Origin of the sequence: Modestobacter sp. VKM Ac-2979 (assembly GCF_026967995.1) — a bacterium.
GTDB lineage: Bacteria > Actinomycetota > Actinomycetes > Mycobacteriales > Geodermatophilaceae > Modestobacter.
The window spans coordinates 786,573-872,426 of the sequence record NZ_JAPVBO010000002.1; the positions used below are offsets into that span (position 1 = coordinate 786,573).

The 85,854-nt window shown below is 74.0% G+C and carries 83 protein-coding genes and 4 tRNA genes; 67 read left to right on the forward strand and 20 right to left on the reverse strand.

Going from position 1 to position 85,854, the window contains the following annotated elements:
* Nucleotides 1-70 precede the first annotated feature (70 nt).
* Complete coding sequence (locus O2W15_RS08415) at nucleotides 71-1,375, forward strand: sensor histidine kinase (RefSeq protein ID WP_269179078.1); 1,305 nt, start codon at nucleotides 71-73, stop codon at nucleotides 1,373-1,375.
* Nucleotides 1,372-2,052, forward strand: coding sequence for a response regulator transcription factor (locus O2W15_RS08420; RefSeq protein ID WP_036333121.1), 681 nt, complete (start codon nucleotides 1,372-1,374; stop codon nucleotides 2,050-2,052). Before O2W15_RS08415 ends, O2W15_RS08420 begins: the two co-directional genes overlap by 4 nt.
* Before the next feature lie 261 nt (nucleotides 2,053-2,313).
* On the opposite strand, the gene O2W15_RS08425 is transcribed toward O2W15_RS08420, so the two are convergent.
* A complete protein-coding gene (locus tag O2W15_RS08425; protein ID WP_269179079.1) occupies nucleotides 2,314-2,532 on the reverse strand; it encodes a DUF3072 domain-containing protein in 219 nt (72 codons plus the stop codon).
* Between the two features lie 10 nt (nucleotides 2,533-2,542).
* On the reverse strand, nucleotides 2,543-2,800 hold the full coding sequence (locus O2W15_RS08430) for a hypothetical protein (RefSeq protein ID WP_269179080.1): 258 nt from the start codon (nucleotides 2,798-2,800) through the stop codon (nucleotides 2,543-2,545).
* 81 nt (nucleotides 2,801-2,881) lie between these two features.
* On the opposite strand from O2W15_RS08430, the gene O2W15_RS08435 reads away from it, so the two are divergent.
* Entirely contained in the window at nucleotides 2,882-3,967 is a 1,086-nt protein-coding gene (locus O2W15_RS08435) for a helix-turn-helix domain-containing protein (protein WP_269179081.1), read from the forward strand.
* Here the strand turns inward: O2W15_RS08435 and O2W15_RS08440 are convergent.
* Nucleotides 3,863-4,702 carry a hypothetical protein gene (locus tag O2W15_RS08440; RefSeq protein ID WP_036333128.1) on the reverse strand — a complete coding sequence of 280 codons (840 nt, stop codon included), beginning with the start codon at nucleotides 4,700-4,702 and terminating at the stop codon, nucleotides 3,863-3,865. The two genes, O2W15_RS08435 and O2W15_RS08440, sit on opposite strands and share 105 nt — an antisense overlap.
* An 88-nt stretch (nucleotides 4,703-4,790) precedes the next feature.
* On the opposite strand from O2W15_RS08440, the gene O2W15_RS08445 reads away from it, so the two are divergent.
* Both O2W15_RS08445 and O2W15_RS08450 read left to right on the forward strand, forming a co-directional pair.
* Nucleotides 4,791-5,735 carry a Ppx/GppA phosphatase family protein gene (locus tag O2W15_RS08445; RefSeq protein ID WP_269162863.1) on the forward strand — a complete coding sequence of 315 codons (945 nt, stop codon included), beginning with the start codon at nucleotides 4,791-4,793 and terminating at the stop codon, nucleotides 5,733-5,735.
* Nucleotides 5,735-6,715, forward strand: a complete 981-nt coding sequence (locus tag O2W15_RS08450) for a hypothetical protein (protein ID WP_269179082.1) — start codon at nucleotides 5,735-5,737, stop codon at nucleotides 6,713-6,715. The genes O2W15_RS08445 and O2W15_RS08450 overlap by 1 nt, the downstream gene beginning before the upstream one ends.
* A 9-nt stretch (nucleotides 6,716-6,724) precedes the next feature.
* On the opposite strand, the gene O2W15_RS08455 is transcribed toward O2W15_RS08450, so the two are convergent.
* Complete coding sequence (locus tag O2W15_RS08455) at nucleotides 6,725-7,270, reverse strand: type 1 glutamine amidotransferase domain-containing protein (RefSeq protein ID WP_269179083.1); 546 nt, start codon at nucleotides 7,268-7,270, stop codon at nucleotides 6,725-6,727.
* Between the two features lie 58 nt (nucleotides 7,271-7,328).
* On the opposite strand from O2W15_RS08455, the gene proC reads away from it, so the two are divergent.
* The 5 genes from proC (at nucleotide 7,329) to O2W15_RS08480 (ending at nucleotide 11,281) form a co-directional block, all read left to right on the forward strand.
* Complete coding sequence (gene proC / locus O2W15_RS08460) at nucleotides 7,329-8,159, forward strand: pyrroline-5-carboxylate reductase (protein ID WP_269179084.1); 831 nt, start codon at nucleotides 7,329-7,331, stop codon at nucleotides 8,157-8,159.
* A gap of 288 nt (nucleotides 8,160-8,447) precedes the next feature.
* Nucleotides 8,448-8,786 carry a helix-turn-helix domain-containing protein gene (locus O2W15_RS08465; RefSeq protein ID WP_269163062.1) on the forward strand — a complete coding sequence of 113 codons (339 nt, stop codon included), beginning with the start codon at nucleotides 8,448-8,450 and terminating at the stop codon, nucleotides 8,784-8,786.
* 354 nt (nucleotides 8,787-9,140) lie between these two features.
* A complete protein-coding gene (locus O2W15_RS08470; protein ID WP_012854759.1) occupies nucleotides 9,141-9,239 on the forward strand; it encodes a 30S ribosomal protein bS22 in 99 nt (32 codons plus the stop codon).
* 10 nt (nucleotides 9,240-9,249) lie between these two features.
* A complete protein-coding gene (locus O2W15_RS08475) occupies nucleotides 9,250-10,380 on the forward strand; it encodes an NAD-dependent epimerase/dehydratase family protein (protein WP_269179085.1) in 1,131 nt (376 codons plus the stop codon).
* On the forward strand, nucleotides 10,373-11,281 hold the full coding sequence (locus O2W15_RS08480) for a lysophospholipid acyltransferase family protein (protein ID WP_269179086.1): 909 nt from the start codon (nucleotides 10,373-10,375) through the stop codon (nucleotides 11,279-11,281). Before O2W15_RS08475 ends, O2W15_RS08480 begins: the two co-directional genes overlap by 8 nt.
* A 270-nt stretch (nucleotides 11,282-11,551) precedes the next feature.
* On the opposite strand, the gene O2W15_RS08485 is transcribed toward O2W15_RS08480, so the two are convergent.
* Nucleotides 11,552-12,463 (reverse strand): HAD family hydrolase, encoded by a 912-nt coding sequence (locus O2W15_RS08485; RefSeq protein WP_269179087.1) that lies wholly within the window; start codon nucleotides 12,461-12,463, stop codon nucleotides 11,552-11,554.
* 78 nt (nucleotides 12,464-12,541) lie between these two features.
* A complete protein-coding gene (locus tag O2W15_RS08490; RefSeq protein WP_269179088.1) occupies nucleotides 12,542-13,210 on the reverse strand; it encodes a sigma-70 family RNA polymerase sigma factor in 669 nt (222 codons plus the stop codon).
* A gap of 156 nt (nucleotides 13,211-13,366) precedes the next feature.
* Between O2W15_RS08490 and O2W15_RS08495 the strand changes: the two genes are divergently transcribed.
* The 15 genes from O2W15_RS08495 to O2W15_RS08565 all read left to right on the forward strand — a co-directional run bounded on the left by O2W15_RS08495 (nucleotide 13,367) and on the right by O2W15_RS08565 (nucleotide 28,318).
* Nucleotides 13,367-15,022 carry a class I adenylate-forming enzyme family protein gene (locus tag O2W15_RS08495; protein WP_269179089.1) on the forward strand — a complete coding sequence of 552 codons (1,656 nt, stop codon included), beginning with the start codon at nucleotides 13,367-13,369 and terminating at the stop codon, nucleotides 15,020-15,022.
* Nucleotides 15,015-15,275 (forward strand): glutaredoxin family protein, encoded by a 261-nt coding sequence (locus O2W15_RS08500; RefSeq protein WP_269179090.1) that lies wholly within the window; start codon nucleotides 15,015-15,017, stop codon nucleotides 15,273-15,275. Before O2W15_RS08495 ends, O2W15_RS08500 begins: the two co-directional genes overlap by 8 nt.
* A 256-nt stretch (nucleotides 15,276-15,531) precedes the next feature.
* Nucleotides 15,532-16,221: a redox-sensing transcriptional repressor Rex gene (locus O2W15_RS08505; RefSeq protein WP_269162873.1), complete on the forward strand. Its 690-nt coding sequence runs from the start codon at nucleotides 15,532-15,534 to the stop codon at nucleotides 16,219-16,221.
* Complete coding sequence (locus tag O2W15_RS08510; protein ID WP_269179091.1) at nucleotides 16,218-17,636, forward strand: glutamyl-tRNA reductase; 1,419 nt, start codon at nucleotides 16,218-16,220, stop codon at nucleotides 17,634-17,636. Before O2W15_RS08505 ends, O2W15_RS08510 begins: the two co-directional genes overlap by 4 nt.
* Entirely contained in the window at nucleotides 17,633-18,571 is a 939-nt protein-coding gene (gene hemC, locus O2W15_RS08515; protein WP_269179092.1) for a hydroxymethylbilane synthase, read from the forward strand. The genes O2W15_RS08510 and hemC overlap by 4 nt, the downstream gene beginning before the upstream one ends.
* A gap of 88 nt (nucleotides 18,572-18,659) precedes the next feature.
* Nucleotides 18,660-20,219, forward strand: coding sequence for a uroporphyrinogen-III synthase (locus tag O2W15_RS08520; protein ID WP_269162876.1), 1,560 nt, complete (start codon nucleotides 18,660-18,662; stop codon nucleotides 20,217-20,219).
* Entirely contained in the window at nucleotides 20,216-21,214 is a 999-nt protein-coding gene (hemB, locus tag O2W15_RS08525) for a porphobilinogen synthase (RefSeq protein ID WP_269179093.1), read from the forward strand. Before O2W15_RS08520 ends, hemB begins: the two co-directional genes overlap by 4 nt.
* Nucleotides 21,215-21,221: 7 nt before the next feature.
* Complete coding sequence (locus O2W15_RS08530) at nucleotides 21,222-21,737, forward strand: hypothetical protein (RefSeq protein WP_269179094.1); 516 nt, start codon at nucleotides 21,222-21,224, stop codon at nucleotides 21,735-21,737.
* Nucleotides 21,734-23,098, forward strand: coding sequence for a glutamate-1-semialdehyde 2,1-aminomutase (gene hemL, locus O2W15_RS08535; RefSeq protein ID WP_269179095.1), 1,365 nt, complete (start codon nucleotides 21,734-21,736; stop codon nucleotides 23,096-23,098). Before O2W15_RS08530 ends, hemL begins: the two co-directional genes overlap by 4 nt.
* Nucleotides 23,095-23,730 (forward strand): histidine phosphatase family protein, encoded by a 636-nt coding sequence (locus O2W15_RS08540; protein WP_036333148.1) that lies wholly within the window; start codon nucleotides 23,095-23,097, stop codon nucleotides 23,728-23,730. Before hemL ends, O2W15_RS08540 begins: the two co-directional genes overlap by 4 nt.
* A complete protein-coding gene (locus tag O2W15_RS08545; protein ID WP_269162879.1) occupies nucleotides 23,723-24,298 on the forward strand; it encodes a TlpA family protein disulfide reductase in 576 nt (191 codons plus the stop codon). Before O2W15_RS08540 ends, O2W15_RS08545 begins: the two co-directional genes overlap by 8 nt.
* A gap of 6 nt (nucleotides 24,299-24,304) precedes the next feature.
* Nucleotides 24,305-25,171, forward strand: a complete 867-nt coding sequence (locus O2W15_RS08550) for a cytochrome c biogenesis protein CcdA (protein ID WP_269179096.1) — start codon at nucleotides 24,305-24,307, stop codon at nucleotides 25,169-25,171.
* Complete coding sequence (gene resB / locus O2W15_RS08555; protein WP_269179097.1) at nucleotides 25,168-26,820, forward strand: cytochrome c biogenesis protein ResB; 1,653 nt, start codon at nucleotides 25,168-25,170, stop codon at nucleotides 26,818-26,820. Before O2W15_RS08550 ends, resB begins: the two co-directional genes overlap by 4 nt.
* Nucleotides 26,817-27,800, forward strand: coding sequence for a c-type cytochrome biogenesis protein CcsB (gene ccsB / locus O2W15_RS08560; RefSeq protein ID WP_269179098.1), 984 nt, complete (start codon nucleotides 26,817-26,819; stop codon nucleotides 27,798-27,800). The genes resB and ccsB overlap by 4 nt, the downstream gene beginning before the upstream one ends.
* A 134-nt stretch (nucleotides 27,801-27,934) precedes the next feature.
* Nucleotides 27,935-28,318 carry a hypothetical protein gene (locus O2W15_RS08565; protein WP_269179099.1) on the forward strand — a complete coding sequence of 128 codons (384 nt, stop codon included), beginning with the start codon at nucleotides 27,935-27,937 and terminating at the stop codon, nucleotides 28,316-28,318.
* A gap of 88 nt (nucleotides 28,319-28,406) precedes the next feature.
* On the opposite strand, the gene O2W15_RS08570 is transcribed toward O2W15_RS08565, so the two are convergent.
* Entirely contained in the window at nucleotides 28,407-28,649 is a 243-nt protein-coding gene (locus O2W15_RS08570; RefSeq protein ID WP_036333158.1) for a hypothetical protein, read from the reverse strand.
* 130 nt (nucleotides 28,650-28,779) lie between these two features.
* Here O2W15_RS08570 and O2W15_RS08575 point away from each other — a divergent pair, with 130 nt between their 5' ends.
* Nucleotides 28,780-29,217, forward strand: a complete 438-nt coding sequence (locus O2W15_RS08575; protein WP_269179138.1) for an Lrp/AsnC family transcriptional regulator — start codon at nucleotides 28,780-28,782, stop codon at nucleotides 29,215-29,217.
* Nucleotides 29,210-29,533, forward strand: a complete 324-nt coding sequence (locus O2W15_RS08580; RefSeq protein ID WP_269179100.1) for a DUF4229 domain-containing protein — start codon at nucleotides 29,210-29,212, stop codon at nucleotides 29,531-29,533. Before O2W15_RS08575 ends, O2W15_RS08580 begins: the two co-directional genes overlap by 8 nt.
* A gap of 52 nt (nucleotides 29,534-29,585) precedes the next feature.
* On the opposite strand, the gene O2W15_RS08585 is transcribed toward O2W15_RS08580, so the two are convergent.
* Genes O2W15_RS08585 through O2W15_RS08600 form a run of 4 tightly spaced genes read right to left on the reverse strand, consistent with a single transcriptional unit; the run spans nucleotide 29,586 to nucleotide 32,894 of the window.
* A complete protein-coding gene (locus O2W15_RS08585; protein ID WP_269179101.1) occupies nucleotides 29,586-30,455 on the reverse strand; it encodes a 1,4-dihydroxy-2-naphthoate polyprenyltransferase in 870 nt (289 codons plus the stop codon).
* Nucleotides 30,455-31,615 carry an o-succinylbenzoate--CoA ligase gene (gene menE, locus O2W15_RS08590; protein ID WP_269179102.1) on the reverse strand — a complete coding sequence of 387 codons (1,161 nt, stop codon included), beginning with the start codon at nucleotides 31,613-31,615 and terminating at the stop codon, nucleotides 30,455-30,457. Before menE ends, O2W15_RS08585 begins: the two co-directional genes overlap by 1 nt.
* A 27-nt stretch (nucleotides 31,616-31,642) precedes the next feature.
* Nucleotides 31,643-32,200 (reverse strand): hypothetical protein, encoded by a 558-nt coding sequence (locus O2W15_RS08595; RefSeq protein WP_269179103.1) that lies wholly within the window; start codon nucleotides 32,198-32,200, stop codon nucleotides 31,643-31,645.
* Nucleotides 32,193-32,894, reverse strand: a complete 702-nt coding sequence (locus tag O2W15_RS08600) for a CDP-alcohol phosphatidyltransferase family protein (RefSeq protein ID WP_269179104.1) — start codon at nucleotides 32,892-32,894, stop codon at nucleotides 32,193-32,195. Before O2W15_RS08600 ends, O2W15_RS08595 begins: the two co-directional genes overlap by 8 nt.
* 126 nt (nucleotides 32,895-33,020) lie before the next feature.
* On the opposite strand from O2W15_RS08600, the gene O2W15_RS08605 reads away from it, so the two are divergent.
* The gene (locus tag O2W15_RS08605) at nucleotides 33,021-33,983 is read left to right on the forward strand and encodes an o-succinylbenzoate synthase (protein ID WP_269179105.1); all 963 of its coding nucleotides are present in this window, start codon (nucleotides 33,021-33,023) and stop codon (nucleotides 33,981-33,983) included.
* Entirely contained in the window at nucleotides 33,980-35,725 is a 1,746-nt protein-coding gene (gene menD / locus O2W15_RS08610) for a 2-succinyl-5-enolpyruvyl-6-hydroxy-3-cyclohexene-1-carboxylic-acid synthase (protein ID WP_269179106.1), read from the forward strand. The genes O2W15_RS08605 and menD overlap by 4 nt, the downstream gene beginning before the upstream one ends.
* A gap of 12 nt (nucleotides 35,726-35,737) precedes the next feature.
* Here menD and O2W15_RS08615 read toward each other — a convergent pair whose 3' ends face one another.
* Together O2W15_RS08615 and O2W15_RS08620 are read right to left on the reverse strand one after the other, a co-directional pair.
* Nucleotides 35,738-38,452: a putative bifunctional diguanylate cyclase/phosphodiesterase gene (locus tag O2W15_RS08615; RefSeq protein ID WP_269179107.1), complete on the reverse strand. Its 2,715-nt coding sequence runs from the start codon at nucleotides 38,450-38,452 to the stop codon at nucleotides 35,738-35,740.
* A gap of 114 nt (nucleotides 38,453-38,566) precedes the next feature.
* Entirely contained in the window at nucleotides 38,567-39,841 is a 1,275-nt protein-coding gene (locus O2W15_RS08620; RefSeq protein WP_269179108.1) for an isochorismate synthase, read from the reverse strand.
* 38 nt (nucleotides 39,842-39,879) lie between these two features.
* On the opposite strand from O2W15_RS08620, the gene O2W15_RS08625 reads away from it, so the two are divergent.
* Nucleotides 39,880-40,596: a demethylmenaquinone methyltransferase gene (locus tag O2W15_RS08625; protein ID WP_269162894.1), complete on the forward strand. Its 717-nt coding sequence runs from the start codon at nucleotides 39,880-39,882 to the stop codon at nucleotides 40,594-40,596.
* Here O2W15_RS08625 and O2W15_RS08630 read toward each other — a convergent pair.
* Nucleotides 40,593-41,471: an aminoglycoside phosphotransferase family protein gene (locus O2W15_RS08630; RefSeq protein ID WP_269179109.1), complete on the reverse strand. Its 879-nt coding sequence runs from the start codon at nucleotides 41,469-41,471 to the stop codon at nucleotides 40,593-40,595. The genes O2W15_RS08625 and O2W15_RS08630 overlap by 4 nt on opposite strands.
* 139 nt (nucleotides 41,472-41,610) lie before the next feature.
* On the opposite strand from O2W15_RS08630, the gene O2W15_RS08635 reads away from it, so the two are divergent.
* The 18 genes from O2W15_RS08635 to O2W15_RS08720 all read left to right on the forward strand — a co-directional run bounded on the left by O2W15_RS08635 (nucleotide 41,611) and on the right by O2W15_RS08720 (nucleotide 61,456).
* Entirely contained in the window at nucleotides 41,611-41,976 is a 366-nt protein-coding gene (locus tag O2W15_RS08635; RefSeq protein WP_269179110.1) for a hypothetical protein, read from the forward strand.
* Between the two features lie 168 nt (nucleotides 41,977-42,144).
* Nucleotides 42,145-42,357, forward strand: a complete 213-nt coding sequence (locus O2W15_RS08640) for a hypothetical protein (RefSeq protein ID WP_269179111.1) — start codon at nucleotides 42,145-42,147, stop codon at nucleotides 42,355-42,357.
* A 232-nt stretch (nucleotides 42,358-42,589) separates the two neighbouring features.
* The gene (locus tag O2W15_RS08645) at nucleotides 42,590-42,952 is read left to right on the forward strand and encodes an NADH-quinone oxidoreductase subunit A (protein WP_081975124.1); all 363 of its coding nucleotides are present in this window, start codon (nucleotides 42,590-42,592) and stop codon (nucleotides 42,950-42,952) included.
* Between the two features lie 36 nt (nucleotides 42,953-42,988).
* Nucleotides 42,989-43,657 carry a NuoB/complex I 20 kDa subunit family protein gene (locus O2W15_RS08650; RefSeq protein WP_036333175.1) on the forward strand — a complete coding sequence of 223 codons (669 nt, stop codon included), beginning with the start codon at nucleotides 42,989-42,991 and terminating at the stop codon, nucleotides 43,655-43,657.
* Nucleotides 43,654-44,373 carry an NADH-quinone oxidoreductase subunit C gene (locus O2W15_RS08655; protein WP_269179112.1) on the forward strand — a complete coding sequence of 240 codons (720 nt, stop codon included), beginning with the start codon at nucleotides 43,654-43,656 and terminating at the stop codon, nucleotides 44,371-44,373. The genes O2W15_RS08650 and O2W15_RS08655 overlap by 4 nt, the downstream gene beginning before the upstream one ends.
* Nucleotides 44,370-45,692 (forward strand): NADH-quinone oxidoreductase subunit D, encoded by a 1,323-nt coding sequence (locus tag O2W15_RS08660; protein ID WP_269162899.1) that lies wholly within the window; start codon nucleotides 44,370-44,372, stop codon nucleotides 45,690-45,692. Before O2W15_RS08655 ends, O2W15_RS08660 begins: the two co-directional genes overlap by 4 nt.
* Complete coding sequence (gene nuoE, locus O2W15_RS08665) at nucleotides 45,689-46,693, forward strand: NADH-quinone oxidoreductase subunit NuoE (protein WP_269179113.1); 1,005 nt, start codon at nucleotides 45,689-45,691, stop codon at nucleotides 46,691-46,693. Before O2W15_RS08660 ends, nuoE begins: the two co-directional genes overlap by 4 nt.
* A 1-nt stretch (nucleotide 46,694) precedes the next feature.
* Nucleotides 46,695-48,020: an NADH-quinone oxidoreductase subunit NuoF gene (gene nuoF / locus O2W15_RS08670; RefSeq protein WP_269179114.1), complete on the forward strand. Its 1,326-nt coding sequence runs from the start codon at nucleotides 46,695-46,697 to the stop codon at nucleotides 48,018-48,020.
* Complete coding sequence (locus O2W15_RS08675; protein WP_269179115.1) at nucleotides 48,020-50,539, forward strand: NADH-quinone oxidoreductase subunit G; 2,520 nt, start codon at nucleotides 48,020-48,022, stop codon at nucleotides 50,537-50,539. Before nuoF ends, O2W15_RS08675 begins: the two co-directional genes overlap by 1 nt.
* Nucleotides 50,536-51,975: an NADH-quinone oxidoreductase subunit NuoH gene (gene nuoH, locus O2W15_RS08680; RefSeq protein WP_269162903.1), complete on the forward strand. Its 1,440-nt coding sequence runs from the start codon at nucleotides 50,536-50,538 to the stop codon at nucleotides 51,973-51,975. The genes O2W15_RS08675 and nuoH overlap by 4 nt, the downstream gene beginning before the upstream one ends.
* Nucleotides 51,968-52,636: an NADH-quinone oxidoreductase subunit NuoI gene (nuoI, locus tag O2W15_RS08685; RefSeq protein WP_269179116.1), complete on the forward strand. Its 669-nt coding sequence runs from the start codon at nucleotides 51,968-51,970 to the stop codon at nucleotides 52,634-52,636. Before nuoH ends, nuoI begins: the two co-directional genes overlap by 8 nt.
* Nucleotides 52,633-53,523, forward strand: coding sequence for an NADH-quinone oxidoreductase subunit J (locus tag O2W15_RS08690; protein WP_269179117.1), 891 nt, complete (start codon nucleotides 52,633-52,635; stop codon nucleotides 53,521-53,523). The genes nuoI and O2W15_RS08690 overlap by 4 nt, the downstream gene beginning before the upstream one ends.
* Nucleotides 53,520-53,819: an NADH-quinone oxidoreductase subunit NuoK gene (gene nuoK, locus O2W15_RS08695; protein WP_036333187.1), complete on the forward strand. Its 300-nt coding sequence runs from the start codon at nucleotides 53,520-53,522 to the stop codon at nucleotides 53,817-53,819. The genes O2W15_RS08690 and nuoK overlap by 4 nt, the downstream gene beginning before the upstream one ends.
* Before the next feature lie 19 nt (nucleotides 53,820-53,838).
* Nucleotides 53,839-55,755 (forward strand): NADH-quinone oxidoreductase subunit L, encoded by a 1,917-nt coding sequence (gene nuoL / locus O2W15_RS08700; protein ID WP_269179118.1) that lies wholly within the window; start codon nucleotides 53,839-53,841, stop codon nucleotides 55,753-55,755.
* 40 nt (nucleotides 55,756-55,795) lie between these two features.
* Nucleotides 55,796-57,520: an NADH-quinone oxidoreductase subunit M gene (locus tag O2W15_RS08705; RefSeq protein ID WP_269179119.1), complete on the forward strand. Its 1,725-nt coding sequence runs from the start codon at nucleotides 55,796-55,798 to the stop codon at nucleotides 57,518-57,520.
* Nucleotides 57,520-59,064 (forward strand): NADH-quinone oxidoreductase subunit NuoN, encoded by a 1,545-nt coding sequence (gene nuoN, locus O2W15_RS08710; RefSeq protein WP_269179120.1) that lies wholly within the window; start codon nucleotides 57,520-57,522, stop codon nucleotides 59,062-59,064. The genes O2W15_RS08705 and nuoN overlap by 1 nt, the downstream gene beginning before the upstream one ends.
* Nucleotides 59,065-59,137: 73 nt before the next feature.
* A complete protein-coding gene (locus O2W15_RS08715) occupies nucleotides 59,138-60,214 on the forward strand; it encodes a polyprenyl synthetase family protein (protein WP_269162909.1) in 1,077 nt (358 codons plus the stop codon).
* 48 nt (nucleotides 60,215-60,262) lie between these two features.
* Nucleotides 60,263-61,456, forward strand: a complete 1,194-nt coding sequence (locus O2W15_RS08720; RefSeq protein ID WP_269179121.1) for a PQQ-dependent sugar dehydrogenase — start codon at nucleotides 60,263-60,265, stop codon at nucleotides 61,454-61,456.
* On the opposite strand, the gene O2W15_RS08725 is transcribed toward O2W15_RS08720, so the two are convergent.
* Nucleotides 61,440-62,126 carry a pyridoxamine 5'-phosphate oxidase family protein gene (locus tag O2W15_RS08725; protein ID WP_269179122.1) on the reverse strand — a complete coding sequence of 229 codons (687 nt, stop codon included), beginning with the start codon at nucleotides 62,124-62,126 and terminating at the stop codon, nucleotides 61,440-61,442. The genes O2W15_RS08720 and O2W15_RS08725 overlap by 17 nt on opposite strands.
* A gap of 21 nt (nucleotides 62,127-62,147) precedes the next feature.
* Here O2W15_RS08725 and pdxR point away from each other — a divergent pair, with 21 nt between their 5' ends.
* Nucleotides 62,148-63,575 (forward strand): MocR-like pyridoxine biosynthesis transcription factor PdxR, encoded by a 1,428-nt coding sequence (gene pdxR, locus O2W15_RS08730; protein WP_269179123.1) that lies wholly within the window; start codon nucleotides 62,148-62,150, stop codon nucleotides 63,573-63,575.
* Nucleotides 63,576-63,637: 62 nt separating this feature from the next.
* Here pdxR and O2W15_RS08735 read toward each other — a convergent pair whose 3' ends face one another.
* Complete coding sequence (locus O2W15_RS08735; protein WP_269179124.1) at nucleotides 63,638-64,762, reverse strand: 2-oxoacid:ferredoxin oxidoreductase subunit beta; 1,125 nt, start codon at nucleotides 64,760-64,762, stop codon at nucleotides 63,638-63,640.
* Nucleotides 64,759-66,729, reverse strand: a complete 1,971-nt coding sequence (locus tag O2W15_RS08740; RefSeq protein WP_269179125.1) for a 2-oxoacid:acceptor oxidoreductase subunit alpha — start codon at nucleotides 66,727-66,729, stop codon at nucleotides 64,759-64,761. Before O2W15_RS08740 ends, O2W15_RS08735 begins: the two co-directional genes overlap by 4 nt.
* Nucleotides 66,730-66,955: 226 nt before the next feature.
* On the opposite strand from O2W15_RS08740, the gene htpX reads away from it, so the two are divergent.
* Entirely contained in the window at nucleotides 66,956-67,819 is an 864-nt protein-coding gene (htpX, locus tag O2W15_RS08745) for a zinc metalloprotease HtpX (RefSeq protein WP_036333197.1), read from the forward strand.
* Between the two features lie 39 nt (nucleotides 67,820-67,858).
* Here the strand turns inward: htpX and O2W15_RS08750 are convergent, their stop codons facing one another.
* Entirely contained in the window at nucleotides 67,859-68,350 is a 492-nt protein-coding gene (locus O2W15_RS08750) for a YajQ family cyclic di-GMP-binding protein (RefSeq protein WP_036333198.1), read from the reverse strand.
* 89 nt (nucleotides 68,351-68,439) lie between these two features.
* Here O2W15_RS08750 and O2W15_RS08755 point away from each other — a divergent pair.
* A tRNA-Tyr gene (locus O2W15_RS08755) sits at nucleotides 68,440-68,521 on the forward strand.
* A 47-nt stretch (nucleotides 68,522-68,568) separates the two neighbouring features.
* Here the strand turns inward: O2W15_RS08755 and O2W15_RS08760 are convergent.
* Nucleotides 68,569-69,006 (reverse strand): pilus assembly protein TadG-related protein, encoded by a 438-nt coding sequence (locus O2W15_RS08760; RefSeq protein WP_269179126.1) that lies wholly within the window; start codon nucleotides 69,004-69,006, stop codon nucleotides 68,569-68,571.
* Between the two features lie 164 nt (nucleotides 69,007-69,170).
* Between O2W15_RS08760 and O2W15_RS08765 the strand changes: the two genes are divergently transcribed.
* The 8 genes from O2W15_RS08765 to O2W15_RS08800 all read left to right on the forward strand — a co-directional run bounded on the left by O2W15_RS08765 (nucleotide 69,171) and on the right by O2W15_RS08800 (nucleotide 75,929).
* Nucleotides 69,171-69,452, forward strand: coding sequence for a hypothetical protein (locus O2W15_RS08765; protein WP_269179127.1), 282 nt, complete (start codon nucleotides 69,171-69,173; stop codon nucleotides 69,450-69,452).
* Complete coding sequence (locus tag O2W15_RS08770) at nucleotides 69,449-71,488, forward strand: hypothetical protein (protein WP_269179128.1); 2,040 nt, start codon at nucleotides 69,449-69,451, stop codon at nucleotides 71,486-71,488. The genes O2W15_RS08765 and O2W15_RS08770 overlap by 4 nt, the downstream gene beginning before the upstream one ends.
* A 466-nt stretch (nucleotides 71,489-71,954) precedes the next feature.
* Nucleotides 71,955-74,456, forward strand: a complete 2,502-nt coding sequence (locus O2W15_RS08775) for a putative bifunctional diguanylate cyclase/phosphodiesterase (protein ID WP_269179129.1) — start codon at nucleotides 71,955-71,957, stop codon at nucleotides 74,454-74,456.
* A gap of 101 nt (nucleotides 74,457-74,557) precedes the next feature.
* A tRNA-Thr gene (locus O2W15_RS08780) sits at nucleotides 74,558-74,630 on the forward strand.
* Between the two features lie 49 nt (nucleotides 74,631-74,679).
* Nucleotides 74,680-74,753: transfer RNA gene (locus tag O2W15_RS08785), tRNA-Met, on the forward strand.
* A gap of 115 nt (nucleotides 74,754-74,868) precedes the next feature.
* Nucleotides 74,869-75,033 (forward strand): 50S ribosomal protein L33, encoded by a 165-nt coding sequence (rpmG, locus tag O2W15_RS08790; RefSeq protein ID WP_014742879.1) that lies wholly within the window; start codon nucleotides 74,869-74,871, stop codon nucleotides 75,031-75,033.
* A 30-nt stretch (nucleotides 75,034-75,063) separates the two neighbouring features.
* Nucleotides 75,064-75,510, forward strand: coding sequence for a MaoC family dehydratase N-terminal domain-containing protein (locus O2W15_RS08795; RefSeq protein WP_269162919.1), 447 nt, complete (start codon nucleotides 75,064-75,066; stop codon nucleotides 75,508-75,510).
* Complete coding sequence (locus O2W15_RS08800; RefSeq protein WP_269179130.1) at nucleotides 75,507-75,929, forward strand: MaoC family dehydratase; 423 nt, start codon at nucleotides 75,507-75,509, stop codon at nucleotides 75,927-75,929. The genes O2W15_RS08795 and O2W15_RS08800 overlap by 4 nt, the downstream gene beginning before the upstream one ends.
* Before the next feature lie 15 nt (nucleotides 75,930-75,944).
* Here O2W15_RS08800 and O2W15_RS08805 read toward each other — a convergent pair whose 3' ends face one another.
* Entirely contained in the window at nucleotides 75,945-77,198 is a 1,254-nt protein-coding gene (locus tag O2W15_RS08805; protein WP_269179131.1) for a pyridoxal phosphate-dependent aminotransferase, read from the reverse strand.
* A 214-nt stretch (nucleotides 77,199-77,412) separates the two neighbouring features.
* On the opposite strand from O2W15_RS08805, the gene O2W15_RS08810 reads away from it, so the two are divergent.
* The 8 genes from O2W15_RS08810 (at nucleotide 77,413) to rpoB (ending at nucleotide 85,739) form a co-directional block, all read left to right on the forward strand.
* Nucleotides 77,413-77,488 (forward strand) — tRNA-Trp (locus O2W15_RS08810).
* A 63-nt stretch (nucleotides 77,489-77,551) separates the two neighbouring features.
* The gene (gene secE / locus O2W15_RS08815; RefSeq protein ID WP_269162921.1) at nucleotides 77,552-78,010 is read left to right on the forward strand and encodes a preprotein translocase subunit SecE; all 459 of its coding nucleotides are present in this window, start codon (nucleotides 77,552-77,554) and stop codon (nucleotides 78,008-78,010) included.
* Nucleotides 78,011-78,053: 43 nt separating this feature from the next.
* Nucleotides 78,054-78,959 (forward strand): transcription termination/antitermination protein NusG, encoded by a 906-nt coding sequence (nusG, locus tag O2W15_RS23975; protein WP_269179132.1) that lies wholly within the window; start codon nucleotides 78,054-78,056, stop codon nucleotides 78,957-78,959.
* Nucleotides 78,960-79,053: 94 nt separating this feature from the next.
* Nucleotides 79,054-79,482, forward strand: a complete 429-nt coding sequence (gene rplK, locus O2W15_RS08825; RefSeq protein ID WP_269162923.1) for a 50S ribosomal protein L11 — start codon at nucleotides 79,054-79,056, stop codon at nucleotides 79,480-79,482.
* 127 nt (nucleotides 79,483-79,609) lie between these two features.
* Complete coding sequence (gene rplA, locus O2W15_RS08830) at nucleotides 79,610-80,326, forward strand: 50S ribosomal protein L1 (protein WP_269162924.1); 717 nt, start codon at nucleotides 79,610-79,612, stop codon at nucleotides 80,324-80,326.
* A gap of 343 nt (nucleotides 80,327-80,669) precedes the next feature.
* The gene (rplJ, locus tag O2W15_RS08835; protein ID WP_269162925.1) at nucleotides 80,670-81,287 is read left to right on the forward strand and encodes a 50S ribosomal protein L10; all 618 of its coding nucleotides are present in this window, start codon (nucleotides 80,670-80,672) and stop codon (nucleotides 81,285-81,287) included.
* Between the two features lie 18 nt (nucleotides 81,288-81,305).
* The gene (rplL, locus tag O2W15_RS08840) at nucleotides 81,306-81,695 is read left to right on the forward strand and encodes a 50S ribosomal protein L7/L12 (RefSeq protein ID WP_269162926.1); all 390 of its coding nucleotides are present in this window, start codon (nucleotides 81,306-81,308) and stop codon (nucleotides 81,693-81,695) included.
* Nucleotides 81,696-82,244: 549 nt separating this feature from the next.
* Nucleotides 82,245-85,739, forward strand: coding sequence for a DNA-directed RNA polymerase subunit beta (gene rpoB / locus O2W15_RS08845; protein WP_269179133.1), 3,495 nt, complete (start codon nucleotides 82,245-82,247; stop codon nucleotides 85,737-85,739).
* Nucleotides 85,740-85,854: the final 115 nt, after the last annotated feature.

The following is an 85,854-nucleotide window of genomic DNA, read 5'->3' on the forward strand; positions in this document are numbered from 1 at the left end:
CTCCGACCCGACCGGGTGACAGCCACCGAGGATGCTGGTCCGCGCCCGGGTCCTGTCTAGCATCGGACCTGTGGACCCGGTCGTCGCCCTGCTGGTGGGCCTGGTGCTCGGCCTGCTGCTGGCGGCGTCGGCGGCACTGGTCGTGCGGTCCTCGCGCGCCCGGCGGCAGGCCCAGGCCGACCAGCAGGCCGGTGCGGCCGATCGCGCCGAGCGCCGCACGGACTCCGACGCCGCGATGAGCCGCCGGCTGGTCGACCTGATGGACCCCGCCGTCGTCCTGCTCGGCCGTGACGAGGCGGTGCTGCTGGCCAACGCCTCCGCCCGGGCGCTGGGCGTCCTGCGCGGCAACCGGCTGCTCGTCCCCGGGCTGGTCGAGGTGGCCCGCGAGGTGCAGGTCACCGGGAGCCAGCGAGCCGACGTCGCCCTGCCCAGTGACCTGGTGGGAGCAGGGCCGCGGATGGTGGCCGTGCACGGCATCCGGCTCGGGACCGGGCCCGCCACCTCCCCAGGGCCGGTCGCGCTGGTGCTGCAGGACGTCACCGAGGCCCGGCGGGTCGAGGCGGTCCGCAAGGACTTCGTGGCCAACGTCGGGCACGAGCTCAAGACCCCGGTCGGCGCGCTCGCGCTGCTGGCCGAGGCGGTGCAGGACGCGGCCGACGATCCGGAGACCGTCCAGCGGTTCGCCGCGCGGATGAGCCACGAGGCCGACCGGCTGTCCCGGCTGGTCCGCGAGCTGATCGACCTCTCCCGCCTGCAGGGGGCCGAACCGCTGCCCGAGCTGGTGCCGGTCGCGGTGGGCACGGTCGTCTCCGAGGCCGTGGACCGGACCCGGGCCGCCGCTGCGGCGAAGGACATCCAACTGGCCGTCGCCGCCCAACCCGGCCTCGTGGTCCGCGGGGTCGAGGCCCAGCTGGCCACCGCACTGACCAACCTGCTCGCCAACGCCGTCGCCTACAGCCCCGGCGGCACCACGATCGCGGTCGGCGCGCGCGCCCGGTCCGGGTTCGCCGAGGTCGCGGTGACCGACTCCGGCATCGGCATCCCCCGCTCCGACCGCTCGCGGGTGTTCGAGCGCTTCTACCGGGTCGACCAGTCCCGGGCCAGCGCCACCGGGGGCACCGGGCTGGGGCTGGCGATCGTCAAGCACGTGGCCACCAACCACGGTGGCTCGGTGACGGTCTGGAGCGAGGAGGGCCTCGGCTCGACCTTCACCCTGCGCATCCCCCTCGCGGCAGACGCCGACGGGGCGATGGACGACGACGGTGCGCCCGAACGGCCACCGGTACCACCACTGCGCAGCCGCCAGACAACCGATCAAGGCCCCTCAGGGGCCGATGATGGACCCTCCGGGGTCCTGCAGAAGGGACGGTCATGACCCGAGTGCTCGTGGTGGAGGACGAGGAGTCCTTCTCCGACGCGCTGTCCTACATGTTGCGGCGGGAGGGCTACGACACCGTCGTCGCCTCCACCGGGACGGACGCGCTCGTCGAGTTCGACCGGGCCGGGGCCGACATCGTGCTGCTGGACCTGATGCTGCCCGGCTTGTCGGGCACCGAGGTCTGCCGGTCGCTGCGCGCCAAGAGCTCCGTGCCGATCATCATGCTCACCGCCAAGGACGCCGAGATCGACAAGGTCGTCGGGCTCGAGCTGGGGGCCGACGACTACGTCACCAAGCCCTACTCCGCCCGGGAGCTGGTCGCCCGGATGCGGGCCGTGCTGCGCCGCGGCACCGAGGCCGAGCCCACGGCCGAGGGCGCCCTCGTCGCCGGACCGGTACGGCTGGACGTCGACCGGCACGTCGTGGCGGTCGACGGCCAGACGGTGTCGCTGCCGCTCAAGGAGTTCGACTTGCTGGAGCTGCTGCTGCGCAACGCCGGCCGGGTGCTCACCCGCGGCCAGCTGATCGACCGGGTCTGGGGCGCCGACTACGTCGGGGACACCAAGACCCTCGACGTCCACGTCAAGCGGCTGCGCGCCAAGCTCGAGCCCGACCCGGCCAACCCGCGCTACCTGGTCACCGTCCGGGGGCTGGGGTACAAGTTCGAGGCGTGACTCATTGCGATCCTCCGGATCGCACCGCGGCCAGGTGCCGGGTCACCTCGTGCTGAGCCGTTTCCCGTCACGCCGGAGGTGGACCCTGCGGGCCCGCCGTCCGGCGTGACCGCCTCCGGCGTCTCGGACCCCGCGACCAGGTGCGGGCTTGCCCTGCGGTGAGCCCTTTCCCGTGACGTCGGAGGTGGACCCTGCGGGCCCGCCGTCCGACGTCACCGCCTCCGGCGTGACCACTGGTGGCAGTGGTCGGCGGCCTGCGTGCTACTGGCCGCGGCCGGTCTCTTCCTGGAGTTCGTCGATCTTCTTGGAGGCGTCGGCCTTGCTGATGTCGTCGGGGACGTCCTCCTCGGCCTCGCGGGCCAGGGTGTTCAGGTAGCTCTTCTGTGCGCCGGTGGCCGGCTCGTCGCCGGTGACCCAGTCGTTGGGGTCCTTCTCGGCGCTCTGCGGGCTGTCCGGGCCGGTGCTGTTCGATTCGCTCATGTGTTCGAAACTACGCGGGCTGTCGGAGCCGTGCAGCTCGAGCGGCGGCGGCCGTCGCCGCCTGGACGGCTGCCTGCTGCGCGGCCCGGGTGGCGAGCTCGGCGCGGCGGTCCTCCCACCGCCGTCCGGTGCGGAAGACGTGGGTGCCGCCGCAGGACGGGCACTCGACCGCGACGGCGATGTGCGTGGGGTGGTTGGCGACCGATCGGATCCGCCGGTCGGCGACCAGCTCGTCGGTCCGGGTGACGGGGCAGGTGATCAGCAACATGTGGAGAGCGTCGCGCTCGGTGGACGACCGGACGAGTGGCAGGACTGACCACGACCGCGTCTGTTCTGCCATCCTGTCGGCATGACCACTCCTGGTGCCCCGGTCGTGGTGAGCGTCGTCGTCGCCGATGGCGTCGTCGGCAGCTTCGGGCTGGGGGTGACGTCGGAGGTCTTCGGCTACGACCGCACCGCGATGGGCCTGCCGCTGTTCGACTTCGCGCTGGTCACCGAGGTGCCCGGTGTGGTGCGCACCGACACCGGTGTCCGGCTGCTGGTCGACGACGGGCTGGAGCGGCTGGCGGTCTCGGACATCGTGCTGATCACCGCCTGGGAGCTGTACGAGCGTGAGCCCTCGGCCGCGCTGATCGCCGGGATCCGCGACGCCCATGCCCGGGGTGCGATCGTGGTCAGCCAGTGCACCGGCGCCTTCGTCGTCGCCGCCGCCGGGCTGCTGGACGGCTGCCGCGCCACCACGCACTGGCGCCACGCCGGCGAGCTGGCCGCGCGGTTCCCCGCCGTGACGGTGGACCCCGCCGTCCTCTACGTCGACTGCGGTCGGCTGATCACCGGTGCGGGGACGGCCGCCGGCGTCGACACCCTGCTGCACCTGGTGCGCCGGGAGTGGGGCACCGCAGCGGCGAACGCGCTCGCCCGGGAGATGGTCGTGCCCCCGCACCGGGACGGGGGGCAGGCGCAGTACATCGACACCCCGGTCGCCCGCTGCGAGGACGACCTGCTGGGCGTCGTCCTGGAGTGGGCCCGGGCGCACCTGGCGGAGGAGATCAGCGTCGAGCTGCTCGCCCGCCGGGCACTGATGAGCCCCCGCAGCTTCGCCCGCCGGTTCAAGGCCACCACCGGGACGACGCCGCACGCCTGGCTGCTCGGTCAGCGGCTGGCCGCGGCGGAGGCCCTGCTGGAGGGCAGTGACGCCCCGGTCGAGGAGATCGCCCGGCTGGTCGGCTTCGGCACCGCGGCCGGCCTGCGGGAGCAGTTCACCCGGCGCCGCGGGGTCTCCCCGCGGGCCTACCGGCAGACCTTCCGGGCCGGCGCCCGCCCGGGTGGCTCAGTCGGGACGGCGACGGTGCAGCTCCACCGGCACTGGCCGGGGGCTGGCGGGGTGGGGAGCGACGAGGCCGGCGTCCAGGCGGGCCTCGGTCAGCCGGCGTAGCTCGGCGTACGCGGCCGGCCCGAGCAGCGCGACCAGCTCGGGGCCGTAGGTCTCCACCAGCGGCTCGGCGGCGACGTGCGCCGTCGGCGAGCCCGTGCACCACCAGTGCAGGTCGTGCCCGCCGGGACCCCAGCCACGCCGGTCGAACTCGCCGATCGTGGAGACGAGCACCCGGCTGTCGTCGGGGCGGTCGACCCACTCCTGCTCCCGGCGCACGGGCAGCTGCCAGCAGACATCGGGCTTGGTCTCCAGGGGGTGCCGGCCCTGGCGCAGTGCCATGGCGTGCAGCGCGCAGCCGGCCCCGGCCGGGTGCCCCGGCCGGTTGAGGAAGACGCAGGCGCCGTCCACCACCCGGGTGCGCAGCGCCTGCTCGGCGTCCTCGCCCGGTGCCGGCTCGGTCAGGGTGTCCGGTTCGGTCCAGTCGTCCCGGCCGGGGGTCGTGCCGGGATGCCGCTGCCAGTCCGCGGGCGTCAGCTCGCCGACCGACTCCTCGACCCGGGTGAGGTCGTCGGTGTCGGTGAAGAAGGCGCCGTGGTTGCAGCAGCCGTCCTCGGCGCGGCCGGCCACCACCCCGGCGCAGCCACGACCGAAGACGCAGGTCCAGGCGCTGGTCAGCCAGGTGAGGTCGGCCCGCACGAGGTGCTCCGGATCAGCCGGGTCCAGGAACTCGATCCACTCGCGGGGGAAGTCCAGCCCGACCTCGGGAGGGCTGTCGGCGGCTGTGCTCGGGTCCACCGGCGCAGCCTAGTGAAAGGACCCCCTCCCCCTCACGCCTCGCCCGCTCGCCGCGAGCCTCCGGAGGGGGCCAGGCAGACTCTCGGGCATGCGACTCGGGGTGCTGGACGTCGGCTCGAACACCGTGCACCTGCTGGTGGTGGACGCGCACCGCGGTGCCCACCCCACGCCGATGCACGACGACCGCTCCGTGCTCCGGCTCGCCGAGCACGTCGGCGCCGACGGCAAGCTGTCCAAGGCGGGGGAGAAGGGCCTGCTGCACGCGGTGCAGAAGGCGAAGCAGCAGGCGGCCGAGCAGCGCTGTGACGAGCTGCTGGCCTTCGTCACCTCGGCGATCCGCGATGCGGAGAACGGGGCTGCGGTGCTCCGCCGGGTCCGCGAGCAGACCGGCGTCGACCTGCAGGTGCTCACCGGCGAGGACGAGGCCCGGCTGACCTTCCTCGCCGTGCGGCGGTGGTTCGGCTGGAGCGCCGGGCGGCTGCTGGTGCTCGACATCGGCGGCGGCTCGCTCGAGCTGGCCACCGGTGTCGACGAGGACCCCGACGTCGCGCTGTCGGTCCCGCTGGGCGCCGGCCGGATGACCCGCCGGTTCCTGCCCGACGCCGAGACCGGGAGCCGGCCCGACCTGTCCGCGCTGGCAGAGCTCGCCGACCACGCCACCGACGTGTTGGCCCCGGTCGGCAGGAAGCTGCGTGACGCCGGCCCGCCGGACCTGGTGGCCGCCACGTCCAAGACCTTCCGGACGCTGGCCCGGCTGGCCGGCGCGGCTCCGTCGGCCGCCGGGCTGCGCGCCCCGCGCGAGCTGACCGCCACCGGGCTGGCCCAGGTGCTCGGCTTCGTCTCCCGGATCGAGTGCACGGCGCTGGCCGAGCTGCAGGGGGTGTCTGCGGCCCGGGCGCACCAGGTCCCGGCCGGTGCCGTCGTGGCGCAGGCCGCGATGCGGTCGGTGGACGTACCGTTCGTGCGGATCTGCCCGTGGGCGCTGCGTGAGGGCGTCATCCTGCGGCGCCTGGACCAGCTGGAAGGAGCGTGATGACGCAGCCCAACCCGTCAGGGGAGTACAGCGTCCGCTCGCTCGCCGAGATCCTGCGCGAGCACGGTCTGGAGAGTGAGCTCGGCACCCGCCCCGGCCGTCGACGGCAACCCAACGGCGACGTCGAGTCCACCGGCCGTTCGGCGCGGGTGGACACCGGTACGGGGTCGTCGCGGGCGGAGGCGCCGGTGCGCTCGCCCTCGGCCACGCCGAACGGCCGCTCCGCCACCCCGCCCCGCTCCCCGGAGCGCGCGCCGTCGGTCCCGGTCTGGACCCCGGCTCCCGAGCCGAAGGCGCGGCCGGCAGCCGGGCTGCTGAGCCCCCAGACACCGCCGGCCGCCCCGGCGTCGGCCCGGCCGGCGGCCGGGCGCGCGGACGAGGCGCCCCCCGCGGTACGCACCGGTCGGCGGAAGTCCGATGCCGCCCCGACCGGACCGGGTGCAGAACCGCTCTTCGGTACCGGGCCCTCCACCGCCGCCATCCCGGCGGCGGCCCCGACGACCTCGTCGAGCCCGACCTCCACGCACAGCAGGTCCGCGCCGACGGGCTCCACGGGGGCGACGGCTCGGGGCGCCACCGGCGCGGGGCGGCGCGGCGCCGACCACCCGGTCACCGGCCCGATCCCGGTCGTCTCCGCGGCGCAGGCCGAGGCGGCCAGGGGTGAGGCCGCCAAGGCCGACGAGGAGCCGCTGACCGGCCGGGAGAGCGTGCTGGCCTGGGCGCGGTTCGCCGGCGAGATGGTGGTCGCGCTGGCCGCCGGCATCGGCGTCTACTTCGCCTTCACCGTGCTGTGGGAGCTGCTGCCCTACGTCGCCCTGGTCGCGGCCCCGGTGACGGTGACCGGTCTGGTCGCCGGAGTGGCGGCGTACCGGCAGCGCCGTGGTCAGGGTGCGCTGCCGGTCCCGTTGCTGGCGGTGCTGCTGCTGGCCGGGACGGTGCTGGTGATCGCCCCGGCCGCGGGCCTCCTCGCCGGCAGCTGACCTGCCCGGTCAGCCCGCAGCGGCGATCTGCTCGACGAGGGTGCGCCCGAACGCCGGCAGGTCGTCGGGGTTGCGGCTGGTGGTCAGGTTGCCGTCGACGACGACCTCCTCGTCGACCCACTCGGCGCCCGCGTTGCGCAGGTCGGTCTGCAGGGAGGGCCACGAGGTCATCCGGCGGCCGCGGACGACGTCGGCCTCGGCGAGCACCCACGGGGCGTGACAGATGGCAGCCACCGGCTTGCCGGCGTCGAAGAAGGCCTTCACGAACCGGACGGCCCCCTGGTCGGCGCGCACGAAGTCGCCGTTGATCACGCCGCCGGGCAGCACGAGCGCGTCGTAGCTGCCGGGGTCGGCGTCGGACACCGCGACGTCGACGTCCTTGGTGTCGCCCTTGTCGATGTGCTGGTAGGCGGTGATGGTGCCGGCCTCGAGCCCGATGAGCTCCGGCCGGGCGCCGGCGTCCACCAGCGCCTGCCACGGCTGGTCCAGCTCTGCCTGCTCGACGCCGTCGGTGGCGAGCACGGCCACTCGCTTGCCGTTCAGTTCTCCGGACATGGCGGACCGCTACCCCGGCACCTCCGGACGCACACGCCCGGGCACTACGGTCGCGGACATGATCGATGCAGGGCACGCGGGTCCCGACGCACGGCTGGCCGTCATCGGTGGCGGCAAGATCGGTGAGGCGCTGCTCGCCGGCCTGGTCCGCCAGGCGGGGGACGGGCGGGAGTTCCTGGTCGTCGAGCGCAGCCCGGAGCGGGCGGCCGAGCTGACGGCTCGGTACGGCGTCGGCACCACCGACCTCGCCGGGGCGGCTGCCCGGGCGAGGGTGCTGCTGCTGGCCGTGAAGCCGCAGGACATCGACACGCTGCTGGCGGCGCTGGGCCCGCACGTGACCCAGGAGCACCTGGTGGTCTCGGTGGCGGCGGGGGTGCCCACCAGCCGGGTCGAGGCGGCGCTGCCGGCCGGCACCCCGGTGGTGCGGGTCATGCCCAACACCCCGGCGCTGGTCGACGCGGGTATGAGCGTGCTCTCGGCCGGGGCGCACGCGACCGAGGCGCACCTGGACGAGGCGGAGGCGCTCCTGCTGCCGGTGGGGCAGGTGCGCCGGGTGCCGGAGAGCCAGCAGGACGCCGTGACCGCGCTGTCGGGCAGCGGACCGGCCTACTTCTTCTTCCTGGTCGAGGCGATGATCGACGCCGGCATCCTGCTCGGGCTGCCCCGCACGGTCGCCGCCGACCTGATCGTGCAGACCGCCTACGGCGCGGCGGTCATGCTGCGTGACTCCGGAGAGCACCCGGTCCAGCTGCGCGAGGCGGTCACCAGCCCCGGCGGGACGACGATCGCCGCCATCCGGGAGCTGGAGCGGCACGGCGTGCGGGCTGCGCTGATCGCCGCGATCGAGGCGGCGCACCAGCGTTCGGTGGAGCTCGGCCGCACCTCCTGACCCGCTGACGCCGGGCTGAATCACACGCATGTGGTTTTCCACAGAAATCTGTGGAGAACGGCCCCTGTGGAGCTTGTCGACTTGGGGACAACACGCCGTGACGGGTGTGTCACGCGGTGTTTCTGTCCACTTGTGCCCAGGACGGACCGGTCCGCCTGTTCGTTTCACCCATCGCTTCTGTCACTCCGGTCCCCTTACGCTCTGTTCCAGCACATGAGCGTTCTGTTCGCCGGTGGGGAAGCCGGTGGCCGCACATGGAGCTGAGAACCGGAGATGATCCACGTGACCATGCCCCAGCGCGCCGCCGTCCAGACCGTCCGTCCGGGTGTCCCGATGCCCCGCCAGATGGGTCGGCCCATCTCGGCCGCCTCGATGGCCCGCCCGGTCCCCGCCGCCCACCCGGCCTCGATGCCGCTCGGTCGCCCGGCCGCCGTGCCGGCGCCCCGCGCCGCCGTCTCGTTCCTGACCGTCGCCGAGGTCGCCGCCCTGATGCGCGTCTCCAAGATGACCGTCTACCGGCTCGTCCACGGCGGGGAGCTCGCCGCCGTCCGCGTCGGCCGTTCCTTCCGGGTGCCCGAGCGCGCCGTGCACGAGTACCTGCGCGACGCCTACACCGACATCGCCTGAGCGGAGGACCCCACTGCCCCCCGCTACTCGCACCTCGTGTCGGGGCCCTGCAGCGGAGCCGTTCCAGCACGTCACCCGCTCAGGCGGGACCCGGGAAGAAGGCCTGACCCTCGCGCCACCCACCGCTCGCACGTCCGCGGTGGGAGCGCGTGAGGCGGCTCTCCGGCACCTCGCCGGGCGGGCGTTCCCGCTCGGGGGCACCCGCCGGGTAGTCTCGGGTGCTGAGCGGTGCCACCCCCCGGGGCGGGCCGCGCACGAGCTGATCACCTCGCCCGGCGCCCGGACCACGGATCCGCGTGACCACCCCGGTCACCACCCCCGGCCGCCGAGCGAAGACGACGTCGGGAGCGGGACATGGGTTCTGTCATCAAGAAGCGCCGTAAGCGGATGGCGAAGAAGAAGCACCGCAAGCTGCTCAAGAAGACCCGCGTCCAGCGGCGCAACAAGAAGTGAGCTGACGCTCGTGCCGCCCGCGGTCGTCCTCGTCACCGGCGTCAGCCGGTGGCTGGGCGGCGCGCTGGCGGCCGAGCTCGCTGCTGACCCGGCGATCACCCGGGTCATCGGGGTGGACACCGTCCCCCCGGCCCCCGAGGTGCTGCGTCGCCTCGGTCGCACCGAGTTCGTCCGCGCCGACATCCGCAGCCCGTTGATCGGGAAGGTGATCGAGTCGGCGTCGGTGGACACCGTCGTGCACATGAACATCAGCGCCACACCGGCCGGTGCCGGGGGGCGGGTGTCGATGAAGGAGCTCAACGTCATCGGCACCATGCAGCTGCTGGCTGCCTGTCAACGGTCTGCCGCGGTCCGCCGACTGGTCCTGAAGAGCACCAGCGCGGTGTACGGCGCCAGCTCCCGGGACCCTGCGGTCTTCACCGAGACCATGCAGGCCCGGCGGGTGCCCGGTGGCGGCTTCGCCAAGGACAGCCTCGACATCGAGGGGTACGTCCGCGCCTTCGCCCGTCGCCGCCCCGACGTGGGTGTCGCGGTGCTGCGGTTCACCAACCTCATCGGCCCGCGGATCGACTCGCTGCTGTCCGGGTTCCTCCGGATGCCCGTCGTCCCCACCGCCCTGGGGCACGACGCCCGGCTGCAGCTCCTCCACGAGGACGACGCCGTGGCCGTGCTCACGCGCGCCGCCACCGGCGACTTCGTCGGCACCGCGAACGTCGGTGCCGACGGCACGGTCCTGCTCTCCCAGGCGATCCGCCGGCTCGGCCGTGTCGCGTTGCCCCTGCCGGAGGCCGCGATGGGCTCTCTCGGCCGGACGACCCGCTGGGCCCGCCTGGTCGACTGGTCGCCGGAGCAGATGCGCTTCCTGAACTTCGGCCGGGTCATCGACACCCAGGTGCTGCGCGAGGAGTTCGGCTACGAGCCGCAGTACAGCACCGCCGAGGCCCTCGCCGACTACGGGCGCAGCCTGCCCCCGGTCGTCCGTGCCGAGCTCGTCGATGACGTCGCCGCCTCCGCGCGGACCGTGCTCGGCTCCGTCGCCGGTGGCGTGCACGCCGTGCAGGGCGCTCTCGGCAGCGTCACCGTAAGACGCCGCCGCGCTGCGCCCTCGGTGCCGGGCCTGCGGGCGGTGCGCGATGCCTGAGGCCCGGGTGATCCCCCTGCGCCCCGACGACGACCCGCCCCCGCAGCCCCCGGCGACCCCGCCGGGCTGGGACGAGCAGCTGGCCGGGGGTCTGGAGTTCCTGCGCCGCCGGCTGATCGGCGAGTACGACACCGACGAGTTCGGCTTCGACCCCGACCTCACCGACCACCTCCTGCTCCCGGGGCTCCGGCCGTTGTTCCACCGCTGGTTCCGGGTGGAGACCCAGGGGCTGGAGAACGTGCCGGACGTCGGGGGCGCCCTGGTGGTGGCCAACCACTCGGGCACCGTGCCGGTCGACGCGCTGATGGCCACGGTGGCGCTGCACGACGAGCACCCGGCGGCCCGCCGGCTCCGGCTGCTCGGTGCCGACCTGGTGTTCCAGGTCCCCTTCATCGGGTCCCTGGCACGGAAGCTGGGCGTCACCCTGGCCTGCAACGAGGACGCCGAGCGGCTGCTGTCCGGCGGGGAGCTGGTCGGGGTCTTCCCCGAGGGCTTCAAGGGCGTCGGCAAGCCGTTCCACGAGCGGTACACCCTGCAGCGGTTCGGTCGCGGCGGCTTCGTCAGCGCCGCGCTGCGCACCGGCACCCCGATCGTGCCGTGCGCGATCGTGGGGGCCGAGGAGATCTACCCGATGATCGGCAACGCCCGCACCGCCGCCCGGCTGCTCGGCCTGCCCTACTTCCCGATCACCCCGACCTTCCCGCTGCTGGGCCCGCTGGGTGCGGTCCCGCTGCCGTCGAAGTGGTTCATCGCCTTCGGCGAGCCGATCGAGACCGCGTCCTACGGGCCCGCGGCCGCCGACGACCCGATGGTCGTGTTCAACCTGACCGACCAGGTCCGCGAGACCATCCAGCACTCCCTCTACCGCCTCCTCCTCCAAAGACGCAGCGTCTTCAGCTGACCACCAACTGACCAGCTGACCAGCCGAAAGCCGACCAGACTCGACATCCGGCGCAGCCGGGCGCGACGACGGGGGCCGAGGCCCCCAGAGGAAGTGCAGGAAGCGGCTCAGCGCCGGTCGGGCACGGCACCCGACTGGCGGAGCAGGAGACGCGACGAAGTCGCGGGCACACCGAGCGGGGGCCCGCAGGGCCCCCCGAGGTGAGCCGGCAAACGGCTCAGCGCAGACCGGGCACGGCAGTTGGCCGCGATGCGATCCGGAGGATCGCCATCAAAACGGCCAGAGGCTGCGGCGGCGCAGCGCCAGCAAGCCGCCGACGACGCCGCCGGAGAGGGCGGCCGCGCCCACGGTGGGGACGCCGATCTTGGCGGCCTTGCGGCCGGTCCGGTAGTCCTTGACGGTCCAGCCGCGGGAGCGGGCGACGGCGCGCAGCTCGGAGTCCGGGTTCACCGCGACCGCGGTGCCGACCAGGGTCAGCATGGGCAGGTCGTTGGTCGAGTCGCTGTAGGCGGTGCAGCGGGCCAGGTCGAGGCCCTCCCGCTCGGCGATCGCCCGGACGGACTGTGCCTTGGACTCCCCGTGCATCATCTCGCCGACCAATCGGCCGGTGTAGCGGCCGTCGACGATCTCGGAGACGGTGCCCAGCGCGCCGGTCAGGCCGAGGCGGTGGGCGATGATCGAGGCGAGCTCGACCGGGGTGGCGGTGACCAGCCAGACCCGCTGGCCGGCGTCCAGGTGCTGCTGGGCGAGGTTGCGGGTGCCCGACCAGATGCGGTCGGCCATCAGCTCGTCGTAGATCTCCTCGCTGGCGTCGACGATCTCCTGCACCTCGCGGCCGGCGACGAACGCCAGGGCGTTGTCCCGGACGGTGTGCATGTCGGTCGCGCTCTCGCTCCCGGCGACCCGGAACTTGGCCTGCTGCCAGACGAACGAGGCGACGTCGCGGCTGGTGAAGTACTTGCGGGCGGCCAGGCCGCGGGCGAACCAGAAGAGCGAGGCGCCCATCATCATCGTGTTGTCGACGTCGAAGAACGCCGCTGCCGTGCGATCGGGCGCGGGGGCGGTGGCCTCGGTCTCCGCCGCGGCGGCCGAGGCGGCGCCGGCGACGAGCGCGCGGGCCTCGTCGTCCTCCAGCTCGACCGGGGTGCGCGCCCTGCGGCCCCGGAAGGGCACTCCGGCCATCCCGCACCACCTCCCCGGTGTCGCTCCGACGTCGTCGACCGCCACCTCGCTGACCGTCACCGCGACCCTATCGCCGGGTCACCCTCCCGTGGCCGGTCCGTCGGGCAGCAGTGCGGCCAGTCGGCGCACCGCCCGGTGCTGCAGCGCCTTCACCGCGCCGTCCTTGCGGCCCATGGCCGTGGCCGTCTCGGCCACCGACAGCCCCTGGAAGAAGCGCAGCACCACGCACTGCCGCTGGTCGGCGGACAGCAGCCGGACGCCGGCCAGCAGGTCCACGTTCGCCAGCCGCTGCAGCACGGCGTCCTCGGGGCCGTCGGTCGCCCGGTCCGCGTCCCGCATGTCGGCGGTGAGGACCTCCAGCCGGTGCCGGCCGCTCTTGACGTGGTCCAGCGCGATGTTGCGGGCGATGCTGATCAGCCAGGCTCCGACGTCCGGCCCCTGGAAGGTCAGGGAGTCGATCCGGCGCAGGGCGCGCGCGAACGTCTCGCTGGTGAGGTCCTCCGCCGTGGCCTGGTCGGCGACCCGGCGGGACAGGTAACGGTGGACGACGTCGGCGTACCGGTCGTAGAGCTGCCCGAACCCGTCCGCGTCACCGGCCTGCGCCCGGCCCACGAGCGCCCAGACCTCGGCCTCGGCCGGGGTCGGATCGCCACCCCGGCGCGGCCGGGGGACGACCGGCGATGGCGTCGGGGACGCGACGGCGGGAGACGTGACGGCCGGGGACGCGACGGAGGGGAGGCGGGTCATGCCGCTGTCGGACCTCCTCACATCCCTGCCGAGCTGAGCTGCTCGGGCGCCACGCAGCCACGGACGGTGCGGTCCGCCGCCCATGGTGACAACATCGTGCCGCTGCGTCCACGTCCCCGCCGTCCGAGACGGCTGCTGTCCCCGCGGAGGTCCGTCGTGCCGGTCGAACGAGAGCCGCACGAGCAGGCCGGACACCTGCAGGAGGGCCACGAGCAGGACGGTGCGGTGCGCTCCTTCTCCGCACTCGTCCGCCGCGCGGCCGCAGGCCACGGCGACGCGCCGGCGCTGGTCCACGGCGAACGCCGGCTGACCTGGTCGGAGGTCGACGCCCTGACCGACCGGGCGGCCGCGGGGTACCTCGAGCGCGGACTGGACGCCGGTGACCGGGTGGCGGTGCAGCTGCCCAACGGCGTGGACTGGGTGATCGCGGTGATGGGTGCGCTGCGGGCCGGGCTGGTCGTCGTCCCGGTCAACACCGCCTACACCGACCCGGAGGTCTCCCACCTGCTCGCCGACTCCGGTGCCCGGCTGCTCGTGGTGGCGGGGGAGCGGTCGGAGCTGGGCGGCGTCCCGGTGTGCGTCGGTCCCCCGGCAGCCGACGGCCCGCCGCCGGCCGACCCGGACGACCCGGACGCGCTGGCCCTGCTGGCCTACACCAGCGGCACCACCGGGCGGCCCCGCGGCGCGATGCTCACCCACGCCGCGCTGCTGGCCAACCAGCAGCAGTGCCTGGCGCTCCAGCCGCCGCCGGTGCGCACCGGCGACCGGGTGCTGCTGACCCTGCCGCTGTTCCACGTCTACGGCTTCAACAGCGGCTGGGGCCTGGTCGCGGCCACCGGTGCCTGTGCGGTGCTGCTGGACGAGTTCGACCCGGCGGGGTCCCTGGCGCTGATGGCCGCCGAGGAGGTGTCGGCGGTGCCGGGTGCCCCGCCGATGTACGCCGCCTGGCTGGCGGTGGCCGACGCGGCGGGCAGTGACGCCGTGCTCCGCCGCGGGTTCGCCGCCGTGCGCACGGCGAGCTGCGGTGCCGCGCCGATGCCCGGTGCGCTCTTCGAGGCCATGCGCACCCGCGCCGCGGTGACGGTCTGGGAGGGCTACGGGCTGACCGAGGCCGCCCCGGTGCTGGCCAGCACGCTGGCCACCGGGCGGGCGAAGCCGGAGTGCATCGGCGGTCCGCTGCCCGGTGTGGAGCTGGTGCTGCGGGACACCGCGGGCGGGCCGACCGCCGGGCCGGACCCGGGCAGCCGGGTGCGGGCCGACGTCTGGGGCGACCCGTTCGGCGACGAGGACGCCGACGGGGAGACCGGGGAGATCTGCGTGCGCGGCCCCAACCTGTTCGGCGGCTACTGGCCCGACGGGGCCGACGGCCCGGACGCCGACGGCTGGCTGCTCACCGGCGACATCGCCTACCGCGACGCCCAGGGCGACCTCAAGCTGGTCGACCGGCGCCGGGACCTGGTGCTGGTCAGCGGCTTCAACGTCTACCCGGGCGAGGTGGAGCGGGTGCTGGGCGAGCACCCCGGGGTGGCCGAGAGCGCGGTGATCGGCGTGCCGGACCAGCGCAGCGGCGAGGCGGTGCACGCCGTCGTCGTCCGCACCCCCGGCGCGGAGGTGACGGAGGCGCAGCTGCGCGAGCACGCCGGCCGGTCGCTGGCCCGGTTCAAGGTCCCGGTGGCCGTCCACTTCGTCCCCGAGCTGCCGCACTCCCTGGCCGGCAAGGTCAGCCGGGCCCGGCTCCGCGAGCTGGGGCTGGAGCGGGCCGCGGCCGCGGTGGACGCCGAGCAGTCGGCCGCGGAGGCCTCCGATGACTGAGCCGGCGCCCCGGCTGCAGCTGCTGAGCCGCGAGGGCTGTCACCTGTGCGTCATCGCCGCGGAGACGCTGACCCGGATCGCCGGGGAGGCCGGCCTGGGCGTCTCGCTGGTCGACGTCGACTCTGACCCGGAGCTGCGGATCGAGTACGGCGACCGGGTGCCGGTGGTCCTGCTGGACGGCCGGGAGCACAGCCACTTCACCGTCGACGTCCCGCGGCTCCGCCGCGACCTGGGCATCCCCGCGCCGTACTGACCCGCCCCGGATGGGACGGCGCGGGCGGCCGGTGAGATGCTGGGGCACCCGTACGGGGGTTCCTGAGGCGTGGTCCTCACCACAGCGGACGGCTGCGACCTGCACGGACGGTCTCGGCGACTTTGTTCAGGCGTTCACAAGCGGTTACCGTGGCGTTTGCCGGGTGCCGACGTGCCCGTCTCCCTGACCTGTCTGAGTCCCCCCGATCGTCCCCGGCCCGTCCGGGAGTGCGTTCGGATCGCTGTGGAGTCTGCCCGTGCCCCAGTCGCGGCCCCGGATCATCCCGGAGGCCACCGTTGCCCGGTTGGCCGTGTACCTGAGGGTGCTGGCCGGTCTCGCCGACGGCGGTCGCAGTCACGTCTCTTCCGGGGAGCTCGCCTCGGCGGCCGGGGTGAACCCCGCCGGTCTGCGCAAGGACCTGTCCTACCTCGGTCCCTGTGGCGTCCGCGGGGTCGGCTACTCGGTCTCGGGCCTGCGGGACCGGCTCACCGACGCCCTCGGTGGGGAGCGCTCCCGGCCCTGTGTGCTCATCGGGATCGGCCGGCTGGGGTCTGCGCTGGCCGACTACGCCGGGTTCGCCAGCCGGGGCTTCGAGTTCGTCGGCCTGCTGGACACCGATCCCGCGACGGTCGGGCACCGGGTCGGCGGCCTCCAGGTCCGCCCGGTCCAGGAGCTGGAGGCCGTCGTTGCCGAGACCCACGCGACGATCGGCGTCATCACGACACCGGCCGAGGTGGCCCAGTCGGTCTGCGACCGACTCGTCTCGGTCGGGGTGAGGAGCATCTTGAACTTCGCGCCGGTGGCGTTGACGGTCCCTGCGGGTGTCGACGTCCGCAAGGTCGACCTGTCCGTGGAGCTGCAGGTGCTGGCCTTCCTGGACCAGCAGCGCGACGGGACGCCGCCGCTGCTGGCCCCGCTGCGGGCCGCCCAGGGGGTCGCCCGATGAGCCTGCTCGCGGTCGGCATCAGCCACCAGACGGCGCCGGTGGCCCTGCTCGAGCAGGTGAGCATGACCGGCGACGACAAGGTCAAGACCCTGCACGAGCTGGTCGAGAGCGACCACGTCTCCGAGGCCATCGTGCTGGCCACCTGCAACCGGATCGAGGTGTTCGCCGAGGTCGACCGCTTCCACGGCGGGATCACCGACGTCAGCCGGGTGCTCGCCCGGCACGCCGGCGCGACGGTGGAGGAGCTCTCCCCGTACGTCACCGTCTACTACGAGGACCAGGCGATCGGGCACCTGTGCACCGTCGCCGCGGGCCTCGACTCGATGGTCGTCGGTGAGACCCAGGTGCTCGGGCAGCTGCGCGCCGCCTACGCCCTCGCCCAGGAGGAGGGCACGGTCGGGCGCGAGCTGCACCCGATCGCCCAGCGGGCGCTGCGCGTGGGCAAGCGCGTGCACGCCGAGACCGGCATCGACCGGGCCGGGGCCTCCCTGGTCTCGGTCGCCCTGGACCGGGTGTCGGAGACCCTCGGTGAGCTCGCCGACCGCCCGGTGCTGGTGGTGGGTGCCGGTTCGATGGGCGCCCTGGCCGCGACCACCCTGGCCCGGCGGGGCGCGGCGGTCACCGTCAGCAGCCGGACGCCGGCCAGTGCCGCCCGCCTGGCCGAGTCGATCGGCGGCCGGCAGGCCGACCTCGAGCAGCTGCCCGACGAGCTCGCTGCGGCCGACGTCCTGGTCACCTGCACCGGCGCCACCGGCACCGTGATCGGAACCGACCTGGTCGAGGAGGCCCTCCTCGGGCGGGCCGGGCGGCCGCTGGTGATCGTCGACCTCGCGCTCCCGCGCGACGTCGACGCCTCGGTCGGCGGCCTGCCCGGCGTGCACGTCGTGGACCTGGCGATGCTGCAGGGGGAGCGCGCCGCGCACCCCGGCCAGCCGGTCGCCGGCTCCGTCGCCGCCGACGACATCGCCGCCGCGCACGCCCTGGTCGAGCTGGAGACCTCGCTGCTGCGCGCCGAGCGGCAGGCCGCCGCGGTGGCCCCGACCGTCTCGGCGCTGCGCAGCCAGGCCGCCGAGGTGGTCGACGCCGAGCTGCTCCGGCTGTCCACGCGCCTGCCCGACCTGGACGCCAAGGCGCGCAGCGAGATCGCCCGCACCGTCCGCCGGGTGGTCGACAAGCTGCTGCACGAGCCCACCGTCCGGGTGAAGGAGCTGGCCGGTGCCCCCGGCGGCACCGACTACGCCGACGCGCTGCGTGCGCTGTTCGGACTGGGGCTGTCCGGTGTCACCGACGGGGAGCGCACCAGCCTCTCCGACGCGGTCACCGTCGACCCCGAGCTGCCGGCCGGCACCCCGCTGTCGGCGCTGGACCCGCGGGTCGACGCCACCCGCGACGGGCGCACCGGCGGCGCCGCGTGACCGGCGTGGAGTCGCCGCTGCGGCTGGGCACCCGGGCGAGCCAGCTGGCGCTCACCCAGTCCCAGCACGTCGCCGACGCGCTCACCGCGGCCACCGGCGTGCCGGTCGAGCTGGTGCACATCAGCACCTACGGCGACCGGTCCACCGAGGCGATCAACCAGCTCGGCGGCACCGGGGTCTTCGTCACCGCCCTGCGCGACGCCCTGCAGCAGGGCACCGTCGACCTCGCCGTGCACAGCTTCAAGGACCTGCCGACCTCGCCGAGCCCCGGCCTGACCGTGGCCGCCGTCCCGCCCCGGCAGGACCCCCGCGACGTGCTCGTCGCCCGTGACGGCCTCAGCCTCGGGGAGCTGCCCGCCGGCTCCCGGATCGGCACCGGTGCCCCCCGCCGGGTGGCCCAGTTGCGCGCCCTGGGCCTCGGCCTGGAGATCGTGCCGATCCGCGGCAACGTCGACACCCGGATGGGCCGGGTCACCTCCGGGGACCTGGACGCCGTCGTCCTGGCCCGGGCCGGTCTGGCCCGGTTGGACCGGCTGTCGGCGGTGACCGAGGTGCTCGACCCGATCCAGGTGCTCCCCGCCCCGGCGCAGGGTGCCCTCGCCGTGGAGTGCCGCGCCGACGACACCCGCGTGCGTGAGCTGCTCGCCGTGCTCGACGACCCCACGGCCCGGGCGTGCGTGGCGGCCGAGCGTGCGGTGCTCGCCGCGCTGGAGGCCGGGTGCAGCGCCCCGGTGGCCGCACACGCCGAGCTCGCCGAGGACGAGGACGGCGCCGCGGAGCTCTACCTGCGCGCGTCGGTCACCGCCCTCGACGGCAGCGACGGCGTCCGGAGCTCGATCACCGGGCCGGCCGTCGCGGCCGAGTCCCTGGGGCGCGAGCTGGCCGCCGAGCTGTTGGACCGAGGCGCGGCTGCGCTGATGGCAGCCAGCCGGTGACCGCCCCCCGCGGGGGCCACGCCCCCCGCCCCATCCGTCCCGTACCACCCGCAGCGACCCCCTCCCGGGGCAGGAACAGGAGCACGCGATGACGCGCTCACGCAAGCAGAACGGCAACGGCAAGGGCACGGTGGTCTTCGTGGGCGCCGGGCCCGGTGACCCGGAGCTGCTGACCGTCCGGGCCAGCGCCGCGATCGCCGGCGCCGACACGGTGCTGGCCGACCCCGAGGTCTCCGCCGCCGTCCGCGAGGCGCTGCTGGAGGCCCACCCGGACCTTGAGCTGACCACGGTCAGCGGCGAGCCGGCCGAGGTGGCCAAGTCCGCGGTGGCCGCGGCCAAGAACGGCAGCGTCGTCGTCCGGCTGATCGCCGGTGACCCGTTCACCAGCGACGCCGTGGTCAAGGAGGCGCTGGCGGTCACCCGCACCAGCGTCGCGTTCGACGTCGTCCCCGGCGTCGCGATCGGCACCGCCGTGCCCGCCTACGCCGGTGTCCCGCTGGGTGCCAGCTCGGTCCAGGCCGACCTGCGCACCCTGGACGCCCAGGTCGACCTGGCGGCGCTCGCCGCCGCCGCGACCGGCACCGGCAGCCCGCTGGTGCTGCAGGCCGACGCCGACCAGGTGGCCACCGCCGCAGCCGGCCTCCTCGACGGCGGCCTGTCCGGCAACACCCCGGTCGTCGTCACCACCCAGGGCACCGGGACGGCGCAGAAGAGCGTCGCCGCCAAGCTCGCCGCCGTCGCCGAGAAGTCCGCCGGGCTGGACAGCCTGGCCGGGCCGGTCGTGGTCACCGTCGGCGCCGTGGTCGACAAGCGCGCCAAGCTCTCCTGGTGGGAGAGCCGCCCGCTGTTCGGCTGGCGGGTGCTGGTGCCGCGCACCAAGGAGCAGGCCGGCGACATGAGCGAGCGGTTGCGCGCCTACGGGGCCGTGCCGGTGGAGGTGCCGACGATCGCCGTCGAGCCGCCCCGCAGCCCCGCGCAGATGGACCGCGCGGTCAAGGGCCTGGTCACCGGCCGCTACGGCTGGATCGTCTTCACCTCGACGAACGCGGTGCGCGCCGTCCGCGAGAAGTTCGCCGAGCTCGGCCTGGACGCCCGCGCCTTCGCCGGGGTCAAGGTCGCCTGCGTCGGGCAGCAGACCGCCGACGCCGTGCGCGAGTTCGGCATCGTGCCCGAGCTGGTGCCCAGCGGCGACCAGTCCAGCGAGGGCCTGCTGGCCGACTTCCCGCCGTACGACGACGTCTTCGACCCGATCGACCGGGTGCTGCTGCCCCGGGCCGACATCGCCACCGAGACCCTCGCGGCCGGGCTCAAGGAGCGCGGCTGGGAGATCGACGACGTCACCGCCTACCGCACCGTGCGGGCGGCGCCGCCGCCGGCGGCGGTGCGCGAGGCGATCAAGGGCGGCGGCTTCGACGCCGTCTGCTTCACCTCGTCCTCGACCGTGCGCAACCTGGTCGGCATCGCGGGCAAGCCGCACGCCCGCACCGTCGTCTCGGTGATCGGCCCGGCCACCGCGGCCAGCGCCACCGAGTTCGGCCTGCGGGTGGACGTGCAGCCGGAGACCGCGGCCGTCGGCCCGCTGGTCGACGCGCTCGCCGAGTTCGCCCAGGCCCGCCGGGCCGAGGCGGAGGCCGGGGAGTCCAAGTGACCACCGGCCAGGGCGGCACGAACCCCGGGTTCGCCCGGGGTCGTCGGCTGCGCTCGACCCCGGCCATGCGCCGGTGGACGGCGCAGACCCGGCTGTCCCCGGCCGACCTGGTGCTGCCGGTGTTCGTCAAGGAGGGCATCGCCGAGCCGGTGCCGATCAGCTCCATGCCCGGCGTCGTCCAGCACAGCCCCGAGTCGCTGCGGAAGGCCGCCACCGAGGCGGCCGAGGCCGGGATCAGCGGGCTGATGCTGTTCGGCATCCCGGCGGACAAGGACGCGGTGGGCTCCCAGGCCGACGCCGCCGACGGCGTGGTCAACGCGGCGCTGCAGCAGCTGCGGGCCGACCTCGGCGACGAGCTCGTCCTGATGGCCGACCTGTGCCTGTGCGAGTACACCGACCACGGGCACTGCGGCGTGGTCACCCCGGCGGGCGTCGTCGACAACGACCCGACGCTCGACCGGTACGCCGCCGTCGCGATCGCCCAGGCCCAGGCCGGGGCGCACGTGATCGCCCCGAGCGGGATGATGGACGGCCAGGTCGCGGTGATCCGCGCCGGGCTGGACAGCGCCGCGTACACCGAGACGCCGATCCTGGCCTACGCCGCCAAGTACGCCTCCGGGTTCTACGGGCCCTTCCGCGAGGCGGCCGAGGGTGCGCCGCAGTTCGGTGACCGCTCGACCTACCAGATGGACCCGCCGAACACCGACGAGGCGCTGCGCGAGGTGGCGCAGGACATCGCCGAGGGCGCGGACGCGGTGATGGTCAAGCCGGCCGGGCCCTACCTGGACATCATCGCCCGGGTGGCCGACGCCGTCGACGTCCCGGTGGCCGCCTACCAGGTCAGCGGCGAGTACGCGATGGTCGAGGCGGCCGCCGCCAACGGCTGGGTCGACCGCGAGCGGGCTGTCCTGGAGACGCTGACCTCGATCCGGCGCGCGGGTGCGGGTTCGGTGCTGACCTACTGGGCGGTCGAGGCCGCCCGCTGGTTGCGCTGACCCGGTCGTGAGCGCACCGCGGGACGTCGGCCACCTCGAGCGGGGCGGTTCGTGGCTCCCGCCCTGGCCGGTCGTCGCGGGGCTGGTCGGGTTGTTCGGGCTGGACGCCGTGCTGCCGCAGATCGAGGTGCCCGCGGTCGTCTGGGCCGTGACCGGCGGACTGGTGCTGGCCGGCACCGCGGTCGGCTGGCTGTCCGCTCGCCGGCTCTGGACGGTCGAGCTGGCCGGACGGGGCCAGGACGCGACCCTGCGCGTCGGCCGCGAGGAGCTCAGGCTGGCCGACGTCGACCTGGACCACTTGCGTGCGGTCTGCGACGGCGCTGCCGGGGCGGGGGCAGGTTCCCCGGTACTCGGTGGTTCCTGGTCGGTGCCGAAGGGCAGCGTCGGCCTGCCGCTGCGGCGCGTGGACGGGACGACCGTGCTCGTGCCGACCCGCGTTCCGCGGGAGCTCGGCGTGGCGCTGCTCACGGCTCACCCCGCGAGCGGCGGGGACACCGGAGCGCCTGGGACAGTGGGACCGTGACTGAGCCCTACCCGTACGAGGCCCCGGTGTCGGCAGAGCTGTTCGAGCGGGCGGGTCGGGTGACGCCCGGCGGGGTGAACTCCCCGGTGCGCGCGTTCCGGGCCGTCGGGGGCACCCCGCGGTTCATGGCCTCGGGCTCGGGTCCGTGGCTGACCGACGTGGACGGCCGCCGCTACGTGGACCTGGTGGCCTCCTGGGGCCCGATGATCCTGGGGCACGCCCACCCGGAGGTCGTCGCCGCCGTCACGGCCGCGGCCCGCAACGGGTTCACCTTCGGCACCCCCACCGCCGCGGAGGCCGAGCTGGCGGAGGAGATCGTCTCCCGGGTGGCCCCGGTCGAGCGGTTGCGGCTGGTCAACTCCGGCACCGAGGCGGTCCTCTCCGCGGTGCGGCTGGCCCGCGGGTACACCGGCCGGCCGCTCGTCGTGAAGTTCGCCGGCTGCTACCACGGGCACGTCGACGCCCTGCTCGCCTCGGCCGGTTCCGGCGTCGCCACCCTGGGCCTGCCGGACACCCCCGGGGTGACGACCGGGGCCGCGGCCGACACGATCGTGCTGCCCTACAACGACGTCGCGGCGGTCGAGGCCGTCTTCGCCGAGCGTGGCGACCAGATCGCCTGCGTGGTCACCGAGGCCGCCGCCGGCAACATGGGTGTCGTCCCGCCGCTGGACGGGTTCAACGGCCACCTGCGCCGGATCACCGCCGCGCACGGGGCGCTGCTGCTGGTCGACGAGGTGATGACCGGGTTCCGGGTCTCCGGCGCCGGTTGGTACGGCCTGGACCCGGTGGACGCCGACCTGTTCACCTTCGGCAAGGTCATGGGCGGCGGCATGCCGGCCGCGGCGTTCGGTGGCCGCGCCGACGTGATGGACCAGCTGGCCCCGTCCGGGCCGGTCTACCAGGCGGGGACCCTGGCCGGGAACCCGGTCGCGGTGGCGGCCGGCCTGACCACGCTGCGGCTGTGCACCGATGAGGTCTACGAGCGCTGCGACTCCGTGGCCGCCCTGCTGCGGGGCGCCGCCAGCGCCGCGCTGTTCTCCGCCGGGGTGCCGCACCGGGTGCAGCAGGCCGGCTCGATGTTCTCGGTCTTCTTCGTCCCGGACGAGCGCCAGGTGCGCGACTACGACGACGCTCGCAGCCAGGACGTCGCCGCGCACACCGCCTTCTTCCACGCCATGCTCGCCCGCGGCGTCTACCTGCCGCCCTCGGCGTTCGAGGCGTGGTTCGTCAGCGCCGCCCTGGACGACGAGGCGCTCGACCACGTGCTGGCCGCACTGCCCGCCGCCGCGTCGGCCGCCGCGGCCGCCGCCGGCGGCCCCGCCTCGCCCGAGGCCAAGGACACCCTGGAGCTGCAGCCGTGAGCGAGACGACCGTCGTCCACCTGATGCGGCACGGCGAGGTGCACAACCCCGCCGGCGTGCTCTACGGCCGGCTGCCCGGCTACCGGCTGAGCGAGGCCGGCGAGGGCATGGCCCGCACCGCGGCCGCCTGGTTCGCCGACCGCGACGTCACCCACCTGGTGGCCAGCCCGCTGGAGCGCGCGCAGCAGACCGCGCGCCCGATCGCCGACACGCTGGGGCTGGAGATCGCCACGGACGAGCGGCTGATCGAGGCCGGCAACTCCTTCGAGGGCAAGACCTTCGGCGTCGGTGACGGGGCGATGCGGCACCCGGGCAACTGGTGGCGGCTGCGCAACCCGTGGACGCCGTCGTGGGGCGAGCCGTACCGGGAGATCGCCGCGCGGATGCTCGGTGCGATCGACACCGCCCGGGACGCCGCCCGCGGGCACGCCGCCGTCTGCGTGAGCCACCAGCTGCCGGTCTGGACGGTGCGGCTGCACCTGGAGGGCCGTCGCTACCTGCACGACCCGCGACGGCGGGAGTGCGGGCTGGCCAGCGTCACCTCGCTCACCTACGACGGCGATCGGCTGGTGCGGCTGGAGTACGCCGAGCCGGCCGGGGCCACCGACCCCGATGCGGTGCCCGGTGCGTAGCCGACTGGCGGCGGCGCTGGCGGTGGCCGCGGTGCTCACCGCTGGCTGCAGCACCGGCGACGACCCCGTGGACGTGACCAACGGTGGTGAGTTCCGCTTCGTGGCGGGCACGCCGTCCGGCGAGGTCATCCCCGAGGGGGAGCGGGCCAGCGCCCCGGGCTTCTCCGGCACGCTGCTCGACGGCGGGGAGTTCGACTCCGGCGAGCTGGCCGGGGACGTCGCGGTGCTCAACTTCTGGGGGTCGTGGTGCGCGCCCTGCCGGGTGGAGAGCCCGGAGTTCCAGGAGGTCTACACCGAGGTCCGGGACGACGGCGTCCAGTTCCTCGGCCTGAACGTCAAGGACACCGAACAGCTGGCCAACGCCTTCCTGGAGAGCAAGGGGATCACCTTCCCCTCGCTGTTCGACCCCCGCGGTGAGGTGGCGCTGGCCTTCCGCGACTACCCGGCCGCCGCCATCCCCTCGACGATCGTGCTGGACCGTGAAGGTCGCGTCGCCGCGGTGTACACCGGTGCTGTGCGCCAGGACGACCTGCGCACCGTGATCACCCAGCTGACCGGGGAGGCCTGAGCCGTGGTGGAGGCCATCAGGGAGCTGATCGGCGACGGGCCGCTGCTGGTCGCCGCCGCGGTGGCGGCACTGGCCGGGCTGATCAGCTTCGCCTCGCCCTGCGTGCTGCCGCTGGTCCCCGGCTACCTCTCCTACGTCACCGGCCTGGTGGGCAGCGCCCCGCGGACGGCGGCTCCGGTCCCGGCTCCGGTCCCGGCGTCGGCCGGTGCCGTGCCGGGGGGCCAGCCCCTCGCCGGCGGCGCCTCGGTGGCCACCGCCGTCGGGCCGGTCGACGAGCGGGCCTCGCGCGGCCGGATGGTGCTGGGCTCGGTGTTGTTCGTGCTCGGCTTCACGGTGGTCTTCGTGGCGATCAGCAGCGCTGTCGGCGGGCTGGGCCGGCTGCTGCTCGAGTACAACGACGTGATCACCCGGGTGATGGGCCTGGTCACCATCGTGGTCGGGCTGGGCTTCCTCGGCTGGCTGCCGTTCCTGCAGCGCACCGCCCGGATCTCCGCCCGCCCCGCCGTCGGCCTGGCCGGCGCCCCGCTGCTGGGGGTGGTCTTCGGCCTGGGCTGGACCCCGTGCCTGGGCCCGACCCTGCAGGCCGTGCAGAGCCTGGCCTTCAGCGAGGCGACCGTGGGGCGGGGCGCGTTCCTGGGGCTGGCCTACTGCCTGGGGCTGGGCGTGCCGTTCGTGCTCGTGGCGCTGGGCGCCCGCTGGGCCGTGGGGGCCATGTCATTCCTGCGCCGCAACGCCCGCACGGTCACCCGGGTCGGTGGGATCGTGCTGATCGGCGTCGGGCTGATGCTGGTCACCGGCGCGTGGACCGAGCTGATGATCTGGCTGCGCGGCTGGCTGGCCGCCACCGGTCTGGCCGAGTCGGCGCCGCTGTGACCGCAACCGCTCCGCCGCGCCCGGCCGCACCGGCCAGCCCGCCGTCCCCGCCCTCGCCCGGCCGCCGGGTGGCGGGCCGGCTGCTGCGCTGGTGGCGGCAGCTCACCGCGATGCGCACGGCGCTGATCCTGCTGTTCCTGCTGGCCGTCGCGGCGATCCCGGGTTCGCTGCTGCCGCAGCGGTCGCTGTCGCAGAGCGACGTGGCCGGCTACCTGGCCGAGTACCCCACGCTCGGACCCTGGCTGGACCGGCTGTACCTGTTCGACGTCTTCAGCTCGCCCTGGTTCGCGGCGATCTACCTGCTGCTGTTCATCTCGCTGATCGGCTGCGTCGTGCCCCGGGCGATCGAGCACGGCCGCTCCCTGTTCACCCCGCCGCCGACGGCGCCCCGGCACCTGCAGCGGCTGCCGGAGTCGGCGGCGCTGACCACCTCGCTGGCCGGCCCGGCCGCGCTGGACGTGGTGGAGGAGGAGCTGCGGGTCCGCCGCTTCCGCGTCGTCCGCCGGGAGGGCCGGTCCGGTCCGGAGGTCTCCGCGGAGAAGGGCTACCTCCGGGAGACCGGCAACGTGCTCTTCCACCTCTCGCTGCTGGCGCTGCTGCTCGGCCTGGCCGGCGGGAAGCTCTGGGGCTACGAGGGCAGCATCCTGGTGACCGAGGGCCAGGGCTTCTGCAACGCGTTCCAGCAGTACGACACCCACCGGTCCGGGCCGCTGGTCGACGGTGAGGACCTCTCGCGGCTGTGCGTGGACCTCGACGACTTCCAGGCCGAGTACGAGGAGAACCTCACCGCGGCCTCGTACACCGCGGACATCAGCTGGGAGCTGGACGGCGCCGACCCGGTGGGCACCACCATCGGGGTCAACGACCCGCTGCGAGTGGGCGGCGACCGGGTCTACGTCACCGGGCACGGCTTCAGCCCCGTCTTCAGCATCACCCGGCCGGACGGGCAGACGTTCACCGACCTCTCCGCGCCGTTCCTCCCCGCCGACCTGGGGACGATGCTCAGCCAGGGCGTGCTCAAGGTGCCCGACCTGGGTGCCGGCTCGACCGAGCAGCTGGCGATCGAGGGCTTCCTCGCCCCGACCGGTGTGCTGCAGGCCGGCGTCCTCACCTCGATCGACCCGCAGCCGCTGGACCCGCAGGTCGGCATCGACGTCTACACCGGCTACCTGGGGCTGGACTCGGGCCTGCCGCAGTCGGTCTACGCGCTGGACCGGGAGCAGATCGACCGGGGTCTGCTGAACCGGGTGGCCCGGACGAACCTCGCCATCGGGGAGTCGACCACGCTGCCCGACGGCACCGTGGTCACCTTCAGCGGCCTGAAGGAGTTCGCGGCCCTGCAGGTCTCGCACGACCCCGGCCAGGTGTGGGTGCTGGGGGCGTCGATCGCCGTCCTGGTGGGCCTGCTGGGCATGCTGCTGGTGCGCCGGGAGCGGGTGTTCGCCCGCTCCGGCCCCGCACCGGACGGCGGGGGTACCGTGCTGTCGATCGGCTCGCTGACCCGCGGCAGCGCTGACACCGGTCCCCGCTTCACCTCGCTCACCGAGGACGTGCAGGCAGCCCTGGCCGCCCGCGCCGACGCCCCGGCGAGCACCCCAGCGGCCCGGGCACCCGGGCCGGCACCCGATGAGGAGGCACCGCCGTCGTGATCGACGAGTCGTTGGCCGCACTGTCCGACACCCTGTTCTCGATCAGCGTCGGCCTGTACTCCCTGGCCGTGGTCGCCTTCTGCGCCGAGCTGGCCTTCGGCCGGTCCGTCCGCGGGCGCAGCGAGCAGCTGGTCGCCGCCGGTGGCGTCCCCGCCCAGCCGCCGGTCGACGTCCGGGTCGCCGGCGAGCCGGTCGAGCCGGCGCGGGCCCGCCGGCTGGGCCTGGTCGCGATGGTGCTGACCGGCCTCGGCGCGGTGTCCCACGCCGGGGTGCTGGTGACCCGGGGCATGGCCACCGACCGGTTGCCCTGGGGCAACATGTACGAGTTCGCCACCGCGGTGGTCCTGGTCGCCGTCGTGGCCTACCTGGTGCTCGCCGTGCGGGCGCCGTCGCTGCGGCACATCGGCGTCTTCCTGCTGGCGCCCGTGGTGCTGTCGATGGTGCTGATCGGGCTGTTCCTGTACGCCGAGGCCGGCCCGCTGGTGGCCGCCCTGCGGTCCAGCTGGCTGGCGATCCACGTGAGCACCGCCACCATCGGGTTCGGCATCTTCTTCGTCAGCGGCATCGCCAGCGCGCTCTACCTGGTGCGCACCCGGCGGGACGCGACGGTGACCGCCGGTGCCTCCACGGGCGCTCCTGCTGCCCCCTCCCTGCTGGACCGGCTGCCCACGGCGGCGGCGCTGGACCGCACGGCCCACCGCACCGCCGTCTTCGGCTTCCCCATCTGGACCTTCGCGGTCATCGCCGGCGCGATCTGGGCGGAGAGCGCCTGGGGCCGGTTCTGGGGCTGGGACCCGAAGGAGACCTGGGCGTTCATCGCCTGGATCGTCTACGCGGCCTACCTGCACGCCCGCACCACGGCCGGTTGGCGGGGCCGCCCCTCGGCGTGGATCAACATCGTCGGCCTCGTGGTGATGATCTTCAACCTGCTGTTCGTCAACCTGGTGTCGACCGGCCTGCACAGCTACGGCGGCGTCTGACGCCTCTGGCGCTCCGAGGCGGGCCACCCACCGTCACGATCGGATGGACAGGGACCGCGCAGCCCCCGGAGAGATGCGCTCCGGGGGCTGGACCGTGCATCCTGACCGCATGACTGAGCGCGGCCGAGTCCACCGTGGGTAGGCACTCGGCGGGGAACGGTGCCCGCGTCGACCCGATCGTCGCGGACGCGCTGCGGCAGCGGACGACGTCGGTGGAGCCGGGCCCGCCCCGGCACGCGCCCGGCCTCCCCGACCGTCAGCAGGTCGACAGCCAGTCGGACGGCGGCCTCGGCTGGCCCGGCGAGCCTGGCGAGGGCTCCGGCCTCGGCTGGCCGGACCGCGACGACGCCACGCACCCCGCGGCCGACACGACGGAGTCCGCCACCACGGAGGCCGCGACTCCCGTGGCCCCGGCGGCCGGGGACGGACGACCTGCCGGGCGGCGGTTCGGCTGGCGCCGGTGGCTCGGCGTCAGCCCGGCCGCCTCTCCCGCGCCGTCCGGCAGCAACGCCGCCTGAGAAGGACGCCCAGGCGCAACGAGCCGTCAGCCCCGGAGGGCTGACGGCTCGTGGTGCGTCCGGGAGCGGGCCAGCGGGCCCGCAGGTCTCAGTTCAGGCTGCCGTCGTCCCGACGGGCCCGCCGCTCCAGCTCACGCAGGAACTCCGGGTCGTCGTCCGGGGCCACCGGCCGGGTGGGCCGCTGCGCTCGCGGTGGGCGGGGCCCACGCGGCGGGCGCTCCGGGCGACCGATGCCGCCCGACCCTCCTCGGCCACCGTCCTGCGCCGACGCGGCGCGCATCACGAGCACGACCACGGCCACCGCGATCACCAACATCACCAGGAAGACCATCAGGCCACCCCCCTCATCGCCACCAATGTACGACCGCGGCGATACTCGGACCCGGTGATCTCCTGCCCGACCGGGGCGGGCCCTGCGCCGGCGGTCCGCCGGGCGCGCACCCGAGGAGCCGGAGGGCGACATCGACGCGGTCGACGAGCAGTTGATCAGCCTGTTGCGGGCCAACGGCCGGGCCAGTTACGCCGAGCTCGCCCGGCAGGTCGGGCTCTCGGCCCCCTCGGTGCACGAGCGGGTCGGCAAGCTGGAGGCCGCCGGTGTGATCACCGGCTACCAGGCGCTGGTCGACCCGGCCTCGGTTGGGCTCGGCGTCACCGCCCTGGTCGGGGTGATCGAGAGCGACCAGGTCGACGACACCGGCCTGGAAGAGGCACTGGCGGAGCTGTCGTCGGTGGAGGACTGCTGGCGGGTCGCCGGCAGCGAGGGGTACGTGCTCAAGGTGCGGGTTCCCGACATCCGGGCACTGGAGGACACCATCAGTGCGTTGAACAGGGTCCGGGGCGTCGCACGCACCCGGACGACCGTGGTGCTGTCGACCAAGTGGGAGGGCCGTCGTGGCTGAGCAGATGAGGGCAGCCGGGGCCTCCGTGCCCGGGGGCACCGACGGCAGGGCGCCGAGCCAGGGTGGTGTCGCGAAGTGGCTGGCGATCTACACCCTCGGGCGGCTGGCGATCGCCGCCGCGCTGATCGGGCTGCTGTGGGTGCTCGGGCTGCCCGGCACCCCCGGCTTCCTGTTCGGGGTGCTGCTGGCGATGCCGGTGTCCTACCTGGCGCTGGGCCGGGTGCGCGAGCAGCTGACCGGTGCCCTGGTGGCACGCAACGAGCGCAAGGAGCGGCTGCGCGCCGAGCTCCGCGGCACCGCCGCCGACGACGCCTGAAGAAGGACCCCGCCACGAGCGGGCGAGTGGTGGGGGGCGGCAGGGTCCTTCGTCAGCTGAGGGCGAGGCCGAGGCCGAGCAGGACGCCGGTGACCAGGGTGAGCTGACCGGTGGCCTTGAGCGCGCCGATCAGCGCCGGCCCGCGGCCGCCGCCCAGCACCGTGCGCACCGGCGGCACCGCCAGCGGGGCGGCGAGCAGACCGAGCAGCGCCCAGGGCCGGACCACGCCGATCCCGGCGATCACGGCGAAGGCGACGACCAGCAGCCCGGTGTAGAAGAGCCGGGTGCGGGCCTCGCCGAGCAGCACCGCCAGCGTCCGCTTGCCGACGGCGGCGTCCCCGTGCACGTCGCGGAGGTTGTTGACGACCAGGAGCGCCGTCGAGAGCAGCCCGATCGGCACCGCGGCGGCGAACGCCAGCCCGTCCAGCGTCTCGGTCTGGGCGAACGTCGTCCCGACCACGGCGACCAGGCCGAAGAAGACGAAGACGAAGACCTCGCCCAGCGCCCGGTAGCCGTAGGGGATCGGGCCGCCGGTGTAGGTCCAGGCCGCCAGGATGCTCACCGCGCCGACGGCGACCAGCCACCAGCTGGACACCGCTGCGAGCGCCAGGCCGGCCACCGCCGCCACCGCGAAGGACGCCAGCGCGGCGACCAGCACCTGGTGCGGGGTGGCCGCGCCGGAGCCGACCAGCCGCATCGGGCCGACCCGGTCGGCGTCGGTGCCGCGCTTCCCGTCGGAGTAGTCGTTGGCGTAGTTGACCGCCACCTGCAGCGCGAGCGCGACGGCCAGGGCGAGCAGCGCGGGCACCAGCCGGAAGCCGTCGAGCGCGGCCGCGGCGCCGGAGCCGACGAGCACAGGGGCGAGCGCGGCGGGCAGCGTGCGGGGTCGGGCGCCTGCCAGCCACTGGGCGGGGGTGGCCATCAGTCGGTTCCTCTCGGCGTGCGTGTGATCAGCGTGCGTGCGACGGCCCGGCGGTCGGGCTTGCCGGTGTGCAGGGTGGGCACGGCGTCGACGACCGTCAGCTCGCGGGGGGCGGCGGCCGCGCCGAGCCGGGCGGTGACCCAGGGGCGCAGCTCAGCCAGGTCCGGGGTGGTGCCGGGGGCGGCGACGACGGCGGCGACCACCCGCTGCCCCCACTCGGGGTCGGGGAGCCCGGTGACGACGGCGTCGGTGACCGACGGGTGCTCGCGCAGCACCGCCTCGACCGCCTGCGGGGAGACGTTGACCCCGCCGCTGATCACCACGTCGTCCAGCCGGCCGTGCACGGTGAGCCGGCCGGCGTCGTCCAGCGAGCCGGCGTCCCGGGTGCGGAACCAGCCGTCGCGGAAGGCGGCCGCCGTCCCGGCCGGGTCGAGCCGGTAGCCGTGCGCCAGCACCGGGCCGGCCAGCTCGATCCCGTCGGCCACCCGCACGGAGACCCCCGCCAGCGGCACGCCGTCGTAGACGCAGCCGCTGGCGGTCTCGCTCATGCCGTAGGCGGTGCGCACCTGCACCCCGGCGCGGCGGGCGGCCGCGAGCAGGGCGCGGTCGGTGGCGGCGCCGCCGATCAGCACACCGTCGAAGGACGCCAGCGCAGCCGGCTCGTCGGCCAGGTACCGGCGCAGCTGGGTGGGCACCAGCGCGACGTGGCGGCGGTCGCCGGCCGGCAGCCGGGCCGCGGCGGTGGCCAGTGACTCGCCCCGGCCCAGGACGACGGGCTCCCGGCCGGCCAGTGCGGTGCGGACCAGCACCTGCAGCCCGCCGATCGCCGAGGTCGGCAGGGCGAGCAGCCAGCTGCCGGGGCCGCCGAGCCGGTCGGCGGTGGCGGCCGCCGAGGCCCGGAGCGCCGCCGCGGAGAGCAGCACGCCCTTGCCGGCACCGGTCGACCCGGAGGTGACCACGACCAGGTCGGTGCCCGGCTCCAGCGGCTCGTCCGGCCGGAGCACCGCACGTGCGGTGTCGGCGGGCCCGGTGCCGGCGGGCAGCACGGCCAGCGGCCCGTCGCCGTCCAGGCTGCGGAGGAGCGCCGGCCAGACGGTGGACAGCACCGACGCGGCCCCCTCCGGCGGCGGCGCGGCCACGAGGGTCAGCTGCCGGTGCACGAGGAGTCAGGCTACGGCGGCCCGCACTCAGAACAGGTCGGGCACCAGCGCCAGGACGACGAACCGGATCGCGCGGCCGATCAGGCAGGTCACCACGAACGCCCGCAGGCTCATCTTCGACGTCCCGGCGTAGAAGGCGATGGCCAGCAGCGGCGGGATGCCCACCGAGCCGCTGAGCAGCACCACCCCCGGACCCCAGCGGCCGGACAGCAGCGCGACGCCCCGGGCGTTGACCCGGCTCAGCCAGCGGCCAACCGGCCGGAGCGCCCGCTTCACCGGCCCGCCCGGGGGTGGCTCCCCAGCCGCCTCGGCGGCGGCGATGGCGGCCGCCTCCGCCGCCCCCCGCTCCCGCAGCCGCTCCAGCCAGCGGGAGCTGGTCGCGCCCCGGGCGGCGGAGAACAGCAGCACCTTGCCCGTGGTCTGGCCGATCGCCGCGGCGACGGCGCCGGCGACGGCCACGGTGGGGGAGTGGGTCACCGCCAGGCCGATCACGTAGGCCTCCACCGGCAGGAACGGGGTGACCGCGGAGACCGCGCCGACCACCAGGCCGAGGGCGATGAGCCCGATCGCGCCGGCGTCAGGCACGGGCGGCGGCGCCCGGGGTCGGCTGCCGGACGTGCACCGGGTCGGTCGGCCGGGGCAGCCGCAGCACCCGGCCCAGCGACCAGACCTTGATCACCAGCACCACCGAGGCGGCGACCAGGGCCACGCGCTGGTCGGGCACGAACACCAGCAGCAGCACCAGCAGGGTGGTGTTGGTGACCTTGGCGACCACGTGCCAGTTCAACGTCCAGGCCAGCCGGTCGACGAGATAGAAGTAGTTGGGCGAGAGCACCGGCCAGCGCATCGGCAGCAGGGTCAGCGGCAGGTCGACCACGACGAACTGGAAGAGGAACACCGCCACCGGCCACGGTGCGTCGATGAACATCAGCAGCACCAGGGCGCAGCTGATGCAGTTGATCCGGTCGCAGACCACGTCGAACACCGCACCGAAGCGGGTCTCCTGGTCCCGCCAGCGGGCGACGTTGCCGTCGGCGGAGTCGCCGATCCAGTAGGTCAGGTAGGCGGCGAGCAGCCACGGCCACGAGTGCTGGACGGCGGCGGTGGTCACCAGCGCCAGCGACGCCAGCGTGCGCACCACGGTGACCAGGTTCGCGGCGTTGCGCAGCTGGCGGGGGTCCTCGCAGGCGCAGCCGCGCACGCCGCACCGCACCGGCAGCCCGGGACGGCGGGGGGTGCGGTCGGCGGCGACGGTCCCTGGAGCCGTCGAGTGGGCCACAGGGGACCTCCGGGTCTCGGGCGCGCCGTGATCACGGCGGCGCTGCGGAGTGCACGCTAGGGGTCGGTTGGCCCGTGCACCAGGACCGCCCCCGGGTGTCCCGGCCGCCCGCCTACGCTGTCGGCCGTGGTCACCGCCCCTCCCGACGCCGCAGCGGCGGCCCTGGCGGTGCACGTCTGGTCGGTGCCGATGCGCACCCGGTTCCGCGGCATCGACGTCCGTGACGGGGTGCTGGTGCACGGCCCGGCCGGCTGGGGCGAGTTCTCCCCGTTCTGGGACTACGACGTCACCGAGAGCCGCCGCTGGTGGGCCGCGGCGCACGAGGCCGCCGTCCTCGGCTGGCCCGACCCGCTGCGGGACAGCGTGCCGGTCAACGTCACGGTGCCGGCCGTGGAGCCGGAGCGGGCACACGCCATCGTGACGGCGTCGGGGTGCCGCACCGCGAAGGTGAAGGTCGCCGAGCCCGGTCAGTCCGCCGCCGACGACCTGGCCCGGGTGGAGGCGGTGCGCGACGCGCTCGGCCCGGCCGGGGCGATCCGGGTGGACGCCAACGCCGCCTGGGACGTCGACACCGCGGTCGCGCGGTTGCGCGAGCTGGACCGGGTGGGCCTGGAGTACGCCGAGCAGCCCTGCGCCACGATCGGTGAGCTGGCGGCGGTGCGCCGGCGGGTCGAGGTCCGGGTGGCCGCCGACGAGGTGGTCCGCCGCGCCGCCGACCCCCGCGAGGTCGACCTGCGCGAGGCGGCCGACGTGGTGGTGCTGAAGGTGCAGCCGCTGGGCGGGGTGCGGGCGGCGCTGGCGGTCGCCGAGGCGCACGGGCTGCCGTGCGTGGTCTCCTCGGCGCTGGAGAGCTCGGTCGGGATCGCCGCCGGCGTCGCGCTGGCCGCCGCGCTGCCGGAGCTGCCGTTCGCCTGCGGCCTGGCCACCGTCGCGCTGTTCACCGACGACGTCACCGGTGACCCGCTGCTGCCGGTCGACGGTGCGCTGCCGGTGCGCCGCCCGGAGCCCGACCGGCTGGCCGAGACCGCGGCCGACCCGGCGGTCGAGCAGCGCTGGCGCGCCCGGCTGGCCGCGGTGACGGCCCGGTGAACCCGGCCACCGCCTTCGCCCGGGTGCTCGTCGACGAACTGGTCCGCGGCGGCGTCACCGACGCGGTGGTCGCCCCCGGCTCCCGCTCCGCGCCGGTCGCCCTGGCGCTGGCCGACGCGGAGACGGCGGGCCGGCTGCGCCTGCACGTCCGGATCGACGAGCGGACGGCGGCGTTCCTCGCGCTCGGGCTGGCGAAGGCCGCCGGGCGGCCGGTGCCGGTGCTCACCACCTCCGGGACGGCGACCGCCCACCTGCACGCGGCGGTGCTGGAGGCGCACGAGAGCGGGGTGCCCGTGCTGGCGCTGACCGCGGACCGCCCGCCGGAGCTGCGCGCCACCGGCGCGAACCAGACGATCGACCAGGTCGGCCTCTACGGCGGTGCGGTGCGCTGGGCACTGGACGTCGGGGTGCCCGAACCGGGTCGCGAGGCAGCACAGAACAGGTACTGGCGGTCGGTCGTCGCCAAGGCGCTGCTCGTCGCCCGGGGTGCGCTGTCCGGCGACCCCGGCCCGGTGCACCTGAACCTGTCCCTCCGTGAGCCGCTCATGCCCGACGACGGCGGGGAGCGACCGGCGCCGCTCTCGGGTGATCTCGCCGGGCGCCCCGACGGCGCTGCGTGGACCACCTCGGCCGGTGACGGGACGCGGAGCGCGCCGCTGACCGGCGGCGAGCCGGCCGGCGGAGGTCGCACCCTGCTCGTCGCCGGGGACGCGCCCTCCGCGGTCGGTCGGGCCGCTGCCGTCGTCGCCGACCAGCGCGGCTGGCCGGTGCTGGCCGAGCCCAGCAGCGGGGCCTGGGGGGCGAGCGGGGCGGTGCGCGGGCCGGCCCTGCTGCTGGGGGCCGCCGACTGGCTGGCCGCACACCGGCCCGACCGGGTGGTCGTCGTCGGCCGGCCCACGCTCTCCCGGCCGGTCAACGCCCTGCTGGGCGACCCGGCGGTGACCGTGGAGACCTACGGGCCGACGCCGCGCTGGGCCGACCCGGGCCGGGGCAGCAGCGTCGTCGGCAGCGCCCAGCTCGACCCGGGCCTGGCGCTGCGCGACCCCGGGCCGCGGGGCGGCGGGGAGTGGGCGGGTCAGTGGGTCGAGGCCGGCCGGCTGGTCGGGGCGGCGGTCGACGCAGAGCTGGACGACGTGTCCGGGCGTGGGCTGACCGCGGCCCGACTGGCCCGGGACCTGGTGGCCCTGCTGCCGGCCGGCGCGCTGCTGGTGCTGGGCTCCTCGACGCCGGTGCGCGACGTCGACCGGCTGGCCGTGCCGCGGCCCGGGGTGACCGTGCTGGCCAACCGGGGGGTGGCCGGCATCGACGGCACGATCTCCACGGCGGTCGGGGCTGCGCTGGCGCACCAGGGGGCCGGTGGCGGGCCGGCGTTCGCGCTGATGGGCGACCTCACGTTCCTGCACGACCTGACCGGGCTGCTGCCCGGGGCCGGTGAGCCCCGGCCGGACCTGACCGTCGTCGTCCCGGACAACGACGGGGGCGGCATCTTCGCCCAGCTGGAGCCGGGGCAGCCGCAGTACGCGGCCAGCTACCGGCGGGTGTTCGGCACCCCGCACGGCCGGGACCTGGTGGCGGTGGCCCGCTCGCTCGGCTGGGCGGCGACCGCGGTCAGCGACCCGGCGCAGCTGGTGGCCGCGCTGGGCGCGGGTGGGCCGCGGGTGGTCGTCGTCCGCACCGACGCCGCCGCCGAGGCGGCTCTGGCCACCCGGCTGCGCGCGGCCGCCGTCACCGCCCTCAGCTAGCTCGGCGCCGGTTCAGGCCTGGGCGACGGGGAGGTCGCCGGCGCTGGTCGCCGGCCGCGGCCGGGGCAGCGCCGGTGCCGTGGACGCCTCGGCGAGCAGCAGCAGCTCCGCCTCGTCGGCCTCCAGCGGCTTGGCGAACAGCCAGCCCTGGGCGAGGTCGCAGCGCTCCGCGCGCAGCCGGTCGCGCTGGACCTCGGTCTCCACGCCCTCGGCGACGACCTCCAGCCGCAGCGTGCGGCCCAGCTGGACCAGCCCGTGCACGATCGCCGCGTCGTCGGCCGAGCCGTCGAGCAGGTTCACGAACGAGCGGTCGATCTTGAGCACGTCGACGTCGAACTGGCGCAGGTAGCTCAGCGAGGAGTAGCCGGTGCCGAAGTCGTCCAGGGCCAGCCGGGTGCCCAGCGCGCGCAGCTCCAGGAGCCGTTCGGCCACCGCGTCCGGGTCGGTGACCAGCGCCGTCTCGGTGACCTCCAGGACCAGCGAGGACGGCGTGATCCCGCTGGAGGTCAGCGCCTCGGCGACGTGGTCCACCAGGGTGCCGCCGGCCAGCTGCCGCGCGGAGACGTTGACCGCCATGGACAGCGGCGTGCTCCGGGGGTGGGCGCGCTGCCAGCGGGCGGCGGTGGCGGTGGCCTCGGCCAGCACCCAGCGGCCGATCGGCAGGATGTGCCCGGAGTCCTCCGCGATCGGGACGAACCGGTCCGGACTGATCGCGCCGAGGGTGGGGTGCTGCCAGCGGAGCAGCGCCTCGAAGCCGACCACCCGCTCGGTCTGCAGGTCGACGACCGGCTGGTAGACCAGCCGCAGCTGGCCGGCGGCCAGTGCCCCACCCAGCTCCCGCTCCAGCTCGATCCGCTCCAGCGCCGCGGTGCGCATGCCCGGGTCGAACACCACCCACTGGGCACGGCCGGCGGCCTTGGCCTGGTACATCGCGATGTCGGCGTCGCGGAACAGCGACAGCGGGGTCGCGTCGGGCTCGGCGGCGACGATGCCGATGCTGGCGGCCACGGTCACCCGGTGGCCGTGCAGCAGCACCGGCTCGTCGAGGACCTGCAGCAGCCGCTCGGCCAGCGAGGCGGCGGCCGGCAGGCCGCCCCGGGTGTCGTCGATGAGGACGGCGAACTCGTCGCCGCCCAGCCGGGCCACCGTGTCCGCCGCCCGGACGACGCCCTGCAGCCGCTCGGCGACCGTGCGGAGCAGGTCGTCCCCGGCCAGGTGGCCGAGGCTGTCGTTGACGTCCTTGAAGCCGTCCAGGTCCAGGCACAGCACGATCGGCGGGCTGCCGGTGCGTCCGGCCCGGCGCAGCGCCTGCTCGGCGTGGTCCAGGAACAGCGACCGGTTGGCCAGCCCGGTGAGCCCGTCGTGGAAGGCCTGGTGGGCCAGCTCCTGCTCGGCGAGCTTGCGAGGGGTGATGTCGTAGACGCTGACGGCGATGCCGCCGACGTCGGGGTCGTGCCGCAGGTCGACGGCGCGACCGCCCAGCCACACCGTGCCCCCGGTCGGGTGGTCCCCGCGCAGGTCCAGCTCCACCGGCTCACCGGGCACCAGCCGGGCGCGGTCCAGGGCCGTCAGCACGTCGGCGGGGTCGATGCCGATGCCGCTGAGCAACTGCGGCAGCGACCGCCCGGCGCCCCCGGGGCGCCCGAGCAGCTCGGCCAGTGACCGGGAGTCCGAGGTCAGCCGCCCGTCGCGGTCGACGACGGCCACCGCGTCGGAGGAGGTCATCGCCAGCGCCTCGTACCGCCGGGCCAGGGAGTGGACCTCGGCGCGGGCGCGGCTCTGGTCGGCGAGCAGCCGCTGGGCGCGCACGATCATCAGCACGGTCAGCGTGGAGGTGGCCAGCAGGCCGGGCAGCGGTTCGACCTCCTCGCCGGCGACCCAGGCCCGGAGCTCGAAGGCGCCGGGCACGAGCAGCGGCAGGAAGGCCAGGGTCATCCGCCAGCGTCCGGTGCCGGCCGTCCGGCGCGGCACCGCCGGGCCGGGTGCGGCGTCCCGTCGGTCGGCCCACGGCAGCGTGGCGAACGCGACGGCGCCGATCAGCCAGCCGGCGTCCAGCCAGCCGCCGACCGTGTCGGGGGCGGCGAGCAGCAGCCAGGCCATGTCCGAGGCCAGCCAGGCGCTGGAGCCGAGCCCGAGCAGCAGCGCCGGCACCCCGACCCGCGACTGCACGACCATGCCGCGCACCACCAGGCCGATGACCACCGCGTCCAGCAACGGGTAGGCGGCCCAGATGGCCCGGGTGCCCAGCGGCAGGTCGGCGTCGGTCAGGGTCGAGTGCACCGAGCTCTGCCAGACCACGAGCAGGGCGATCACCAGCACGGCGGCGCCGTCGAGCAGGGCGTGGAACCGGGCCCGCGGGTGGGCGTCGCCGTCCCCGGCGTAGACCAGCAGGGCGGCCCCGAGGGAGCAGTAGGAGGCCAGGTAGGCGGCATCGGCCACGGAGACGTCCGGTGGGGCGTCGGCCAGCCAGGCCTGCACCTGCCAGAGCAGGTCGCCGAGGGCGTTGAGTGAGACGGTGACCGCGATCCACCGGGCCGCCGGGCCCGGGTGGCACCGCCGCACCCCCAGCCAGGCGGCGACCGCGGCGCCGAGGGTGCCGACCGCGTAGCCGACCGAGGAGACGGTGGTCCCGCCGGTGGACCCGACCAGGACGACGAGGGCAGCGGCCAGCGACAGCCAGGCGACAGCGACCCTGCGGTCGCGGCCGTTCGCCGTCCTGCCGTCCATGTCCCGTCGTCCCCCTGTCGGTGTCCTGTACCGAACAGTCTCGGAACGTGGGCGTGCCGTCTTGACCTGAGGGAGGGCACTCGCGCGGCGGGGTCCCTCCTCGGGGGGAGGGGCTCAGTCCTCGAGCGCGGCCTGGAAGGCGGCCAACTTCGCCTGGGTCTCGGCCAGCTCGGCGATCGGATCGGAGCCGGCGACGATGCCACAACCGGCGAACAACCGGGCCTGCCGCCCGCCGTCGGCCCCGGTCAGCTGCGCGCAGCGCAGCGCCAGCCCGAACTCCCCGTCGCCGCGCGCGTCCAGCCAGCCGACGGGCCCGGCGTAGCGGCCGCGGTCCATCCCCTCGAGCTCGGCGATCACGCGGGCAGCGGTGGCGGTCGGGCTGCCGCAGACCGCGGCGGTGGGGTGCACGGCACCCACCAGCTCCAGCAGCCCGGTCGCGTCGTCGTCCCGCTGGCGGCCGCGGACGTCGCTGGCCAGGTGCCGGACGTTGGGCAGGGTCAGCACGCTGGGCCGCTCGGGGACGACGAGCTCGTCGACGAACGGCCGCAGCGCGTCGGCGAGGGAGTCGACGGCGTAGGCGTGCTCGGCGTGGTCCTTGACCGAGGTCTCCAGGCCCGCCGCCAGCCGGTCGTCCTCCGCGCCGGCGCCCCGCGGGGCGGTACCGGCCAGCACCCGGGCGTCCAGCTCGCGGCCGGTCCGGCGCAGCAGCAGCTCGGGGGTGGCGCCGAGCAGGCCGTCGACGGCGAACGTCCAGGTGTCCGGGAACCGCTCGGCCAGGCGGAGCAGCAGCCGGCGGGGGTCCAGCGGCCGGTCGGCGCTGACCAGCAGGTCGCGGGCCAGCACCACCTTGTCCAGCTCGCCGGCGTCGATCCGGGCGACCGCGGCGGTGACGGCACCGCACCAGGCCATCGGGTCCAGGGCGCCGTCGGCGTAGGCGAGCCGGCCGATGGAGGTGGCCGCGTGCTGCGGTGAGGTCTCGACGACGGCGAGGTCCTCGTCGTCCGCATCGCCGGTGACGGTCACCCAGGTGCACCCGTCGCGGCGGCCCACGACCACCTCGGGGACGACGAAGACCGACGTCCCCGCCGCCGGGTCGAAGGCCACGGAGGCGAAGAGGACCGGCCCGGAGCCGGGGACGCCGACCGGGTCGTGGACCTCGGTGCCGGCGCAGCGTTGGGCCCACCAGTCGGCGGCCTCGGTGAGCGCACCGGGGCCGGACACCTCCAGCCGGGCCGCCTCGCCCCACCCGATCAGGCCCTCGCCGCAGCGCACCCAGGCCAGCGCGCCGTCGCGGGGGAGCAGGGTCAGCAGCGGCGTGCGCCGGGCGCCCAGCGGGGTGGTGGTGACCGCTGCCGCGCTGGTCGCGGTGCGTGCGGCTGCCGTGGTCACCGCTCCAGGGTAGGAGAGGCGCAGGTAGCGTCGCCGTCGTGGCGACCGGGGAACGAGCGGGGACGGCGGGGACGCGAGCCGGGCTGGACAAGCGGCCGGCGGAGGTCGCGGCGATGTTCGACCGGGTCGCCGGCCGGTACGACGTGACCAACACGGTGCTCTCCGCCGGGCTGGACGCCGGCTGGCGCCGGGCCACCCGCGAGGCGCTGGGTGCGCGGCCGGGTGCGACCGTGCTCGACGTCGCGGCCGGGACGGCGGTCTCCACCGTCGAGCTCGCCGCCGGGGGAGTGCACGCGATCGCCTGCGACTTCTCCCAGGGCATGCTGCGCGCCGGGGCGTCCCGGCCGGTGCCGAAGGTGGCCGGGGACGCGATGGCGCTGCCGCTGGCCGACGAGAGCGTCGACGGCGTCGTCATCTCCTTCGGGCTGCGCAACGTGGCCGACCCACAGGCGGCGCTCCGCGAGTTCTCCCGGGTGACCAGGCCCGGCGGCACGTTGGTGGTCTGCGAGTTCTCCAGCCCCACGCTCGCGCCGTTCCGGACCGTCTACACCGAGTACCTGATGCGGGCGCTGCCGGTGATCGCACGGGCGGTCAGCAGCAACCCGGAGGCCTACGTCTACCTGGCCGAGTCCATCCGGGCGTGGCCGCCGCAGCCGGAGCTGGCGCGGTGGCTGCAGGGCGCCGGCTGGGCCGACGTCGCGTGGCGCGACCTGACCGGCGGCGTCGTCGCGCTGCACCGGGGCACCCGGGTCTAGTCGTCGGCCAGCACGGCCGCCAGGACGGCGTCGGCGCGGTGCTGTTCGGCCGCGTTCGTCCCGGCGAGACCGGCCCGCACGACGAGCGCCTTCCACAGCGCCCAGCCGCGGGCCCGGGCCCACGTGCCGTCGTCCAGGTCGAGGACGGCCCGGAAGGCCGCCCGGCTCCGGTCCGTGAAGAGCGTCCAGGCGATGACGAGGTCGCACGCCGGGTCCCCCACCCCGCAGGTGCCGAAGTCCAGGACGGCGGCCAGCCGGCCGTCCCGCACCAGCAGGTTGCCGGCCGCGACGTCGCCGTGGAACCACCGCGGTGGCCGGTCCCAGGAGGTCGATGCGGCAGCCGCCCAGACGGCGGTGGCCGCGGCGCCGTCGATCGACCCGCCCAGTGCCTCGATCGCTGCGTGCGTCTCGCCGGCGTAGTGGGCGAGCGGGGCGCCGCGGAACCAGCTGTGCGGTCCGGCCGGTGGCCCGCCGGCCGTGTCCACCCGTTGCAGGGCGGTCAGGAACCCGGCCAGGTCGGTGGCGAACGTGCTGAGGTCGTCGACCGGCGTCCCGGACGCATCGGTGCCGTCCAGCCAGCGGTACACCGACCACGGCCACGGGTAGCCCGCGCCGGGGGAGCCCTGGCCGAGCGGCACGGGGACCGGCAGCGGCAGCTGCGGCGCCAGGCGGGGGAGCCACTCCTGCTCCTTGGCCACCTGGACGGCGTAGGCCGCCGCACTGGGCAGCCGGACGAGCAGCTCCGCGCCGAGCCGGAACGTGCGGTTGTCCCAGCCGCCCGGCTCCACCGGCACGACCGGCAGGCCGGCCCACTCTGGGAACTGGGTCGCGACCAGCCGGCGCACGAGCGGGACGTCGATGCGCGGGGTGGTCACGGGAGCACCCTGCCCTGCTGCGGCCGTCGGTTCACCTCCCGCGGGTCCGTCGGTGGCGGCGTGGTGGCGGTACGGGGCGGGTTGGATGAGGTGCAGCGGGCGGCGGTCGAGCCGCAACCGCGATCGAGGAGGTGACGAGGTGGTCCACCGAGCCGCCCCGTCCCCGGGAGCCCGGGCACTGGTCGTCGTCTCGCTCGTGGGCGTCCTCGGCCTCGCGGTCTGGCTGGCTCCCCGGGTGTGGGAGACCAGCGGCTCGCTCGGCTTCCTGCTGTTCGGTCCACCTGTGGTCTGCTCGGCTCTCGCCCTGTGGGTCGAACGCGCTCGCGGGACGGTGCTGGCCCCTGCGGTCGTCGCTGCGCTCGGAGTGGTGTCCGTCGCGTGGGCGTTGCTCACGTTGCTGGGTGGCGGGCTCTATCTCCTGGTGCCCGCGCTCCTCCTGCTGGTCGCCGCCATGGTCTCGTGGGTCGACAGACGGCCGGACCGCTCGACCCCAGCGCGGGACTGACCGCTGCCGCGCCGCACGGGACCGGGCGTCGAGTGTCTAGCTGTCGACGCCTCGTGCCGGGCGGAGACGTGCGCAGCTCGTCACTCGGCGAGGTCTGCTCGGGCATGACCGCGTTCTCCCGGAGCGGACGGTGCTCCCCGGCCGCCCCGGGAGGAGCAGGCTCCGGGCATGACGATCCCGCCCACCCCCGCGCCCCTGCCGTCCCCGTCGCTGACCGACCCGATCTCCCCGCCGTCCCCGGACCCCGTCCCGGGACCGGACCCGACCGACCCGATCTCCCCGACCGACCCGATCTCCCCGCCGGCCCCGGCGCCGGTCCCGGGACCAGGTCCGACCGACCCCACCGCGCCGCCGCCCACGTCGGCCCCCGGGCCGCTGTGACCCCCGATCCGCGCTCTGCGCGGCCTGTCAGGACCCCCGGTGTGAACTCGATCACCGGGGGTCCTGGTGTTCCGACACCCCTCGGCATAGGCTCTGACCACTCGACCTTGTGAACTTGTTCACAAGCAGGCGGTGAACCAGTTCACAGTCGTCGGTCCGCTGTCCGCGAGCACTGGGAGGTCGTCGCAGTGTCCCGCCCGAAGACGTGCACGCCCCCGGTCGGGGGTGGCTGATGCTGTCGAACTACGTGCCCCTGGTCGGGCTCTTCGTGCTCGCCGCGGGCTTCGCGCTCTTCTCGGTCACCGCGGCCCCGTTCATCGGCCCGCGCCGCTACAACAGCGCGAAGGTGCAGGCCTACGAGTGCGGCATCGAGCCGGTCGACCAGCCGCTCACCGGCGGACGGATCCCGGTCAAGTACTTCCTGACCGCGATGTTGTTCATCGTCTTCGACATCGAGATCGTCTTCCTCTACCCATGGGCGGTCGCCAACGACGCGCTGGGCCTGTGGGGCCTCACCGCGATGGCCGTCTTCATCGGCACCGTCTTCATCGCCTTCGTCTACGAGTGGCGCCGCGGGGGGCTGGAATGGGACTGACCCACACCGGACCGAGCACGGACGGAGGTCGCTGACATGGGCCTGGAGGAGAAGCTCCCCAGTGGCGTCCTGCTGACCAGCGTGGAGAAGCTGGTCAACTGGACCCGCAAGTCCTCGCTGTGGCCGGCCACCTTCGGCCTGGCCTGCTGTGCGATCGAGATGATGGCCTCCGGCGCCGGCCGCTACGACCTGGCCCGCTTCGGCATGGAGGTCTTCCGCGCCTCCCCCCGCCAGGCCGACCTGATGATCGTCGCGGGGCGGGTCAGCCAGAAGATGGCCCCGGTCCTCCGGCAGATCTACGACCAGATGCCCGAGCCGCGCTACGTGCTCGCCATGGGCGTCTGCGCCAGCTCCGGCGGCATGTTCAACAACTACGCGATCGTGCAGGGCGTCGACCACATCGTCCCGGTGGACATGTACCTGCCCGGCTGCCCGCCGCGGCCGGAGATGCTCACCGACGCCATCCTCAAGCTGCACCACAAGATCCAGCACCAGCCGCTGGGCGCCAAGCGTGCCCGGGAGCAGGCCGAGGCCCGGGCCAACGGGACGGCGCCGGAGCTGCACCTCGCGATGCCCTCCAGTGTCCGGGCCGACCCGGCGGCGCGGCGCGCCTACGAGCAGGCCGCCGCGGAGGGCCGCACCGGTCAGTTCGCCATCGAGCAGCGCGGAGGCAACGCCGTCGTCCTGCCCGGAGCGGACCGATGAGCGACGAGGCCGGCTTCGGCGCGGCGACCGAGCCCGGTGGGGGGTTCCGCAAGGGCGCCTTCGGCGTCACCGGCAGCGGCGACACCTCCGGCTTCGGTGGGCTGGTCCGGGTCGAGCCCGGCGGGGCCGTCGCGCTGCACTCCACCGACCGGCCCTACGGCGGCTGGTTCGACGAGGTCACCGACGCGCTGATCGACGCGGTCGGTGAGGCCACCTACGCCGCCGCCGTCCACCGGGTCCTGGTCGATCGGGGCGAGATCACGTACTTCGTCGCCCGCGAGCACCTGCTCACCCTGGTCCGGGCGCTGCGGGACGACGAGGCGCTGCGCTTCGAGCTGTGCAGCAGCGTCTCCGGCGTCGACTACGCCGACAGCGGCGGCCCGGCTGCGACGCCGGAGCGGCCGCGGCTGCACGTCGTGTACCACCTGACCTCGATGACCTACCGCCGGCGGATCCGGCTGGAGGTGGCGGTCACCGCCGAGGACCCGCACGTCCCCTCGGTCACCTCCGTCTACCCGACCGCGGACTGGCACGAGCGCGAGGCCTGGGACATGTTCGGCGTCGTCTTCGACGGCCACCCGGCGCTGACCCGGATCCTCATGCCCGACGACTGGGAGGGCCACCCCCAGCGCAAGGACTACCCGCTCGGCGGCGTCCCGGTCGAGTACAAGGGCGCGCAGATCCCGCCCCCCGACGAGCGCCGGAGCTACCGATGACCACCACCCAGGACCCCTACGCCGGCTCCCGGCAGACCACCGAGGGCCGGGTCTACACGGTCACCGGCGGCGACTGGGACCAGACCTTCGGCGCCGACACCCAGGGCGACGAGCGGCTCGTGGTCAACATGGGCCCGCAGCACCCCTCGACCCACGGGGTGCTCCGCCTGGTCCTCGACCTCGAGGGCGAGACGGTCACCCAGGCCCGCGTCGTCATCGGCTACCTGCACACCGGCATCGAGAAGACGACGGAGTACCGCACCTGGACCCAGGGCACGACCCTGGTCACGCGGATGGACTACCTGGCCCCGCTGTTCAACGAGACCGGCTACTGCCTGGCCGTGGAGAAGCTGCTCGGCATCGAGGCACCGCCGCGGGCGCAGACCATCCGGGTGCTGGTCATGGAGCTCAATCGGATCGCCTCGCACCTGGTCGCACTGGCCACCTTCGGCATGGAGATGGGCGCGCTCACCGGGATGACCAACGGCTTCCGGGAGCGGGAGCTGGTGCTGGACGTGCTCGAGGAGATCACCGGGCTGCGGATGAACCACGCCTACGTCCGCCCCGGCGGGCTGGCGCAGGACCTCCCCGAGGGTGCCGTCGAGTCCGTGCGGGAGCTGCTCGCCGTCCTCCCCGAGCGGGTCGCCGGCACCCACCGGCTGCTCACCGGCCAGCCGATCTGGCAGCGCCGGCTCAAGGACACCGGCTACCTCGACCTCACCGGCTGCGTGGCCCTCGGCGTCACCGGGCCGGTCCTCCGTGCGGCCGGGCTGCCCTGGGACATGCGCAAGGTCGAGCCGTACCTGGGCTACGAGACCTACGACTTCGAGGTGCCGACGGCGGACACGTGCGACGCGTGGGGCCGCTACCTGGTGCGGATGGGCGAGATCACCGAGTCGATCAAGATCATCGGACAGGCGCTGGACCGGCTCGAGCCCGGGCCGGTGATGGTCGAGGACAAGAAGATCGCCTGGCCGGCGCAGCTGTCCCTGGGCGCCGACGGGATGGGCAACTCCCTGGACCACGTCCGGCACATCATGGGCCAGTCGATGGAGGCCCTGATCCACCACTTCAAGCTGGTCACCGAGGGCTTCCGGGTGCCGGCCGGCCAGGTCTACACGGCCATCGAGTCCCCCCGCGGCGAGCTCGGCTACCACGTGGTCAGCGACGGCGGCACCCGCCCGTTCCGGGTGCACGTCCGGGACCCCAGCTTCGTCAACCTGCAGGCCACCGCGGCGATGAGCGAGGGCGGCATGATCGCCGACGTCATCGCCGCGATCGCCTCGATCGACCCCGTGATGGGAGGCGTCGACCGATGAGCGTGTTGCCTGGTTCCCCCGAGGGGACGGCGGTCACCGGGCTGGACTCCAGCCCGGTCGAGCCGGCCGCCCCGGACCTGCCGCCGCTGACCGAGCAGACCGAGGCCGAGGCCCGCGAGCTGATGGCCCGCTACCCGCAGGAGCGGTCGGCGCTGCTGCCGATGCTGCACCTGGTCCAGTCGGTACAGGGCTACGTCTCGCCCGAGGGCGTGGGGTTCTGCGCCCGGCTGCTCGGGCTGACCAAGGCCGAGGTGGGCGCGGTCGCGACCTTTTACACGATGTACAAGCGGCACCCGACCGGTGAGCACCTGGTCAGCGTCTGCACCAACACGCTCTGCGCCGTCCTCGGCGGGCAGCAGATCTACGACGCGATCTCCGCCGACCTCGGCGTGGGCCACGACCAGACCGCCGCCGACGGCTCGGTCACCCTGGAGCACGCCGAGTGCCTGGCCGCCTGCGACTACGCGCCGGTGGTCACCGTCGACTACGAGTTCTACGACCAGCAGGACGTCGAGTCGGCCCGGGCGCTGGTCACCGCGCTGCGGATGGGGGAGAAGCCGCCACCCACCCGCGGGGCGCCGCTGACCGACTTCCGCGGCGTCTCCCGCCAGCTGGCCGGCTTCTCCCAGCACGCCGACCTCGAGGCCGAGCGGGCGGCGATCGACGCCCCGTCGGCCGGTGTGCCGACGCTGGTCGGCGTGCGGCTGGCCGCCGAGCGCGGCGAGACCGCGCCGCCGATGGGCGACGCCCAGCCCGAGCAGGCGCCCGAGCCGGACGTCGAGCCCGCGGGCGGGCCGGGCGAGACGGCGTCCGAGCAGGCCGCCGACACCGCCGTCGCCTCCGCCGACACCCCGGCCGAGCGTGCCGGGGCGGCGCAGCACCACCCGGACACCCCCGAGCCCGCCGGCCGCCAGCCGGCCGAGCGCGGCCGCGAGGGCACCGACACCCCGCCCACCAGCTCGGGCGCCGGGCAGAACAGCTCGATCGAGCGGGAGACCTGACATGCCGCTGACCCCCGTCCTCACCGCCCGCTTCGACGCGCCCCGCTCCTGGGCGCTGGACACCTACGAACGCCTCGACGGCTACCGCGCGCTCCGCTCGGCCCTGGAGATGGCGCCGGACGACGTCGTCGCGCTGGTCAAGGACTCCGGCCTGCGCGGTCGCGGCGGCGCCGGTTTCCCCACCGGGATGAAGTGGTCCTTCATCCCCCAGCCCAAGCCGGGGGAGGAGCCCACCGGCCCAGCCGCGGCGCCCAAGTACCTGGTGGTCAACGCCGACGAGGGCGAGCCGGGCACCTGCAAGGACCTCCCGCTGATGATGGCCGACCCGCACTCCCTGGTGGAGGGCGTGATCATCACCGCGTACGCGATCCGCTCGCACTTCGCCGTCATCTACGTCCGTGGTGAGGCGGTGCACGCCCATCGCCGGCTGATGGCCGCCGTGCAGGAGGCCTACGCCGCCGGCTACCTCGGCAGCGACGTGCTGGGCACGGGCTACGACCTCGAGCTGGTGGTGCACGCCGGCGCCGGGGCCTACATCTGCGGCGAGGAGACCGCGCTGCTGGACTCCCTGGAGGGCTACCGCGGGCAGCCCCGGCTCAAGCCGCCGTTCCCCGCCGTCGCCGGCCTCTACGGCTCCCCGACGGTGATCAACAACGTGGAGACGCTGGCCAGCGTGCCGTACGTGGTCCGCGGCGGCGCCGAGTGGTTCAAGAGCATGGGCCCGGAGAAGTCGCCCGGCCCGAAGATCTACTCGCTGTCCGGCCGCGTGGTGCACCCGGGCCAGTACGAGGCCCCGATGGGGACGACGATGCGCGAGCTGCTGGCCATGGCCGGCGGCGTCCGGCCCGGTCACGAGCTGAAGTTCTGGACGCCGGGGGGCTCCTCGACGCCCTACTTCACCGCCGAGCACCTCGACGTGCCGCTGGACTTCGACTCGGTCGCCGCGGCCGGCTCGATGCTGGGCACCACCGCGCTGATGGTGTTCGACGAGACCGACTCGATCGTCGAGGCGACCCTGCGGTTCACCGAGTTCTACGCGCACGAGAGCTGCGGCAAGTGCACTCCTTGCCGGGAGGGCACCTACTGGCTGGTCCAGATCCTGGAGCGGCTGGTGCACGGGCAGGGCCGGGCCGCCGACCTCGACCTGCTCACCGACACCTGCGACAACATCCTGGGCCGCTCGTTCTGCGCCCTCGGCGACGGTGCGACCAGCTGCATCGCCAGCTCGCTGAAGTACTTCAAGGACGACTACGTCGCGCTGCTGCCGGCCGAGGAGCAGGCCCGCCTCGGTCGTTCGCTGCGGCTCGAGCCGGTTGGAGCAGCCTGATGACCCTCACCCCGACCACCCCCGAGCCCGCACCGGCGGTGCCGCCTGGCGCGCCCGGCCCGCACACCCCACCGGACGCCGTGCACTGCACCATCGACGGCTTCCCGGTCGCCGTGCCGAAGGGCACGCTGATCATCCGGGCCGCCGAGCAGATCGGCGTGCAGATCCCGCGGTTCTGCGACCACCCGCTGCTGGACCCGATCGGCGCCTGCCGGCAGTGCCTGGTGGAGGTCGAGGGGCAGCGCAAGCCGGTCGCCTCCTGCACCACCCCGGTGGCCCCGGACATGGTGGTGCAGACCCAGCTCACCAGCCCGGTCGCGGACAAGGCCCAGCAGGGCACGATGGAGCTGCTGCTGGTCAACCACCCGCTGGACTGCCCGGTCTGCGACAAGGGCGGGGAGTGCCCGCTGCAGAACCAGGCGATGAGCAACGGGCGCGCCGAGTCCCGGTTCGTCGAGACCAAGCGCACCTACCCCAAGCCGCTGCCGATCAGCACCCAGGTGCTGCTGGACCGCGAGCGCTGCGTGCTCTGCGCCCGCTGCACCCGGTTCAGCCAGCAGGTGGCCGGCGACCCGTTCATCGAGCTGTTCGAGCGCGGCGCGCTGGAGCAGGTGGCGATCTACGAGGACGAGCCGTTCGAGTCCTACTTCTCCGGCAACACCACGCAGATCTGCCCGGTCGGCGCGCTGACCAGCGCCACCTACCGCTTCCGCGCCCGCCCGTTCGACCTGCGCAGCGAGCCCAGCGTCTGCGAGCACTGCGCCAGCGGCTGCGCCCAGCGCACCGACTACCGGCGCGGCACGGTGACCCGGCGGCTGGCCGGGGAGGACCCGGCGGTCAACCAGGAGTGGAACTGCGACAAGGGCCGCTACGCCTTCCGCTACGCCAGCAGCAACGAGCGGCTGATGACGCCGCTGGTCCGCCGGGACGGTGAGCTGCAGCCGGCCTCGTGGCCGGAGGCCTGGGCCGCCGCGGCCGAGGGGCTGCGGGCGGCGCGCGCGGCCGGCGGGGTCGGGGTGCTGCCCGGTGGCCGGTTGACCGTCGAGGACGCCTACGCCTACGCCGCCTTCGCCCGCGTCGCGCTGGGCACCAACGACGTCGACGCCCGGGCCCGCGCGCACTCCGCCGAGGAGCTGGACTTCCTGGCCACGCACGTCGCCGGCACCGCTCCCGGGGCCGGCGCGGTCAGCTACGACGACCTGAGCACCGCACCGACGGTGCTGCTGGTCGGCTTCGAGCCGGAGGAGGAGTCGCCGATCGTCTTCCTGCGGCTGCGCCGGACGGTCCGGACGGCGGGCCTGCAGGTGTTCGACGTCGCCCCCTTCGGCACCCGGGCCGCGGAGAAGCTGCAGGCCACCGTGTTGCCGACGGTCCCGGGCCAGGAGGCCCAGCTGCTCCGCGACCTGGCCGCCAACCCGGTGGACGGCGTGCTGGCCGACGCGGCCGTCGCGCTGTTCCGCCCGGGCGCGGTCATCCTGGCCGGGGAGCGGCTGGCCGAGCTGCCCGGCGGCTTCTCCGCGGTCAGCGCCCTCGCCGCCGAGACCGGCGCCCGGATCGGCTGGGTGCCGCGCCGGGCGGGGGAGCGGGGTGCGGTCGAGGTGGGCGCGCTGCCGACCCTGCTCCCGGGCGGCCGCACCGTGGCCAGCGCCGCCGACCGGGCCGCCGTCGCCCAGCGATGGGGAGCCGACGTGCCGGCGACGCCGGGACGCGACCTCACCGGCATCCTCACCGCCGCCCGGGACGGCGCCCTGTCCGGGCTGCTCGTCGGGGGCGTCGACCCCGCCGACCTGCCCGACCCGGTGCTGGCCGAGCGGGCGCTGCAGGCGGCCCGGTTCGTGGTCAGCCTGGAGCTGTTCCCGACCGCGGTCACCGCGCACGCCGACGTCGTCCTGCCGGTCGCCGCCGCCCCGGAGAAGGCCGGCAGCTACCTGGACTGGGAGGGACGGGTCCGTCCCTTCGACGCGACCCTGCACGGCACCGGTCAGCTCACCGACGGCCGCGTGCTGCAGGGCCTGGCCGAGCACCTGGGCGTCGACCTGCGGGTGGGCTCGGTGACCGAGGTCCGCGCCCAGCTGACCGCCCTCGGCGGCGCCGCGCAGGCACCCGCCGGCACCGGAGCCGACGTCGCCCCGGCACCGTTGCCGGAGCTGGCCGACGACGAGGCGGTGCTCGCCTCCTGGCGGCAGCTGGTCGACGTCGGGACGCTGCAGCGGGAGGAGCCGGCGCTGGCCGGCACCGCCCGGCCCCCGGTCGCCCGGCTGGGCAAGGACGCCGCCCGCCGTCTCGGCCTGGCCGACGGCGACCCGCTCACCGTCACCGGCCCGGCCGGGGCGGTCACGCTGCCGGTGCAGCTGGTCGAGATGCCCGACGGGGTGGTCTGGCTGCCGATGCGCTCGCCGGGCAGCGAGGTCCGCGCCCAACTGGGCGCCGGCCCCGGCTCCGTCGTCCGGCTGGCGGGTCCGCCGCCCACCCCGGCCGGCGCGACGTCCGTCTCGAGCCTGCGGGGAGCCCAGGAGTGACCGTCTTCGCCGCCGCCGACCAGCCGACGCTGGTGGACTTCGGGAACGACGTCTGGTGGATCGTGCTCATCAAGATCGTCGGCATCTTCGGGGTGCTGGTGCTGATGACGCTGTTCGCCATCGTCTTCGAGCGCAAGGTCGTCGCCCGGATGCAGCAGCGGATCGGCCCCAACCGGGTCGGGCCGCGCGGCTACCTGCAGAGCCTCGCCGACGGCCTGAAGCTGGCGTTCAAGGAGGACATCATGCCGGCGCTGGCCGACAAGCCGGTGTACTTCCTGGCGCCGGTCATCGCCACCATCCCGGCGTTCCTGGCGTTCTCGGTCATCCCGCTCGGCCCGACGGTCAGCATCTTCGGCGAGCGCACGCCGTTGCAGCTCGTCGACTCCCCGATCGGGGTGCTCATCGTGCTCGCCTGCTCGGCGATGGGCGTCTACGGCATCGTGCTCGGCGGCTGGGCCTCCGGGTCGACCTACCCGCTGCTCGGCTCGCTGCGCAGCGCGGCCCAGATGATCAGCTACGAGATCGCGATGGGCCTGTCGATCGTCGCGGTGTTCCTCTACGCCGGCTCGATGTCGACCTCGGAGATCGTCGCCGCCCAGGCTGACGGCACCGAGCTGTCCCTCTTCGGCCTCGAGTTCACCGGGCCCAGCTGGTTCGCCGTCCTGCTGCCGGTGTCCTTCGTCATCTACGCCATCGCCGTGGTGGGCGAGACCAACCGGGCGCCGTTCGACCTCCCCGAGGCCGAGAGCGAGCTGGTCGGCGGCTTCCACACCGAGTACTCGTCGCTGAAGTTCGCCCTGTTCTTCCTGGCCGAGTACATCAACATCGTCACCGTCTCCGCGCTGGCCGCCACGCTCTTCCTCGGCGGCTGGCGGGCGCCCTGGCCGATCTCGATCTGGGACGGCGCCAACACCGGCTGGTGGCCGCTGCTGTGGTTCTTCGCCAAGGTCGTCGTCGCGCTGTTCGTCTTCGTCTGGTTGCGCGGCACGCTGCCCCGGCTCCGCTACGACCAGTTCATGAGCTTCGGCTGGAAGGTGCTCGTCCCGGTCGGCCTGGTCTGGATCCTCGTCGTCGCGACGCTGCGCGCCGTCGCCCGGGAGACCGACGTGGACGCCGGCGAGATGGCGGTCTTCGTCGGGGTGCCGATCGCGCTGGTGCTGCTGGGTGGGCTGCTGCTGGCCTCCCGGATGCGCAACCGGGACACCCGGGTCGCCGCCCGCGAGGCCGCCGCCGGCGGGCCGGCACCGGCCGAGCCGCAGGTGCTGGACGCCCGGGGCCGGGACCGGGCTGCCGGCGGGTTCCCGGTGCCCCCGATGGACCTGGTCGTCCCGCCCTCCCCGCGGCTGCGCAGCCGGGAGTCCGTCAGCGCCGGGACCGTGGTCGGCACCGGCCGGCGCAGCAGCTCGACCACGCCTGAGGAGACCGACGATGTCTGAGCCCACCCCGCCGCCCCCCACCGAGCCGACGTCCGGCGCCAGCCCGGCCCGGCGGGAGGGCACGGCCATCGCCCGGCAGTCCTCCGCGGCGCCGGCCAGCACGGCCCCCGGCAAGCGGTCCAGCTGGCTGCCCGGGCCAGCCCAGGGGTTCGGGGTCACCTTCGCCACGATGTTCAAGAAGGTGACCACCGAGGAGTACCCGGAGGTCCCGAAGCAGACCAAGCCGCGCTACCACGGCCGGCACGTGCTCAACCGGCACCCCGACGGCCTGGAGAAGTGCGTGGGCTGCGAGCTCTGCGCCTGGGCCTGCCCGGCCGACGCCATCTACGTCGAGGGCGGGGACAACACCGAGGACGCCCGCTTCTCCCCGGGTGAGCGCTACGGCGCCGTCTACCAGATCAACTACCTGCGCTGCATCTTCTGCGGGCTGTGCATCGAGGCCTGCCCCACCCGGTCGCTGACGATGAGCAACGACTTCGAGCTCGCCGACGACGACCGCCAGGCGCTGATCTACACCAAGGAGCAGCTGATGGCCCCGCTGCTGCCCGGGATGGAGCAGCCGCCGCACCCGATGCGGCTGGGCGAGAGCGAGCAGGACTACTACGTGCGGGCGCCGCAGCCCGGGTCGGCCGCCGAGCCGGTGGTCGGGGAGCGGGCATGAGCGTGCTGGCCGCCGCTGCGGACACCGGGGTGGTCATCGGCACCGGGGAGACCATCGTCTTCTGGGTGCTGGCCCCGGTCGCCCTGGCCGGTGCGCTGGGGATGGTGCTGTCCCGCAACGCCGTCCACTCCGCGCTGTGGCTGGTCGCCACCATGCTCAGCCTGGGCGTGTTCTACGTCGTCCAGGAGGCGCCGTTCCTCGGTGCGGCGCAGATCATCGTCTACACCGGCGCGATCATGATCCTGTTCCTGTTCGTGCTCATGCTGGTCGGCCGAGAGACGTCGGACTCGGTGGTCGAGACGCTGCGTGGGCAGCGGGTGGCGGCGATCGTCCTGGGCATCGGCTTCGCCGGGCTGGTGGGTGCCGGTGTCGCGCGGGGCGCCGAGGACCTGCCGGTGATCGGTCTGACGGCGGTGCAGGGCACCGAGGGCGGGCCGGCTGCCGGCAACGTCGAGGCGATCGCCGCCGTGCTCTACGGGCGCTTCGTGCTGGCCTTCGAGGTCACCGGTGCGCTGCTCATCGTGGCCGCGGTGGGTGCGCTGATGCTCACCCACGCCGAACGGGAGCCCGGCGTCCTGCGCAGCCAGAAGGAGCGCTCCCGCGCCCGGTTCCTCACTGACCGGCCGCAGACGCTGCCCGGGCCCGGCGTCTACGCGCGGGCCAACTCCATCGCCGCGCCCGGCCGGCTGCCCGACGGCGGTCTCGCGCCGAGCAGCTTCGCGACCGGGGTCGAGCCCGTGCGGGTCGACGAGATGCCGCGCACCGGCAGCGTCGGGATCGAGCGGGAGGGGCTGCCGCACGCCGGGGGCACCGACGCGGCGCTCGGCACGATCGGCGGCGGCACCACCGGCCCGGTCCCCGGCAGCGGAGAGGGCGCGCCCCGATGACCATCACGAACTACCTGGTGCTGGCCGCGATCCTGTTCACCATCGGCGCGGTCGGCGTCCTGGTCCGGCGCAACGCGATCGTCGTGTTCATGTGCATCGAGCTGATGCTCAACTCGGTGAACCTCACGCTGATCACCTTCGCCCGGAGCACCGGGACGGTCGAGGGGCAGGTCATCGCCCTGTTCGTGATGGTCGTCGCCGCCGCGGAGGTGGTCATCGGCCTGGCGATCATCATGTCGATCTACCGCACCCGCCGCTCGGCCTCGGTCGACGACGTCAACCTGCTGAAGTACTGAGCGGAACGGGAGCCCAGGGGTGAACGAGGTCGTGCCTGCGTCGGTCCCGGTCGACGGGCTGTTGTCCGTCGCGTGGCTGGTGATCGTGCTGCCGCTGGCCGGTGCTGCGCTGTTGCTGCTGGGTGGGCGGCGTACCGACCGCTGGGGGCACCTGCTGGCGACCGGCACCGTGGTCGCGGCGTTCGCCGTCGCGCTGGCCTGCACCCTCGCGCTGACCGAACGCGCCGGCCGCACGGTGAGCCTGGACCTGTTCACCTTCATCGACACCGGCAACCTCGACGTCACCGCCGGGCTGCTGTTCGACCCGCTGTCGGCGGTCTTCGCCCTGCTGATCACCGGGGTCGGTGCGCTGATCCACGTCTACTCGATCGGCTACATGGCGCACGACCCCGGTCGCCGCCGGTTCTTCGCCTACCTCAACCTGTTCGTTGCGGCGATGCTGCTGCTGGTCCTGGGCAACAGCTACGTGGCCCTCTACGTCGGCTGGGAGGGCGTCGGCCTGGCGTCCTACCTGCTCATCGCCTTCTGGCACACCCGCCCGGCGGCCGCCACGGCGGCCAAGAAGGCCTTCCTGATGAACCGGGTCGGGGACGTCGGCCTGGCGCTGGCGATCTTCTTGATGTTCGCCCAGCTCGGGACGACGTCCTACGCCGGCGTCTTCGGCTCGGTCGGGCTGCTCGCCGGCGGCACCGTCACCGCGATCGGGCTGCTCCTGCTGCTCGGCGCCTGCGGCAAGTCCGGCCAGTTCCCGCTGCAGGCCTGGCTGCCCGACGCGATGGAGGGCCCGACGCCGGTCTCGGCGCTCATCCACGCGGCCACGATGGTGACCGCCGGGGTCTACCTGATCGCCCGCAGCGCCCCGGTCTACGACGCCACCCCCACCGCCCGCACCGTCGTCCTGGCCGTCGGTGCGGTCACCCTGCTGATCGGGGCCATCGCCGGCTGCGCCCACGACGACATCAAGAAGGTGCTGGCCTACTCCACGGTCAGCCAGATCGGCTACATGTTCCTGGCCGTGGGGCTCGGGCCGGTCGGCTACGCGGCCGCCATCGCCCACCTGCTGGCGCACGGCTTCTTCAAGGCCGGGCTGTTCCTCGGCGCCGGCTCGGTGATGCACGCGATGGACGACTCCGTCGACATGCGCCGCTTCGGCGGCCTGGCCAGGAAGCTGCCGGTCACCTTCGTCACCTTCGGGCTGGGCTACCTGGCGCTGATCGGCTTCCCGTTCCTGTCCGGCTGGTGGACCAAGGACGCGATCATCGAGGTGGCGCTGGACCGCGGCGGCTGGTCGGGCTGGGTGCTCGGCGGGGTCGCCGTCCTCGGTGCCGGGCTCACCGCCTTCTACATGACCCGGCTGATGCTGATGACCTTCTTCGGCCGCCCGCGCTGGGAGGAGGGCGTGCACCCGCACGAGGCCCCGGTGTCGATGACGGCGCCGATGGTGCTGCTGGCCTTCGGGTCGGTCGCGGCGGGCTTCCTGCTGGTGGCCGCCTTCCCGCTCAGCGGCTGGCTGGAGCCGGTGTTCGGCGAGCCGGAGGAGGCCGCGCACCTGGTGTCGCCGCTGGTGGTCAGCATCGTCGTCACCGTGGTCGTCGCCCTCGGGGCGCTCACGGCCTGGCTGTTCGTCGGCCGCCGCGAGGTGCCGACGACGGCGCCGGCCCGCGTCTCGCCGGTGGTCACCGCCGCGCGCCGTGGGCTGTACGCCGACACGGTCAACGAGTCGCTCGTCATGCGCCCCGGGGTGTGGCTCACCCGCGCGCTGGTCTGGCTGGACGCCCGCGGGGTGGACGGCGCGGTCAACGGCGCGGCCGCCGCCCTGGGCGGCGGCTCGGCCCGGCTGGGCCGGGCGCAGACCGGGTTCGTCCGCAGCTACGCCCTCGGCATCCTCGGCGGCGCGGTGCTGGTCGCCGGCGCGCTGGTCGCGGTGACGGCATGACCACCCCGAACACCCCCACCCGCGGAGAGGCGGCCCGGCCGTGACCGACGTCCCCTGGCTGGTCCTGATGATCGTCGTCCCGGCGGTCGGTGCGGCGGTCGTCGCGGCGCTGCCGGCCGCCCGGGAGGCCCTGGCCCGCCAGCTCGCCCTGGCGGTGAGCCTGCTGGTGCTGCTGCTCGCCGTGCTGACCACCGTCGCCTTCGACCCCGGCGGTGAGCGGTTCCAGCTGACCACCTCGGTGGCCTGGATCCCCGACTTCGGGGTCGACTTCGCCCTCGGCGTCGACGGCATCGCACTGTCCATGCTGCTGCTGATCGGCGTGCTGGTGCCGGTCGTCGTGGGCGCCTCGTGGCGGGACACCCCGGTGGCCCGGCCGGGCCGCCCGGCGCGGTCGATGACCGCCTTCTGGGCGTGGCTGCTGCTGCTCGAGTCGCTGATGGTCGGGGTATTCGCCGCCACCGACGTCTTCCTGTTCTACGTCTTCTTCGAGGCGATGCTCGTGCCGATGTACTTCCTGATCGGCAGCTTCGGCGGCCCGAACCGGCAGTACGCCGCGGTCAAGTTCTTCCTGTACAGCCTGCTCGGCGGGCTGGTCATGCTCGCCTCGGTGATCGGGCTGTACGTGGTCAGCAACTCCCAGCTGGGCGAGGGCACCTTCGCCTTCGACGCGCTGCGCCAGCTGGAGATCGACCCGAACGTGCAGAAGCTGCTGTTCGCCGGCTTCTTCCTCGCCTTCGCCATCAAGGCGCCGCTGGTGCCCTTCCACACCTGGCTGCCCGACTCCGGCGCCGAGGCGCCCATCGGCGGCGCCGTGCTGCTGGTGGGTGTGCTGGACAAGGTCGGCACCTTCGGCTTCCTGCGGTACTGCCTGCCGCTGTTCCCCGACGCCTCCCGCGACCTGGCCCCCTGGGTGCTGGTGCTCGCCGTGGCCGGGATCATCTACGCCGCGCTGCTGGCCGTCGGGCAGAGCGACATGAAGCGGCTGGTGTCCTACACCTCGATCGCCCACTTCGGCTTCATCGCGCTGGGAATCTTCGCCTTCACCACCGAGGCGGCCACCGGCGCGGTGCTCTACATGGTCAACCACGGCATCGCCACCGGCCTGCTGTTCATCGTCGTCGGCATGGTCATCGCCCGCGGCGGCTCCCGGCAGATCCGCGACTACGGCGGGCTGGCGGCCAAGACGCCGCTGCTGGCCGGGGTCTTCCTGCTCGCCGGGCTGGCCTCCCTCGCGCTGCCGGGCACCAACAGCTTCGTCAGCGAGTTCCTGGTGCTGATCGGGGCGTTCCCGACCCGTCCGGTGTTCACGATCATCGCCACCGTGGGGATCGTGCTGGCCGCCCTCTACGTGCTGCTGATGTACCAGCGGGTCATGCACGGGCCGCCGCGCGGCGTGCTCCTGGTCGACGAGGACGACGCTGCCGCTCACGACCCCGCTGGTCACGACGCTGCTGGTCACGACCCCGCTGGTCACGGCGCTGGGGACGGCGCCACCGCCGTCCCCGAGCGCGGCGCCGGCGGGGCGACCGCGGTGCTGGAGGCGCCGGCGCGGTCCCGGGTGCTCGCGGTCCGTGACCTGTCCGGGCGGGAGATCGCCGTCGTCACGCCGCTGGTCGCCCTGATCCTGGTGCTCGGGGTGTACCCGCAGCCGCTGATCGACCTGGTCAGCCCGGCGGTCGAGGCGACCATGAGCGACATCGGCGTCGACCCCGGGGGCAGCACGCCGGCTGCACCGGGCAGCACCGGGACCGGGGGGACCGACTGATGGGCGCCATCGAGGCACCGGACCTGTCCTACGCAGCGCTCGCACCGCTGCTGTTCGTCTTCGGTGCCGCGTGCGTCGGCGTCCTGGTCGAGGCGTTCACGCCCCGGTCCGTGCGCCATCCCGTGCAGGTGACGATCGCCCTGATCGGCACCGTCGGGGCCTTCGTCGCCACGCTGCTGCTGGCCGGCACCGAGGAGGTCACCGCCGCCGGGGCGCTGGCCGTCGACGGGCCGGCCCTGTTCCTGCAGGGGACGATCGCCCTGCTGGGCGCGCTGTCGGTCCTGCTGTTCAGCGAGCGCGCCCTGGACCCGGCCCGCTCGGCGTTCGTCGCCGCCGCCGCGGTCCCGGCCGGCAGCGTCCGGGACCGTGAGCTGGCCACCTCCGAGCGGGTGCAGACCGAGGTCTACCCGCTGGCGACCTTCGCCATCGGCGGCATGATGCTGTTCACCGCCGCCAACGACCTGCTGCTCATGTTCGTGGCGCTCGAGGTGCTCAGCCTGCCGCTGTACCTGCTGTCCGGGCTCGCCCGCCGCCGGCGGTTGCTGTCCCAGGAGGCGGCCGTCAAGTACTTCCTGCTCGGCGCGTTCGCCTCGGCGTTCTTCCTGTACGGGCTCGCCCTCGTCTACGGCGCGACCGGCAGCGTGCGGCTGTCCGACGTGCGGGCGGCCGTGGTGACCGAGGGCGGCAGCGCCCTCATGGTGATCGGGCTGGGCCTGCTCGTGGTCGGGCTGATGTTCAAGGCCAGCGTCGCGCCCTTCCACAGCTGGACTCCCGACGTCTACCAGGGCGCCCCCACCGCGGTGACCGCCTTCATGGCCGCGGCCACCAAGGTCGCCGCCTTCGGGGCGGTGCTGCGGCTGCTCTACGTGGCCTTCGGCACCGCCGACTGGACCTGGCGCCCGCTGGTCTACGCCCTGGCGATCGCCTCCATGGTGGTCGGCGCGGTGCTCGGGCTCACCCAGACCGACGTCAAGCGGATGCTGGCCTACTCCTCGATCGCCCACGCCGGATTCCTGCTCACCGGGGTCATCGGCCTCGGCCCGGACGGCACCGGCTACGGGCTGGCCGCGACCATGTTCTACCTGGTCACCTACGGCCTCACCACGCTCGGCGCGTTCGGGCTGGTCACCCTGGTCCGGGAGGGCGACGGCGAGGCCACCCACCTCTCCCAGTGGGCCGGCCTGGCCCAGCGCTCCCCGCTGGTGGCCGCACTGATGTCCTTCTTCCTGCTGGCCCTCGCCGGGATCCCGCTCACCAGCGGGTTCACCGGCAAGTTCGCCGTCTTCCGGGCCGCGATCGAGGTCGGGGCCTGGCCGCTGGTCGTCACCGCGCTGGTCGCCAGTGCGATCGCTGCGTTCTTCTACCTGCGGATCATCGTGCTCATGTACTTCTCCGACCCCGCGCCCGACGGCCCCACCGTCGGCGTCCCCGGCCTGCCGACGACGATCGTGCTCGCGGTCACCGCCGCCGCGACGCTGGTGCTCGGCGTCCTGCCCGGTGCGGTGCTCGAGCTGGCCGAGTCGGCCGCGGTGTTCGTCGGCTGACCGGCCCCGACGCCGCGGGTGGCGGCAGGCCGGTGCGCCGGTGGCCGTGCGCGACGGCTATCTTCGTCGGTTGATGACCGGAGCCGGCACCACCAGCCCCCAGGGCGGCGGACTCGACCCCCAGCGGGAGGGCCAGTCGTGGCACCGGCCCGCGAGCCCGGCCTCGACGATCGGCCCCTGGCTGCCCGATGGTGAGCTCGGTGAGGCCCTGTCCGACGGGCTGGCGCGGGTGGAGGCCCGGCTGGCCTCCTCGGTCGCCAGCGAGCACGCGTTCGTGAACGAGGCCGCCGGTCACCTGATGGCCGCCGGCGGCAAGCGGTTCCGGCCGCTGCTGGCCCTGCTCGCCGCCCAGCTCGGCGACGCGGAGGCCCCCGAGGTGGTCGACGCGGCCGTCGTCTGCGAGCTGACCCACCTGGCCACGCTGTACCACGACGACGTGATGGACGAGGCCTCCGTCCGCCGGGGCGCCCCGAGCGCGAACAGCCGCTGGACCAACAGCGTCGCCATCCTGACCGGCGACTTCCTCTTCGCCCGGGCGTCGGACCTGCTGGCCGACCTCGGCCCGGAGGCCGTCCGGGTGCAGGCCCGGACGTTCGAGCGGCTGGTCACCGGCCAGTTGCGGGAGACCGTCGGCGCCCAGCCGGGCGAGGACGCCGTCGGCCACCACCTCGGGGTGCTGGCCGACAAGACCGGTTCCCTGGTCGCCACCTCCGCCCGCTTCGGTGCCTCGTTCGCCGGCGCCGCCCCGGAGCTGGTCACCGCGCTGACCGCGTTCGGCGAGGAGGTCGGGGTGGCCTTCCAGCTCTCCGACGACCTGATCGACATCGTCAGCGAGGCCGGGGTGTCCGGGAAGCGGCCCGGAACCGACCTGCGCGAGGGGATCGCCACGCTGCCGGTGCTGTTCGCCCTGGCCGGTGACGACCCGGCCGAGGCCCGGCTCCGCGAGCTGGTGGCCGGCCCGGTCGTCGACGACACCGAGCACGCCGAGGCGCTCGCCCTGCTGCGCAGCTCGGCCTCGCTCGCCCGGGCCACCGCGGTGCTCGGCGAGTACGCCGACCGGGCCCGCAACCGGTTGACGGCGGTGCCCGACGGCCCGGTGCGGGAGGCCCTGTCCGGGCTGTGCACGTACGTGGTGACCCGCACCAGCTGAACCCCACCAGCTGAGCCGCACGGCCGGATCGGGGGCATCCTGGGGAGGATGACCCGCCGTCCCTGGGTGGCCCTGCCCCCGCTCCTGCTGCTCGTCGCCTGCGGTGCCACCGACTCCGGCGCCGGTGACACCGGTGCTGCCGCCCCTGCACCGGTGTCCGCACCCACCGGCGCTCCCGCGCTGGACGTCGAGGTGGTGCTCGACGGCCTGGACCACCCCTGGGACGTCGCCCAGGCACCGGACGGCACCCTGCTGGTCGACGAGCGCGCCGGCGGCCTGACCGCGGTGCTGCCCGACGGCGAGGCGCGCACGCTGGACGCGGACTTCGGCGACCTGTTCGCCGAGGGGGAGACCGGCCTGATGGGTCTCGCCCTGGACCCGGACTTCGCCGAGAACCGACGCTTCTACACCTGCCAGGGCGTGCAGTCCGGCGGCGCCGAGGACACCCAGGCGCCGGAGATCCAGGTGATCGCCTGGACCGTGGACGAGGGGTGGACCGCCGCCACCCGGGTCGCCGACCCACTGCTGGGCGGCATCCCGGTCAACGCCGACAGCGGCCGGCACGGCGGGTGCCGGGTCGAGTTCGGCCCCGACGGCGCGCTCTTCGTCGGGACGGGTGACAACGCCCTCGGGACCAACCCGCAGGACCTCGGCTCACTCGCCGGCAAGGTCCTCCGGATCGACCCGGAGACGGGTGAGGCCCTGCCGGACAACCCGTTCACCGACGACGCCGACGCCGCTGACCGGATCTGGACGTACGGGCACCGCAACGTGCAGGGCCTGGCCGTGCACCCCGACTCCGGCCAGGTGTACTCGGTGGAGCACGGGCCCGACCGGGACGACGAGGTGAACCTGCTCCAGCCGGGTGCCGACTTCGGCTGGGACCCGGTCGGGGCGGGTGTCTACGACGAGAGCGTGCCGATGACCGCCCCCGGCGCCGTGCCCGCGGTCTGGTCCTCCGGCGAGCCGACCATCGCGCCGTCCGGGGCGACGTTCCTCGACGGCGCGGAATGGGGCGACTACGACGGGCTGCTGCTCATCGGCGTGCAGAAGGACACCGGCGTCCTCGCGCTGCGGCTGACCGACGACGGCGAGCTCGTCGAGTCCTTCCGGCTGCCCGAGCTCGAGGACGCGTACGGCCGCATCCGCACCCCCGAGCAGGGGCAGGACGGCGCGCTCTACGTCACCACCGACAACGGCGGCGGCGAGGACCAGCTGCTCCGGGTCACCCCGGCCGGCTGAGCGCCCGGTCCCGCACCCGGGGCGGTACCGGCACCCCGGGCGGGAGCAGCGGATCGGGCTCCGGCTCGCCGAGCACGGTGCGCAGCGGCAGGACCCCGGCCCACACAGGCGACGGACCGGCATCGGCCGCCAGGTCCCGCTCGTCGTCCCCGGGCGGGCCGGTGCGCACCTTCAGGCTCGCCTCGGCGAGGTCCAGCGCCAGGACGGCGGTGGCGGCCAGTTCCCGGCGGTCCGGCTGCCTCGTCGCCGTCCAGGAGCCCGGCGCCAGCTGCTCGGTCAGCGCCGCGAGGGCACGGAGCCGCTCCGCGGGGTCGGTGACCAGCTGGGCGGTGCCGTGCACGACGGCGCAGCGGTAGTTCATCGAGTGGTGGAACGACGAGCGTGCGTAGACCACGCCGTCGAGGTGGGTGACGGTGAAGGCCACCGGCTGGCCGTCCGCGGCGGCGCGCAGCGTGGCCGCCCCGGTGGAGCCGTGCAGGTAGAGGGTGTCGTCGACCCGGCCGTACCCGGTGGGCAGCACCACCGGCGCGCCGTCGAGCACGACGCCCAGGTGCCCGACGAGCCCGGCGTCCAGCACGGCGTACAGCTCCGCGCGGTCGGTGCGGGCGCGGCGGGCCCCCCGGCGGATGGTGCTGCGGGGGGTGGGGGAGAGCGGGGCTGCGACGTCCATGGCCCCAACGTGCAGCACGCAGTGGCATCCTCCAAGGGCCATTCCGCCGCTTTCCTGCCAGGCCACCGGAGGTGTCCGCTGATCGACGTCCCGCCCGTCGTCCTCGACCGGTCGGCCGCGCGGCCGTTGTCGGCGCAGCTGGCCGACGGGCTGCGGGAGGCCGCCGTGGCCGGTGCGCTGCGCCCCGGTGACCGACTGCCGTCCACCCGCGAGCTGGCTACGGCGTTGCGGGTCAGCCGGACGGTCACCGCAGCCGCCTACGACCAGCTGCTGGCCGAGGGGTGGGCTGCCGGGCGCCGCGGGGTGGGCACGTTCGTGGTCGGCTCGGTGCTGGCCCCACCGGCACCGGCCAGTGCCGGCCGGGTCGCGCCGCCGGCGGGTCCTGCGCTCGTCGACCTGCGGGCCGGGTCGCCCTGTCTCGAGGTGCTCGACCAGGCGGCCTGGCGGCGTGCCTGGCGCGCCGCTGGGGACAGCGCGCCCGATGCCACCAACGAGTCGGCCGGGGACCCGGCCTTCCGCGCCGCCGTCGCCGAGCACCTGCTGCGCCACCGGGGGTTGTCGGCCACCGCGGCCGACGTGCTGGCCACGTCCGGCACCTCGGCCGCCGTGGCCGAGGTCGCCCGCGTCCTGCCCCCGGGCAGCCGGGTCGGGGTGGAGGACCCGGGGTACCAGCGGGTCGTCGGTGCGCTGGTCGATGCCGGTGTCCAGCCGGTGCCCGTCCCCGTCGACCGCGACGGACTGGTCGTCTCCGCGGTGCCGGCCGGGTTGGCCGCCGTCTACTGCACCCCGGCCCACCAGTACCCGCTCGGCCTGCGGATGTCGGCAGCCCGCCGGCTGGACCTCGTCGCCCGCGCCCGCACCGAGGGCTGGTGGGTGCTGGAGGACGACTACGACGGCGAGCTGCGCTACGACGTCGCGCCGCTGCCGCTGCTCGGTGCCCTGGGGCCGGACGTCGTCGTCCACCTCGGCACCACCAGCAAGATCGTGAGCCCGACCCTGGGTGCCGGCTGGCTGGTGGCGCCACCGGGCCTGCGCGCCGAGCTGCTCGCCCGGCGCACCAGGACGGGCACCCGCCCGGCTCGGGCCGGTCAGCGGGTCCTCGCCGCGCTGGCCGACTCCGGCGACCTCGCCCGGCACCTGCGGCGGCTGCGCCGCGAGCTCGCCGGCCGCCGGGCGGAGGTGCTCGCGGCGGTGGCCGCGGCCGGCTGCCGGGCGGACGGAGACCCCGCCGGAGCCCACGTGCTGGTGCCGCTGCCCGACCCCGGGGTGGAGGCGGCGGTCATCGCGGCGGCCGCGGCCCGCGGGGTGGCCCTGGACGGGCTGGGGCGGCACCACCTGACCGGCGCCGACGGGGACCGGGCCGGACTGGTGCTCGGGTTCGCCCACCCCACCAGGACCGAGCTCGCCGGGGCCCTGGCGGTGCTCACCGAGCTGCTCGGCGAGGCATGAACGCCGGTGGCCTGAGGACCGGAGAGGTCCTCAGGCCACCGGCGTTCAGCGTTCGACTCGGGTCAGCTGACGGTCCAGCTGTCGCCGCCGGCCAGCAGGGCGTCGAGGTCGGCGGGCTCCTGCGCCGCGGCGTCCTCGAGCTGGTCGGCCATCATCCGGTCGTACGTGGGCTTGGCCACCGACCGGAAGACGCCCATCGGGCTGTAGCGCAGGTCCTGGCTGGAGAGCCGGGACAGCGCGAAGGCGTACGACGGGTCCTCGCGGTGCGCGTCGTGGACCACGATCTGGCTCGCGTCGACCTGGTTGGTCTCGGCGATCCGCAGGCCGCCGAAGTCGTCGCGGACGACGCAGGAGGCGCCCCCCGGGCCGAAGACCAGCGGCTCGCCGTGCACCAGCGGGATGGTCCACATCGGGCCGGTGGCCGGGTCCTTGAGCAGCTCGAACGCACCGTCGTTGAAGATGTTGCAGTTCTGGTAGATCTCCACCAGCGACGTGCCCTGGTGCTCCGCGGCCTGGCGCAGCACGTCGGTGAGGCCCTTGCGGTCGGAGTCCATCGCCCGGCCGACGAAGGTGGCGTCCGCGCCCAGCGCGAGCGACACCGGGTTGAACGGGGCGTCGATCGAGCCCATCGGGGTGGACTTGGTGACCTTCCCGACCTCCGACGTCGGCGAGTACTGGCCCTTGGTGAGCCCGTAGATCCGGTTGTTGAACAGCAGGATCGTCAGGTTCACGTTGCGGCGCAGGGTGTGGATCAGGTGGTTGCCACCGATGGACAGCGCATCGCCGTCCCCGGTGACGACCCACACCGACAGGTCCGGGCGGGAGGCGGCCAGGCCGGTCGCGATGGCCGGGGCCCGACCGTGGATCGAGTGCATCCCGTAGGTGTTCATGTAGTACGGGAACCGGGAGGAGCACCCGATGCCGGACACGATGACCATGTCCTCGCGGGCGATGCCGAGACTGGGCAGGAAGCTCTGGACCGCGTTGAGGATGACGTAGTCACCGCAACCCGGGCACCAGCGCACCTCCTGGTCGGTCTTGAGGTCCTTGGCCTTCAGCGTCGTCTGCTTCTCACCGTTCGCCGCGACCGAGGCGTCGATGGCGCCGGAGATCGTGGTGACGTCCGGACCTCCGGCGGGCATGCCGAGGTCGTGCACGTGTGCGTTGGTGGACTCGATGGCGGTCACAGGGCCGCTCCCGTCTGTGCAGGGGTGTCGTTGCCGGTGTCGAGGGTGGCGACCGTCCCGGTGGTCCCGTCGATGACGTCCTGGAACACGGCCGCCAGCTCCGCGGCGCGGAAGGGCAGCCCGCGCACCTGGGTGTGGCTGTGCACGTCGACCAGGTACTTGGCCCGCAGGACCATGGCCAGCTGACCGAGGTTCATCTCGGGGCAGACCACCCGGTCGTACCGGGCGAGGATCTCGCCCAGGTCGGCCGGCAGCGGGTTGAGGTGGCGCAGGTGCACCTGGGCGATCGAGCGGCCCGAGGCGCGGATCCGACGGCAGGCCGCGCCGATCGGGCCATACGTGGAGCCCCAGCCGATGACCGCGACCCGGGCGTCCCCGTTCGGGTCGTCGACCTCGGTCGCGGGGATCGAGGCGGCGATGCCGTCGACCTTGGCCTGCCGGGTACGGGTCATGAAGTCGTGGTTGGCCGGGTCGTAGGAGATGTTGCCGGTCTTGTCGGCCTTCTCCAGCCCACCGATCCGGTGCTGCAGCCCCGCGGTCCCGGGCACCGCCCACGGCCGGGCGAGGGTCTCCGGGTCACGCAGGTAGGGGAGGAACTCGCCGTCCTCACCGTTGGGCTCGGTGGCGAACTCCGTGCGCAGGTCGGGGAGCTCGTCGGCGGCCGGGATCGACCACGGCTCGGCGCCGTTGGCCAGGTAGCCGTCGGACAGCAGGATGACCGGCGTCCGGTAGGTCAGCGCGATCCGCGCGGCCTCCAGCGTGGCGTCGAAGCAGTCGCCGGGGGAGCGGGGCGCGATGACCGGCACCGGGGCCTCGCCGTTGCGGCCGTAGAGGGCCTGCAGCAGGTCCGACTGCTCGGTCTTGGTGGGCAGCCCGGTCGAGGGGCCGCCGCGCTGCACGTCGATGATGAGCAGCGGCAGCTCGGTCATCACGGCCAGGCCGATGGTCTCGGCCTTGAGCGCCACACCCGGGCCGGACGTCGTCGTCACACCGAGCGCCCCACCGAAGGAGGCGCCCAGGGCCGCGCCGATGCCGGCGATCTCGTCCTCGGCCTGGAAGGTGCGCACGCCGTAGGCCTTGTGCTTGGACAGCTCGTGCAGGATGTCGCTGGCCGGGGTGATCGGGTAGGCCCCGAGGAACACCGGCAGGCCCGAGCGCTGCCCCGCGGCGACCAGGCCGTAGGAGAGCGCCTGGTTGCCGGAGATGTGCCGGTACTTGCCCGGGGCCATCGGGGCCGGCTTGACCTCGTAGGAGACCGCGAAGGCCTCGGTCGTCTCGCCGTAGTTGAACCCGGCGCGGAAGGCGGCGATGTTGGCCGCAGCGATCTGCGGCTTGCGGCGGAACTGCCGCTCCAGGAAGCGGATCGTGCCCTCGGTGGGCCGGTGGTACATCCAGGACAGCAGGCCGAGGGTGAACATGTTCTTGCTGCGCTCGGCCTCCTTCTTGCCCAAGCCGGAGTCCGCGAGCGCGTCGGTGGTCATCGAGGTCAGCGGCACGCTCACCAGCTGCCACTTCTCCAGCGAACCGTCCTCGAGCGGGTTGCTGGCGTAGCCCACCTTGGCCAGGTTCCGCGGGGTGAACTCGTCGGAGTCGGCGATCAGCAGGCCACCGCCGGGGAGGTCCACGAGGTTGGCCTTCAGCGCGGCCGGGTTCATCACGACCAGCACGTCCGGGGCGTCGCCCGGGGTCATGATGTCGTGGTCGGCGAAGTGCAGCTGGAAGCTGCTGACCCCGGGGAGGGTGCCCGTGGGCGCCCGGATCTCCGCAGGGAAGTTCGGCAGCGTCGAGAGGTCGTTGCCGAACGAGGCCGTCTCGCTGGTGAAGCGCCCACCCGTGAGCTGCATCCCGTCGCCGGAGTCCCCGGCGAGCCGGATGACGACGCGGTCGAGCGCGACGACGCTCTTCACCAGTCCGCCGGGGGCGGAGCTGGAGGCGGCGTCGATGTCGGGGTCCACGGCGGGGTGCATGCCAGGGGCAACACCGTTGGCGGCAGAGCTGATTCCGGGGGCGCTGATCCCGTGGTTGGTGCCAGTCATGTGTGAGGTACCTCCGACCCACCAGGCTACGTGCGCGGCGCCCCGGGGGACCGGCTCGGCGGCCGACGTGAGGGAAGCCACACAGGGTCGGCTCACCTCACAGCCGGGCCCCAACTGCCGGGGGAACGGCGATCGGGCCGGCGGCGTTCTACCGCTCGTGCAACGCTGGAACAACGGACTGAAGACGGCCGTGCTGCTGGGCCTGATGGCCGGGGTCATCCTGCTGGTCGGCAGCTTCTTCGGCCGCGGCGGGCTGCTCATCGCCCTGGTGCTGGCGCTCGGCGTGAACGGCTGGGCGTACTTCAACTCCGACAAGCTGGCGCTGCGGGCCATGCGCGCCTTCCCGGTCACCGAGACCCAGGCCCCACAGCTGTACGCGATCGTGCGCGAGCTGGCGACCGAGGCCCGGCAGCCCATGCCCCGGCTCTACGTGAGCCCCACGAACCAGCCGAACGCCTTCGCCACCGGCCGCAACCCGCGGAACGCGGCGGTCTGCTGCACCCAGGGCATCCTGGAGCTGCTGGACCGCCGGGAGCTGCGCGGCGTGCTGGCCCACGAGCTGTCGCACGTCTACAACCGCGACATCCTGATCAGCTCGGTCGCCGGCGCCATGGCCACCGTGATCACCTACCTGGCGCACATGGCGATGTTCGCCTCGCTGTTCGGTGGCCGGTCCGAGGACCGCCAGGGCGGCGGGCTGGGTGGCCTGCTGCTGGTCTTCCTCGGTCCGGTCGCCGCGGGCCTGGTCCAGATGGCGGTCAGCCGCAGCCGCGAGTACCAGGCCGACGCCTCCGGTGCGCGGCTCAGCTCCGACCCGCTGGCGCTGGCCAGTGCGCTGTCCAAGCTCGAGCGCGGCGTGGCGGCCCGACCGCTGCCGCAGGACGACCGGCTGGTGACCCAGAGCCACCTGATGATCGCCAACCCGTTCCGCGGGCAGGGGATGGCGTCGATGTTCGCCACGCACCCGCCGATGGCCGAGCGCATCGCGCGGCTGCAGCAGATGGCCCGGGAGCTGGGCTGACGGCCCCTGCGCCGCAGCGCGGGGGCCGTCTCCCTCAGCTCAGCGGTAGTTGTCGAACTGCAGCGCGATCTCGAAGTCCTTGCTCTTCAGCAGCTGCTGGACCGCCTGCAGGTCGTCGCGCTTCTTGCCGCTGACCCGGAGCTGGTCGCCCTGGATCTGCGCCTGCACGCCCTTGGGGCCCTCGTCGCGGATGGCCTTGGCGATCTCCTTGGCCTTGTCCGAGGCGATGCCCTGCTGGATCCGGGCGGAGATCTTGTAGACCTTCCCCGAGGACTGTGGCTCGTCGGCGTCCAGCGCCTTCATCGAGATGCCCCGCTTGACCAGCTTCTCCTTGAACACCTCCAGCGCTGCGGCCACCCGCTCCTCGGTGTCGGCCTGCAGGCTCACGGCCTCCTCGCCGGCCCAGGCGATGGTGGCGTTCACACCACGGAAGTCGAACCGCTGCGACAGCTCCTTGCCCGCCTGGTTCAGGGCGTTGTCGACCTCCTGCCGGTCGACCTTGCTCACCACGTCGAAGGACGCATCGGCCATGTCGGTTCCTCCTCAGTGGGGACGACGTGCCGCCGGGGACCCGGCGAGGACGTCGTCCCCCGTCTTGTAAGCTCTCCCGGTACCACCACGGCGGGTTGCCCGAGTGGCCAATGGGAGCGGACTGTAAATCCGTCGGCTTAGCCTACGAAGGTTCGAATCCTTCACCCGCCACACCTGGTACGACGGCCCCCGACCTCGCGGTCGGGGGCCGTCCTCGTTCATGCGATCGGGGCCCGGGCACTGGCCACGGCGGTGCGCTCCAGCGGCTCGCCGGCCAGGAAGAGCCACCCGAAGGCGATCGGGACCGACCGGCTGCACCGCACGGTCACCTCGGCCCCGTCGGTCGCCGCCGACCACGAGTCCAGGACGACGCCGGCGTCCCCGAGCTGGTCGGCCACGGCCGCCTCGGCCGCCGCGCGGGTCAACGGCAGCTCGGTGCCCACCCCGCGGGAGTAGACGGCGCCCTCGTCGACCTGGTTCGCCGCCGCCAGCGCGGCACCGTCGCAGACCGACTGGACCTCCTGCTGCTCCAGGAAGGCGTCGGAGGCAGCGATCGCGCCGAACACCATCAGCGCCCCCACCAGCCAGCAGACCAGCACGAACGGCAGGGTCGACCCGGCCTCGGGGTCGCCGACGTCGGGCGGTCCGGTGCGCACGCGCGCAGCCTAGAGGCCGGCCGCAACGGTCCTCCGCCGTCGTCCACCGGTTGTGGACGGAGCCTGTGGACGGTGTGGACGACGGCGCGTCAACCGGCCTGCGACGCCACCGGCCCTGTGGACGACGGCCGAGCCGACACCGCCCGGCCGCGAGACTGCCCGGCATGGTGATCGAGGTGGTCCCGGCCCGGCTGTACGCGCTGGCCGGGGTGCTGGACGCCGCATCGGTCCGGGCGGCCCAGGTCGGTGCGGCCGGCGACGGTGCGGGGGTCGGTGGGCCGCTCGGCCCGGTGGTGGCCGGGTTCGGCGAGACGGTGGCGACCGCCGGTGGCTGCCTGGCCGGCGAGCTGACCTGGCTGCGGAGCGCCGTGGCGACGGCCGCCGACTCCTGGCAACAGCTGGACGGCGAGCTGCTCCCCGGGCGGGGAGCGGCGGTCCCCCGATGAGCACGCTGCTCCCCACGCCGGCGGAGCTGCCCGACCCGCCGGGCTCCCCGGCTGCCCTGGGCGACGTCCTCGACCAGCTCGCATCCGCCGGCTTCGCCGCAGGGACGACGGTGCACCTGCTGGACGCGACGGCCGTCGACACCGGCTGGCAGGGAGCCGACGCGGCGGCGGTGACCACCGAGGTCGCCACGGCGACGGCGGTGGCCGGCGAGCTGCACAACGCACTGACGACGGCGGCCGCCCGGCTCGCTGAGCACCGTGAGCTCTGGCTGACCGTGCTCGCCAGGGTCGCCGTCCTGCGCGCCGACCAACGTGACCAGTTCGCCCGCGCCGGGTCCCGGCTCGCCGTGCTGATGGGACCGGCGTGGGACGGCGGCGTACCCGCTCCCGGCCGCGACGAGGCCGCCGACCTGAGCGCGGCGGTCGCGGTGGACGACGCCGACCGCGCCGTCGAGCACCGGGCCCTGCTGGACGAGCTGGCCGCCGACGCCGTCGCCGTCGCGGCGGTGCTCGCCGCCGTCGCCGCGCCGCTGGGTGGGGCCGCCCGCCCGGGAGACGCCGCAGGGGTCACCGCCTGGCTCGCCGGGCGGATGCCGGGGTGGGGGGACGGCGCGTTCGCCGCGCTGGGGAGGGAGGCGGCGGCGGACCTCCTCCGGCCGGGCACGGCCGAGCAGCTCGACGCTGCAGCCGCCGGCTGGTCCGGCCACGCGGCGAGCCCCGCCTTCGCGGCTGCCGTGGTCGGGCGGCTCGGCGTCGACGGGCTCCGCTGGCTGCTCACCGTGCTGGGTGAGCGGAGCGGCGCAGTCGACGCGCTGGCCGGCCTGCTGGCGGGAAGGCTCGACTCGGTGGCCGGTGGGGCGGCCCCAGGGAGCCCAGCCCGTCGCGCCTTGGGCGACCTGCGGCTGGCGCCGGCGGACCCCGACGGCGCGGTCGACGTGCTGGCGGTCGGGATGGGCACGGTGCTGGGCGTCCTGGCCGGCCGGGGCGGAGCTGGAGCCTCGGCACTCGCTGCGTCCTGGGGGCGCCAGTTCCTGGCCCGTGAGGCGGTGCAGGGGGCTGGCGCGGCGGTCCGGGTGGGCGCGCCGGCCGCCGACCCCGTGGCGGTGGCGCTGACCGTCCTGCGCCACGCCGGCGACCGGGCTGCTGCGGGCGAGCTGCTCGCCGACCCGGCTGCCTGGACGACGCTCCTGAGCCGGCCCTGGCCGGGTGGGACCGAGGACCTGGCTGCGGTCGTCACCCTCGCCGCGGCCGGCCCGGCTGCGGCGCCGGCGGTCGGGGCGCTGCTGCAGTCACTGGGTCGGGGACTGGCCCCGGACTCACCGGACGAGGTGCTGGTCGACCAGGTGACGCTCGTCCGGATCGGCGCGGAGGTGAGCGGACTGGTGGCTGGACAGGCCGGTGTCGTGCTCCCGGTGCTCGAGACGGCCGTGCGCGACGGCGGCCGGGAGGGGCGCCTAGACGCGTCGACCGACGCCGCGCTGCGCGGGCTGGCGCTCCTGATCGCCGACGAGGCTCGGAGCGAGCCGGTCGTCACCGCTGTGCAGGCCGCACTGGCGGCCGGGGACGCATCTGTGTCGTCGTCGGCGGAGCTCGTGGGTGCCACCGTGGCGGTCCAGGAGCACGCGCAACGGCTCAGGTACGGGCTCGCGTACAGCCAGGAGCACGAGGCGGCCGTCGATCGGCAGCTGTTGTGGACGCTCGGGGTGACCGTGCCCAGCTTCGCGGTCCGCGGGCCCCGAGGGGACCCGCTCAGTGCTGCCCTGGACGTCGCGGCGGTCCTGGTCGGCGCGGATGGCGAGGTGCGGATGGGCCCGGACACCGGCCGGGTCCGCACGGCCGAGGACGCGCAGCGGGACGCCGTCGAGTTGCTGGGGGAGGAGGCGATCGACCCGGGCGCAGTCGGGGCGGCCGCGCGGACCGGGTTCGTACAGGTGGCCGCCGTGCTCGGCTCGCTGGGATCACCAGGACCCTCGCTGTGGGATCAGCTCGACGACCTGTCCCGCGACGACCTCTCGGAACGCCGTCCACCACGCTGACACCCGTTCGGGGGCCACTCAGACGTGACGCTGGGCGGATCACTCATTACACAAAGTCACGACACAACGAAGATCATTAGCCCAGTCGTGTCTAATCTTGCGCGTGTGGGTGACCCGCTGCAGTCTCTTCATTGCGGTCTGTGCCGGACGACGCTCTGCCCCCGCGTGGGCGGCTACCGCGACCCCGAGTCCATCCGCGCCTTCAGGAGACGTCATGACCGGCACCACCTCGCTCGCCACCGCCCGCCCCTCCGCCGCCGACCGTGGCTGGCGCTGGAACCGCGGGTGGCGCTGGAACCGCTGACGCGGCCGCCTGACTACGGGGCGGTCGTGACGAGCCGACTGCCCCATCGGGTGAGGTGGCTGCCCGGAAGGGGCCACCGCTGTTAACGTCTGTCGACCACGCCACTTGACAGACGGGCTGACGTTGGCCGAGCAGCCGGCCCCTCCGCAGTGGGGGGCAGCAGTGATCCGGCGCCCCGAGATGATCGTCGCCGTCGCGCTCTCGGTGGCGGCGGTGCTCGGTGCGTTGACGCTGCCGCATGCCTGGACCACCCCGTCGGTGTGGGCCGTCCTGGCCCTCTTCCTCGCCTTCCTGCTCACCGAGTCGTCCCAGTTGGAGCTCGAGTTCCGGCGCCAGACCTTCGCGGTCTCGCCCTCCGAGCTGGTGCTGGTCATCGCACTCGTCGAGGTCGGAGGCGTCTGGGCCGTCATCGCCCGCGTGGCCGCCGTGGCCATCGTCCTGGTCCGTCAGTCGCTCCCGTTGACCAAGGCCGCCTACAACATCGGCCTGACCGTCGCCGAGGTGTGCACGGCGCTGCTGGTGCTGTCGTGGCTCCCGCCGCTCGACCTCGACGACCCGCTGAGCTGGCTGTCCCTGGTGCTGGCGCTGCTGGCGGCGACGGTCGTCGGCATCCTGATGACCTGTCTGGCCATCTGGCTGTCCGGGGGCTTCCCGGGTTGGGGGCTGCTGCTCAGCGCGATCCCGGCCTTCGCCGTGGCTCCGCTGAGCGTGGTCGTCGGTGTCGTCGCCCTCCTGCTGACCCGTGAGACGGCGTGGGGCTGGGTGCTGATCGGCCCGCTCGTCCTCGGGGCTGTGGCGATGTTCCGGCAGTCCTCGCACGCCATCCGGGAACGGCGGACCGTCCAGCAGGTCTACGACTTCGCCCGGCGCGTGGAGCTGGTTACCCCGGACGAGGCGGGGACGCGGGAGATCGTGAGCGCGGTCCGTGAGCTGCTCAACGCCGACCGGGTGGCGCTGTGGCTGCCGCCCTACCTCGACGAGGGTCCGCAACTCGTCGTCGATGCCGCCGATGGCGAGCTCGCCTGGTACGACGGTCCCGGCGATCCCGACGACCCGATCCGGCAGCGTGCCCTGGCCCCCGATGCCGCGGGACCGGTCCTCCTCTCGACGGCCCGGGCGGAGCCACGGGAGCTGGCCGCCCTGGCCCGTCGCCACGCCCGCGAGGTGCTCGGCGCGCCCGTGGTCACCGCAGCCGGTGAGCCCGGGTACCTGGAGGTCTGTGACCGGCGCAGCGACGTGGTGACCTTCGCCGACGGGGACCGCAGTGCGCTGGAGTCGATGTTGACCCACGTCAACGCCGCGATCCGGCAGCAGCAACTGCTCAGCCAGATCCGGCACGACGGCGACCACGACCGGCTGACCGGGTTGCCGAACCGGCAGCGGCTGGGCGGGGAGATCGACGCGCTGCTGCTGGCCGAGCCGACCACCGCCCGGGCCGGGCTGGTGCTGGCGGCCCTGGACGGCTACACCGACGTCACCGACACCCTCGGGCACGCCGCCAGCGACGAACTGCTCCTGGTCACCGCCGGGCTGCTCCGTGAGCACGCGCCGCCGCAGGCCGTCGTCGCCCGGATGGAGGGCGGTCAGTTCGCCGTCCTGCTGCCGGGCCTGTCCCTGGCCGCCACCGAGCGGGCCGCCCGTCGGCTGCGGGAGGCCGCCTCCACCCGGGCCCGGGTCGCCGGGCTGGACCTGGAGGTCGCGCTGACGATCGGGGTGGCTGCGGCGCCCGTGCACGGGTCGGAGTCCGGCACGCTGATCCAGCGGGCGGACGTCGCGCTGCTCGCGGCACAGGGCTCCGGGGGAGTGGCGACCTACCACCCCGTCCTGGACCAGCAGAGCCTGCGCCGCCTGCAGCTGGGCGCGGAGCTGGAGACCGCGATGGCCGACGGGCAGATCTCGGTCGTCTTCCAGCCGATCGTGGACACCCGCACCGCGGACATCGTCTCGGTCGAGACCCTCGTGCGCTGGGCGCACCCGCGCTACGGGGACATCTCGCCGGACGACTTCATCAGCCTGGCCGAGCAGATCGGTCGGATCGGGCTGCTGACCGACCAGGTGCTCGACCGGGCGCTGGACCGCTGCCGGCGGTGGCTGGACCAGGACATCGCCCTGTCGGTGGCGGTCAACCTCTCGGCCCACTGCCTCGCCGAGCCGGACATCGTCGACCGGGTCCGCCGGGCACTGCGCCACCACGGGGTGCCGGGTGAGCTGCTGACCCTCGAGCTGACCGAGGGCAGCGTCGTCGACGACACGGTGCGCAACAGCACCGTGCTGGCCGACCTGCACGCGCTCGGTCTGCGGTTGTCCATGGACGACTTCGGCACCGGCTACTCGTCCCTGTCCCAGCTGCGGCTGCTGCCGATCGACGAACTGAAGATCGACAAGTCCTTCGTGCTGGGCATGTCGACGAGCCAGAACGAGTCCTTCATCGCCCGGTCGATCGTCGAGCTCGCGCACAACCTGGGGTTGCGCGTGGTGGCCGAGGGGGTCGAGGACGAGGTGACCCGGGACCTGCTGACCCAGATGGGCTGCGACAAGCTGCAGGGCTTCCTGGTCAGCCGCCCGTTGCCCGAGGACCGGCTCGAGGGGTGGCTGCTGGCGCGCACCGGGGTCCGCGCCGCCGCGCCGGGGGCCACCCACCGGCGGCTGTTCGTCCGCACCTGAGAAGGGACCGCCCTGCCCAGCACTGCTCGCAGGCTCGCGGCGGGCCCCTGCGGGGAGGCCGAAGGGCATCAGGTACAGTTCTCCACGGCTCTTCGGAGCAGGCCCCTTTAGCTCAGTCGGCAGAGCGTCTCCATGGTAAGGAGAAGGTCTACGGTTCGATTCCGTAAAGGGGCTCGCACAACGACCACCGGTGCAGTCGGAAGACCGGGCCGGACGGTCACCTGGCGGTGTAGCTCAGCCTGGTAGAGCAAACGGCTCATAATCGTTGTGTCACCGGTTCAAGTCCGGTCACCGCTACCCCAGACGGACCCCGGGAACGGGGTCCGTCGTCGTGTTCGGCATCCGCCGGGCACGGGCACCACCCGAGAAGCGTCGAGGGACACTCGACCACCGACAAGGCGAGGATGCGCTCATGGCAGCCACCGACGTTCGTCCGAAGATCACCCTGGCCTGCCAGGAGTGCAAGAACCGCAACTACATCACCCGCAAGAACCGGCGGAACGACCCCGACCGGATCGAGCTGAAGAAGTACTGCCCGACCGACCGCAAGCACACGGTCCACCGCGAGACGCGCTGACCGCAGCGGTCGCGAGGAGAGGGCGGGAGCATGGCGCTGGACGCAGGACTGGTCGGGCGCAGCTACCCGCCCTCTGCCGTGTACGAGGTCGGGCGCGAGAAGATCGCGGAGTTCGCCGCGGCGCTGGCCGACCCTGACCCGGTCTACCGCGACCCGGCCGCCGCGCGTGCCGCCGGTCACCCCGACGTCATCGCCCCGCCGACCTTCGCCATCGTGCTGTCCCTCGGTGCGGGCAACGTCGTCGTCGAGGACCCGGAGGTGGGGCTCGACTACAGCCGGGTGGTGCACGGTGAGCAGCGGTTCACCCACCACCGCCCGATCCGGGCCGGCGACCGACTGGTCGCGACCGCCACCATCGACGCGGTGAAGACGGTGGCCGGCAACGACATGCTGACCACCCGCGTGGACCTGGCCACCGAGGACGGCGAGCCGGTCTGCACCACCCGCTCGATGCTCGTCGCCCGGGGCACGGCATGAGCCCGCGACCGACCGACGTCGAGGTCGGCACCGAACTGCCCGAGCAGACCTCCCGGGTCACCCGCGCCGACCTGGTCCGCTACGCAGGCGCCTCGGGTGACCTCAACGTCATCCACTGGAACGAGCGGGTCGCCCGTGAGGTCGGCCTCCCCGGTGTGATCGCGCACGGGATGCTCACCGCGGGGCTCGCCGTCCGTGCGGTCACCGCCTGGGCCGGCGACCCGGGTGCCGTCGTCGACTACTCGGTGCGTTTCAGCCGGCCGGTGGTGGTGCCCGACGACGACCTCGGTACCGAGCTGACCGTTCGGGGCCGGGTCGCTGCCCTCCTCGAGGGCGGCCGGGTGCGCGTGGACCTCACCGTGACCAGTGGTGGCGACAAGGTCCTGTCCCTGGCCCGCGCCGTCGTCGCGCTGGGCTGATCGGGTCCGCGGGTCTCAGCCTGCGGAGCCCAGGAGCTGCTGCATCCGGCGGACACCCTCGACCAGGTCGTCGTCCCCGAGGGCATAGGACAGGCGGAGGTACCCCGGCGTGCCGAAGGCCTCGCCCGGGACGACGGCGACCTGGGCCAGTTCCAACAGCAGCTCGGCCAGCTCGGCGCTGGTGGTGGCCGTGCGACCGGCGATCGAGCGGCCGAGCAGGGCGGTGACCGACGGGTAGACGTAGAAGGCGCCCTGCGGCTCGGGGCAGGCGATCCCGGGGATCTCCCGCAGCATCCGGACGACGGTCCGGCGGCGCCGGTCGAGGGTGGCCCGCAGCTCCGCGACGCTCGACTGGTCACCGCTGAGCGCGGCCACCGCGGCGGCCTGGGCGACGTTCGAGACGTGCCCGGCCGAGTGCGACTGCAGGGCCGTCGCCCCGGCCACCACGTCGGCCGGCCCGATCAGCCAGCCCACCCGCCAGCCGGTCATCGCGTACGCCTTGGCGACGCCGTTGACGACCACGCACCTCGGCTGGACCTCGGGCACCAGGGCGGGCAACGACGGCGCCGTCGCCCCGTCGTAGGTCAGGTGCTCGTAGATCTCGTCGGTGACCACCCAGAGGCCGGCAGCCAGCGCCCACTGGCCGATCTCGGCCACCTCCTCGGGCGGGTGGACGGCGCCGGTGGGGTTGGCCGGGGAGCTAAACAGCAGCAGCTTCGTCCGGGGGGTGCGCGCCGCCTCGAGCTGTCCGACGGAGACCAGATAGCCGCTGGCCTCGTCGGCGACCACGGGGACGGGCACGCCGCCGGCCAGCCGGACAGCCTCCGGGTAGGTGGTCCAGTGCGGCGTCGGGAGCAGCACCTCGTCGCCGGGGTCGAGCAGCGCTGCCAGTGCCTGGGCGACCGCCTGCTTGCCCCCGGCGGTGACCAGGACGTCGGTCGGCTGGGCGGTCAGGCCCGAGTCGCGCAGCGTCTTCGCGACGATCGCCTCCCGGAGCTGGGGGAGACCCCCGACCGGGGTGTAGCGGTGCATCGCCGGGTCCCGGGCCGCCCGGACGGCCGCCTCGACGACGTGGTCGGCCGTGGGGGAGTCCGGCTCGCCGGCGGCGAAGCTGATCACGGGGCGCCCGGTGGCCCGCAGCGCCTTGGCGCGGGCGTCGGCGGCCATCGTCGTGGAGGAGGCGACGGCGGCGACCCGCCGGGAGACCCGCCGCTCCGCCGATGGCGCCGGTTCGACGGGCTCGGACCCGGGGGCGGGGGCGGTCGGCATGATCTGATCGTGGCAGACCGACCGGGTGCCCCAGCCCGCTCCGTGCACCCCGCGGGAGGTGACCCGGCTCCCGTGTTGGCTGCTGGCCGAGCCGGTCCCGTACACTCGACGACCTGGGGCCTGTGGGACCCCGCCACCGGCGTGCCCCGGAGGCCCTCTTCGGGGGGTCACGTCGAGACTGGGGCCGCGTCGCGACGCGGACCCGGCGTCCCCTAGGGGTGTAGCTCAATTGGCAGAGCAGCGGTCTCCAAAACCGCAGGCTGCAGGTTCAAGTCCTGTCACCCCTGCCACGACCTGACGACCGACCGAGAAGAGCCGACCGAAGTGAGCCGGACCGACGTGAGCGAGGCGCTGTGAGCGAGAAGGACGGCGAGCCGGACGGCGAGCAGGTCGACGCCGAGCGGCTCGACGCCGAGACGCCGGGCGTGGAGGACGCGGGAGCGCTCGAGGCCGCTGAGGCCGACGTCGCCGACGATGCGGAGACCGACGAGGACAAGGTCGTCGCCACCCCCACCCAGCGCCGGTCCCGCACGTCGAGCCGTCCCGCCGGCCGGACGCCCGACACGGGTTCCACGGGGACGCGCACCCGCGCCGCCGCCGAGCGGGAACGCGCCGCCGAGCAGCGGAAGAAGCGGGACGTGGGGCGGTTCCTCCGCGAGGTCGTCGCCGAGCTGCGCAAGGTGATCTGGCCCGGTCGCAAGGAGCTGATCACCTACACCACCGTGGTGATCATCTTCGTGGCGGTGATGGTCGCGATCGTCGCCGGCCTGGACCTCCTCTTCGCCCAGGGCGTGCTCGCCGTCTTCGGCTGACCGCCCTCCGCGACTGCACCACACCCGACAAGGAAGAGACCCTGTGACTGACCCCCGCGAGCCCTTCGATACCGACAGCGCCGTCGCGGACACCGACCTGGACGATGCCGCTGCCCAGGACGGCACCGTCGACGTCGAGACCGGTGTCCGCGAGACCGGTGCCGCCGAGGGCTCCCTCGGGACCACGGACCTCACGGCGGACAACCCGATGGGCGACGCCCCCGTCGCCGGCGGCGGCAACTCCCGGGGCTCCGTCGACGACGCCCTGGTCGCCGACCCCCTGGCCGAGCCCGCCCCCGACCACGACCCCGTGGTCGTCGAGGCCCTCGAGACCGCGGCGGCGGAGGACGAGGACCCGGCAGAGGCCCTGCGCTCGACGCTGCGCGGCCAGTTCGGCGACTGGTACGTGATCCACTCCTACGCGGGCTACGAGAACAAGGTGAAGACCAACCTCGAGTCCCGGATCACGTCGCTGGACATGGAGGACTACATCTTCCAGATCGAGGTGCCCACCGAGGAGGTCACCGAGATCAAGAACGGCAAGCGGACCCAGGTCAACCGCAAGAAGCTGCCCGGTTACCTGCTCGTCCGGATGGACCTCAACGACGAGTCCTGGGGTGCGGTCCGCAACACCCCGGGCGTCACCGGCTTCGTCGGGGCCACCTCCAAGCCGTCGCCGCTGAGCATCGACGAGGTCGTCAACCTGCTGGTGCCGGCCACCACCGCCAAGCCGGTCTCCACGGCCGAGGCGGCTCCCAGCGCCGGCCCCGCGCCGGAGGTCGAGTTCGAGGTGGGCGAGTCCGTCACCGTCATGGACGGGCCGTTCGCGACGCTGCCGGCGACCATCAACCAGATCAACCCGGAGCAGCAGAAGCTCCAGGTGCTCGTCTCCATCTTCGGCCGCGAGACGCCGGTCGAGCTGTCGTTCACCCAGGTCACCAAGATCTAGAAGGACCCGGTCGCCTCCCACGCCTCGCACGCTCGGCGCGGGCCCTGCGACCGGGCCGTTCCAGCCAGGCACCACCGTCACGAAGAAGGAAGTCATGCCCCCCAGGAAGCGGTTGACCGCGGTCATCAAGCTCCAGATCAACGCCGGTGCGGCCACCCCCGCGCCGCCCGTGGGCCCCGCCCTCGGTCAGCACGGCGTCAACATCATGGAGTTCTGCAAGGCGTACAACGCCGCGACGGAGGCGCAGCGCGGCAGCGTCATCCCCGTCGAGATCTCGGTCTTCGAGGACCGGTCGTTCACCTTCGTCACCAAGACGCCCCCGGCAGCGCGCATGCTGCTGAAGGCCGCCGGTGTGGACAAGGGCTCGGGTGAGCCGCACAAGACCAAGGTCGCGACGGTCACCCGCGACCAGGTCCGCGAGATCGCGCAGACCAAGATGGCCGACCTGAACGCCAACGACCTCGAGCAGGCCGAGAAGATCATCGCCGGCACCGCCCGGTCGATGGGCATCACCGTCAAGTGACGGCAGCCGCCGGCTGACGGCGGCCCTGCACCACCCGGGTCCACGCGGACCCGGACAGCACTCGTGGGAGGGCCTCGCCAGGCCCGCGCACCACGCGACCCCCGCTCCGGGGGGAAGGAGAACCACCATGGCAAAGCACGGCAAGAACTACCGCAAGGTCGCCGAGCTGGTCGACGCGGACACGCTGTACAGCCCGCTGCAGGCCGCCGGTCTGGCCAAGCAGACCTCGACCACCAAGTACGACGCCACTGTCGAGGTCGCCATCCGGCTCGGGGTCGACCCTCGCAAGGCCGACCAGATGGTCCGCGGCACGGTCAACCTGCCGCACGGCACCGGCAAGACCGCCCGCGTCATCGTCTTCGCGACCGGCGACAAGGCAGCCGAGGCGGAGGCCGCCGGCGCCGACGTCGTGGGCTCCGACGACCTGATCGAGCAGATCCAGGGCGGTTTCCTGGACTTCGACGCCGCGATCGCCACCCCGGACCAGATGGCCAAGGTCGGTCGCATCGCCCGCATCCTCGGCCCCCGTGGCCTGATGCCGAACCCGAAGACGGGCACGGTGACCCCCGACGTCACCAAGGCCGTCAACGACATCAAGGGCGGGAAGATCAACTTCCGCGTCGACAAGCAGGCCAACCTGCACCTGGTGATCGGCAAGACGTCCTTCGACCAGGCCAAGCTGGTGGAGAACTACGCCGCCGCCCTGGACGAGGTCCTGCGGGCCAAGCCCTCGGCGGCCAAGGGCCGGTACCTGCGCAAGGTCACCGTCTCCACCACCATGGGCCCGGGCATCCAGGTCGACCCGAACCGCACCCGCAACCTCACCGTGGACGAGCCCTCCTGATCGGCGCACCTGTCTGATCGACGGACCCCGTCCCCACGAGGGCCCCGCAGCGCACGTCGCTGCGGGGCCCTCGTGCGTCGGGGGGCGCAGGGCCGTGTACTCTTCCTGCTGTTCCCCCCAAGACCGCTGGTCGTCGCACGTCCGCGTGCGATCGAAGGTCCGGAATCGACCGGGCGACCCGCGCAGGTGGACGGTTCGACGAACGTGGCACGGCCTGGGCTCAGCGCCCGGACCGTGAACGTCCCTCGCCCCGTGCGCTCTGCGCCGGGGCGTTCCTCGTCTCCGGGCCCGATCGCCCCGGGCGCACGTCGCCGGTGGTCGCCCGACAGACGAGAGGAGGCCCATGCCCACGCAGGCGAAGGCCGCGGTGATCGAGGAGATCACCGAGCGGTTCCAGAAGTCCAGCGCGGCCGTGCTCACCGAGTACCGCGGGCTGACCGTGGCGCAGCTCACCGAGCTGCGTCGTTCCCTCGGTGCGGGCAGCAGCTACGCCGTCGTCAAGAACACCCTGACGAAGCGGGCGGCGGACTCGGTCGGTCACTCCGACCTGGCCCCGCTGCTCAACGGCCCCACCGCGATCGCCTTCATCGAGGGCGACCCGGTCGAGGCCGCCAAGGCCATCCGTGACTTCGCGCGGGCCAACCCGCTGCTGGTCATCAAGGGCGGCGTGGTCGAAGGCCGCACGGTCGACGCTGCCGAGGTCACCCGCCTCGCCGACGTCGAGTCCCGTGAGGTCCTGCTGGCCAAGCTGGCCGGTGCCATGAAGGGCAACCTCACCAAGGCTGCCGGGCTGTTCCAGGCCCCGCTGTCGCAGGTCGCCCGGCTGGCCGCCGCGCTGCAGGAGAAGAAGCCGGCCGAGGGCGCTGCCGCCTCGGACGACGCAGCTCCCGCCGACTCTGCTGCTGACACCACCCCCGACACGACCGATGCTGCCGCGGACTCCGCGGCCAGCACCGACTGACCCCCTCAAGGAGACACCATGGCCAAGCTTTCCACTGACGAGCTGCTCGACGCCTTCAAGGAGATGACCCTCCTGGAGCTGTCGGACTTCGTGAAGCAGTTCGAGGAGACCTTCGAGGTCACCGCCGCCGCCCCCGTCGCTGTCGCGGCTGCCGGCGGTGGCGGCGGCGCTGCCGCCGCCGAGGCCCCGGTCGAGCAGGACGAGTTCGACGTCGTCCTCGAGGCTGCCGGCGACAAGAAGATCCAGGTCATCAAGGAGGTGCGCGGCCTCACGTCCCTCGGCCTCAAGGAGGCCAAGGACCTGGTCGACAACGCACCGAAGCCGGTCCTGGAGAAGGTCGCCAAGGACGCTGCGGAGAAGGCCAAGGCCGCCCTCGAGGGCGCCGGCGCCACCGTCACCGTCAAGTGACCCCCCACCCGGCCGCCACCTCCGTGGCGGCCGGGTAGCACCACCCCGCACTGACGACAGGGGCCGATCCACTCCGGTGGGTCGGCCCCTGTCGTGCGTCCCGGCCGCTGTCGCCGGGTGGGGTCCACGGGGTCTTCGTTCACCCACAGGTCGCGGCGTGGCGGTCCCACGTGGGCTGTGGCACTGGCATCATCGGCAGGGCACTCATCCCGCTCACCCCCGATCCCGCGGCGCCGGGCTCCTGCTGGAGCCCCGTGTCCCTCGGGCCGGGTGGGCGCCGGCCACCCCTCGCGGGTGGGTCCCCACCGCTCCGGCGGCCCGACGTGGACACCGGCGCTGAGCAGGGGTAGGGTCTCCTGTTGCGCTGCCCTCTGACTGCCAGCCCGTCGAGACGGGTCACGAGGGGTGCCCGGGAACGGCTCCGGGTCACCCCGTGTTGACCGTACCGATGGGGCAGGCATCCGCGGTCAGCCTCGCCGACAACGACGACGACCCAGGACGAACTGCACCCACCGCCCGCACGTCGTGAGGTCCTCGAAAGGACGCATCTTGGCAGGCTCTCGCCCCACCAGCACCACCACCACTGATCCCAGCACCACCGCGGTCGACGTCCAGCCCGGTCCCCGTACCGGCGGCACCGACCAGCAGAAGATCCCCGGCGCGCCGCTCCGCGTCTCGTTCGCCAAGATCCGCGAGCCCCTCGAGGTCCCGGACCTGCTCGCCCTGCAGACCGCCTCGTTCGACTGGCTGGTCGGCGCCCCGGAGTGGAAGGCCACCCTCGCCCCCGAGGACCAGGCCAACGCCGTCGGCGGCCTCGCCGAGATCCTCGAGGAGATCTCGCCGATCGAGGACTTCAGCGGCTCGATGTCGCTGTCCTTCTCCAACCCGCGCTTCGAGGACGTCAAGGCGTCCCTCGAGGAGTGCAAGGACAAGGACATGACCTACGCGGCGCCGCTGTTCGTCACCGCCGAGTTCATGAACAACACCACCGGCGAGATCAAGAGCCAGACGGTGTTCATGGGCGACTTCCCGGTCATGACGGGCAAGGGCACGTTCGTCATCAACGGGACCGAGCGCGTCGTCGTCTCCCAGCTGGTCCGCAGCCCCGGCGTCTACTTCGACAAGAGCCTGGACAAGACGTCGGACAAGGACGTCTACAGCGCCAAGGTCATCCCCAGCCGCGGTGCGTGGCTGGAGTTCGACGTCGACAAGCGCGACACCGTCGGCGTCCGGATCGACCGCAAGCGCCGCCAGCCGGTCAGCGTCCTGCTCAAGGCCCTCGGCTGGACCGAGGACCGGATCCGCGAGCACTTCCAGTGGTCGCCCACCATGCTGGCCACCCTGGAGAAGGACCACCTCGCCGGCCAGGACGAGGCGCTGCTGGACATCTACCGCAAGCTGCGCCCGGGCGAGCCGCCGACGCGTGAGTCGGCGCAGGCGCTGCTGGAGAACCTCTTCTTCAACCCGAAGCGCTACGACCTGGCGAAGGTCGGCCGCTACAAGGTGAACAAGAAGCTCGGTGTCGACGTCCCCAAGGGCACCTCGACGCTGACCGAGGACGACATCGTCGCCACCATCGAGTACGTCGTGCGTCTGCACGCCGGCGAGCCCGACCACGGCGTCGACGACATCGACCACTTCGGCAACCGTCGCCTGCGCACGGTCGGCGAGCTGATCCAGAACCAGATCCGGGTCGGCCTCTCCCGCATGGAGCGCGTGGTCCGCGAGCGGATGACGACCCAGGACGTCGAGGCGATCACGCCGCAGACGCTGATCAACATCCGGCCGGTCGTCGCCTCCATCAAGGAGTTCTTCGGCACCAGCCAGCTCTCGCAGTTCATGGACCAGACCAACCCGCTCGCGGGCCTGACCCACAAGCGCCGCCTGTCGGCGCTGGGCCCGGGTGGTCTGTCCCGTGAGCGTGCGGGCATGGAGGTCCGCGACGTGCACCCGAGCCACTACGGCCGGATGTGCCCGATCGAGACCCCTGAGGGCCCGAACATCGGTCTGATCGGCTCGCTGTCCTCCTTCGGCCGGGTGAACCCCTTCGGCTTCATCGAGACGCCGTACCGCAAGGTCGTCAACGGCACCGTCAGCGACCAGATCGACTACCTGACCGCCGACGAGGAGGACCGCTTCGTCGTCGCCCAGGCCAACTCGCCGCTGGACGCGTCGGGCCGGTTCGCCGAGGACCTGGTCCTCGTCCGCACCAAGGGCGGGGAGACCACCGACCTCGCCCCGGAGAACGTCGACTACATGGACGTCTCGCCGCGGCAGATGACCTCGGTCGCGACGGCGATGATCCCGTTCCTCGAGCACGACGACGCCAACCGCGCCCTGATGGGCGCGAACATGCAGCGTCAGGCGGTCCCGCTGCTGCGCAGCGAGGCCCCGCTGGTCGGCACCGGCATGGAGCTGCGTGCCGCCGTCGACGCCGGTGACGTCGTGGTGGCCGAGAAGGCCGGTGTGGTCGAGGACTCCACCGCCGACTACGTCACCGTGATGGCCGACGACGGGACCCGGCAGACCTACCGGCTGCTGAAGTTCCAGCGCTCGAACCAGGGCACCTCGATCAACCAGAGCCCGGTGGTCGAAGAGGGCCAGCGGGTCGAGGTGGGCCAGGTCGTCGCCGACGGCCCGTGCACCGACGAGGGCGAGATGGCGCTGGGCAAGAACCTGCTCGTCGCCTTCATGCCCTGGGAGGGTCACAACTACGAGGACGCGATCATCCTGTCGCAGCGCCTCGTGCAGGACGACGTCCTGTCCTCGATCCACATCGAGGAGTTCGAGGTCGACGCCCGCGACACCAAGCTCGGTGCCGAGGAGATCACCCGGGACATCCCGAACGTCTCCGAGGAGGTCCTCGCGGACCTCGACGAGCGCGGGATCATCCGGATCGGTGCCGAGGTCGTCCCCGGCGACATCCTCGTCGGCAAGGTCACGCCCAAGGGCGAGACGGAGCTGACCCCCGAGGAGCGGCTGCTGCGGGCGATCTTCGGTGAGAAGGCCCGCGAGGTGCGCGACACCAGCCTCAAGGTCAAGCACGGTGAGTCCGGCAAGGTCATCGGCGTCCGGGTCTTCTCCCGCGAGGACGGCGACGAGCTGCCCGCCGGCGTGAACGAGCTCATCCGGGTCTACGTGGCCCAGATGCGCAAGATCAGCGACGGCGACAAGCTGGCCGGCCGCCACGGGAACAAGGGCGTCATCTCCAAGATCCTCCCGCAGGAGGACATGCCGTTCCTCGAGGACGGCACGCCGGTCGACATCGTGCTCAACCCGCTGGGCGTGCCCGGCCGGATGAACGTCGGCCAGGTGCTGGAGACCCACCTCGGGTGGATCGCCAAGACCGGCTGGGAGGTCGAGGGCTCCCCGGAGTGGGCGGCCAAGCTGCCGGGCGCTGCGCGCCAGGCCGCGCCGGGCACCCGCACCGCGACGCCGGTCTTCGACGGTGCCAAGGAGGAGGAGATCATCGGCCTGCTGGGCTCGACGGTCCCGAACCGCGACGGCAACCGGATGGTCAAGGAGACCGGCAAGGCGCGGCTGTTCGACGGCCGCTCCGGGGAGCCCTTCCCCGAGCCGATCTCGGTGGGCTACGTCTACATCCTGAAGCTGCTGCACCTGGTCGACGACAAGATCCACGCCCGTTCGACCGGGCCGTACTCGATGATCACGCAGCAGCCGCTCGGTGGTAAGGCGCAGTTCGGTGGTCAGCGCTTCGGTGAGATGGAGTGCTGGGCGATGCAGGCCTACGGCGCGGCCTACGCGCTGCAGGAGCTCCTCACCATCAAGTCCGACGACATCCTCGGCCGCGTCAAGGTGTACGAGGCGATCGTCAAGGGCGAGAACATCCCGGAGCCGGGCATCCCGGAGTCCTTCAAGGTGTTGCTCAAGGAGCTCCAGTCGCTCTGCCTGAACGTGGAGGTCCTCTCCAGCGACGGCAACGCGATCGAGTTGCGTGACACCGACGACGAGGTCTTCCGGGCCGCGGAGGAGCTGGGCATCGACCTCAGCCGTCGCGAGCCGTCGTCCGTCGAAGACGTCTGATCGGCCGCCGGCCGGCCCTGACCGAGTCAGGGCCGGCTGCAGCGCCAGCAGGGCGTCCCGCCGGGCGTCGGTCACCCGGGACAGCCCGAACGCCGCGGCGGTGAGCCGGGCCAGC

Bases quoted from the DNA above. Each gene is read 5' to 3' on its own strand.
- O2W15_RS08420 (WP_036333121.1), top strand. From the start codon at position 1,372: ATGACCCGAGTGCTCGTGGTGGAGGACGAGGAGTCCTTCTCCGACGCG.
- O2W15_RS08425 (WP_269179079.1), bottom strand. From the start codon at position 2,532: ATGAGCGAATCGAACAGCACCGGCCCGGACAGCCCGCAGAGCGCCGAG.
- O2W15_RS08430 (WP_269179080.1), bottom strand. From the start codon at position 2,800: ATGTTGCTGATCACCTGCCCCGTCACCCGGACCGACGAGCTGGTCGCC.
- O2W15_RS08435 (WP_269179081.1), top strand. From the start codon at position 2,882: ATGACCACTCCTGGTGCCCCGGTCGTGGTGAGCGTCGTCGTCGCCGAT.
- O2W15_RS08445 (WP_269162863.1), top strand. From the start codon at position 4,791: ATGCGACTCGGGGTGCTGGACGTCGGCTCGAACACCGTGCACCTGCTG.
- O2W15_RS08450 (WP_269179082.1), top strand. From the start codon at position 5,735: ATGACGCAGCCCAACCCGTCAGGGGAGTACAGCGTCCGCTCGCTCGCC.
- O2W15_RS08455 (WP_269179083.1), bottom strand. From the start codon at position 7,270: ATGTCCGGAGAACTGAACGGCAAGCGAGTGGCCGTGCTCGCCACCGAC.
- proC (WP_269179084.1), top strand. From the start codon at position 7,329: ATGATCGATGCAGGGCACGCGGGTCCCGACGCACGGCTGGCCGTCATC.
- O2W15_RS08465 (WP_269163062.1), top strand. From the start codon at position 8,448: ATGCCCCAGCGCGCCGCCGTCCAGACCGTCCGTCCGGGTGTCCCGATG.
- O2W15_RS08470 (WP_012854759.1), top strand. From the start codon at position 9,141: ATGGGTTCTGTCATCAAGAAGCGCCGTAAGCGGATGGCGAAGAAGAAG.
- O2W15_RS08480 (WP_269179086.1), top strand. From the start codon at position 10,373: ATGCCTGAGGCCCGGGTGATCCCCCTGCGCCCCGACGACGACCCGCCC.
- O2W15_RS08485 (WP_269179087.1), bottom strand. From the start codon at position 12,463: ATGGCCGGAGTGCCCTTCCGGGGCCGCAGGGCGCGCACCCCGGTCGAG.
- O2W15_RS08490 (WP_269179088.1), bottom strand. From the start codon at position 13,210: ATGACCCGCCTCCCCTCCGTCGCGTCCCCGGCCGTCACGTCTCCCGCC.
- O2W15_RS08500 (WP_269179090.1), top strand. From the start codon at position 15,015: ATGACTGAGCCGGCGCCCCGGCTGCAGCTGCTGAGCCGCGAGGGCTGT.
- O2W15_RS08510 (WP_269179091.1), top strand. From the start codon at position 16,218: ATGAGCCTGCTCGCGGTCGGCATCAGCCACCAGACGGCGCCGGTGGCC.
- O2W15_RS08520 (WP_269162876.1), top strand. From the start codon at position 18,660: ATGACGCGCTCACGCAAGCAGAACGGCAACGGCAAGGGCACGGTGGTC.
- O2W15_RS08570 (WP_036333158.1), bottom strand. From the start codon at position 28,649: ATGGTCTTCCTGGTGATGTTGGTGATCGCGGTGGCCGTGGTCGTGCTC.
- O2W15_RS08585 (WP_269179101.1), bottom strand. From the start codon at position 30,455: ATGGCCACCCCCGCCCAGTGGCTGGCAGGCGCCCGACCCCGCACGCTG.
- O2W15_RS08615 (WP_269179107.1), bottom strand. From the start codon at position 38,452: ATGGACGGCAGGACGGCGAACGGCCGCGACCGCAGGGTCGCTGTCGCC.
- O2W15_RS08640 (WP_269179111.1), top strand. From the start codon at position 42,145: ATGACGATCCCGCCCACCCCCGCGCCCCTGCCGTCCCCGTCGCTGACC.
- O2W15_RS08645 (WP_081975124.1), top strand. From the start codon at position 42,590: ATGCTGTCGAACTACGTGCCCCTGGTCGGGCTCTTCGTGCTCGCCGCG.
- O2W15_RS08650 (WP_036333175.1), top strand. From the start codon at position 42,989: ATGGGCCTGGAGGAGAAGCTCCCCAGTGGCGTCCTGCTGACCAGCGTG.
- O2W15_RS08655 (WP_269179112.1), top strand. From the start codon at position 43,654: ATGAGCGACGAGGCCGGCTTCGGCGCGGCGACCGAGCCCGGTGGGGGG.
- O2W15_RS08660 (WP_269162899.1), top strand. From the start codon at position 44,370: ATGACCACCACCCAGGACCCCTACGCCGGCTCCCGGCAGACCACCGAG.
- nuoE (WP_269179113.1), top strand. From the start codon at position 45,689: ATGAGCGTGTTGCCTGGTTCCCCCGAGGGGACGGCGGTCACCGGGCTG.
- nuoF (WP_269179114.1), top strand. From the start codon at position 46,695: ATGCCGCTGACCCCCGTCCTCACCGCCCGCTTCGACGCGCCCCGCTCC.
- O2W15_RS08675 (WP_269179115.1), top strand. From the start codon at position 48,020: ATGACCCTCACCCCGACCACCCCCGAGCCCGCACCGGCGGTGCCGCCT.
- nuoI (WP_269179116.1), top strand. From the start codon at position 51,968: ATGTCTGAGCCCACCCCGCCGCCCCCCACCGAGCCGACGTCCGGCGCC.
- O2W15_RS08690 (WP_269179117.1), top strand. From the start codon at position 52,633: ATGAGCGTGCTGGCCGCCGCTGCGGACACCGGGGTGGTCATCGGCACC.
- nuoK (WP_036333187.1), top strand. From the start codon at position 53,520: ATGACCATCACGAACTACCTGGTGCTGGCCGCGATCCTGTTCACCATC.
- nuoN (WP_269179120.1), top strand. From the start codon at position 57,520: ATGGGCGCCATCGAGGCACCGGACCTGTCCTACGCAGCGCTCGCACCG.
- O2W15_RS08715 (WP_269162909.1), top strand. From the start codon at position 59,138: ATGACCGGAGCCGGCACCACCAGCCCCCAGGGCGGCGGACTCGACCCC.
- O2W15_RS08720 (WP_269179121.1), top strand. From the start codon at position 60,263: ATGACCCGCCGTCCCTGGGTGGCCCTGCCCCCGCTCCTGCTGCTCGTC.
- O2W15_RS08725 (WP_269179122.1), bottom strand. From the start codon at position 62,126: ATGGACGTCGCAGCCCCGCTCTCCCCCACCCCCCGCAGCACCATCCGC.
- O2W15_RS08740 (WP_269179125.1), bottom strand. From the start codon at position 66,729: ATGCACCCCGCCGTGGACCCCGACATCGACGCCGCCTCCAGCTCCGCC.
- O2W15_RS08750 (WP_036333198.1), bottom strand. From the start codon at position 68,350: ATGGCCGATGCGTCCTTCGACGTGGTGAGCAAGGTCGACCGGCAGGAG.
- O2W15_RS08765 (WP_269179127.1), top strand. From the start codon at position 69,171: ATGGTGATCGAGGTGGTCCCGGCCCGGCTGTACGCGCTGGCCGGGGTG.
- O2W15_RS08770 (WP_269179128.1), top strand. From the start codon at position 69,449: ATGAGCACGCTGCTCCCCACGCCGGCGGAGCTGCCCGACCCGCCGGGC.
- rpmG (WP_014742879.1), top strand. From the start codon at position 74,869: ATGGCAGCCACCGACGTTCGTCCGAAGATCACCCTGGCCTGCCAGGAG.
- O2W15_RS08795 (WP_269162919.1), top strand. From the start codon at position 75,064: ATGGCGCTGGACGCAGGACTGGTCGGGCGCAGCTACCCGCCCTCTGCC.
- O2W15_RS08800 (WP_269179130.1), top strand. From the start codon at position 75,507: ATGAGCCCGCGACCGACCGACGTCGAGGTCGGCACCGAACTGCCCGAG.
- O2W15_RS08805 (WP_269179131.1), bottom strand. From the start codon at position 77,198: ATGCCGACCGCCCCCGCCCCCGGGTCCGAGCCCGTCGAACCGGCGCCA.
- rplK (WP_269162923.1), top strand. From the start codon at position 79,054: ATGCCCCCCAGGAAGCGGTTGACCGCGGTCATCAAGCTCCAGATCAAC.
- rplA (WP_269162924.1), top strand. From the start codon at position 79,610: ATGGCAAAGCACGGCAAGAACTACCGCAAGGTCGCCGAGCTGGTCGAC.
- rplJ (WP_269162925.1), top strand. From the start codon at position 80,670: ATGCCCACGCAGGCGAAGGCCGCGGTGATCGAGGAGATCACCGAGCGG.
- rplL (WP_269162926.1), top strand. From the start codon at position 81,306: ATGGCCAAGCTTTCCACTGACGAGCTGCTCGACGCCTTCAAGGAGATG.